The organism is Gracilibacillus orientalis (assembly GCF_900114645.1).
Lineage (GTDB): Bacteria > Bacillota > Bacilli > Bacillales > Amphibacillaceae > Gracilibacillus > Gracilibacillus orientalis.
In genome coordinates, this window is record NZ_FOTR01000004.1 from 1 (window position 1) to 115,343 (window position 115,343).

At 36.7% G+C, this 115,343-nt stretch carries 111 protein-coding genes, 1 other RNA gene, 2 pseudogenes, 1 riboswitch and 2 other annotated features (1 of these 117 running past the window's edge); of the genes and pseudogenes, 86 read left to right on the forward strand and 28 right to left on the reverse strand.

The window, feature by feature from the left end:
- The 6 genes from BM121_RS08305 to dtd all read left to right on the forward strand — a co-directional run.
- Window positions 1-221, forward strand: a 221-nt coding sequence (locus BM121_RS08305; protein ID WP_175495345.1) for a transposase, incomplete at its 5' end; no start/stop codon positions are given.
- Between the two features lie 569 nt (window positions 222-790).
- Window positions 791-1,120 (forward strand): LapA family protein, encoded by a 330-nt coding sequence (locus BM121_RS08310; protein WP_091483179.1) that lies wholly within the window; start codon window positions 791-793, stop codon window positions 1,118-1,120.
- A 56-nt stretch (window positions 1,121-1,176) separates the two neighbouring features.
- The gene (gene recJ, locus BM121_RS08315; RefSeq protein WP_091483180.1) at window positions 1,177-3,498 is read left to right on the forward strand and encodes a single-stranded-DNA-specific exonuclease RecJ; all 2,322 of its coding nucleotides are present in this window, start codon (window positions 1,177-1,179) and stop codon (window positions 3,496-3,498) included.
- Entirely contained in the window at window positions 3,488-4,000 is a 513-nt protein-coding gene (locus BM121_RS08320) for an adenine phosphoribosyltransferase (RefSeq protein WP_091483181.1), read from the forward strand. The genes recJ and BM121_RS08320 overlap by 11 nt, the downstream gene beginning before the upstream one ends.
- Window positions 4,001-4,567: 567 nt before the next feature.
- Window positions 4,568-6,772 carry a RelA/SpoT family protein gene (locus BM121_RS08325; protein ID WP_091483182.1) on the forward strand — a complete coding sequence of 735 codons (2,205 nt, stop codon included), beginning with the start codon at window positions 4,568-4,570 and terminating at the stop codon, window positions 6,770-6,772.
- A 55-nt stretch (window positions 6,773-6,827) separates the two neighbouring features.
- Window positions 6,828-7,277 (forward strand): D-aminoacyl-tRNA deacylase, encoded by a 450-nt coding sequence (dtd, locus tag BM121_RS08330; RefSeq protein ID WP_091483183.1) that lies wholly within the window; start codon window positions 6,828-6,830, stop codon window positions 7,275-7,277.
- Window positions 7,278-7,338: 61 nt separating this feature from the next.
- On the opposite strand, the gene BM121_RS08335 is transcribed toward dtd, so the two are convergent.
- A complete protein-coding gene (locus tag BM121_RS08335; RefSeq protein ID WP_091483184.1) occupies window positions 7,339-8,292 on the reverse strand; it encodes an N-acetylmuramoyl-L-alanine amidase family protein in 954 nt (317 codons plus the stop codon).
- Window positions 8,293-8,374: 82 nt separating this feature from the next.
- On the opposite strand from BM121_RS08335, the gene BM121_RS22020 reads away from it, so the two are divergent.
- The 4 genes from BM121_RS22020 (at window position 8,375) to ssrS (ending at window position 12,182) form a co-directional block, all read left to right on the forward strand.
- Complete coding sequence (locus BM121_RS22020) at window positions 8,375-8,548, forward strand: hypothetical protein (RefSeq protein ID WP_175495371.1); 174 nt, start codon at window positions 8,375-8,377, stop codon at window positions 8,546-8,548.
- A 52-nt stretch (window positions 8,549-8,600) separates the two neighbouring features.
- Window positions 8,601-8,816: a binding site (T-box leader), on the forward strand.
- Between the two features lie 58 nt (window positions 8,817-8,874).
- Window positions 8,875-10,137 carry a histidine--tRNA ligase gene (gene hisS, locus BM121_RS08340; RefSeq protein WP_091483185.1) on the forward strand — a complete coding sequence of 421 codons (1,263 nt, stop codon included), beginning with the start codon at window positions 8,875-8,877 and terminating at the stop codon, window positions 10,135-10,137.
- An 11-nt stretch (window positions 10,138-10,148) separates the two neighbouring features.
- Entirely contained in the window at window positions 10,149-11,900 is a 1,752-nt protein-coding gene (gene aspS, locus BM121_RS08345) for an aspartate--tRNA ligase (RefSeq protein WP_091483186.1), read from the forward strand.
- Between the two features lie 87 nt (window positions 11,901-11,987).
- Window positions 11,988-12,182, forward strand: a non-coding RNA gene (ssrS, locus tag BM121_RS08350) — 6S RNA.
- A gap of 215 nt (window positions 12,183-12,397) precedes the next feature.
- Here the strand turns inward: ssrS and BM121_RS08355 are convergent.
- Together BM121_RS08355 and BM121_RS08360 are read right to left on the reverse strand one after the other, a co-directional pair.
- Complete coding sequence (locus tag BM121_RS08355) at window positions 12,398-13,129, reverse strand: RsfA family transcriptional regulator (protein ID WP_091483187.1); 732 nt, start codon at window positions 13,127-13,129, stop codon at window positions 12,398-12,400.
- Window positions 13,130-13,237: 108 nt separating this feature from the next.
- Window positions 13,238-14,500 carry a replication-associated recombination protein A gene (locus BM121_RS08360; protein ID WP_091483188.1) on the reverse strand — a complete coding sequence of 421 codons (1,263 nt, stop codon included), beginning with the start codon at window positions 14,498-14,500 and terminating at the stop codon, window positions 13,238-13,240.
- Between the two features lie 271 nt (window positions 14,501-14,771).
- On the opposite strand from BM121_RS08360, the gene cymR reads away from it, so the two are divergent.
- The 15 genes from cymR (at window position 14,772) to greA (ending at window position 29,700) form a co-directional block, all read left to right on the forward strand.
- Window positions 14,772-15,191 (forward strand): cysteine metabolism transcriptional regulator CymR, encoded by a 420-nt coding sequence (cymR, locus tag BM121_RS08365; protein ID WP_091483189.1) that lies wholly within the window; start codon window positions 14,772-14,774, stop codon window positions 15,189-15,191.
- An 18-nt stretch (window positions 15,192-15,209) separates the two neighbouring features.
- Window positions 15,210-16,352 carry a cysteine desulfurase family protein gene (locus BM121_RS08370; protein WP_091483190.1) on the forward strand — a complete coding sequence of 381 codons (1,143 nt, stop codon included), beginning with the start codon at window positions 15,210-15,212 and terminating at the stop codon, window positions 16,350-16,352.
- Window positions 16,353-16,365: 13 nt separating this feature from the next.
- Complete coding sequence (mnmA, locus tag BM121_RS08375) at window positions 16,366-17,475, forward strand: tRNA 2-thiouridine(34) synthase MnmA (protein WP_091483191.1); 1,110 nt, start codon at window positions 16,366-16,368, stop codon at window positions 17,473-17,475.
- 225 nt (window positions 17,476-17,700) lie between these two features.
- Window positions 17,701-18,363 carry a tetratricopeptide repeat protein gene (locus tag BM121_RS08380; RefSeq protein WP_091483192.1) on the forward strand — a complete coding sequence of 221 codons (663 nt, stop codon included), beginning with the start codon at window positions 17,701-17,703 and terminating at the stop codon, window positions 18,361-18,363.
- A gap of 18 nt (window positions 18,364-18,381) precedes the next feature.
- Window positions 18,382-20,757, forward strand: coding sequence for an SF1B family DNA helicase RecD2 (gene recD2, locus BM121_RS08385; protein WP_091483193.1), 2,376 nt, complete (start codon window positions 18,382-18,384; stop codon window positions 20,755-20,757).
- A gap of 307 nt (window positions 20,758-21,064) precedes the next feature.
- Window positions 21,065-21,259, forward strand: a complete 195-nt coding sequence (locus BM121_RS08390; protein ID WP_091483194.1) for a hypothetical protein — start codon at window positions 21,065-21,067, stop codon at window positions 21,257-21,259.
- 2 nt (window positions 21,260-21,261) lie between these two features.
- Window positions 21,262-22,335 carry an AI-2E family transporter gene (locus tag BM121_RS08395; protein ID WP_091483195.1) on the forward strand — a complete coding sequence of 358 codons (1,074 nt, stop codon included), beginning with the start codon at window positions 21,262-21,264 and terminating at the stop codon, window positions 22,333-22,335.
- Between the two features lie 38 nt (window positions 22,336-22,373).
- Window positions 22,374-22,582, forward strand: a binding site (T-box leader).
- Window positions 22,583-22,646: 64 nt separating this feature from the next.
- Window positions 22,647-25,283, forward strand: a complete 2,637-nt coding sequence (alaS, locus tag BM121_RS08400; RefSeq protein ID WP_091483196.1) for an alanine--tRNA ligase — start codon at window positions 22,647-22,649, stop codon at window positions 25,281-25,283.
- Window positions 25,284-25,357: 74 nt separating this feature from the next.
- Window positions 25,358-25,624: an IreB family regulatory phosphoprotein gene (locus BM121_RS08405; RefSeq protein ID WP_091483197.1), complete on the forward strand. Its 267-nt coding sequence runs from the start codon at window positions 25,358-25,360 to the stop codon at window positions 25,622-25,624.
- Entirely contained in the window at window positions 25,621-26,040 is a 420-nt protein-coding gene (gene ruvX / locus BM121_RS08410; RefSeq protein ID WP_091483198.1) for a Holliday junction resolvase RuvX, read from the forward strand. Before BM121_RS08405 ends, ruvX begins: the two co-directional genes overlap by 4 nt.
- Before the next feature lie 13 nt (window positions 26,041-26,053).
- Complete coding sequence (locus tag BM121_RS08415) at window positions 26,054-26,338, forward strand: DUF1292 domain-containing protein (RefSeq protein WP_091483199.1); 285 nt, start codon at window positions 26,054-26,056, stop codon at window positions 26,336-26,338.
- 170 nt (window positions 26,339-26,508) lie between these two features.
- A complete protein-coding gene (mltG, locus tag BM121_RS08420) occupies window positions 26,509-27,657 on the forward strand; it encodes an endolytic transglycosylase MltG (protein WP_091483200.1) in 1,149 nt (382 codons plus the stop codon).
- 57 nt (window positions 27,658-27,714) lie between these two features.
- Window positions 27,715-28,353, forward strand: coding sequence for an O-methyltransferase (locus BM121_RS08425; protein ID WP_091483201.1), 639 nt, complete (start codon window positions 27,715-27,717; stop codon window positions 28,351-28,353).
- A 17-nt stretch (window positions 28,354-28,370) separates the two neighbouring features.
- Entirely contained in the window at window positions 28,371-29,000 is a 630-nt protein-coding gene (gene udk, locus BM121_RS08430; protein WP_091483202.1) for a uridine kinase, read from the forward strand.
- Window positions 29,001-29,223: 223 nt separating this feature from the next.
- A complete protein-coding gene (gene greA / locus BM121_RS08435; protein WP_091483203.1) occupies window positions 29,224-29,700 on the forward strand; it encodes a transcription elongation factor GreA in 477 nt (158 codons plus the stop codon).
- A gap of 146 nt (window positions 29,701-29,846) precedes the next feature.
- On the opposite strand, the gene BM121_RS08440 is transcribed toward greA, so the two are convergent.
- A complete protein-coding gene (locus BM121_RS08440) occupies window positions 29,847-30,074 on the reverse strand; it encodes a KTSC domain-containing protein (RefSeq protein ID WP_091483204.1) in 228 nt (75 codons plus the stop codon).
- A 168-nt stretch (window positions 30,075-30,242) separates the two neighbouring features.
- Between BM121_RS08440 and BM121_RS08445 the strand changes: the two genes are divergently transcribed.
- Window positions 30,243-31,004, forward strand: a complete 762-nt coding sequence (locus tag BM121_RS08445) for a YrrS family protein (RefSeq protein WP_091483205.1) — start codon at window positions 30,243-30,245, stop codon at window positions 31,002-31,004.
- On the forward strand, window positions 31,004-31,702 hold the full coding sequence (gene mtnN, locus BM121_RS08450; RefSeq protein WP_245780778.1) for a 5'-methylthioadenosine/S-adenosylhomocysteine nucleosidase: 699 nt from the start codon (window positions 31,004-31,006) through the stop codon (window positions 31,700-31,702). Before BM121_RS08445 ends, mtnN begins: the two co-directional genes overlap by 1 nt.
- A gap of 26 nt (window positions 31,703-31,728) precedes the next feature.
- Here mtnN and sigK read toward each other — a convergent pair whose 3' ends face one another.
- From sigK to sda, 8 genes are all read right to left on the reverse strand, one after another.
- On the reverse strand, window positions 31,729-32,427 hold the full coding sequence (gene sigK / locus BM121_RS08455) for an RNA polymerase sporulation sigma factor SigK (protein ID WP_091483207.1): 699 nt from the start codon (window positions 32,425-32,427) through the stop codon (window positions 31,729-31,731).
- A 292-nt stretch (window positions 32,428-32,719) separates the two neighbouring features.
- Entirely contained in the window at window positions 32,720-33,088 is a 369-nt protein-coding gene (gene mnhG, locus BM121_RS08460) for a monovalent cation/H(+) antiporter subunit G (protein ID WP_091483208.1), read from the reverse strand.
- Window positions 33,069-33,359 (reverse strand): Na(+)/H(+) antiporter subunit F1, encoded by a 291-nt coding sequence (locus BM121_RS08465; protein WP_091483209.1) that lies wholly within the window; start codon window positions 33,357-33,359, stop codon window positions 33,069-33,071. The genes mnhG and BM121_RS08465 overlap by 20 nt, the downstream gene beginning before the upstream one ends.
- Complete coding sequence (locus BM121_RS08470; RefSeq protein ID WP_091483210.1) at window positions 33,356-33,832, reverse strand: Na+/H+ antiporter subunit E; 477 nt, start codon at window positions 33,830-33,832, stop codon at window positions 33,356-33,358. Before BM121_RS08470 ends, BM121_RS08465 begins: the two co-directional genes overlap by 4 nt.
- Window positions 33,833-33,837: 5 nt before the next feature.
- A complete protein-coding gene (locus BM121_RS08475; RefSeq protein WP_175495394.1) occupies window positions 33,838-35,319 on the reverse strand; it encodes a Na+/H+ antiporter subunit D in 1,482 nt (493 codons plus the stop codon).
- Window positions 35,315-35,653, reverse strand: coding sequence for a Na(+)/H(+) antiporter subunit C (locus BM121_RS08480; protein ID WP_091483212.1), 339 nt, complete (start codon window positions 35,651-35,653; stop codon window positions 35,315-35,317). Before BM121_RS08480 ends, BM121_RS08475 begins: the two co-directional genes overlap by 5 nt.
- Window positions 35,654-37,990, reverse strand: coding sequence for a Na+/H+ antiporter subunit A (locus tag BM121_RS08485; RefSeq protein ID WP_091483213.1), 2,337 nt, complete (start codon window positions 37,988-37,990; stop codon window positions 35,654-35,656).
- A 249-nt stretch (window positions 37,991-38,239) separates the two neighbouring features.
- Complete coding sequence (gene sda, locus BM121_RS08490) at window positions 38,240-38,380, reverse strand: sporulation histidine kinase inhibitor Sda (RefSeq protein WP_091483214.1); 141 nt, start codon at window positions 38,378-38,380, stop codon at window positions 38,240-38,242.
- A 371-nt stretch (window positions 38,381-38,751) separates the two neighbouring features.
- On the opposite strand from sda, the gene BM121_RS08495 reads away from it, so the two are divergent.
- The 12 genes from BM121_RS08495 to BM121_RS22425 all read left to right on the forward strand — a co-directional run bounded on the left by BM121_RS08495 (window position 38,752) and on the right by BM121_RS22425 (window position 46,437).
- A complete protein-coding gene (locus tag BM121_RS08495) occupies window positions 38,752-39,270 on the forward strand; it encodes a YqeG family HAD IIIA-type phosphatase (protein ID WP_091483568.1) in 519 nt (172 codons plus the stop codon).
- The gene (gene yqeH, locus BM121_RS08500) at window positions 39,270-40,367 is read left to right on the forward strand and encodes a ribosome biogenesis GTPase YqeH (RefSeq protein WP_091483215.1); all 1,098 of its coding nucleotides are present in this window, start codon (window positions 39,270-39,272) and stop codon (window positions 40,365-40,367) included. Before BM121_RS08495 ends, yqeH begins: the two co-directional genes overlap by 1 nt.
- An 18-nt stretch (window positions 40,368-40,385) precedes the next feature.
- Complete coding sequence (gene aroE, locus BM121_RS08505; RefSeq protein WP_091483216.1) at window positions 40,386-41,225, forward strand: shikimate dehydrogenase; 840 nt, start codon at window positions 40,386-40,388, stop codon at window positions 41,223-41,225.
- Between the two features lies 1 nt (window position 41,226).
- Complete coding sequence (yhbY, locus tag BM121_RS08510; RefSeq protein ID WP_091483217.1) at window positions 41,227-41,520, forward strand: ribosome assembly RNA-binding protein YhbY; 294 nt, start codon at window positions 41,227-41,229, stop codon at window positions 41,518-41,520.
- 5 nt (window positions 41,521-41,525) lie between these two features.
- Window positions 41,526-42,098, forward strand: a complete 573-nt coding sequence (locus BM121_RS08515; protein WP_425432217.1) for a nicotinate-nucleotide adenylyltransferase — start codon at window positions 41,526-41,528, stop codon at window positions 42,096-42,098.
- A 44-nt stretch (window positions 42,099-42,142) separates the two neighbouring features.
- Window positions 42,143-42,712: a bis(5'-nucleosyl)-tetraphosphatase (symmetrical) YqeK gene (yqeK, locus tag BM121_RS08520; protein WP_091483219.1), complete on the forward strand. Its 570-nt coding sequence runs from the start codon at window positions 42,143-42,145 to the stop codon at window positions 42,710-42,712.
- A complete protein-coding gene (rsfS, locus tag BM121_RS08525; protein ID WP_091483220.1) occupies window positions 42,705-43,049 on the forward strand; it encodes a ribosome silencing factor in 345 nt (114 codons plus the stop codon). The genes yqeK and rsfS overlap by 8 nt, the downstream gene beginning before the upstream one ends.
- Window position 43,050: 1 nt before the next feature.
- The gene (locus BM121_RS08530) at window positions 43,051-43,776 is read left to right on the forward strand and encodes a class I SAM-dependent DNA methyltransferase (RefSeq protein WP_091483221.1); all 726 of its coding nucleotides are present in this window, start codon (window positions 43,051-43,053) and stop codon (window positions 43,774-43,776) included.
- Between the two features lie 217 nt (window positions 43,777-43,993).
- Complete coding sequence (locus BM121_RS08535) at window positions 43,994-44,650, forward strand: type 1 glutamine amidotransferase domain-containing protein (RefSeq protein WP_091483222.1); 657 nt, start codon at window positions 43,994-43,996, stop codon at window positions 44,648-44,650.
- Window positions 44,651-44,768: 118 nt separating this feature from the next.
- Complete coding sequence (locus tag BM121_RS22415) at window positions 44,769-45,413, forward strand: hypothetical protein (RefSeq protein ID WP_245780769.1); 645 nt, start codon at window positions 44,769-44,771, stop codon at window positions 45,411-45,413.
- Entirely contained in the window at window positions 45,397-46,242 is an 846-nt protein-coding gene (locus tag BM121_RS22420) for a hypothetical protein (protein WP_245780770.1), read from the forward strand. Before BM121_RS22415 ends, BM121_RS22420 begins: the two co-directional genes overlap by 17 nt.
- Before the next feature lie 42 nt (window positions 46,243-46,284).
- The gene (locus tag BM121_RS22425; RefSeq protein ID WP_245780771.1) at window positions 46,285-46,437 is read left to right on the forward strand and encodes an alpha-L-rhamnosidase C-terminal domain-containing protein; all 153 of its coding nucleotides are present in this window, start codon (window positions 46,285-46,287) and stop codon (window positions 46,435-46,437) included.
- Between the two features lie 68 nt (window positions 46,438-46,505).
- On the opposite strand, the gene BM121_RS08545 is transcribed toward BM121_RS22425, so the two are convergent.
- The 4 genes from BM121_RS08545 to BM121_RS08560 form a co-directional block, all read right to left on the reverse strand.
- The gene (locus BM121_RS08545; protein ID WP_091483223.1) at window positions 46,506-46,943 is read right to left on the reverse strand and encodes a cell wall hydrolase; all 438 of its coding nucleotides are present in this window, start codon (window positions 46,941-46,943) and stop codon (window positions 46,506-46,508) included.
- 236 nt (window positions 46,944-47,179) lie between these two features.
- Window positions 47,180-48,313 carry a zinc-dependent alcohol dehydrogenase gene (locus tag BM121_RS08550; RefSeq protein WP_091483224.1) on the reverse strand — a complete coding sequence of 378 codons (1,134 nt, stop codon included), beginning with the start codon at window positions 48,311-48,313 and terminating at the stop codon, window positions 47,180-47,182.
- A gap of 125 nt (window positions 48,314-48,438) precedes the next feature.
- Window positions 48,439-49,515, reverse strand: a complete 1,077-nt coding sequence (locus BM121_RS08555) for a YheC/YheD family protein (protein WP_091483225.1) — start codon at window positions 49,513-49,515, stop codon at window positions 48,439-48,441.
- Window positions 49,516-49,861: 346 nt separating this feature from the next.
- Window positions 49,862-50,539 (reverse strand): DUF421 domain-containing protein, encoded by a 678-nt coding sequence (locus BM121_RS08560; protein WP_091483226.1) that lies wholly within the window; start codon window positions 50,537-50,539, stop codon window positions 49,862-49,864.
- Window positions 50,540-50,783: 244 nt separating this feature from the next.
- On the opposite strand from BM121_RS08560, the gene BM121_RS08565 reads away from it, so the two are divergent.
- The 5 genes from BM121_RS08565 (at window position 50,784) to BM121_RS08585 (ending at window position 55,579) form a co-directional block, all read left to right on the forward strand.
- Complete coding sequence (locus BM121_RS08565) at window positions 50,784-51,167, forward strand: hypothetical protein (protein ID WP_091483227.1); 384 nt, start codon at window positions 50,784-50,786, stop codon at window positions 51,165-51,167.
- Between the two features lie 421 nt (window positions 51,168-51,588).
- Window positions 51,589-52,596 (forward strand): ABC transporter substrate-binding protein, encoded by a 1,008-nt coding sequence (locus BM121_RS08570; protein WP_245780772.1) that lies wholly within the window; start codon window positions 51,589-51,591, stop codon window positions 52,594-52,596.
- 212 nt (window positions 52,597-52,808) lie between these two features.
- Window positions 52,809-53,816, forward strand: a complete 1,008-nt coding sequence (locus tag BM121_RS08575; RefSeq protein WP_091483228.1) for a FecCD family ABC transporter permease — start codon at window positions 52,809-52,811, stop codon at window positions 53,814-53,816.
- A gap of 1 nt (window position 53,817) precedes the next feature.
- A complete protein-coding gene (locus tag BM121_RS08580; protein WP_091483229.1) occupies window positions 53,818-54,828 on the forward strand; it encodes a FecCD family ABC transporter permease in 1,011 nt (336 codons plus the stop codon).
- Window positions 54,829-54,865: 37 nt separating this feature from the next.
- Window positions 54,866-55,579, forward strand: coding sequence for an IucA/IucC family C-terminal-domain containing protein (locus BM121_RS08585; RefSeq protein ID WP_091483230.1), 714 nt, complete (start codon window positions 54,866-54,868; stop codon window positions 55,577-55,579).
- Between the two features lie 137 nt (window positions 55,580-55,716).
- Here BM121_RS08585 and BM121_RS08590 read toward each other — a convergent pair whose 3' ends face one another.
- Window positions 55,717-56,871: an MFS transporter gene (locus tag BM121_RS08590; protein ID WP_091483231.1), complete on the reverse strand. Its 1,155-nt coding sequence runs from the start codon at window positions 56,869-56,871 to the stop codon at window positions 55,717-55,719.
- Window positions 56,872-57,134: 263 nt separating this feature from the next.
- On the opposite strand from BM121_RS08590, the gene BM121_RS08595 reads away from it, so the two are divergent.
- From BM121_RS08595 to BM121_RS08600, 3 genes are all read left to right on the forward strand, one after another.
- A complete protein-coding gene (locus tag BM121_RS08595) occupies window positions 57,135-57,986 on the forward strand; it encodes a patatin-like phospholipase family protein (protein ID WP_091483232.1) in 852 nt (283 codons plus the stop codon).
- An 89-nt stretch (window positions 57,987-58,075) separates the two neighbouring features.
- Entirely contained in the window at window positions 58,076-58,120 is a 45-nt protein-coding gene (locus BM121_RS22660) for an erythromycin resistance leader peptide (protein ID WP_139220262.1), read from the forward strand.
- A 305-nt stretch (window positions 58,121-58,425) separates the two neighbouring features.
- Window positions 58,426-59,880 carry an Msr family ABC-F type ribosomal protection protein gene (locus tag BM121_RS08600; protein ID WP_091483233.1) on the forward strand — a complete coding sequence of 485 codons (1,455 nt, stop codon included), beginning with the start codon at window positions 58,426-58,428 and terminating at the stop codon, window positions 59,878-59,880.
- Between the two features lie 64 nt (window positions 59,881-59,944).
- On the opposite strand, the gene BM121_RS08605 is transcribed toward BM121_RS08600, so the two are convergent.
- A complete protein-coding gene (locus tag BM121_RS08605) occupies window positions 59,945-60,355 on the reverse strand; it encodes a VOC family protein (protein WP_091483234.1) in 411 nt (136 codons plus the stop codon).
- Between the two features lie 264 nt (window positions 60,356-60,619).
- Here BM121_RS08605 and BM121_RS22430 point away from each other — a divergent pair, with 264 nt between their 5' ends.
- The gene (locus BM121_RS22430; protein WP_342714416.1) at window positions 60,620-60,709 is read left to right on the forward strand and encodes a putative holin-like toxin; all 90 of its coding nucleotides are present in this window, start codon (window positions 60,620-60,622) and stop codon (window positions 60,707-60,709) included.
- A gap of 382 nt (window positions 60,710-61,091) precedes the next feature.
- Window positions 61,092-62,420, forward strand: a complete 1,329-nt coding sequence (locus BM121_RS08610; protein WP_091483235.1) for a CoA-disulfide reductase — start codon at window positions 61,092-61,094, stop codon at window positions 62,418-62,420.
- Window positions 62,421-62,488: 68 nt separating this feature from the next.
- On the opposite strand, the gene BM121_RS08615 is transcribed toward BM121_RS08610, so the two are convergent.
- A complete protein-coding gene (locus BM121_RS08615) occupies window positions 62,489-63,649 on the reverse strand; it encodes a DUF2515 domain-containing protein (protein ID WP_091483236.1) in 1,161 nt (386 codons plus the stop codon).
- Between the two features lie 399 nt (window positions 63,650-64,048).
- Window positions 64,049-64,252: a zinc ribbon domain-containing protein gene (locus BM121_RS08620; RefSeq protein ID WP_091483237.1), complete on the reverse strand. Its 204-nt coding sequence runs from the start codon at window positions 64,250-64,252 to the stop codon at window positions 64,049-64,051.
- Window positions 64,253-64,389: 137 nt separating this feature from the next.
- Between BM121_RS08620 and BM121_RS08625 the strand changes: the two are divergent.
- From BM121_RS08625 to BM121_RS22025, 5 genes and pseudogenes are all read left to right on the forward strand, one after another.
- A pseudogene (locus tag BM121_RS08625) lies at window positions 64,390-64,653 on the forward strand (5-methyltetrahydropteroyltriglutamate--homocysteine methyltransferase); the annotation flags it as partial.
- Between the two features lie 249 nt (window positions 64,654-64,902).
- Window positions 64,903-68,346 carry an SCO7613 C-terminal domain-containing membrane protein gene (locus tag BM121_RS08630; protein WP_091483238.1) on the forward strand — a complete coding sequence of 1,148 codons (3,444 nt, stop codon included), beginning with the start codon at window positions 64,903-64,905 and terminating at the stop codon, window positions 68,344-68,346.
- Between the two features lie 419 nt (window positions 68,347-68,765).
- A complete protein-coding gene (locus tag BM121_RS08635) occupies window positions 68,766-69,656 on the forward strand; it encodes a type II toxin-antitoxin system SpoIISA family toxin (protein WP_091483239.1) in 891 nt (296 codons plus the stop codon).
- A gap of 244 nt (window positions 69,657-69,900) precedes the next feature.
- Window positions 69,901-70,113: a hypothetical protein gene (locus tag BM121_RS08640; protein ID WP_091483240.1), complete on the forward strand. Its 213-nt coding sequence runs from the start codon at window positions 69,901-69,903 to the stop codon at window positions 70,111-70,113.
- 240 nt (window positions 70,114-70,353) lie between these two features.
- On the forward strand, window positions 70,354-70,509 hold the full coding sequence (locus BM121_RS22025) for a hypothetical protein (protein ID WP_175495372.1): 156 nt from the start codon (window positions 70,354-70,356) through the stop codon (window positions 70,507-70,509).
- Window positions 70,510-70,757: 248 nt separating this feature from the next.
- On the opposite strand, the gene BM121_RS08645 is transcribed toward BM121_RS22025, so the two are convergent.
- From BM121_RS08645 to BM121_RS08660, 4 genes are read right to left on the reverse strand one after another with little or no spacing between them, the layout of a single operon-like run.
- On the reverse strand, window positions 70,758-71,477 hold the full coding sequence (locus tag BM121_RS08645) for an ABC transporter permease (protein ID WP_091483241.1): 720 nt from the start codon (window positions 71,475-71,477) through the stop codon (window positions 70,758-70,760).
- A 19-nt stretch (window positions 71,478-71,496) separates the two neighbouring features.
- On the reverse strand, window positions 71,497-72,195 hold the full coding sequence (locus tag BM121_RS08650; RefSeq protein ID WP_245780773.1) for a fluoroquinolone export ABC transporter permease subunit: 699 nt from the start codon (window positions 72,193-72,195) through the stop codon (window positions 71,497-71,499).
- On the reverse strand, window positions 72,192-73,046 hold the full coding sequence (locus tag BM121_RS08655) for an ABC transporter ATP-binding protein (RefSeq protein ID WP_091483243.1): 855 nt from the start codon (window positions 73,044-73,046) through the stop codon (window positions 72,192-72,194). The genes BM121_RS08650 and BM121_RS08655 overlap by 4 nt, the downstream gene beginning before the upstream one ends.
- Complete coding sequence (locus BM121_RS08660) at window positions 73,039-73,653, reverse strand: TetR/AcrR family transcriptional regulator (RefSeq protein WP_091483244.1); 615 nt, start codon at window positions 73,651-73,653, stop codon at window positions 73,039-73,041. Before BM121_RS08660 ends, BM121_RS08655 begins: the two co-directional genes overlap by 8 nt.
- A gap of 238 nt (window positions 73,654-73,891) precedes the next feature.
- Here BM121_RS08660 and BM121_RS08665 point away from each other — a divergent pair, with 238 nt between their 5' ends.
- From BM121_RS08665 to BM121_RS08690, 6 genes are all read left to right on the forward strand, one after another.
- Window positions 73,892-78,751, forward strand: coding sequence for a lamin tail domain-containing metallophosphoesterase family protein (locus tag BM121_RS08665; RefSeq protein ID WP_091483245.1), 4,860 nt, complete (start codon window positions 73,892-73,894; stop codon window positions 78,749-78,751).
- Window positions 78,752-78,826: 75 nt separating this feature from the next.
- Window positions 78,827-79,906, forward strand: a complete 1,080-nt coding sequence (locus tag BM121_RS22030; protein ID WP_091483246.1) for a metallophosphoesterase family protein — start codon at window positions 78,827-78,829, stop codon at window positions 79,904-79,906.
- 344 nt (window positions 79,907-80,250) lie between these two features.
- Window positions 80,251-80,339, forward strand: a riboswitch (SAM riboswitch).
- A 102-nt stretch (window positions 80,340-80,441) separates the two neighbouring features.
- Window positions 80,442-81,548 carry a 5-methyltetrahydropteroyltriglutamate--homocysteine S-methyltransferase gene (locus tag BM121_RS08675; protein WP_091483247.1) on the forward strand — a complete coding sequence of 369 codons (1,107 nt, stop codon included), beginning with the start codon at window positions 80,442-80,444 and terminating at the stop codon, window positions 81,546-81,548.
- 347 nt (window positions 81,549-81,895) lie between these two features.
- Window positions 81,896-83,122, forward strand: a complete 1,227-nt coding sequence (locus BM121_RS08680) for a mechanosensitive ion channel (RefSeq protein WP_091483248.1) — start codon at window positions 81,896-81,898, stop codon at window positions 83,120-83,122.
- Between the two features lie 128 nt (window positions 83,123-83,250).
- Window positions 83,251-84,081, forward strand: a complete 831-nt coding sequence (locus tag BM121_RS08685) for a metallophosphoesterase (protein ID WP_091483249.1) — start codon at window positions 83,251-83,253, stop codon at window positions 84,079-84,081.
- Window positions 84,078-84,737, forward strand: a complete 660-nt coding sequence (locus tag BM121_RS08690; protein ID WP_091483250.1) for a CPBP family intramembrane glutamic endopeptidase — start codon at window positions 84,078-84,080, stop codon at window positions 84,735-84,737. The genes BM121_RS08685 and BM121_RS08690 overlap by 4 nt, the downstream gene beginning before the upstream one ends.
- Before the next feature lie 26 nt (window positions 84,738-84,763).
- Here BM121_RS08690 and ligD read toward each other — a convergent pair whose 3' ends face one another.
- Window positions 84,764-86,497, reverse strand: a complete 1,734-nt coding sequence (gene ligD / locus BM121_RS08695; protein WP_091483251.1) for a DNA ligase D — start codon at window positions 86,495-86,497, stop codon at window positions 84,764-84,766.
- Window positions 86,498-86,600: 103 nt separating this feature from the next.
- Here ligD and ku point away from each other — a divergent pair, with 103 nt between their 5' ends.
- The 5 genes from ku (at window position 86,601) to BM121_RS08720 (ending at window position 90,410) form a co-directional block, all read left to right on the forward strand.
- Entirely contained in the window at window positions 86,601-87,443 is an 843-nt protein-coding gene (gene ku / locus BM121_RS08700) for a non-homologous end joining protein Ku (protein WP_091483252.1), read from the forward strand.
- Between the two features lie 283 nt (window positions 87,444-87,726).
- Window positions 87,727-87,921, forward strand: a complete 195-nt coding sequence (locus BM121_RS08705) for a hypothetical protein (protein ID WP_091483253.1) — start codon at window positions 87,727-87,729, stop codon at window positions 87,919-87,921.
- Window positions 87,922-87,976: 55 nt separating this feature from the next.
- Window positions 87,977-88,156 carry an H-type small acid-soluble spore protein gene (locus tag BM121_RS08710; RefSeq protein ID WP_091483254.1) on the forward strand — a complete coding sequence of 60 codons (180 nt, stop codon included), beginning with the start codon at window positions 87,977-87,979 and terminating at the stop codon, window positions 88,154-88,156.
- A gap of 326 nt (window positions 88,157-88,482) precedes the next feature.
- Entirely contained in the window at window positions 88,483-90,030 is a 1,548-nt protein-coding gene (locus tag BM121_RS08715; protein ID WP_091483255.1) for a sensor domain-containing diguanylate cyclase, read from the forward strand.
- A gap of 14 nt (window positions 90,031-90,044) precedes the next feature.
- Window positions 90,045-90,410 (forward strand): PH domain-containing protein, encoded by a 366-nt coding sequence (locus BM121_RS08720; protein ID WP_091483256.1) that lies wholly within the window; start codon window positions 90,045-90,047, stop codon window positions 90,408-90,410.
- A 107-nt stretch (window positions 90,411-90,517) separates the two neighbouring features.
- Here BM121_RS08720 and comER read toward each other — a convergent pair whose 3' ends face one another.
- Window positions 90,518-91,342, reverse strand: coding sequence for a late competence protein ComER (comER, locus tag BM121_RS08725; protein ID WP_091483257.1), 825 nt, complete (start codon window positions 91,340-91,342; stop codon window positions 90,518-90,520).
- A 77-nt stretch (window positions 91,343-91,419) separates the two neighbouring features.
- Between comER and BM121_RS08730 the strand changes: the two genes are divergently transcribed.
- The 3 genes and pseudogenes from BM121_RS08730 (at window position 91,420) to BM121_RS08740 (ending at window position 94,833) form a co-directional block, all read left to right on the forward strand.
- A complete protein-coding gene (locus BM121_RS08730) occupies window positions 91,420-92,004 on the forward strand; it encodes a helix-hairpin-helix domain-containing protein (protein ID WP_175495373.1) in 585 nt (194 codons plus the stop codon).
- Window positions 92,005-92,074: 70 nt separating this feature from the next.
- Window positions 92,075-92,521, forward strand: a pseudogene (locus tag BM121_RS08735) (ComE operon protein 2); the annotation flags it as partial.
- Window positions 92,522-92,559: 38 nt separating this feature from the next.
- Window positions 92,560-94,833 carry a DNA internalization-related competence protein ComEC/Rec2 gene (locus BM121_RS08740; RefSeq protein WP_091483260.1) on the forward strand — a complete coding sequence of 758 codons (2,274 nt, stop codon included), beginning with the start codon at window positions 92,560-92,562 and terminating at the stop codon, window positions 94,831-94,833.
- A gap of 51 nt (window positions 94,834-94,884) precedes the next feature.
- On the opposite strand, the gene BM121_RS08745 is transcribed toward BM121_RS08740, so the two are convergent.
- Window positions 94,885-95,019, reverse strand: coding sequence for a YqzM family protein (locus BM121_RS08745; RefSeq protein WP_091483261.1), 135 nt, complete (start codon window positions 95,017-95,019; stop codon window positions 94,885-94,887).
- A gap of 422 nt (window positions 95,020-95,441) precedes the next feature.
- Between BM121_RS08745 and holA the strand changes: the two genes are divergently transcribed.
- A complete protein-coding gene (gene holA, locus BM121_RS08750) occupies window positions 95,442-96,479 on the forward strand; it encodes a DNA polymerase III subunit delta (RefSeq protein ID WP_091483262.1) in 1,038 nt (345 codons plus the stop codon).
- A 107-nt stretch (window positions 96,480-96,586) separates the two neighbouring features.
- On the opposite strand, the gene rpsT is transcribed toward holA, so the two are convergent.
- On the reverse strand, window positions 96,587-96,853 hold the full coding sequence (gene rpsT / locus BM121_RS08755; protein WP_091483263.1) for a 30S ribosomal protein S20: 267 nt from the start codon (window positions 96,851-96,853) through the stop codon (window positions 96,587-96,589).
- A 171-nt stretch (window positions 96,854-97,024) separates the two neighbouring features.
- Between rpsT and gpr the strand changes: the two genes are divergently transcribed.
- The 17 genes from gpr to BM121_RS08840 all read left to right on the forward strand — a co-directional run.
- On the forward strand, window positions 97,025-98,116 hold the full coding sequence (gene gpr / locus BM121_RS08760; protein ID WP_091483264.1) for a GPR endopeptidase: 1,092 nt from the start codon (window positions 97,025-97,027) through the stop codon (window positions 98,114-98,116).
- A gap of 74 nt (window positions 98,117-98,190) precedes the next feature.
- On the forward strand, window positions 98,191-99,378 hold the full coding sequence (spoIIP, locus tag BM121_RS08765; RefSeq protein ID WP_091483265.1) for a stage II sporulation protein P: 1,188 nt from the start codon (window positions 98,191-98,193) through the stop codon (window positions 99,376-99,378).
- 2 nt (window positions 99,379-99,380) lie between these two features.
- Window positions 99,381-99,701 (forward strand): hypothetical protein, encoded by a 321-nt coding sequence (locus tag BM121_RS08770; protein ID WP_091483266.1) that lies wholly within the window; start codon window positions 99,381-99,383, stop codon window positions 99,699-99,701.
- Between the two features lie 115 nt (window positions 99,702-99,816).
- Window positions 99,817-101,637, forward strand: a complete 1,821-nt coding sequence (lepA, locus tag BM121_RS08775; protein WP_091483267.1) for a translation elongation factor 4 — start codon at window positions 99,817-99,819, stop codon at window positions 101,635-101,637.
- Window positions 101,638-101,700: 63 nt separating this feature from the next.
- Entirely contained in the window at window positions 101,701-102,843 is a 1,143-nt protein-coding gene (gene hemW / locus BM121_RS08780; protein ID WP_091483268.1) for a radical SAM family heme chaperone HemW, read from the forward strand.
- A gap of 156 nt (window positions 102,844-102,999) precedes the next feature.
- On the forward strand, window positions 103,000-104,022 hold the full coding sequence (gene hrcA, locus BM121_RS08785) for a heat-inducible transcriptional repressor HrcA (protein ID WP_091483269.1): 1,023 nt from the start codon (window positions 103,000-103,002) through the stop codon (window positions 104,020-104,022).
- Between the two features lie 337 nt (window positions 104,023-104,359).
- Window positions 104,360-104,932, forward strand: coding sequence for a nucleotide exchange factor GrpE (grpE, locus tag BM121_RS08790; protein ID WP_091483270.1), 573 nt, complete (start codon window positions 104,360-104,362; stop codon window positions 104,930-104,932).
- A 29-nt stretch (window positions 104,933-104,961) separates the two neighbouring features.
- Window positions 104,962-106,800, forward strand: coding sequence for a molecular chaperone DnaK (gene dnaK, locus BM121_RS08795; RefSeq protein ID WP_091483271.1), 1,839 nt, complete (start codon window positions 104,962-104,964; stop codon window positions 106,798-106,800).
- A gap of 209 nt (window positions 106,801-107,009) precedes the next feature.
- The gene (gene dnaJ, locus BM121_RS08800) at window positions 107,010-108,131 is read left to right on the forward strand and encodes a molecular chaperone DnaJ (protein WP_091483272.1); all 1,122 of its coding nucleotides are present in this window, start codon (window positions 107,010-107,012) and stop codon (window positions 108,129-108,131) included.
- 43 nt (window positions 108,132-108,174) lie between these two features.
- Window positions 108,175-109,125: a 50S ribosomal protein L11 methyltransferase gene (gene prmA / locus BM121_RS08805; RefSeq protein WP_091483273.1), complete on the forward strand. Its 951-nt coding sequence runs from the start codon at window positions 108,175-108,177 to the stop codon at window positions 109,123-109,125.
- A 4-nt stretch (window positions 109,126-109,129) separates the two neighbouring features.
- The gene (locus tag BM121_RS08810) at window positions 109,130-109,882 is read left to right on the forward strand and encodes a 16S rRNA (uracil(1498)-N(3))-methyltransferase (RefSeq protein ID WP_091483274.1); all 753 of its coding nucleotides are present in this window, start codon (window positions 109,130-109,132) and stop codon (window positions 109,880-109,882) included.
- Window positions 109,883-109,886: 4 nt separating this feature from the next.
- Complete coding sequence (gene mtaB / locus BM121_RS08815; protein WP_091483275.1) at window positions 109,887-111,224, forward strand: tRNA (N(6)-L-threonylcarbamoyladenosine(37)-C(2))-methylthiotransferase MtaB; 1,338 nt, start codon at window positions 109,887-109,889, stop codon at window positions 111,222-111,224.
- 224 nt (window positions 111,225-111,448) lie between these two features.
- On the forward strand, window positions 111,449-111,625 hold the full coding sequence (gene rpsU / locus BM121_RS08820; RefSeq protein WP_091483276.1) for a 30S ribosomal protein S21: 177 nt from the start codon (window positions 111,449-111,451) through the stop codon (window positions 111,623-111,625).
- A gap of 18 nt (window positions 111,626-111,643) precedes the next feature.
- Window positions 111,644-112,090 carry a GatB/YqeY domain-containing protein gene (locus BM121_RS08825; protein WP_091483277.1) on the forward strand — a complete coding sequence of 149 codons (447 nt, stop codon included), beginning with the start codon at window positions 111,644-111,646 and terminating at the stop codon, window positions 112,088-112,090.
- A 414-nt stretch (window positions 112,091-112,504) separates the two neighbouring features.
- Window positions 112,505-113,845, forward strand: coding sequence for an NfeD family protein (locus tag BM121_RS08830; protein WP_091483278.1), 1,341 nt, complete (start codon window positions 112,505-112,507; stop codon window positions 113,843-113,845).
- Window positions 113,846-113,857: 12 nt separating this feature from the next.
- Window positions 113,858-114,859, forward strand: coding sequence for a flotillin-like protein FloA (gene floA / locus BM121_RS08835; RefSeq protein ID WP_091483279.1), 1,002 nt, complete (start codon window positions 113,858-113,860; stop codon window positions 114,857-114,859).
- A 150-nt stretch (window positions 114,860-115,009) separates the two neighbouring features.
- Window positions 115,010-115,343, forward strand: partial view of a hypothetical protein gene (locus BM121_RS08840; RefSeq protein WP_091483280.1) — the 5' portion only. Its footprint extends 176 nt past the window's final position; only the first 334 of its 510 coding nucleotides appear in the window; its start codon is at window positions 115,010-115,012; its stop codon lies off the right edge, out of view.

Here is a 115,343-nt window from a genome sequence, read left to right on the forward strand (position 1 = left end):
AAGGATTTGATGATGCCATTCAATATATGAATGAACCGGATAAATACCATCCTTTTATTCATAGTACCAATCATTTAGAACGATTAAATGAGGAAGTTCGAAGACGTGAGAGTGTCATCCGGATCTTTCCAAACACTCAATCCGCTTTTCGTCTCTTAGCTGCTTACTTAATGGAATATGCAGAAACAAAGCAACAACAAAGAGCACTTTTGAAAAATTAAAAAGCACTTTGATAGCATGCCCATTTTCCACTGGGGGAAGGGGATCCCCTTCCCCCAGTGAAAAAATAAATAACCGTCATATGTGGTGGAAACATTGTATTTTTACTTTTACACAAAATTAAGGACTTGACTCGAGCCGAAGACCCCGCAAGAAAACGTACTTGTTTTCTGAGGAGGCTAAGGCCGTGCCCGTGGAAAGCGAAGTATTCTGCTGAAGCGTTTCCCAGCACTCACCATCAAAAAGGTGGAAGAGCAAATCTACGCAATAAGTTATTGCGCAGTTTGTATCTAATGCGAACAAGGATCGATGGATTATTCCAGGTTTGTTTAATGATTTGGATATAGTGGTATTGATCGATAGAACTGATTATATTCTAAATGGGTGAATGTGAGCCAATTGATGAATTTTTATTAGTAAATCAATCAAAATGGATAATAATATCTATAAAGCTTGATAGCAAACCGATCATCGAGCTCTATTTATTCAAAATTACAACATAAATCGACATTGTATAAAAATTCCTTTATACTTAACTTATTGTAATTGAAATCATTGGAGGAGGTAGCATATGAAAGGACAAACGTATATCATTTTAGCTGTTGTATTCGCAGTCATTATCGCCATTTTTGCTGTAATTAATGTAGATCCTGTTGAAGTAAACTATCTATTTGGAACAGGTCATGCACCTCTTATTCTTGTTATTTTATTTTCTGTTTTAATGGGAGCTATTATTACCGCTGCGGTTGGAGTTCTCCGCGTGATTCGTCTACAAAAAGAATTAAGAGTGGCCAGAAAAGAAATAAATGCTTTAAGAGCACATGAAAATCCTGTCGTAGAAGCTGGGGCAGAAGAATCCGAATCTACAGAAATAGCAGAAAACGACGATACAGTAAAATAATTCTGTTTGCTACCCTTGATACACTTTTGTATAATAAGTGAGTCAGGGGTGAATTTATGTTAGAGAGTCAATCAAACTGGATTTTTACATATAACGATAAAGACGTAACAAATACAGAAAGTTTAGCAGAGGTAAAAGTTTCTCCTATAATTAAACAGCTCATGTTACAAAGAGGAATCGATACAGCTGAAAAAGCAAAAAACTTTCTAAACTCAAGCTTAGATCAACTTCATAACACAACTGGTTTCTCCCAGATAGATAAAGCAGTTGACCGGGTGAAACAAGCGATCGAAGCAGGGGAAAGTATTCTGGTGTATGGCGACTATGATGCCGATGGTGTGACTTCGACTACCGTTATGGTCGAGGCTTTACGTGAGATTGGCGCAATGTGTGATTATTATATACCGAATCGCTTTACAGAAGGGTATGGTCCAAATGAAGAAGCCTTCCGTGAAGCGCATAAGCAAGGGTTTCAATTAATTATCACGGTAGATAACGGGGTTGCTGGAATTGATGAAGTAGCGGTTGCTAATCAATTAGGTTTGGACGTTATTATTACTGATCACCATGAGGTACAAGAAACACTGCCGGATGCTTATGCAATAATTCACCCGAAATGTTCAGAAAGCTATCCTTTTAAGGAATTAGCGGGAGTTGGTGTTGCATTTAAATTTGCGGAGCATTTACTAGGCTATTTTCCAGAAAAGTTTCTCGATTTAGTTGTAATTGGAACCATTGCTGACTTAGTTCCATTAAAAGATGAAAATAGAATTCTTGTGCACAAAGGTTTACAAGCGCTAACCCGCTCTGAACGCAAAGGTATTAAAGCATTGAAAAAGCTATGCCAAATAGAAGGAAATGTTACAGAAGAAGATATTGGCTTTAGAATTGGACCGCGCCTAAATGCCGTTGGACGTTTGCAGGATGCGAATTTAGCTGTTGAACTTTTGATAACAGATGACCCGGAAGAAGCAGAAGAATTAGCCAATTATGTGCAAGAATTAAATACCCAAAGGCAAAAAATTGTTGCAGATATTACGAAAGAAGCTATAGAAATAGTCGAGTCGTCTGATACGGAAAAACGAGTAATCATCGTGGCGAAGGAAGGCTGGAATCAGGGAGTGCTAGGAATAGTTGCATCCAAACTGGTCCAAAATTACTATCGACCAGCCATTGTCCTTGCAATCGATCCGGAAACAAATCAGGCGAAAGGATCTGCCCGTAGTATTGAAGGCTTCGACATGTTCCTAAATTGTATGGAGCACAGGGATGTATTTACTCATTTTGGCGGGCATGCTCAAGCAGCCGGAATGACTTTACCAACAGAAAATGTGGATGAGTTAGAAGAAAAATTAGACCGATTAGCACAAGAACAATTGACAGAAGCAGATTACAAGCCTCAACTGACTGTCAGTAGCAAATTATCGATCAGCGATATTGATATGGCTCTGTTAGAAACGATCGATCAGTTAGCACCATTTGGGATGGCAAATCCAAAACCACTTTTTCATATTGAGGCAACTCCTTCTGAGATAAGACAAATAGGTGCAACTAAAAATCATCTGAAGATGAAATTTGTTGACGCTAGTGTACAAATAGATAGTATCGGATTTGGATTTGGTGAGAAGGTACCTTTCCTCGCTAAACAGACACCGGTTGAAGTGGTTGGTGAACTCCAAGTCAATGAATGGAATGGAATCCGGAAGCCACAAATGATGATAAAAGATATTGCCGTGAACAGTTGGCAACTTTTTGATTACAGGGGAATGAAGAACTGGCAGCAACAGTTGGATGCAAACTTGGAAAATCACTATTTTGTGAGTTTTCGAGGAATCGACCATAAAAGTCTACCTGTATGCGATAAAGAAACAGTATTAAACCTTAACCAAACCATTGAAGCTCTTTATTTACTCGATTTTCCTGACACATTGAATGATATTCGGGAGCTTGTACAAAGAGTAGATTTTAAACGGTTGATGGTTTGTTTCCCAACCGGTGGTAGTGATTACTTTAGAGCATTGCCAACTCGAGAGGAATTTAAATGGTTGTATCAGTTAATGTTAAAGCGAAAATACTTTGATTATAAAATAGATGCGCCTAAGTTAGCTCAATATAAGGGTTGGAAATTAGAGAAAATTAAGCTTATGTTCCAGGTTTTTCATGAACTTAATTTTGTAACTCGTAAGGAAGGGTTGATTGTGCCAGCCGATAATCCGTCTAAAAAAGATTTAGCAGAGGCACAGGTTTATCAAGACAGAAAAAAATGGATGGAGCTAGAAGAAATATTCATTTATTCATCATATACGCAATTAAAAACATGGATATCTGAGCAAATGCAGGCTGAGATACATGAGGAGGAAATGGTTTATGGATTATAAAAAATATATTACAGTGGTGGAAGATTGGCCTAAAGAGGGAGTTCGCTTTAAAGATATTACAACGCTAATGGACAATGGCCCGGCGTATAAGTCTGCTGTTGACGAAATTGTGGAATATGCTAAAAGTAAAGATGTTGACATCATTGTAGGTCCTGAAGCTAGAGGATTTATTGTTGGCTGTCCTGTGTCCTATGCATTAGAAATTGGGTTTGCACCGGTTAGAAAAGAAGGAAAACTACCTCGTGAAGTAATCAGAGTGGATTATGGTTTAGAATATGGAGAAAATGTATTAACGATTCACAAAGATGCTATAAAGCCAGGTCAACGCGTATTAATTACGGATGATCTATTAGCAACAGGGGGAACAATCGAAGCAACTATCAATTTAGTAGAACAACTTGGAGGCATTGTAGTTGGCTGTGCATTCTTAATCGAACTTAGTTACCTGAACGGTCGCGACAAACTAGATGGATACGATGTATTAAGATTAGTGGAATATTAATAAGCCAAAAGAGTACTCAATGAGTGCTCTTTTTTTATAAAGATAAACGGAGATGTCTAGCTTCCAGCGGTTTTTGCGCGAAAAAGTTAGCTGAAGGGATAACCCCATGGAAAGGGGAGTGGGCAGCCGAAGCGGGGGGAAACATGTCAACATTACTACATGGAGCTAGCGCACATCATCTGACTTAAAGATAAGGACCGGGTGGGTTTTCTCGGTTTTTCTTACACTTATGAATTGATGGATAGCGGTCGGTAACTAATTAATGCAAGCGAAGAAATTAATCTCTCGATATTTTGCGAATATGGTGTTTAGTTTGTCGGTAAAGTATTCAACAGAAACGTTGACAGTGATGTTCTTTTATGGAAATAACTTCTAACGAGAATAAAAGAGAAATGGAATTTTCACAAAAATTTGTTATGTTCATTATAATAAATCGTACATAATAAAATGAATGTAGAGTAAAATGTCGAGAAATGAAATAGAATAGGAGGAAAAATTGCTTTATTTTTGGTATGATAGTTAAAACACGTTTTATAACGTAGTTAGTCTAATAATAAAGGTGATTATATGGCAAAGGATAAAATTTTAGCGCCTGATGATATATTTGAAGAAGCTAAAAGTTATTTAAATGATGAAGATATACGTTTAATTAAGCGCGCGTATGATTATGCGGAAAAAGCACATGAAGGGCAATTTCGTAAGTCAGGAGAGCCATATATCATTCATCCCGTTCAGGTAGCTGGAATCTTACTGGATTTAAAATTAGATCCCGAGACAATAGCTGGTGGCTTTTTACATGATGTCGTAGAAGATACATCTGTCACCGTTGAAGACTTAGAAGCAGAATTTAATGAAGAAATTGCAATGCTCGTTGATGGTGTAACGAAGCTCGGGAAAATTAAATATATGTCAAAAGAAGCCCAACAGGCTGAAAATCACCGTAAAATGTTTATCGCCATGGCAAAGGATATTCGCGTGATTTTAATCAAGCTTGCAGATCGGTTGCACAACATGCGGACATTGAAGCATTTACCTGCTGAAAAACAACGGCGCATCTCAAATGAAACGTTAGAGATTTTTGCACCATTGGCACACAGGTTAGGTATTTCTGCTATTAAATGGGAACTGGAAGATACAGCTTTAAGATACATGAATCCTCAACAGTACTACCGTATTGTTCATTTAATGAAGCAAAAACGTGAAGAGCGTGAACATTATATTGATGAAGTAATGGAAGAAGTAAAAAACCAATTGAATGACGTCAATATTGAAGCTGAATTTTCCGGAAGGCCGAAACATTTATACAGTATCTACCGCAAAATGATGCTGCAGAAGAAGCAATTTAATGAAATCTATGATCTTCTAGCAGTAAGAATAATCGTTTCTAGCATTAAAGACTGTTATGCCGTTTTAGGTATTATCCATACATGTTGGAAGCCAATGCCTGGTCGTTTTAAAGACTATATCGCCATGCCGAAACCCAACCTGTATCAATCCCTGCATACGACAGTGATTGGACCAAAAGGAGCTCCCTTAGAAGTACAAATTCGTACAAAAGAAATGCATGAAATAGCGGAGTACGGGATCGCTGCACACTGGGCATATAAAGAAGATAAGAAAGTAAATACTACTCAACAGTCTAATGAAGATCGTCTGGCTTGGTTCCGGGAAATATTAGAATGGCAAAATGATGCAAATGATGCCGAAGAATTTATGGAATCACTAAAGGTAGATCTTTTTTCAGATATGGTCTATGTTTTTACACCAAAAGGCGATGTAATAGAATTGCCGAGAGGATCAGTTCCTATTGATTTTGCTTATAAAATCCATACAGAGGTCGGAAATCATACGATAGGTGCCAAAATCAACGGGAAGATGGAGCCACTTGATTATCAATTAAAAAATGGCGATATTGTTGAAGTGATGACATCGAAGCATTCATATGGGCCATCTCAAGATTGGCTGAAAATGACGCAAACATCACAAGCAAAAAATAAAATAAAACAATTTTTCAAAAAACAACGCCGTGACGAAAATGTAAGCAATGGACGCGAGATGGTGGAACAGGAATTAAAACAAGCGGGATTTGAACCAAAAGAAGTATTAACAGAGGAAAATATTGCACTGGCATTAGAAAAATTCAGTTTTGGTACAGAAGAGGATATGTTTGCAGCGGTTGGTTATCATGGTATCACGGCGGCTCAAATAGTGACCAGGCTGACAGAAAAAATCCGCGAACAGCAAGAAAAAGATAAAAATATCGAAGAAACGATCGAAGAAGTCAATGCAAGTGGCCAATCGATGAAGAAAAAACCAAAAAGAGATTCCGGCGTTCGGGTGGAAGGCGTCGACAATATGCTGATCCGTGTGTCTAAATGTTGTAACCCAGTGCCTGGTGATGGTATTGTCGGTTATATTACTAAAGGTCGAGGAGTGTCGGTCCATCGTAAGGATTGTCCCAATGTCCATGAAAATGAAGCTAAAGACCGCTTAATCCATGTCGAATGGGAAAATACGGAATCGGAATCAAAATCATACCATGTTGATTTAGAAATTTCAGGCTATGACCGTCGAGGATTATTAAATGATGTGTTACAGGTTATTAATGAATCGAAAACAAATATCATCGCAGTTAACGGACGCTCTGACCGCAATAAAATCGCAATTATTAATGTCACCATTTTAATTCATAATATTAATCATTTACGTCGAATTGTCGATCGCTTAAAACAAATTCAAGACGTTTATACAGTTAAAAGAACGATTCAATAAGAAAAGCTTAGTCGTTATGCTTTCTTTAAATGTAAAAAAGGTAGGTAGAATTAGCATGAAAGTGGTATTACAACGAGCAAAAGACGCGTCTGTTACTGTAAATGATGAAGTAGCAGGACAGATAGGATATGGTTACGTCGCCTTAGTCGGCGTAACTCATGAAGATAAAGAAGAAGATGTTGATTACCTCGTCAACAAAACAATGAACTTACGCGTTTTTGAAGATGAAAATCAGAAAATGAACTTATCTCTTAAAGACATCGGTGGTAGTGTACTCTCGATATCACAATTCACCCTCTACGGAGATGCGAGAAAAGGCAGAAGACCTAACTTCATGCAGGCAGCCAAACCAGATTATGCTGAAAAACTGTACACACAATTTAATCAAAAGCTAAGAAATGAAGGTATACAGGTTGAAACCGGCCAATTCGGTGCCACTATGAACGTAACCCTGACCAACAGTGGTCCTGTCACTATGATTCTCGAAAGTGGGACGGAGAAATAGAGGAAATGATTCATTATAAGCGTGTAAAAAGACCGTGTTGATTATAATCAACATGGTCTTTTTACCTGAAATATTGCTCTAATCCCATTAGGATTCCTCTGCTCATTGCTTCGAGATATGCTCTTGATTGAATATTTCTTTCCTCTGTTTCATTAGAAATAAAACCAAGTTCCAATAATAGTGAGGGTCTATGGTTAACTCGCAATACGTGTAAATCTCGTTGCTCAATCCCTCGATCATTCATATCAGTTTCATTGATAATACCACCGTGTACATACTCGGCAAGTTGGTGATCACGTTCTGATAAGTAATATGTGTCAATACCTCTAACTTCAGGTAACTCCGGTGTACTATTATAATGAATACTGAGAAACACATCAGCTTGAAGAAGATTAGCGTGTGTCGTTCTACTGGTTAATGGCACATATTGTTTATTACTGCGAGTAAGAAATACATCCGCTCCATGTGCTTCCAGTTTTTCACGTAATACTTGTGCTGTTTTTAATGTATAATTACTTTCAAAACCACCTGAATCACCAATAGCACCAACATCCCGGCCACCGTGACCTGGATCCAAGGCGATTTTTTTGCCTACAAGGCTATTGTCGATACCCTTGTTATTTTCTATTGCATCTGTATTTGGGTCTGTGCTGTTGTCTCCTTGTTCCTTGTTATCAGAAATTTCATTATCGCTCCCGCTTTCAGCCAAGTCATCTTCAACCTCTTTTTCTGATTCTTGACTGGGTTCTGTATCTTCTATAATCGAAGAATAATCCTGATGTATCCATCCTTGCTTATCCCCTAAATCTATTTTCGCCCATTCACCAGATTCCTCAAGGACTGGATATTGCTCAGGAGGATTTACTTTTGTAATTACATCGTATTCTGTGCCGGGTCCGTTTCTTACATTTAAATTTTCTCCCTCAATTTTTGCATCTTTTGCATAAATTAATAAAGATATAGAAAAAATAAAGATAAAACTAATGATGGTCAAGAAAAAGATTTTTCTTTTCACAATTGGTACCGCTCCTTCGATATGTAATCACTTTTATCTTACTGGAATCATAATGAAAAGTAAAAAAAGGATGAAAAAAAGAATGCATACTCATTACAAACATAACAGAAAAGCAGCAACAAATCACCAATACACAAGAAATGTTCATCATTTTCATGAATTTCAACCAAGGAATTATCAAACAGAGATTGCAGCACAATTTGATATTCCACTACATTCTACCCAAAAAATAGCGAAAAACCGAAAACAAACTTGACAAAAACATTTATGAACGATTATGATATAATAAATTCTAATGATATGACAATCAAAAGCTAGAGAAGGAAAGAGTAGCAGAGAAACAGTAGGAAAGAGAGAGAATTCCCGTGGCTGAAAGAATTCTTGCTATCTGGCTCATGCGAAAGACATTCCGGAGGCTTTGTACCGAATAGAGTAGGTATGAACGTATGCAGGCGTTAACTGTTTGAGTGGAAGTAATATTACTTCAACTAGGGTGGCAACACGGGTAATCTCTCGTCCCTTTTTTGGGATGGGAGTTTTTTTATGTCCAAAAATCTATAGAATGTGTAAGGGGGAAATCTAATGAAGGCGCCAAGAGGTACTCAAGATTTGTTACCAGGTGTGACGGAAAAATGGCAATATGTAGAAGAGAAATTGAAGGAACTAAGCAAAAATTATCATTATAACGAGATTCGCACACCTATTTTTGAACATACTGAATTATTCCAGCGTGGTGTCGGAGATACAACGGATATTGTTCAGAAAGAAATGTATACCTTTTTAGATAAGGGAGATAGAAGCATTACCTTAAGACCGGAAGGGACAGCCTCTGTCGTTCGTTCTTTTGTCGAGCAAAAATTATTTGGTTTACCAAATCAACCAACAAAACTATTCTATATCGGACCAATGTTTCGGTATGAAAGACCTCAACAAGGCAGGATGCGACAATTTGTCCAATATGGGGTAGAAGCTTTAGGAAGTGCTGATCCTGGGATTGATGCCGAAGTAATTTCATTGGCAATGAATGCCTATCAAACATTAGGGCTTCAATCATTAAAGCTTGTCATCAACAGTCTGGGAGATCAGGAAAGTAGAGAAAATCATCGACAAGCGTTAATCGATCACTTTACACCAGTGAAAGATGAACTATGTGGCGATTGTCAAACACGCTTAGAACAAAATCCATTACGTGTATTAGATTGTAAGAAAGACCGCGAGCATCCTAAAATGCAAGATGCACCATCTGTTTTAGAATACTTAAATAACGAATCGGAAGCTTATTTTGACAAGGTTAAGGCATACTTAGATGCAATGGAAATTCCATATGAAGTGGATCCGAATTTGGTTCGTGGTTTGGATTATTATAACCATACTGCATTTGAGATTATGAGCAATGCAGAAGGGTTTGGAGCGATTACAACATTATCAGGTGGTGGTCGTTATAATGGACTTGTTCAAGATCTTGGTGGCCCTGAAACACCTGGAATTGGTTTCGCTCTAAGTATTGAACGACTTCTAATGGCGCTAGAAGCGGAAGGTGTAGAACTTCCCATTGATAGGCAGCTTGATTGCTATGTCGTATCATTAGGTGACGAAGCCAATCTAAAAGCAGCTGCGATCGTAAATGAATTACGACAAGCAGGCATTCAGGTCGACAAAGACTATCAAGGTAAGAAATTTAAAGGGCAATTTAAAGCAGCCGATCGTCTTCAAGCAAAATATGTACTAGTATTAGGAGACGATGAATTAGCTAATAATCAAATTGCTGTAAAAAACATGGAAACAGGTGACCAGCAAACGGTAGCTATGGATCAATTAACAGAACATATTAAAGAGATTGTATAAGGGGGAAAATCATGCGTACTTTAGCAGGCAGTTTACGTAAAGAGCACGTCAATCAAGAAGTTACACTAAAAGGTTGGGTACAAAAACGTCGTGATCTTGGCGAAATCATTTTCATTGATTTACGTGATCGTTCAGGTGTTGTTCAGATCGTTTTCAATGCAGAAAACAGTAAAGAAACACATGCAATTGGCGATAGTGTCCGTAGTGAATATGTAATTGAAGTGAAAGGGAAAGTAGTGGAAAGAGATGGGGAGACGGTTAATCCAAAAATTGACACAGGCGATATTGAGATAATTGTAAGTGACATCAATGTGTTAAATGAAGCAAAAACACCTCCATTTACGTTAACAGATGACATCGATATATCTGAAGAAATTCGATTAAAATACCGTTATTTAGATCTACGTCGTGAGGTAATGCAGGAAACATTCAAATTACGTCATCAAGCAACACAATCGATTCGCGGGTTTCTAAACAACGAAGCTTTTTTAGAAATGGAAACACCAATGTTAACAAAAAGTACCCCAGAAGGTGCACGTGACTATTTAGTACCAAGTCGTGTTCATGAAGGTTACTTTTATGCATTACCACAATCACCACAATTATTTAAACAATTATTGATGGTAGCAGGTTTTGAAAAATATTATCAATTTGCTCGTTGTTTCCGTGATGAAGATTTACGTGCGGATCGTCAACCGGAATTCACTCAAATTGATATCGAAACATCATTCATGTCTATGGATGATATCTTAGAAATGACTGAGCGCATGATGAAAAAAGTAATGAAAGATGTCAAAGGCTTAGACATCGAAACGCCATTTCATCGTATGCCATACGATGAAGCAATGGAACGTTTTGGTTCAGATAAACCAGATGTGCGTTTTGACATGGAATTAGTCAATCTTTCTGAAATAGTAAAAGAGTCTGGCTTTAAAGTGTTCCGCCAGGCGGTTGAAAATGGTGGAAAAGTAAGTGCCATTAACTTAAAAGGCAAGGCAGACGATTACTCCCGTAAAGATCTGGACAATATGACAGACTTTGCAAAAATCTATGGTGCAAAAGGTTTAGCTTGGTTGAAAGTAGAGGAAGAGGCTTTAGTGGGGCCTATTGCGAAATTTTTCTCTGAAGAAGAACAAGCACAATTCCGCAGCATGCTAGATGCCAATGCAGGGGACCTTCTTTTCTTTGTAGCTGATAAAAAACAAGTCGTATTTGATACGTTAGGTGCATTACGTATGAAATTGGCAAAAGATCATGATTTGATAGATGAAAGCAAGTTTGCATTCTTGTGGATCACAAACTGGCCATTATTAGAATATGATGAAGAAGAAGGGCGCTATCATGCAGCCCACCATCCGTTCACTATGCCTTTTGAGGCTGATTTTGATAAATTGGACACTAATCCTGGAGAAGTTCGTGCACAAGCGTATGACTTAGTGTTGAATGGATATGAATTAGGTGGAGGCTCACTTCGTATTTATCAACGCGAAATGCAAAACCAAATGTTTGAAAAACTTGGATTCACGAAAGAAGAAGCAGAATCTCAATTTGGTTTCTTACTGGAGGCATTAGAATATGGTGCTCCACCACACGGTGGTATTGCTCTCGGGTTTGATCGTTTTATCATGTTACTTGCAGGTCGTACGAATTTACGTGATACTATCTTATTCCCGAAAACAGCATCAGCGTCAGATCCTATGACAGATGCACCAAGTTCTGTTAGTACTAAGCAGTTAAATGAACTGCATTTAAAATTAAAATAACTGTAATGAAATGATTAAGATATTGTAAAGAAATATCCTTGAATTTCAAAATTCGATATGCTATTATTTATTTAAGATAAAAAATAAAAAATCCTGATGTGTTCGTCAGATTATTGAGTTTTGACCGAACACCAATAACTTCGGGAGCTTGGAGTTCTTATATGGCGTGCATGCCGCTTTACTTATTAGGAATGGCGGAAGCATGAAGTATAGGACAGGGCACCCACCTGCTAGGAGCGGGATCAAAACTTCATCACGAATGACGGCACGATTGGGATTATTTAATTAAATTACAAGGTACATCATTTTATGATGTACCTTTTCTATTTGATTTTTGAAGGATAGAAGCCTCAAAACTATAAGGGGAATGTTTATTTGAAGAACAACAAACCGATCCGAAAAAGTGTCTATGAGAACGATCCCTCTAATAGATATGAGTCTATAGTTCAATCCATTAATAAAGACAGCTTCTTATTAAGTAAGCTGTCTTTGCTTATTTATTTTGCTACTTGTTCTAAATTACCATTTTTATCCATTCGGAATTTTGGAATAGGTTGTGATTCCTCTTCTTCAAACACTACCATCTTTCTAGCACGCTCAACGATTTGCATAAAGGCTTGATAGTCTTCTTTCATCGTCTGTAATTCCTTTTCTAATTTTTTAGCTCTTTTGTGTTCCTTTTCTAATTGGTTTTGCAGTTGCTCATTTTCTTGTACTAGCTTTTGATTACTGACTTTTGAAGATTGTGCTAGTTTTTGCTCTTTCTTTAGATACTGCAAATATCGAATGACTTGATCAAGATCTATACTGTATTCTTCCTGATATGTCTCGGAAGCAGGATTAGTTTGAATCTGGGGTTGAGTTTGAGTCTGTTCACGATTAGAATTCCAATTCAACATTGAATATACTTCTTCTTCAATCGTTCTATTTGTCTCATTTTCTGGTTGACTAGTTTGTACAGTAGGTGGTGTATAAACATTATTTTGATTTGCCAATGCTCTTTTCCTATCTTTTCGTTGTTTCTTCGCAATTTGCACTGCTTGATCATAGTTTTGTCGCACTTCGGCATTCCATCTGAATCCACAGGCAGCTGAAGTGCGGTTTAATTTATCGCCTACTTCATCAAAAGCTTTTAATTGCGTACCCCCTTCCCGGATATGTCTTAATACTGTTTCTGCTAATAATAGGTCATCTTCATGTGACCATGCATCTTGACGAACTTTCGACATGTATGTTCACTCCTTGTTTGATTCTGTCATTTTTTTTTAATAGATTGATAATCGTACGAATAGATTAACTTATTTGCTATTCTGACCAGAAAAGGAGTGAGTTAAACACTATTTTTTCAACTTTTGATATATTTGTTGTAAATTTTTTTCAAACTTACCGGTATTCTTAGGATGATAGTATTGTTTGTGCTTGATTTTGTCAGGTAAATATTGCTGTTTTACCCAACCACTGTCAAAGGCATGTGGATATTTATAATCCATTCCACGGCCAAGAGCTGCGGCTCCTTTATAATGGGCATCTTTTAAGTGGGCAGGTATTTCTCCTGTATCAACACTACGAATATCAGCTAGCGCCGCGTCCAGTGCCGAGTAAGCACTGTTTGACTTTGGGGATAAACATAACTCGACAATGGCCACTGATAAAGGAATACGCGCCTCAGGAAAGCCGACCCGCTCAGCAGTCTCTATTGCAGCTAAAGCTCTTGGACCAGCATGAGGATTCGCAAGTCCGATGTCTTCATATGCACAAACCAGCATTCTCCGGGATATACTTTCTAAGTCACCAGCTTCAATTAATCGCCCTAAATAGTGTAATGCGGCATCAACATCACTGCCGCGAATTGACTTTTGAAAAGCAGATAATACGTCATAATGGGCATCTCCGCCTTTGTCATGGGAGAAACTCTTTTTTTGCATACATGCTTCAGCATTTGCTAAATCTATCACGATCTTATCATCGTCACCAGGCGTAGAGTAGGCAGCTAGTTCGAGTCCGTTTAAGGCAGCACGTAAATCACCATTACAGGCGTTGGCAAAATGTTCTTTTGCTTCTATATCGACTGCTAACGGCAATTCGCCTAAACCATGTTCTTCGTCAGCAATTGCACGATCCAACGCTTCAACGATATCAGATGGTTCCAGTCGATATAGTTCAAAAATATGTAAACGGCTACGAATTGCTGGATTGATGGAATGATAAGGATTTGCTGTTGTACAGCCAATTAATGTGATTAAATTCGATTCAACATGTGGTAAAAGAAAGTCTTGTTTAGCTTTATCAAGTCGGTGCACCTCATCTAATATGACTACAAGTTGACCTGACATTTTTGCTTCTTCTACAGCTATTTGCATATCCTTTTTTCTATCGGTTGCAGCATTCAACAGTTTATAGCGAATGTCTAAACTATTGGCAATTCCGATCGCCATTGAAGTTTTCCCTGTACCAGGTGGTCCGTAACATACCATGGAATGAAGACGGTTTGCATCAACCATTCTTTTGATCATATGTCCTTCCCCGACTAAATGTTGTTGACCGATTACTTCATCTATATTTTTTGGTCTCATTCGAAAAGCAAGTGGTTGATTCGCCATTGTATCATCCTTTCTATCATATCTAGAGCAAGCAACTTGACATTTTTTTTTGGCTTTCTTAATATAGGCAAGTATGTAATGATAAGAAAAACTTGCCTTATCGCCTTAGCTTGGCTTAGTTTTTTTACACTATAATTAATTTATATACATGCTTATATGCAAGTTACCAGCTTAGAATTGTTCTGCAATTATTATATCATTCATGCTATAATAACAACTAATGACGAACATTGTATACAGATATTTCAAAGGGGAAAAATGAGGTGTAACCATGAAGATATCGACTAAAGGGAGATACGGACTTACGATTATGATCGAATTGGCAAAAAATAACGGCAATGGTCCGATGTCGTTAAAAAGTATAGCCAAAGAAAATAATTTATCAGAACACTATTTAGAACAGTTAGTTGCTCCGTTGAGAAATGCGAGCTTAGTGAAAAGTGTTCGTGGTGCATATGGCGGTTATATACTGGCAAAAGAACCAAATGAGATTACAGCTGGTGATATTATCAGAATTTTAGAAGGACCAATCACGCCAGTTGAGGGAATAGAAGAAGAAGAGCCAGCCAAACAAGAGCTTTGGATCAGAATTCGTGATGCTGTTAAAGATGTACTCGATACCACCACATTAGAGGATTTGGCCACTTACGGGGAAAAAGGCGTACAGGATCCTTATATGTTCTACATTTAAAGAAAAGAGTTGAAAGTGATGAAAGCTATCTATTTAGATCATGCAGCGACAACTCCGGTACACCCCCAAGTTGCTGATGCGATGACTGAAAGCTTACAAGAGAATTTCGGTAATCCATCTAGTATTCATTCATTCGGCCGCAAAGCTAGACAGGTTTTAGATAAAGCACGCTTGGTTGCAGCGCAATCTATTCATGCTACCGAAAAGGATATAGTTTTTACAAGTGGGGGTACAGAAGCGGATAATATTGCAATAACCGGTGTTGCGCTTGCCAATCAAGCAAAAGGAAAGCATATTGTCACAACCAAAATGGAGCATCATGCGACATTACACACGGTAGAAAACCTTGAAAAACAAGGATTTGAAGCAACCTATTTAGATGTTGATGAACATGGTGCCGTTGATATGGAACAATTGAAACATGCTTTACGTGACGATACGATTCTTGTCACAATTATGATGGTTAATAACGAAACAGGCGTCATTCAGCCAATTGAAAAAATTGGTGATTTGTTAGCGGAACATCAGACCTTTTTTCATACCGATGCTGTTCAAGCTTATGGTATGTTACCGATTGATGTTGGGGAACTTAAGGTAGATTTATTAACTGTTTCTTCTCATAAAATAAATGGTCCAAAAGGTTTAGGTTTTTTATATGTTCATCCGGATGTAACGGTACATGCTTTACAACATGGTGGTGAACAAGAGCGTAAACGTCGCCCTGGTACAGAAAACGTAGCAGCAATTGCCGGTTTCACGGAAGCAATTCAACTCTCGCAGACAGAACGGGAACAACGATATCAACAGTATCAGGATTATCGTGATCTCTTTTTGCAAATACTTCGTGATCAAGATGTTGACTTTTCAATAAATGGTGAAAATAGCGAACGCATACCAAATATTATTAATATAAGCTTTCCGGGAACCAATGTGGAAGCTCTTTTAACCAATTTTGATTTGAGTGGTGTTGCAGCATCGAGTGGAAGTGCTTGTACAGCTGGGTCTGTAGAACCTTCTCATGTGTTAAGTGCGATGTTTACCGAAAATAGTAGTTGTACGACTAATTCGATTCGCTTCAGTTTCGGTCTTGCGAATAATCAGGAAAATGTATCAGAGGCAGCAGAGAAAGTGGCGAAAATCGTCAACAGACTGACAAAATAAGGTGGTGAAAACAATGAAAAAAAATGAAGATACACGTGTGATTGTCGGTATGAGTGGTGGTGTCGATTCATCTGTGACAGCCCTTATGTTAAAAGAACAAGGCTATGATGTCGTCGGTATATTTATGAAAAACTGGGATGATACCGATGAATTTGGTGTATGTACCGCAACGGAAGATTTTGATGATGTTGTACGTGTATGTAACCAACTCGATATTCCATACTATGCAGTCAACTTTGAAAAACAATATTGGGATAAAGTGTTTACTTACTTTTTAGAAGAATATAAAGCAGGCAGAACACCAAACCCTGATGTGATGTGTAATAAAGAAATTAAATTTAAAGCATTTCTAGACCATGCACTTTCTCTTGGTGCAGATTATGTGGCAACTGGACACTATGCACAAGTGAGACATCATGATGATCATGTAGAAATGTTGCGTGGTGTTGATGATAATAAAGATCAAACGTACTTTTTGAATCAATTGTCAGAAGATGTGTTAAGAAGAGTCATGTTTCCGCTGGGACACATACCGAAAACAGAAGTACGTCGCATTGCCAAAGAAAACGGACTGGCTACAGCGAACAAAAGAGATAGTACAGGGATCTGTTTCATTGGAGAACGAAATTTCAAAGAATTTCTAAGTGAATATTTACCAGCACAACCAGGCAAAATCATGACACTGGACGGTGAAGTAAAAGGTGAGCATGATGGTCTCATGTATTACACGATTGGTCAACGTCAAGGTCTGGGTATCGGTGGTCCAGGCGGTCCATGGTTTGTAGTTGGAAAGAACTTGGAAGACAATGTGCTTTACGTTGGAGCAGATTACCATAATGACGCATTATATTCTGATGCTTTGATCGCAACGGACATCAATTGGATTAATGAGGTACCGACAGAAGCCTTCCATTGTACAGCAAAATTCCGTTATCGCCAAATTGATAATGGGGTAACTGTGTATCCAAATGGTGACGATACTGCTAAAGTAGTATTCGATAATTCAGAACGTGCGATTACTCCAGGACAAGCAGTCGTCTTTTACCAAGACGAAATCTGCTTAGGCGGCGGCACAATCGATGAAGTGATTAAAGACGATAAATATTTAGATTATGTAGGATGATTTAGAGGGACAGCATGCTTACGTGCTGTCCCCTTTCTCTTAAAAGAAGGATAAAAGCAGAACAAATCGCAACAAAGTGTCTATCATAAGCCTGATGAAGGACAAGAAATGAGTAAATCACAAAAGAGTGTCCATCATAAACTAATCACATTATATAACCAATCATTAGACTGTGCTTGCACGTCAATTCACAATTGAGCTAAAATAACAACAGGAGGTTTTAACATGACAGAAATTGATCAAGGGATTCAGTATATGAAAGAGGGTAAGCTGGAAGAGGCAGCACAATATTTTACAGATGAGATTGAAAAAAATCCGCAAGATCCCGTTCATTATATAAACTTTGGCAATCTACTTTTACATATGAAAGATTATGAGCGAGCTGAACGATTTTACCAAAAGGCAACAGAGCTGGATGATAATGCAGCGACAGCCTACTATGGTTTGGGTAATTGTCATTTTGAACAGGAAAATTTCGAATCGGCAAAGGAACCATTCGAGAAAGCAATTAGTCTGGGCTTGGAAGAAGCGGATCCGTATTTTATGTTAGGAATGACGTTTTTATACGATGAGCAATTTAAATTATCACTCCCTTATTTGCAACGGGCAAGTGAGTTAAGTCCAGAAGATGTCGATGTTCAGTTTCAGTATGGATTGGCACTAGCACAAACACAACAATTAGACTATGCTAAATCTACTTTTAACAAAGTACTTGCATTGCAAAAAGAACATAGTGATGCTCATTATAATTTAGGCGTTATCGCGTTGTATGACGAAAACATTGAACAGGCATTGGAACATTTTAATCAAGCACTTGAAATTCAACCTGAGCATCTGTTAGCTGATAATGGTAAAAAGCAAATTGAAAAAATGCTCGAAGAAGAGTAAGGATTGGAGGTCTTTGTAATGGAGAATAGCCAAACAGTGGAACAAAAGAATTTCATAAAAGGCGAAATGATTCATACTATTTTTGAAAATAAAGACGAGCATTTTTCCATTGCAAAGATCAAAGTACTCGAAACTAATCAGCAACTTGATGAAACCGAAGTTGTTGTGAAAGGGTACTTCCGGCGCTTAGATCCTGGCGAGACATACGAATTTTATGGACGAGTTGTCGAACATAAACGCTTTGGTCGCCAATTCCAAGTCGAAAGCTACCAACGTTTTCTGCCTGAATCGAAAGAAGGCGTTATTGCCTATTTATCAAGTGATTTATTTCCTGGTATCGGTAAAAAAACAGCGGAACGAATTGTAAATACTCTAGGAGAAACAGCATTATCTAAGATTCTGAATGATCAATCCGTTCTGGCCCAGGTAAAAGGATTAGCTAAAGACAAACAAGAAAAAGTCTATCAAATACTCCATGAAAATCAAGGTTTTGAGCATATTGTGATTGCATTGTCGAAATACGGTTTTGGTCTTAAGATGGCCCAAAAAATGTATACGGCTTTTAAAGAAAATACGTTAGATACGTTGCAAACAAATCCATATGCTTTCGTTTTCGATGTAGATGGATTTGGTTTCTTACGAGCAGATCAAATGGCAAAAGAAAATAATATTCCGATCGATCATCCTACGAGAATACAAGCGTCCTGTATTTATATTTTGCAAAACAGTATTCAGGCTGGCCATGTTTATCTACCAATCGATCGGTTGTTATATGAGATGGATCAGTTATTGGACGGTGAAGCAAATCAGATCGATATTGACAAAATGACTGCTCAGATTGTCGATTTAAATAAAGAAAAACAAATCATCGTTACTGACAAAAAAGTATATCTACCATCTCTATATTACTCGGAAACAGGTTTTTGTGCCCAAATTAAACGGATTGCTGACAAAAAGGTCGAACGAGTATTTACTGATGCCGAACTGTTAAAAATTGTAGGTGCTATTGAGGAAGAAGAAATTTTAAGTTATGGAAAAGAACAATATCAAGCATTGGAGACAGCCTTATCAGAGAAGTTTTTCATCTTAACAGGTGGTCCAGGTACAGGGAAGACAACAGTTATAAAAGGAATTATCAATTCTTATGCAGAGATTAATGACTTTTCGTTAGATAAAGATGATTATAAAGATGACGAAGAGTATCCGTTTGTATTAACTGCACCAACTGGGCGTGCGGCAAAAAGGATGAAAGAATCAACAGGAATTGACAGTGTTACTATTCACCGCTTATTAGGCTGGGATGGTAATGAAACTTTTGATAAAGATGAGAATAATAAACTAGAAGGGAAAATTCTTGTTATTGACGAATTTTCTATGGTTGATATTTGGCTTGCATATCAGTTGTTTCGCGCAATTCCGGATGACATGCAAGTTGTGATTGTAGGAGATGAAGACCAACTTCCATCTGTCGGACCAGGTCAGGTACTTGCAGATTTATTGAAAAGTGATGTTGTTTCATCCGTCTCACTTAAGGAAGTCTACCGCCAAAAAGAGGGCTCCAAAATTATTCAGCTTGCTCATGAAATTAAAAATCATAACGTACAGCCAGACAGCTTAGCAAAGGCTAATGATTTTAATTTTCTGACTTGCCCGGATTACCAGGCTGTCGATATTGTGACACAGGTAGTGAAAAAAGCTCACGACAAAGGTGTGGACCTAAGGCAAATCCAGGTATTAGCGCCGATGTACCGATCGAAAGTTGGTATACACCGTTTAAATGAAGAGCTACAAGCAGTGGTCAACCCGCCACAACAAGGTAGAAGAGAAATGCGCTTTGGAGATATCGTTTTCCGAAAAGGAGACAAGGTGATCCAGCTTGTTAATCAACCTGAAGATGGTGTATTCAATGGGGATATTGGTGAAGTTGTCGCCATTTTTGAAAAAGACGAGAATGTGGACCAAGAAGAACAGGTTGTCGTCAGCTTTGATGAAAAAGAAATAGCCTATGCCAAACCAGACTTGTTGAACCTGATGCATGCTTACTGTACATCGATTCATAAGTCACAGGGCAGTGAGTTTCAAATTGTTATCTTACCAATTATCTCAGGATATAACCGGATGCTCCGCAAAAACTTGATATATACAGCAATCACTCGTGCCAAACAATCGCTTGTGATATGCGGTGATAAATCAGCATTTTTACGAGGCGTACATACAGAAGATACGAACCAGCGCTATACATCGCTCGTTACTTATTTGCATGAATTATTTAATGTGCAAGATAAACCTTCAGAAAGCGAAGGCGAACAGGAATTAACAGCGGATGAACACCTACTTTCTATTGAAGTAGGACAAGAAGACTTTTCACCGTATGATTTTATGGAGTCAAGCTAGTAATCATGAGGGGCTAGATAAAAGACAAATGTGAAGTAGAGATCGGTTTAGCGATCTCTGCTTTTTTGCGTTACCTACACATCATGATGGGGAGCAGAATTAAATAAGTTTGATGCATATCGTGTCGAAGCATATCAAATGATGGAAAGGAAGGTAAGTAATTATGATCAATACATCACTAGGATATGATGAACTATAAGCCTTATTTAACTAAAGTCATCCCAACACAAGCTATTTCTTTGTAAAATTACATGTATAATTCCCTCCAAAAAGGAAAGGATGAAAAATAAAATGGAAAAGTGAGGGAATGTTAGTGATTTGTCCGAATTGTCGTAGCAAGAATATCGGCGTTATAGGTCCAGAGCAATACTATTGCTGGGATTGCTTCATTGAATTATCTGTCCAAAATAATATGCTGCACTTGCATGAAGTTGAAATGGATGGATCGTTAAGCTCATTGGATGATTTATTTTCTGATGACGAAAGACGAGTAGAAAAGTAACGATGATGTCTAATCAATCAAAAATGCGTATTGTCCTTCAACTGATTATTCTCTGCTTAGCAGTTCTGTTTCTCTATTTAATGTATATTCTATTTCCTTTTTACAAGCATGTGCTTATCGTCGTTTTACAAGTGCTGGCACCTTTTTTAATCGCAGGTTTAATTGCCTATCTATTACATCCAGTTGTCGAAAAAATTCATAGATTCCATATTCCAAGGCCATTGGCTATTATTTTCATATATCTCCTTTTTTTCACACTTACTGGATATGGTATTTATATATCCTTTCCGATGTGGATGGAGCAACTCCAGGAAATGCAGCAAAACATACCACAATATGTTGATGCGTATCGCTCTTTTATCTATGGCTTATATAACCAAACCTCTTTCTTGCCGGAGGGGTTTCATGATAATTTAGATCAACTCTTTCAAAATATAGAAACAACACTCGGTGAACAGTTAACCAATTTGTTAAAGAATATTCCTTTGTTATTTGATATTTTTGTCATGATAGCCGTTATACCAATTTTAGCTTTTTACTTTCTGAAGGATTATCAGCAATTACAGAGAGGCATTTTGAAAATCATCCCGCAAAAATATCAATCTTTCACAAAGAAACTGGCACATGATATGGAGGAAAGCCTTGGTCAGTATATAAGAGGACAAATATTAGTGTGTTTCCTTGTTGGATTAGTGAGTTATTTTTTGTTAAGATGGATTGGAATGAATTATGCAGTTGTATTGGCAACCATTATCGGTTTCACCAATTTTATTCCTTATTTTGGACCGATAATTGGGGCGATTCCTGCGGTTTTGATTGCCTTTACGATGTCCACAAAAATGGTATTGTATGTATTCCTAGTCGTTTTAGCAGTGCAATTATTAGAAGGGAATTTACTTTCTCCTTTTATAGTAGGAAAAAGCATCCACATCCATCCTGTTTATTTAATATTAACTCTATTTATTGCGGCAAAGACTACTGGTGTTGTGGGAATGCTATTGGCAGTGCCTTTTCTGGCAGTCGCCAGGGTAGCAGTACCATTGATTATTAGACAGGTGAAAGCAATTGACAGATAGCCAAAAGTTATCTATAATATGCTAGCGAAGTTAAATAAAACAAATCGAAGAAAAATCTGAGTACTGAATTACCGTTTCCAAGAGAGGAATTTCCGTGGCTGAAAGAAATTCTAAATGCTCTGATTCAGGAAGCTAGTTTGAAGTGCAGCTAATTACTGCCGGGTTCCATCTCCGTTACAGATGTTAAGGTGACAGTCACTTTGACTGTAATTAGGGTGGTACCGCGGATATAACTCTCGTCCCTGCTGAATCAAGCAGAGATGAGAGTTTTTTTATTTTTAATACATATAAATTCACGGAGGCGATTTATTATGAAGAATTTAACATCTGCTCAAGTGCGACAAATGTTTTTAGACTTTTTTAAAGAAAATGGCCATGGTGTGGAACCGAGCGCATCATTAGTACCAAAAGATGATCCGACATTATTGTGGATCAACAGTGGTGTCGCGACATTGAAAAAATATTTTGATGGTCGTGTAGTACCAGAGAATCCCCGCATTACCAATGCACAAAAATCAATACGTACTAATGACATCACGAATGTTGGGTATACCGCAAGACACCATACTTTTTTTGAAATGTTAGGTAACTTCTCGATTGGCGACTATTTCAAGGAAGAAGCAATCGATTTTGCGTGGGGATTTTTAACTGGTGACAAATGGATTGGCTTTGATCCAGAGAAATTATCGGTTACCGTACACCCGGAAGATGAAGAAGCATATATTCTATGGCGTGATAAAATCGGTTTGCCGGAAGAGCGCATTATTCGGCTAGAAGAAAACTTCTGGGATATCGGGGAAGGGCCAAGCGGACCCAATACCGAAATTTTCTATGACCGTGGCGAAGCTTATGGTAATGATCCGAATGATCCGGAACTGTATCCTGGCGGTGAAAACGAACGCTATTTGGAGATCTGGAACCTAGTGTTCTCTCAATTCAACCATAATCCTGATGATACGTATACGCCATTACCGAAGAAAAACATTGATACTGGTATGGGTCTAGAGCGTCTTGTTAGCGTGATCCAGGATACAAGAACCAATTTTGAAACGGATTTATTTTTACCTATTATTAAAGAAACAGAAAATTTTGCTAATATCAAATATAATGCAAAAGAAGAAACAGACGTGTCCTTCAAGGTGATTGCCGATCATATCCGTACAGTGACTTTTGCGGTTAGTGATGGCGCCTTACCATCAAATGAAGGTCGTGGCTATGTATTACGCCGTCTCTTACGTCGTGCTGTACGCTATGCCAAGCATATTGGTATCGATAAACCATTTATGTATCAGCTTGTTCCTACAGTTGGTACGATCATGGAAGCTTTCTATCCAGAAGTGAAAGGTAAAACAGACTTTATTCAAAATGTGATTAAAACGGAAGAAGCACGTTTCCATGAAACATTACAGGAAGGTCTGCAAATTTTAAATACGATTATCGAACAAGAAAAAACAAAAGGAAAGAAAGTATTCCCGGGTGAGGAAGTATTCCGTCTCTATGACACGTACGGATTTCCAAAAGAATTAACGGAAGAGTATGTTGATGAAGCTGGCTTTACAATTGATGAAACAGGTTTTGAAACAGAAATGACCAAGCAACGTGACAGAGCACGTAATGCCCGTCAAAAAGTCGATTCGATGCAAATTCAAGATGGTGTATTAAACGAAATCAACACAGAAAGTTCGTTTGTAGGGTATGATTATTTACAGGCCGAAACAACTGTCTTGGAAATGGTTGCTGATAAAGAACGTGTAGAAGCTATTACAGCTGGGAATGAAGCATATATTATACTTGCTGAAACACCTTTTTATGCGGAAAGCGGTGGGCAGATTGCTGATAAAGGAACAATTTCTTTTGAAGATGGTCATGCTGAAGTACAAGATGTTCAGAAAGCACCAAATGGACAAAATCTTCACCGTATTCTGATCCAAGAAGGTACGTTATCGAAGGGGCAAGCCATTCAAGCAAAAGTAGACCAAACGTCACGTCAGTACATTATTAAAAACCATACGGCAACACACCTCTTACATCAAGCATTAAAGGATGTGTTAGGAGAACACGTTAACCAGGCTGGTTCATTAGTCGCAAGTGAGCGTTTACGTTTTGACTTCTCCCATTTTGGAGCAGTAACGGAACAGGAAATTACGCAAATAGAACAACAAGTGAACGAAAAAATTTGGGCTTCCATACAAGTGATCATTAGTAATAAAGGAATACAAGAAGCAAAAGAAATGGGTGCCATGGCCTTATTTGGCGAGAAATATGGTGACATCGTTCGTGTGGTTAAAATCGGAGACTATAGCATAGAATTGTGTGGAGGTTGCCACGTTCAAAACTCAGCTGAAATAGGTTTATTTAAAATAGTTTCAGAGTCAGGAGTTGGTGCCGGTACACGAAGAATCGAAGCTGTAACAGCAAAAAGTGCTTATCAATTTGTCAATGGAAAACACCAATTGTTACAAACAACAGCTAATCAATTAAAAACAAAAGAAGACCAAGTACCTGAACGTTTAGAACATCTATTTAAAGATATGAAAGAACAGCAGCGTCAAATCGAATCATTACGTGCTAAACTTTCCCAGTTAGAGGCATCTTCGATCTTAGATGACGCCCAAGAAGTAAACGGAGTAAAAGTACTTGCGAAAAAAGTAGACGTCTCAGACATGAACCAATTACGTCAAATGGTAGACGAAATGAAACAAAAATTAGAATCAGGTATTATTTTGCTTGCAGCAGTCAATAATGACAAGGTACAGTTAGCAGCAGGAGTTACCAAAGATTTAGTAACTAAAGGATACCATGCTGGTAGTCTGATTAAAGAAACAGCTCAGATTTGTGGCGGTGGCGGTGGTGGCCGTCCAGATATGGCACAAGCTGGTGGTAAAGATGCGACTAAATTATCAGAAGCACTTGCCTATGTAGAAAAATATGCGCAAGAGGTACAATAATTTTGGTAATTTTTATTAATAGAAGGTATAATAGATAGATACAAATCGTTGTAATATTATTTGGGGGTGCTTCCATGGATGGAATGGACAAGACAATGAAATTTGATTTTTCTGAAGAGCCCATTGAGCAAAATGTGGAAGAAGTATTGTTGTTGGTGCATAATGCGCTCGAAGAAAAAGGTTATCATCCGATCAATCAAATTGTTGGATACTTATTATCAGGTGACCCGGCTTATATTCCACGACATAAGGATGCACGAAATTTAATCAGGAGAATTGAGCGTGATGAAATTATTGAAGAGTTAGTAAAGTATTACATTAGCGCCAATCATAAGAAATGACAAAAGTATTAGGATTGGATGTAGGATCAAAGACAATAGGTGTTGCGGTCAGTGATGCATTAGGATGGACTGCGCAAGGCTTAACAACTATTCATTGGCAGGAACCAGATTATAAATCATTGGAAGATACGTTTAAACAATTGATTGATGAACATACTATAGAAAAAGTCGTTGTTGGCTTACCTAAAAATATGAATGGCTCAATCGGCTTTAGAGGTGAAGCTTCTCAAGATTTTGCGAAGTTTATAGAAGATACTTTTTCGAAAGAGGTTATTCTTTGGGATGAACGACTCACTACGATGGCTGCTGAGAAAGTGTTATTAGAAGCGGATATGAGTCGGTCTAAGCGAAAGAAAGTGATCGACAAGATGGCTGCCGTCATGATTTTGCAAGGTTATTTGGATAGTCAACAATGAAGGAGGATTACAAATGGCACTAGAAGAAAAAGAACGCATTATTATTCCCGATGAAAATGGAGAAGAACATTTATTTGAAGTCCTGTTCACATTTGATGTCGATCAAACACAAGAATCTTATGTAGCAGTGGTACCAGCGGAACAGAAAGAAGACGAAGAAGTCGAAGTGTTCGCTTTCCGTTATGAAGAAAAAGAAAACGACGACGATCTAGCTTTATACCACATCGAATCAGATGATGAATGGGACATGGTCGAAGAAGTACTAAACACGGTAGCAGACAACGACCTAACAGAATAAAAAAGAACAAAACTGACTGGGGGAACCTCAGTCAGTTTTCCATTACGCAGCAAAACATAATCATAATAGTTGATCTGATTTTTTTGCGAAATTGGTAACACATCTTTCCCTTATGTTTCCCTTTTTCAAGATTTGTAGTATAATATATCGGGTGAAAGGGGGAAACCTTAATGAGTAATGAAAAAGAAGAGAAAAACAAAACTTCAAAAAAGAAACTTACATATAAAGAAATTTCTCAAGAACGTGCAAAAGAAGCTAGTTTTGCACGGAAAATTATCGTAATTGTACTTATTGTTCTAACAGCAATTATCATATTAGGCGGTTTTAATGCCTATCAATATGTACAAAAAGGTTTATCACCAGTTGACCCGGACAGTGAAGAAACAGTAGAACTCACAATACCATTAGGATCTTCTAGCTCAGACATTGCTAGTATACTGGAAGATGAAGGCATTATTGCAAATAGTTTGGTATATCGTTTTTACGTTAAATTCAATAATGCTTCCGATTTTCAAGCAGGGGAATACACTTTATCACCGTCCATGACATTAGCAGATATAACTGCAGAGTTGGAAACAGGTGCGCTTCGACAGCAAGCTCAATTACGTGTTACGGTACCCGAAGGTAAAAGTATCGAAGAAATTGCATCGATCTATCAAGAACATGCAGGCATCGACAGTGAAGAATTTTTAGAAAAAATGTCAGATCAATCGTATGTAGAAGAATTGATTGACCAATATCCAAACATCTTATCAGAGGAGATCTTAGCGGAAGATATTATTTATCCGTTAGAAGGGTATTTATTCCCGGCAACATACGAATTTTATACGGATGAGCCGACTCTAGATGAAATAATTACACAAATGTTAAATAAAACTAACGATGTCGCTGCCGCATATTATGACCAAATAGAAGCATTGGATTTCTCGGTCCATGAAGTGATTACTCTTGCTTCATTAGTAGAGGAAGAGGCGCCATCGGAAGAAGACAGAAGAGAAATTGCAAGAGTGTTTTATAATCGTTTGGACGAGGGAATGAAGTTACAAACAGACCCAACTGTCATTTATGCTCATGGTGAACATATATCAAGTTTAACGTATGATCATTATGAAATAGATTCACCATATAATACGTATCAAGTACAAGGATTACCAGTTGGTCCGATTGCAAACTTTGGGGAAAGTTCTTTAGCTTCAATACTTGAACCAGATGAAAATAACTACTTATATTTCTTAGCTGATTCAGATGGGAATGTACATTATTCAACTACATATGAAGAACATCAAAACCTAGAAGATCAATATATTCATAACGAGTAGTGAAAGCAGGGAGTAGCTGACCCTGCTTTTGCCCTGTTTTAGAAGGGAATGACAAAAATGAACCAGACAGATATTATCAAATATCTGGATACGATAACTCCAAAACAAGCTGATTGGATTCAACAATTAGAGGAAGAAGCGGAACAAAATCATGTTCCTATAATGGATAAACAAGGTATTGCTTTATTACAACAATTAATTCGTCTCTATCAGCCAACCAAAATACTTGAAATTGGTACTGCAATCGGGTATTCTGCTTTAAGAATGTTAGAAGCAAAACCTAATGTTCAAGTAGTCTCGATTGAAAGAAACCAGGAGATGTATGATCGGGCGATGAAAAATATTCAGGATCAGAACCAAGAGGAACATATTGATGTCATTTTTGGGGATGCTTTAGAGGTAGATGAAAAGATTACAGAAAAAGGACCATATCAAATGATTTTTATTGATGCGGCAAAAGGGCAATATCGTCACTTTTTCGAAAGATATGGGCAAACACTAACTGAAAAAGGCATGATTGTGACAGACAATGTCCTTTTTAGAGGATTGGTCGTAAATCCGGAAGACGCGCCCAAAAGGTTACGAAAACTTGCGAATAAAATTGATCAGTATAATCAATGGTTATTGCAACATTCGTCCTATCATACCACTATCTTACCTGTTGGTGATGGTGTGGCAGTCAGTGTGAAAAAGTAAAAGTAGAGGTGCACAACATGAGTAAGAAAAAACCAGTAATAATCGGAGTTGCAGGTGGATCGGGGTCAGGTAAAACATCCGTAACAAAAGCTATTCAAAATCGTTTTGCAGATCAATCTGTCCTTGTTATTGAGCAAGATTTTTATTACAGAGATCAGTCAGATATTCCGATGGAAGAGAGACTGCAAACAAACTATGACCATCCATTAGCTTTTGATAATGATCTGCTAATGGAACATATTAAAGAGTTAGCCAAACAACAACCAGTGGAAAAACCGGTATACGATTATACAATGCATACCAGATCCACTGATGTTATTCCAATTGAACCAAAAGATGTTATTATTATTGAAGGTATTTTAATCTTGGATGATCCAAGACTAATCGAGTTAATGGATATTAAAGTTTTTGTTGATACAGATGCCGATTTACGTATTATTCGTCGCTTGTTACGGGATATTAATGAACGGGGTCGTTCCATTGATTCTGTCATCAACCAATACATCCAAACAGTACGACCTGCTCATTTGCAATTTATTGAGCCCACTAAAAGATATGCAGATGTCATTATTCCTGAAGGTGGGCAAAACGTTGTTGCCATTGATTTATTAGCTACAAAAATTGAGAAAATATTAGAACTTGATTGATGCAGTATGTACGGTTATTTAATCCCTCCGTGCACCTGCTAAAATACTGCAAATAAAACTATTGAAAAAAATGAAAAAATTTGAGATAGTAGTGATTAGTAAATAAAAGCATTTACATAATGATAAATGCTATGAAAAAGTGTTATTTTGAATCAGGTATCATACAATGTAAATGATATTTGCTTAGCTGGTTCATAGCAGTAGATTGAAGGAGTGTAGGATTATGCCAGAAGGAAAATCGTTTTACATGACAGAAGATGGTTTGAAAAAATTAGAAGAAGAATTGGAATATTTAAAGACAGGTAGAAGACAAGAAGTTGTCGAACGTATTAAGATTGCCAGAGATTTCGGTGATTTATCCGAGAACTCAGAGTATGATGCGGCAAAGGATGAACAAGCATTTGTTGAAGCACGAATTGTACAAGTAGAAAATATGATACGAAATGCGGTCATTATTAAAGACGAAGACGTAAGTCCTGATGTTGTATCATTAGGAAGAACCGTTACATTTCAAGAGTTACCTGACGGTGAAGAAGAAAGCTATACCATTGTAGGTAGTGCAGAAGCAGATCCTTTTGAAGGGAAAATTTCCAATGATTCTCCTATTGCGAAAAGCTTATTAGGTCGTTCTATTGGAGAAGCAGTAGTTGTACCAACTCCAGCTGGTGATATGAACGTAAAAATAATTAGTGTGCAGTAAGTATAGTAATAAAAATGGATGTCTTTTTAAAGAGACATCCATTTTTTCATTAATCAGGAATACTTACGAATTTTAGTTAGTTTACCGCATCATGGCTTTATCAAGCTGCTAATTGCTCGCAAAACCCATACTAATGGAAATCTTATTTATAATTTAGAAGAAATTAATAATGGTTTAAGTTCTTTTTCAATGAAATATTCTTTATTCTTTGCGAGTATAAATTTAAAGACAAGCTCTTCAGTAACAGAACAAAATTGTAGCGTTGTGTCATCGAGAAAATGAATAAATAAGACCTGATTTTCTTTATCATAGCTAATCGATTCAAAAGTGGTTATTTGCCATAAACTGCGATCAAACGTAGTTGTTCTCAACATAGCACACGCTCCTTACATTTTCTTTCAATTATTATATTCCATATCTATGGACAAACTCCTGCAAGTATGACAAAAAAAGAAAAAAATCGATCGAATTTCCTAAAAATAGGGCTTGTCGTGGTGAAAGAAATTATTTTTTAGTATAATGACGATTAGGAGGGTGGAATAATGGCGGATGAATTTGGAAGAATTACGAGAAAAGACAGATTTGAGAAGAAAAGAACAAACACTAAAGCTATTACATGGTTAAGTATCGTAGGTGGAATCTTAGTCGTTCTCATCATTGCACTTATTGTTTTTGGTGGAAATGATCAAAACACACCGGTAGCGACTGATGGCCAAGAAAAAAATAATGATACAGAAGAGAACGAGGATGAGAACACAGATGGAAATGGATTAAATGAAAATCCGGAGAAACAGTCCGAAGATTCTAGTGAAACGACATCAGAAGATGAGTCGGATCAGGAAGAACCACAAGTGGACGAAGAAACTGAGGAAGATGAGAACGAGCAAAACGATGAAGATATGCAGCTTAACGAGGTAGAGTCAGAGGATGAAAATGTAATTAATGCATATGAAGGTAATTGGGAGCCAATTGGTACTCAACAAGAGGGGACTCACACCACAACATTTGAAGAAGAATCGATTGACTGGCAGGAAATGATGAAAGCAGTAGAAGTAGCTACAGAGGTTCCGGTAGAGGAGCAGGTTACCTGGTGGTTTGGCCGAGCTGGAGATCAGAGAGCGGAAGCAACTGTTTCACCTAAATCTAATCAGAATGAAACTTACCGAGTGACAATGAAATGGGTGGAAGAACAAGGATGGCAGCCACTCTTAGTGGAGGAATTAATCGAAAATAAATACAATGACAACTCGAGTGACAATGAAGAAAATGATGAAGAGGCAGCAAGTTCAGAACAGGAGGAATAATCATGATCGGTATTATCGGAGCAATGGACGAAGAAGTAGAGCTACTTAAAGAGAAAATGGACATAACAGAAACAGAAAGAATCGCTAATAGTGATCTCTTTGTAGGTAAATTAGAAGGCAAAGAGGTAGTATTATTAAAATCCGGTATTGGAAAAGTTAATGCTGCTATCGCCACAACTATTCTATTGGAAAGATATCAACCTGGTTTTGTGATTAACACTGGTTCAGCTGGTGGTTTTCACAATGATTTAGAAGTAGGGGATATTGTAATATCAACAGAAGTAGTACACAATGATGTAGATGTAACAGCATTTGACTATGATTATGGTCAAGTCCCAGGGTTACCTCCAACATTTCAAGCTGATCCGATTCTAATCGAAAAGGCCATGCTAGCAGCAAAACAATTAGATGGTATTGAAGCTATGAAAGGTCTGATCAGTACAGGAGACTCTTTTATGCAAGAGGAAGCAAAAGTTCAATTTATTCGAGAAAAATTTCCTGAGATGATTGCTGCCGAAATGGAAGCAGCAGCTATTGCACAGGTATGCTATCAGTACTCCAGACCATTTGTCATTATACGTGCATTATCAGATATTGCTGGAAAAGATTCCTCCGTATCATTTGATGCCTTTTTGCAAAAAGCAGCAGCTAATGCTGCAAATTTAATTATGGATGTTGTAAGAAATACGAATAAATAAGCTAAATAGCTGTCGAGGTTCGACAGCTATTTTAGTTCATTACGGTAATACTCATGGAAAACCTTCATTAAAGCTCTTTTTTCAATACGTGAAACATAACTGCGCGAGATACTTAGCTTTTTGGCAATTTCTCGTTGTGTTAATTCATCGGTCTTCCCCAAACCAAAACGGTCAATGATCACTTCTTTTTCCCGTTTATCTAATACACGTAAGTATTTTTGAATCTTTTTTAATTCCATATGCAATTGAATTGCTTCAGTGATATCTTCGTTCTCTGCTTCTAAAATATCAATTAGACTTATCTCATTTCCTTCTTTGTCCTGACCAATTGGGTCTTGTAATGATACATCTTTTTTTGTCTTTTTCATTGCTCTTAAATGCATGAGAATTTCGTTTTCTATACATCTTGCGGCATATGTGGCTAATTTAGTCCCTTTACCACTGGAGAAGCTCTCTATGCCCTTTATAAGGCCGATGGTGCCAATCGAAATTAAGTCTTCAGCATCTTCCCCGGTATTTTCAAATTTCTTTACAATGTGTGCTACTAGTCTTAAGTTGTGTTCAATTAGTTTGTTGCGTGCATTTTCATCGCCTTCTTGCATTTTCTGAATCATTTCTGCTTCTTCATTTGCGGGGAGTGGTTGCGGAAAGGTGTTATTTTTGACATAGGCAACGAAAAATAAAGCTTCTTTAATAATCGCTAAAATCCCGAACAATATTGACAATATGACACCTCCTAGACAGTAGGTATTCGCCCATACTTCATCATATGCCGAACGTTTGTCCATTGTGTCATATGGTCAAGCTATAAATTCAACTGAATTCAGTGTACTTTTTTTTTGTGATTTATCACGAATATGTTCTAAAGACAATTTCAAAGTTGATAATAAATGCAAAGAATAAGCAGCACCCAGCTCCAGTGCACAAAAAACATAAACTATGAAGTAACTCTTTTATGATTTACTTTCTGACCCTCTAAATAAAAAGCCTTGTGATCTAAGGATCACAAGGCTTATATTATTCATCTTTAAAAGAATCAGCATATTCGTCTTTTGTTTTGCCATCGTGTGACCAGGGAATTACACCAGTTGAGTGTGCTGCACGCCCAATCATATGAGCAGAAACAGGAGCGGTTAGTAACATAAATATAATCCCTAAGATTAATTTACCACTGACAATCCCGTGCTCGGTATATAAAAATATAAATGAACCAATCATAATACCGGCAATCCCTAATGTTGCTGCTTTAGTAGAAGCATGTAGGCGGGTGTACACATCTGGGAAGCGAATGACACCAATGGAGGCCGATATCACGAAAAATGTTCCAATCACAAGAAATAGGATGACAATAATGTCCATAATGAAATCAATCGTCGTCCCTGTCAATGATAACACCCCTTTCTAAATATTTGGCTAATGCAATCGTACCAATGAATAATAAGATGCCGATTAATAATATAACATCATTTAATCGAGTAGTGACAAGCATAATTGCAACTAGACCAGCCATACCCATTAAGTTAATCCCTATAGCGTCCAATGCTACAGCTCTATCAGGGTTAGTCGGTCCTTTGACAACCCGATATAAAAGTAAGGAAATCGATATGGTGATGACAATCATACAAACGATTGTTACCAGTTCGATGATATCATTCATCTTGTCACCTCCATGATCGCTTTTTCGAATGTTGTTTTAATTGCCTCGATCGCTATTTCATTATTATCAATATCCATCGCATGAATATAGATTACATCATTATTATTAGAAACAGCCACCGATAATGTCCCAGGAGTCAATGAGATCAAAGATGTTAACATCGTAATTTCCCAGTTGCTTTTTAATTCAGTTGGTAAAGCAAAAATGCCGGGTTTATAATCTTTATGAGGCTTATATACCCACCTTACAATGTCTATATTGGATATTAATAGTTCTTTTATAAAGAGAAGCACTAGCTTGATCATTTTCCAGACGCGTTGCAGGTAAAACGCATCTGGTATAAATCTTCTTAACATAAACAACAATAATGCCCCAATAATATATCCGGTCAGGAATTTGTCAAAGGTATATGACTCACCCAAAAACATCCACATGATCGCAATAACTAAATTTAAGATAATTTGAAGAGACATAAGATTTACTCCTTTAATATGGATTCAATATAGTTTTCTGGATTCATCAAGTAGTCCCCGATTGATTCAATACTTGGGTAGAACCATTCTGCGCCAACACCTAGTAATACCGAGAAAAAGAGCAGAAATGCTACGGGCAGGATAAATCCTCTCGCCGCTTTTCTATCAGGAATAATTGATTCGTCTTTCTCTCCCCAAAAGCCGCGAATAAAGATTCGCAATACAGAGAGTAAAATCAATAGACTTGATCCAAGACCAATAATCGCAATGACAATTCTGTCAGCTTCGATTGCACCTTGTAATAAAACAAGTTTCCCGATAAACCCGCTAAATGGAGGGATTCCCGCTAGTACAAATGCGGAAATAAAGAACATCCAGCCAAGCAGTGGGTAATGATGGATCAACCCGCGCATTTTTCTTAAATCACTGGTGCCAACTAGGTATGTAATGGCACCAACTAATAAAAATAACGCTGCTTTGATGATCATATCATGAACTAAATAATATACCGTCCCACTAAATCCTGTACTGTTATATACACCGATGCCAAGAAGCATAAACCCGACTGCAGGGATGATGTTATAAGCAACAACGAGTTTAATATTATTAGTAGATAATGCCCCAATTGAACCGAAAATCAAAGTGAGTGCCGCAATCCAAATAAAGAGCTCATGTGTTACATCGCGCTCATATACAAAAATTAATGAGAACACACGTAAGAGGGAATAAATCCCGACTTTTGTTAATAGGGCACCGAACAGGGCAGAAATTACCGGATTCGGTGCAATATATGGTTTTGGTAACCAATAATAAAGCGGGAAGAGAGCGGCCTTTGTACCAAATACAAAGAAGAATAATATTCCAATCGTAGTCAGAATACCGGTCTGTTCTGCTTCTCCAACACGCTCAGCAATTTGGGCCATATTAACAGTTCCAACAACCGAATATAAGAAAGCAATCGTTGTAACAAAGAGCATCGAAGAAAATAAATTGATCAGCACGTATTTCATCGATTCCCGTAATTGAACTTTTTCCCCACCTAATACAATCAATCCGTAAGAAGCCATTAATAACACTTCAAAGAACACGAATAAGTTGAATAAGTCACCTGTAATAAATGCACCGGATACACCCGTAATCAGTAAAAAGTAGAATGTGTAGAAATAGAATTCTTCCTGCTTTATACTAAGCGATTTTGGAGCATAAAAGATACAGGCAAGTGCAACAATATTAGTGGTTAATACAAGGGTCATAGATAACATGTCTGCGACTAAGACAATCCCAAAGGGTGCCATCCAATCCCCTGCCTGTAGCACTACTGACCCATTTTGATGTACATAAAATAAAATGTATGTGACTACTCCCGTATTGATCAATGTAAGTACTTGCGAGTATACACGAACTATTTTCAATTTTTTATGAAAAAGTATGGCAAGTACACCAGCGATCAACGGTATGACAATTGGTAATACTGCTAAGTTACTAATCATTTTCGTTACCCCTTAATTTCTCCATATTGTCTGTCCCATTCTCTTTAGATGCTCTGTATGCTAGCACTAATAGAAGACTTGTTACACCGAAACTGATAACGATGGAAGTCAGAATCAGTGCTTGTGGTAATGGATCTGTATAATTTTTAATATTTTCCTCAAGTATAGGGGGAGCGCCGGTTTTTAATTCCCCCATTGTTAATATAAACAAGTGTGCACCATGTGATATCAGTGCGGTTCCAATAATTATTCGTAGCATTTGTTTCTGTAACAAGTTGTAAATACCAGTTGTAAACAATACGCCTGCAAGAATTGACATGATTATTTCCATCTATTCTGCCTCCTTCTTGTTGCGCAATTTAATCAATCCATAAATAGCCAACGCAGCAATAGCTAGTACGACAATTTCAAATAAAGTATCAATACCACGCATATCGACTAAGATAACATTGACGATGTTATGTCCGCCCCCAAGTTTATAAGATGTTTCCACGAAATAATCGGAAATCTTAGCAAAAAGTTTTGTACTATGTGCAGAAATTGCTACTACTGTCATTAATGTACCAAAAGCTACAGAGATAATAATGTTGACTAATTTTTGTGATGCTTTTTCTGTTCGCTCACGTAAATTTGGTAAGTGATAGAAACATAACAAGAACAACGCAACAGTAATCGTTTCTACAACTAATTGTGTTAAAGCAAGGTCTGGGGCACGATATACAACAAATAATAATGCCAAACCATACCCAACAACACCCAGAATCAGAATCGCTGCAATTTTGTTTCTCGTAAAGACCGTGCAAATAGCCGCAGCTGCCATCGTTAATGCAATTAAAACTTCTTGTATCGTTATTTCATCAACCTTAGGATTTTCGAAGGCAAACCCATCAGTAATCCATAACACGCCGAAGCTACACACTAAAATTGCGACTAGAATCAAGGCCATATATAGACGTAGTGAGCCAGTCATATACACATTGGTAATTTTAGCAGATGCCTTTTCAGACTGATCTACTAAAAAGTCATAGACTTTGTTAAAGCTTAATTTTCCTGGGATGAAGCTGTAAATGCCATTCCAATATTTTCTCGTAAAAGCAAGTATTGCTCCGACACTGACCACAATTAAAGACATGTAAAGAGGTAGCTCCCAGCCATGCCAGAATTGAACATGCTTTGCTTCCATAGATTGACCATAAATCGCTTCTGCAGTATGAGCCAGAAATGAACTATTCACTAGGTTAGGGAAAAGACCAATAAGGACGACCCCTAATACCAAAATAATAGGTGAAATGAGCATGCCAATAGGTGCTTCATGTGGTTTAATCTTAAGCTGATCCAATTTCTGTTTACCCATGAATGTACCAAACACAAGATACATCGAATAAACAAATGTAAAAATACTTCCGAATACAGCTAAATACGGAATTGCCTGTGCTAACACATTGGCAAAAGCAATAGATGATTCATTTAATTCTAGTGTTGCATCAAAGAACATTTCTTTACTGTAAAAACCGTTTAAGAATGGTAACGGTAGACCTGCCATGGAAAATGTCCCAAAGAATGCTAAGGTTGCCGAAATTGGCATTAATGTAACCAAACCACCTAATCGGCGAATATCACGAGTACCTGTTTCATGATCGACAATACCTGCAATCATAAACAAGCTACCTTTAAATGTTGCGTGGTTTAAAATATGGAATACAGCAGCATATATCGCTGCACTTGTACCAAATCCAAGCATCGACATAATCATCCCTAATTGACTGATCGTTGAAAATGCCAGAATTCCTTTTAAATCAGTTTGTCGCACTGCCATGTAAGAACCCCATACTAGTGTTAGAATTCCGATTCCGCTGACAAATACGAAAAACCAATCACTTCCTGAAAAGATAGGTGTAAATCTGGCAACAAGGAAGATCCCCGCCTTAACCATTGTAGCAGAGTGTAAATATGCACTTACAGGAGTAGGTGCTTCCATTGCATCAGGTAACCAGATGTGAAAAGGAAATTGCGCTGACTTCGTAAAAGCTCCTAATAAAACAAGAGTCAAAATTAATCCAAAGTATTCACTTGAAAGTATCACATCAGCCTGACTAATCATTGCTTGAATACTTGTCGTTTCGGTTATAATGGATAACAGGATAAATCCACCAAGCATACTTAGACCACCGAAAACGGTAATAAGCATAGACTTCAAGGCACCGTAACGAGATCCTTCTTTATAATTCCAATAACCGATTAATAGGAATGATGAAATAGAAGTGAGTTCCCAGAATGAATAGAGAACAAATACGTTATCAGAAAGGACAACTCCAAACATGGCTGTCATAAAAAGTAGGAGATATACGTAAAATTGATCCAATCTTTCTGAAGTGTGTAAATAAAAGATGGAATAAAATGTTACTAATGTCCCAATCCCACTAATCAATAAGACGAATAATAAACTTAGCCCATCTAAATAAAAATCTAATCCGATATTCAGAGATGGTATCCAGTCGTAAGATTGACTAACGGGTGAAAAATCATTCCCAACGTGTGGAATGAAATAAATAAATACTGCTAATGGAGCTAACAAGACAAAATAGCCAGTATGTATTTTTTCCTTCCATTTGCTAAAGAATGGGATGAAAATCGCCAGTAAGACTGGCAAAAATACAGCAAATAACATCTAATGATGATCCCCCTTATGTAAATTTATAAGTATGTATGTTAATTTTAACGGTATCCTATTATATTCTAATCTAAAAATATCAAAGAATACAAGAGAGGAGTTCTTTTCTTCCTTGTTTATAAAATAATTTTGACGAGAATTATCCTATTTATATTACTAAGCATAAAAAATTTTTTTCTGTTAAAGTGTAAATGAAATAAAAAACACTTAGTCGGATATACCGGCTAAGTGTGAATCCATTGCTATTTAATTCGGGAAGAATAGATAGTCCATTAAGGAACGTCGTCTCATCTCTTCTTCCATTAACTGTATAAATTCATAACTAAGTCTAAGTTCTGTAGCTTTTTTGTAGGATTCAATTAGCAATTCATCCGATAAGTTTTCCAAGGCTAGTCCCTCCAATAGATAGGATGTCTGCTACATGTTATAGTTAATGTAGCATGAAATAAGAAAACGAACAACTGTTAACTTATCTACAACAGCCTGTTTATAAGTTGTGTATAAGAAGCGTATAAGTCTTTTGAAACTTGATAGGACAAGTGTGGATAATGTGAATAAAGTTATCCACAAGATAAACTTTTGTAAAAATTTGTCGGACGATTTTACGAATACAATACAATTCACCTATTATTTTAGGACATTTTGTCACAATATATGATATAATTTCGATTTTGTAGGAGATATCTTTGAACAAAATTAGAAAATTGTTTATGATAGGGAAAGATATGTATATAGACGGAATTGTAGAGGTGGATGTATTGCTGAAAAATTTTTTGCCAAATGAACATGTGCAACGTGTTTTAGATATAACCCCGGCGAAACTTCGTGAGATGGGGATTAAAGGTGTGATCACTGATTTAGATAATACATTAGTAGCATGGAATGTTAAAGACGCTACACCTGAAGTAGTCGAATGGTTTAAAGAGATGAAAGCAAACGATATAAAAGTAACGATTATTTCAAACAATGATGAAGAGCGGGTCAGTGTTTTTTCAGAGCCGTTAGAAGCGCCTTTTGTGTATAGCGCAAGAAAACCGCTGATACGCGCCTTTAAGCGGACTGCTAAACAGATGGGATTAAATAAAGAGGAGATTGTCGTAATTGGTGATCAGCTTCTTACTGATGTTTTAGGTGGAAATTTTGCAGGTTTTCATACGATATTAGTTGTACCGATTGTCGAAACGGATGGTAAGATAACAAGATTAAATCGGATGATTGAAAGGCGAATTTTAAACTGGATGCGTAGAAAAGGCATGATCACATGGGAGGAAAAATAATGGACAAGATTTTTTGTGACGGTTGTGGAGTCGAAATACAAACGGAAGATAAAAACAAATCAGGATTTGTACCAAAAAGCGCATTGGAAAATGAACATATCATTTGTCAACGTTGCTTCCGTTTGAAGCATTATAATGAAGTACAAGATGTGGAATATACTGATGATGATTACTTAAGAATGATTAACCAGATAAGTGGTACAGAAAGTCTGGTCGTTAAAATTGTTGATATATTCGATTTTGATGGAAGTTTTATTTCAGGACTACAGCGGCTGACAGGTAATAATCCGATTATTCTTATCGGCAACAAAGTAGACCTTTTACCAAAATCGACAAATAAAAGCAAATTAATTCAATGGATGAAAAAAACAGCGAGCGATTATGGCTTAAAAGTGCAGGAAGTATTTCTAGTTTCAGCAGCGAATGGACAAGGGTTCGACATGGCAGAAAAGGAAATTGAAACGAGAAGAAATAGAAAAGATGTCTATGTCGTAGGTTGCACCAATGTTGGTAAATCAACTTTTATTAACCAATTGATCAATCGATCCAGTGGGGTTAAAGATGCAATTACAACCTCGTACTTTCCAGGTACTACATTAGGCTTTATTCAAATTCCTTTGGACGAGAAATCCTACATGTACGATACACCTGGTGTCGTAAATCGCAAACAACTTGTTCATTATGTCACGGATAAAGACTTGAAATTGATTACACCGAAAAAAGAAATTAAGCCTAGGGTCTATCAACTTCAGGACAAGCAGACACTCTTTTTTGGTGGTTTTGCCCGGTTTGATTTTGAAAAAGGACTTAAACAATCATTTGTGTGTTATTTCTCAAATCAATTGATGATACATCGCACGAAACTGGACCAGGCAGACGAGTTTTATGAAAAGCATGTGGGTGATTTATTGCAGCCGCCAAGTCCTGAGACTCTTGAACAGCTGCCACCTTTAGTGCAACAAACGGTGAAAATCCCTGGAGAAAAAACAGATATCGTTATACCTGGACTTGGTTGGGTTACCTCGGACGGTGGAATAACAATTTCGATTCATGTACCGAAAGGTGTACAGATTTCACTACGACCTGCTTTAATATAAGACGGAAGGGGAAAAATAATGATGTATAAACTTGGATTGATCGGTCATCCAATTGGTCATTCATTATCACCATGGATTCATCAACAATTTTTGGATTTGGCTGAGCTAGATGGGGAATATAAATTATATGAAGGGGACCGTTATGCACTACCAGGAGTTCTGAAACATCTAAAAGAAATCGGAATTGATGGATTTAATGTGACGGTTCCATATAAACAGGTGATAGTCGATTATCTGGATGAAATCGATAGTGATGCAGAGATTCTTAGTGCAGTTAATACAGTCGTTAATATTGATGGAAAGTGGAAAGGCTACAGTACTGATGGGGAAGGATATGTGCGCTCATTAATAGAGCCATACCCAAACCTTTTAAATAGGGAGACATCTGTGTTAGTATTAGGTGCTGGCGGAGCGGCACGTGGTATTTACCGCGCATTAATAGGGCAAGGTGTAGATACGATTGATATAGCTAATCGCTCCCAAGATAAAGCGAAAGACCTTTTGTCATTACGACTCGGAGAAGTAAAATCGAGAGTGCTCAGCTATCAACAAGCAGAGGAGCACCTTGCGGAATATGACTTAATTGTTCAAACAACATCTGTCGGAATGAAACCGAATGTAGAGGATCAAGTTATCCAACTTGATAATATAAGGAATGATGCGGTAGTAAGTGATATCGTCTATCAGCCGATCATGACACAATTGTTGCGTGATGCAAGTAAGCGTGGTGCCAACATTCATCACGGACACGCAATGTTGTTGTATCAGGGACAATTAGCATTTGAAAAGTGGACAGGAAAAAATCTTGCTGTCGCACATTTAGTTGATAAATTGGAAAATAAATTAAGAGGTGAATAATTTGAAACTAACCGGAAAACAGAAGCGCTTTTTACGCGCAAAAGCAAACCATTTAAGCCCGATCTTTCAGGTAGGCAAAGATGGTGTCAATGACAACATGATTAAACAAATAAGTGAAGCATTGGAAAAACGTGAATTAATCAAAATCTCAGTTTTGCAAAACTGTATGGAAGATAAAGATGATGTAGCAGAAGCGATTGCAGAAGGTTCCGAGGCTTTTATCGTACAAATCATTGGAAATACAATCGTCTTATATAAAGAATCGGAAGAAAATAAAAACATAACTTTACCGTAAAAGAGGTGGGAAGTTTGAAACGAATCGGATTGTTTGGAGGTACATTTGACCCGCCTCATTACGGACATTTGCTAATGGCAGAGCAGGCCTATCAGCAATTAGCACTAGATGAGGTCTGGTTCATTCCGTCTTATCAACCACCTCATAAAGCAGAGGCCAAAACAACAGCAAAAGATCGCGTCGAAATGACGAAAGCTGCTGTCTATGGACACCCTGCTTTCCATGTCCAAACGATGGAAGTGGAACGGGAAGGGAAATCCTATACGTTAAATACGATTCGCACATTGCAAGAACAATACCCTACCTATCAATTTTATTTTATAATCGGTGGTGACATGGTCGAATATTTACCAAAGTGGCACCGAATTGAAGAATTGATGGAATTAATTACTTTTGTTGGTGTTGATCGTCCAGGCTCTTCGACGAATACTCCTTATCCTGTAGAAAAGATAGAAATGCCATTAATAGCCATTTCATCGACCATGATTCGAAGACGTCTCAGTGAAGGGCAATCCATCCGATATTTAACGACACCAGAAATCATTGCAATTATTAATAAATACGATTTATATTCATAAAATGTATTAATCCTTTTTCTAACAAAAAGGGAGAGTGAAAAAAAATGGAACGAAAAGAAGCACTTAAGCTAGTGGAAAAACAACTTACAAAAAAAAGGTACGAGCACACTGTACGAGTAATGGAAACGGCATTGGCATTAGCTAAGCATTATAAGGTCAACGAAAAAAAAATAGAACTCGCCGCTATTTTTCATGACTATGCCAAGTATCGTCATCCGGAGGAAATGAAACGATGGATTATCGAAGAAAAATTGCCACATGACCTCTTGGATTATCATCAGGAATTGTGGCACGGTCCAGTTGGATCCAAGATGATTGAACGGGAAGTTGGTATGCGTGATCCGGAAATACAAAGTGCGATTTATTGGCATACTACAGGTAAACGGTATATGTCAATGATGGACAAAGTGATTTTTATTGCTGATTATATTGAACCGGGGCGCGATTTTCCTGGAGTCGATGAAGTGAGATCAATTGTCTATGAAGATATGGAGCAAGCATGCTGGATGGCAGCTCGTAATACGATTAGCTTTTTGATGAGTAAAAACCAACCGATTTATCCAGATACATTTCAATTATATAATGAAAATATAGGGAGGAACATGAATGGATAGTAATCAATTAGTCGACTTAGTAGCAAAAGCGTGTGATGACAAGCGAGCAGAGGATATCGTCTTATTAGACATGCAGAATGTTTCATTAATTGCTGATTATTTTCTAGTCTGTGAGGGGACCAACGAGCGTCAAGTCCAAGCAATCGCACGTGAAGTGAAAGATATTGCAGAGGCACAAAATATTGATGTGAAACGGATGGAAGGTTTCGATCAGGCAAGATGGGTATTAGTCGACCTGGGGTATCTTGTTTGTCACGTTTTTCATCGCGATGAACGTGGATATTATAACATAGAAAAATTATGGGGAGATGCTCCTCAGCTAGAAGTGAAATTATAAAATGGCTTATTCCAAATTAGCATATATTTATGATGTATTGATGGACGATGCACCATACGATGAGTGGCAGTCATTCGTCGAAAATTTTTGTAGGCAAGTCAAAATGCTCGATCTCGGCTGTGGGACCGGCAGACTTAGCCATCAATTTGCCGAAGCAGGCTTTTCGGTAACGGGTGTCGACCTTTCTGAAGATATGCTCGCATTTGCCCAAGCTAATACATTTGGCGTCCAATATATTCAACAAGATATCCGCGAATTGGAAGGATTAAGCAGTTTTGATGTTGTGGTAAGTTTGTGTGATGTAATCAACTATATTACAACGGAAGACGAACTCAAAAGAGTATTTACTAACGTCTGGAACTGTCTTTCCGATGAGGGTCTATTTATATTCGATATCCATAGTCTCCGTCACTTTGAAGAAAATATGGTCGGTGAAACTTTCGCCGAGATTTACGATGATATTTCTTATCTATGGTTCTGTGAGGCTGGTGAAACAAAAGGAAGTGTCGAACACGATCTCACCTTTTTCCTTTTGGATGAAGAAACGGATCAATACGAGCGCTTCGATGAGCAACATAGCCAGCGAACTTTTGCTGTTGAAACATACATGGAGCTTCTTCGAAAAGCAGGATTTCAAAACGTGACCGTTCATGGTGATTTTTCCACCGAAAAATCTGATGAACCTGAAGAACATCAAAGAATATTTTTTGTTTGCAGAAAGGGATAAGTCTTAAATGGCTTATCTCTTTTTTAGTGAAGCTCTAGAAAAGGCTGGAATCCCATGTCAACTATTCTCATCGTACGACACTAAAACTAAACAACGGGAAGATCCCAAAAAAGGTATTTGTAATATAGTTCAATCATTTGACGTTAGCTCCCTTTATCCGTTATTTTTGCAATGTGCATGAAGACATGCTGAGTACCTTTTAAGGAGGAATTGGAAAATGTCAAAACGTGTCTTAATGGTAGTTACTAACCACACGACAATTACAGACGATCATAAAACAGGCCTATGGTTGGAAGAGTTTGCTGTTCCATACTTAGTATTTAAGGAAAAAGGCTATGATGTCACAGTAACAAGTATAGAAGGTGGAGAGGTAGCGTTAGACCCAAACAGTATAGAAGATAAGCCAGAATGGAAAGAAGCAGAGGCTGAATTAAAATCAACTAAGAAATTAACAAAAGAACATGCCAATAATAGCGATGCGGTATTCCTACCTGGTGGTCACGGCACGATGTTCGACTTTCCAGATAATGAAACATTGCAATATATTTTACAACAATTTGCTGAGGACGATTGTGTAATTGGATCAGTTTGTCATGGTCCGGCAGGAATTGTGAATGTCACTTATAAAGACGGTACTCCATTAGTGAAGGGCAAGAAGGTGACAGCATTTACCGATAGTGAAGAAATGGAAATGCAATTAGATCAACATATGCCTTTCTTATTAGAAAGTAAAATCCGTGAAAAAGGAGCGGATTTCCAAAAGGATGAAAACTGGTCAGACTTTTCAATTCGTGATGGAAAATTAGTTACGGGTCAAAACCCTCAATCAAGTCGTAGCACAGCTGAAAAAGTAGTGGAAGCATTGAAAGCATAAATCTAAAAAGGGGGGACAAGATAATTATCTTGTCCCCCCTTTAAATCTGAATAATTGTCTTTCCCAACTGCTTCTGATAATCCTTTTATAAACGTTATCAAAAGGAGGGTTTGCCAACGTGCAGTCGATGTCACTGGGTAAGAAGGATCCCCGTATTCGGGAATATGTCACACCAAATAAGATTATATGGACAACATCAGATGCCTCATTTGAAAACGAGGAGTTATTATTGCAAGACAGAGAATCACAGGTACTAATTACTCCTGACGAACCAGTCATCATAAGAAATGATGGGACTAGAATATTATTGGATTTCGGAACTGAACTCCATGGTGGAATCCAATTAGCAATTTGGAATTGTGTTAAAAAAGGTGAGCTGGTTAAACAAGCAAAGGTTCGGGTTCGATTTGGTGAATCTGTAATGGAAGCAATGAGTGATATTGGAGGAGCGACAAATGCAACCAATGATCATGCAATAAGAGACCAAATAGTAGATGTCAGCTTTTTAGGAATGAACGAAATTGGGAATACCGGTTTTCGTTTTGTCCGTCTTGATTTATTAGAAGAAGATTGCTGGATTCAAGTCAATACGATCAAGGCGATCTTCTATCATTGTGATTTACCTGTAAAAGGATCATTCCATTCCAGTGATCCATTATTGAATCAAATATGGGATACTGGTGCATACACCGTTTACCTTAATATGCAGGAATATATCTGGGATGGGATAAAACGAGACCGCATGCATGGTATGGATTGGTGATATGCATCCAGAAGTCGCTACCATCCAGGCAGCATTTGGCCAGACAGGAATTGTCCCACAGAGTCTTGACTTTGTGAGGGATCGAACACCACTACCAGATTGGATGAATACATTTCCCAGTTATTCTGCATGGTGGATGATCATTCAACACGATTGGTATATGTATACCAGTGATAAAACTTATTTAACAGAGCAAAAAGATTATCTGGTTACCTTGCTTGATCTAATGGGATCACATATTAACGACGATGGAACAAACACAATGCCTAATCCATTCCTGGACTGGCCAACTGCTCATAATGAAAAAGGAGTAAACGCAGGCGTTCATGCGTTGTTTGTACTTGCTATTGAAAAAGCGACACATTTAATTGAGATATTAGGTGAAACAACAGCTGCCGAACGTGGCAGGTCCTATTTAGCGAGTTTAGCTAACTACCAACCAGATCATGGTAATAGTAAGCAAGCAGCAGCGCTTTTGGCTTTGAGTGGGAAAGAGCAAGCAGAGCAAATCAATCAAGATCTATTATCACAAGGTGGCGCAAAAGGGGTTTCTACCTTCTACGGTTATTATATTCTTCAAGCGAAAGCAGAGGCAAAAGATTTTACAGAAGCACTCGATTTAATCAGAGAATACTGGGGTGGAATGTTACAGCTAGGTGCCAGCACTTTTTGGGAAGATTTTAATATTGAATGGTTGAAAAATGCTGCAAGGATCGATCAACTAACACCAGAAGGCAAAGTCGACGTACATGGCGACCATTGTTATGTTGGTTACCGTCACAGTCTTTGTCATGGTTGGGCATCTGGTCCAACAGCATGGCTCTCATAGCATATTTTAGGTATCAAGATTAAAGAACCAGGCTGTAAAGTGATGGAAATAAAACCTTCATTAGGAGACCTTGAGTGGGTGGAAGGTTCATTTCCGACACCTTATGGCAATCTGAAAGTTAAACATTATAAACAAAAAGACGGGTCGATTGAAACATCATATGAGGCACCAGATGAAATAGAAATCATAATTTAAAAAATCGAGCTCTTTCCTCGGGGAAGAGCTCGATTTCATGGAGTTTTAGAATAGCCTGTTATTGTTCACTATCTATAAGCCCCTGCGCATGTATTAGCCTGTGGTTCATAATAACAATGTTGTTTATATTGCCCTGTAAGTGGCTGCCCGTACCATGTAGGTGGACATTCACCATACGGATTAAAATACCAAAGAGCATATTTGGAAGGGTGTTGTCTCCAATATTTTATTGTTTGTTCCGCTAATCTTTTCTCTGCATTTCTCGCTCTTTGATAAAAAACATTACCTTTCTGTACTGCTTCAAAAGAATAATTTCCTCCCTGTACTTGATAAATCACGTTCGGTATGGTCCTTAAACCTTGAAAATCTAAACAATCAGCTTTTACTCGATTTACAATAACATTACCAACCATAAGCATCCCTAATCGCCCTTCACCCTCGGCTTCTGCTCGCATCATCCTAGCCATTAAATCAATGTCACTGTTTGTATATTTTACTCTTGCCACTTTTTATCACCTCTAACAGAATTGTATGAAAAAAGTCTGCAAAAGTGCTTTGAAATAAACAATATAGTTAGTGAAGAGTATAGAAGAAAAGGTACAAAGCCTATTGTAAATAAGGATAATGAACGCATCTACTTGACTAGTTAAGTGTCTATTTTCTGATTTCGAACTGACAAGATGAACTAACCAACCATAACGCAAGAATCCAGCTCTTTCCGTAAAGGAAGAGCTGGATTTCATTATGGATTTAAGACAACTTTTATACAGTTATCTTGCTTTTGATTAAAGATTTCATATCCGTGTGCTGCATTATTTAATGGTAGGTTGTGTGTAATCATGGTTTTTGGATCAATCTCACCATTCACAATTTGCTGATATATGGGCTCCATCAAGGTTCTTGCATGGGCCTGTCCCATTTTCAGTTGAACATTCCTTGAGAAAAATGCTCCTAAAGGGAAGAGATTATAATTGCCCCCATAGACCCCGGTAATTTGATAGGTTCCGCATTTCTTCACAGCTTTCGTTGCGATTTGAATCGGGCCAATAGTACCACCTTGGAGCTTCAATTTTTGCTCGACAAACTCTAAAGGAGATTTTTTACCATCCATACCAACACAATCAATTACAACATCAGCGCCACCCTTTGTTATTTCTTTCAATGTCTCACCCATATCATCATATTCGGTAAAATTATATACTTCTGTGTGATGATGTTTTTTGGCATGTTCTAATCGATAGGTGATATAATCGACGGCAATCACCCGTTCTGCCCCTTTTTGCCAGGCGAATTGCTGTGTCATCAATCCGACCGGACCGCATCCGAGGACAATGACGGTATCACCAGCTTTTACTCCAGCATTCTCTACACTCCAACGGGCTGTTGGCAGTACATCTGATAAAAATAAAAGAGAGGAGTCATCTAATTCACAATCTTCTGGAACCAAGAACGGTGTGTAATTACCATAGGGCACTCTTAAATATTCAGCTTGTCCACCTGGATAATTACCAAACTTTTCAGAGTAACCTAAATATCCCCCTGAATCATAGTGCGGATTAGCGTTGTCACATTGACTTTCATGGTGAGATTCACAATAAGGACATTTTCCACAGGCAACGGTAAAAGGTATAACAACCCGATCTCCTTTTTTGACTTTTGTTACGTTAGCCCCTATTTCTTCGACAATTCCCATCGGCTCATGACCAATCTGGTAACCGATAGGAAGAGGGAAGTTTCCTTGATATAAGTGTAAATCTGAACCACAAATTGCTGTTGATGTAATTCGGATAATGACATCTTCTGAATCCTGTATTTTCGGAAAAGAAACTTTTTTCACCGCAACAGAATATTTTCCTTGATATGTAACAGCCTTCATTCATTTCGCCTCCGAGGTTTACTATTTTTCTTTTAGGGTGCCAAAATTGATTGAAGTTATACAGGCCCGAATGATCAAGAAAGTACAAAAAATGGTCTCTGTATCAAACAGAGACCATTTTACTATTACATAGATTGTGTTTTTTTATTGGCATTATTGATTTCATTCATTTTGTGATAATAATACCCGGATTTAATTAGGGCAATCTCACCGATGGCAAACTCGGTACCAGGAGAAGTGTTAATCTCGAATAAATAAGTGTTACCATTTGGATCAATTCCGATATCAATTCCCAAAGAACTTAAGTGTTTACCGGTCAGTTCTTCAATATGACCTGGAAGTCCATTACCAATTTGAATAATTTTCTTTTCAATTGCATTCCAGTTATCAGGATAATTTACTTGAAGAAACGAACTTAATTCTGCTACATAGCCACCTTGAGCAACATTGGACACGATTTTCTGTTTGCCTGCAATTCTAACTAAATTGACCACTGTTTCCCATTTGCCGTAAACGTTTTTCTCTAGACGAATACGTACATCAAACGGCTTGTCATTTTCGTCTACTGTTTCAATATATTTTTGACAAATATACTTTTTCTTTGATACAAGACCATATAGAAATTGGAAAATCTCATCATATGTGAGCATTTCCTCATCTGTCTCATAAATTAGATGATAACGTCCATCATCTAATAGGGAAACTTTATAGATATGCTCTCCTCTCATCCCTTTACTGGGTTTTAAAATCACCATAGGATGGTTAGATAAGAAATTCATGATACTCTCAGGCTGATTCGTTGTAATATAGGGAATCACAATATCTTTAAATTTTTCACCATCTTTCACCAACCTATATTGTTTTGTCTTCGCCCCAATCAGATCGTTCGATATCGTACTAATCTGACGTAAATAGTTGGTGACATCTTTATGCCTAAAGCAGAGTGTGGCTAAATCATTAAATACTGGAATATCGGTAACTTCAGTGATCCACTTGTCATTAACCAGTACTTTACCAGTTACTTGATGCTGTTCCATATCCACATCTTTAGGTGTGTAATAAATCATTGTTAATCCATAATGGGCACAGGCTTTAGCTAATAATTTATGAAATTCATTCGGTTTTCTTGGATTTCTAACACAACCGACATATTGTTTCTGTTTGCTTTTTTTAAAATTAAAAAACGAATTAATCTGGAACATGGTTAGACCTCCTAAAGTCTATAATATGTAAAATCTCTGATGATTGGTTCGGATGTTATTAACTAAACCTAAATTAAATAATGAAGCTTGGATACCCATATTATACCTCTTAATCTAAATTTTAAACCGATTTAACAGGTTTTTAATTGAAATGAAATTAGCACGTAACCTTCGTAAAACAAATGGAAATGTATGTTACAAAATGAAATATATTTGCTTTGTACTCTATAATCAAGTTTGTAATAATAAACAACAACGGAGTGTTAAAGAAGGGGAACAAGTTAGTATAGCAGTCAATTATAAAGGGAAGTGCGGAGCGTGGAGTAACGCTCCATTTAGTGTTGTACTAATATGTATCGCATTGTTCAGTATAGACTTTTACATAATAGTCTTTATCCCTAACTGTAGCAAACAGTACCTTTTCTATCCGATCATATCCTTGTGAGGTAAGTTCTTTTTTTAACCAATGTTCATCTTTATTAATGAATGTTAAGTTATTGTAATGAATTTGACCTTCCATAATTATTATCATAGGCAGTCCTTTATCATCTGTACTTAAACCTAAATGACTAGGTGTTAAGAATGCTTTATCTGGTTTTGGTAAAATACTAATTTTCCCATTAGGTTCAAGTATGGCGTAATCAACCTCGCTAATATCAAAGTAACCAGCATTACGAATCGCTGACAACAGTTCCAACAATGTAAAATGGCTCTTTCTTAAGCTATCAATATTTATCTTTCCATTTTTGACCAGGTAAGTTGACTCACCAATAAGAAGTTTATCTAATTTATTCCAAAGACTTAATTTTGAAATAATCAAGTAAAGTATAATGATTGTGATTACTCCCACAACCCCCTGGGTTAAGCCTTCTATCTCTAAAGATCCGAAGAGTATATATGCTAAAAATAGTATAGCTCCAAAGTCATGTGGTGTTAGTTGTGCTAATGCGATTTTCCCTAATATTCGAATCGCTACTACATAAATAATAAATATAATAATTATATGACCAATAAATAAAAACACAATAGATGACACCCTTTATTCTCAAAGTCCTACCATATTGCTTTAATAATAGTGTGTAATAAACCGTAATACTCATACGTTATATTTGATAAATCTAATGTAAGTAAAACGGATTAAAGTTTTCAAATGGGCGTTCGAGTATTATTAAATAACAAATTAGTATTGAGAAATTAGCTTGATCTTTGTAACATAAGCTGTTTAATTGAATATTTTAGGTATGAATAACATTATAGGGAGTGATACTATGTATCAACAGCCAGAATCATACCATCAATATAATCCGCACAATCCACACCATCAGAATCATTATGGTCAGACGTCAGGACATCAACAAATGGATTCTAACCATCATAAAAAACAGATGCATGAATTGTGTAATAATTACCATTTATATTTTATGCAATTTCAGACAATGGAAGGAGATACGTTTGAGGGAATAATTGAAGATATTGATGAAGACAGTGTAATAATACTCATTCCAAGTGGAGATTTGGAAAGAGTGGAGGAAACTGAGCGCCAATACGGTTTTGGATATGGGGGTTATCCTAGAAGATTTCGCCGTTTTAGACGCCACAGATTTCCGTTCCTCCTATTACGCAGTTTGTTTTTCCCTTATTATTATTATTAATTTCTTGTTAATTATGAACCATTTAAAAAAAGTCGATGCCTCTATCATGGTGATAAGAGGCATTCTTTTATGAAATGAGATGACTTATGTGGATTTCTTGAAATGACATAAATTTTTTAGGGTGTAGAGAGTTTGTTAGTAATTAAAATGGATGATGTATTAATAATATATGCGGAAGATTTTTATGTGAATGGGTGAATTCATGTGGAGTAAAGCACAATTTTAATTTTTAAACAGATGATAAAGTCAAAATGATTAAAAGTAACCTTGATCGATAGCTAGCTATTGAAAGGTATCAGGAGATTGTTTCAACCCTTAATTGATATTTATTTTCAATTAGGGGTTGTCTTAATGTAACAGATAATATATACTACTTAAATGATAATGATTATCAATATTAATAAAGGAGGAGGCGTACGAAATGAAGTATAAACAATCAAAGTCCATGTTTTTTATAGGGATTACGTTTTTATTCACTTTTTCATTACTAATAGGCTGTGGGCAATCTGATGAACAAACATCTCTAGAAGAAACAGATGGAGAAAAAACAAGCGGGGGGCAGGAAACAGAGAGTCAGGAATTAATTGATGTATCTCATGCGATGGGAACAACTACGATCGAAGAAAAGCCTGAACGAATCGTGACTTTATATCAAGGAGCAACAGATGCTGCAGTAGCATTCGGTATAAAGCCTGTTGGGATTGTAGAATCATGGCGTGAACAGCCAATATATGAATATTTAAGAGATGATTTAACAGATGTACCGATAGTAGGACAAGAGACACAGCCGAATATGGAAGAAATTCATAAATTGGATCCAGATCTTATTATTGCATCTCAATTACGACACGAAGAAATTTATGATCAACTATCAGCTATAGCACCTACTGTTATGCATGAAACCGTTTTTGAATTTAAAGAGACGGTTGAATTGATGGGTGAAGCTATGATGGAAGAAGATAAAGCTGCCGAACTTTTGAATGAATGGGATAGCAGAGTGGCAAATTTACAGGATAAATTAGAATCTACATATAGCGATGAATGGCCATTCCATGTTTCAGTTTTAAATTTTCGAGCAGATCATGCCCGCATTTATGTAACTGGATTTGCAGGGTCAATTTTAGATGAACTAGGATTTGAAGGACCAAAAGAAATTACAGATGACTCTCAAGCGGTGTTGAAACTAACAGATAAAGAAAGCATTACAGAAATGAATGCAGATGTTTTCTATTTATTTATGAATGATGAAAAAGCAGCACAAAAAACGTATCAAGAGTGGACAGAGCATCCATTGTGGGATGAACTAGATGCTGTAAAAGCTGATCAAGTTCACCGTGTGGACGAAGTCATTTGGAATATGGGTGGAGGTATTACTGCTGCTAATTTAATGTTAGATGACATATCTGATCGATTAGAGATACAAGAGTAAGGGAAGGAGCTATTTTAATAAATTCAGCTTTAGCATGATGCTGGTTCCTACTTAGGTTTTGCTCAAGAACAAGTGAATTCATAGTTAAGGAATTTGAGCAATAGTACCAGTGTGGAGTAGGGAAACCTATTTGTTTGCAAAGGGCTAGACTATTAAGATAGCTTCTTTTTCTACTTGTTGTAAGTTATCAGAACATTAAAGGAGTTACCTGTATGCAAATAATCCCGAAAAAAGAAAAACAAAAATGGATAGTATTTATCGTCAGTATTTTAATTTTTATTGTAGCATTTATTTTAAGTATTTCACTTGGCCAGAGGCAGATTGCTTTTTCTACTACACTCGATGCTATTTTTTATTATGATGAAACTGTAACAGAGCATATTATTGTGGTGACATCACGTTTAACACGAGCAGTGATAGCAACTGTCATCGGAACTAGCCTAGCAATTGCAGGAGCAATGATGCAGGCACTTACACGTAATCCACTAGCTGCTCCAGATATATTTGGTATTAACGCTGGAGCTATTTTTTTTATTGTATTGGCTATCACGCTCTTTTCGGTGGATTCCTTAGTTCACTACATGTGGATAGCGTTTATTGGTGCAGCTATTGCAGCATTATGTGTGTATTTTTTAGGAACGGTAGGAACTGGAGGATTGTCTCCCATTAGAGTAGTACTCTCTGGTGCAGCTGTTTCCGCGTTATTTGTTTCGTTTACACAAGCATTGCTTGTTGTTGATGAACAAAGAATTCAAAGTATTTTATTTTGGTTAGCTGGTTCAGTTGCGGGTAGAAGTATGGATATGCTTTTACCTATTTTACCTTTCATACTTGGTGGTGGTTTGTTATCACTTTTGTTAGGCGGCTCGATCAATGTATTTTTGTCTGGTGAAGATGTGGCAACAGGACTAGGTCAAAAAATCGCTTTATTAAAGATATTAATTGGTGTTGTGGTCGTGTTGTTAGCAGGTGGATCTGTTGCTATTGGAGGTTCGATTGGATTTATAGGATTAATTGTTCCACATATCGTACGGGGATTAGTAGGTCCTGATTATCGCTGGATCATTCCGGTTAGTGCATTTATAGGTGCAGGGTTATTATTGTTGGCAGATGTTGTGGCTCGTTTTTTGATTATGCCTCAAGAGGTTCCTGTAGGTGTGATGACAGCTTTGATTGGTACGCCTTTCTTTATTTATATTGCACGCAGGGGGCTTTCCTGATATGAAACAGATCATTGATTCATTTTATCAAAAGAAGATATGGGTATATGTCTTATTATGTTTTTTATTGCTTATTGTCACGATCATGAGTCTGTCGATAGGCAGTTCTTACATACCAATTTTAGAACTGTTGAAACATCTTGTAGGTTTATCTGATGGACAACATGAATTCACCATTAATGTGCTTAGACTTCCAAGACTATTACTAGCGTTCTTTGTTGGCGCATCGTTAAGTGTCTCTGGATTGATCTTACAATCGATAATTCGTAATCCTTTAGCATCTCCAGACATTATTGGGATCACAGCTGGCGGTTCTGTTGGAGCCATGCTTTTTATTGTTTATATAATGGGTAGTATTTCGATTCATTGGTTGCCTTTAGCAGCGATACTTGGTGCTACGTGTGTTGCTATTATTGTTTATGGACTGGCATGGAGCAATGGGGTGACACCTCTCCGTCTCGTATTAATTGGAATTGGAGTATCTGCGGCAATGAATGCAGTTATCACATTATTAATTGTGGTTAGCGAAACAAGTGTTACAACCAAGGCATATTTATGGTTAACGGGTAGTTTGTATGGGGCAACGGTACAAGATGTATATGGATTACTCCCATGGGTATTATGCTTTATACCGCTTACTTTTTTATTAGCAAAAACTATTAGTGTGCTAGAGTTAGGTGATTCGCTGGCTACAAGTTTGGGAGTCAATGTCCAGGTGTTTCGATTCACCTTATTGTTTGTGAGTGTTGCTTTGGCTGGTTCAGCAGTTGCCTTTGCGGGAGGAATCGGTTTTATAGGTCTCATTGCACCACACATTGCGAAGAAACTCGTTGGTTATACCTTACATTCTCTTGTCCCGATAGCAGCATTAGTCGGAGGTCTGATGGTGATGATCGCGGATTTGATTGCCCGAACTGCTTTTTTACCGTTAGATTTACCTGCTGGTGTGTTTACTGCAGGGGTGGGGGCTCCTTTTTTTATCTATTTACTTTACAAAAATCGACATATCTAAAGGTCAGCAAAAATATTTTAAAAAAGTGGTGTCTGTTATGGAAAAACTCATGAATGATTTACAAAACTTTAAAATAGAGTACCATGTGATGAATGGTGTACCGGTTAAGAACTTATTACAAGAAACCACCTGCCGACAGTTTTTGCAAAAACAAATGAAGAATTGGCATGCCCCACATATCGTAGTTGCTGCATCCATGTTCGCCAAACGATATGCATACATGGCTGTATCTTCTACTTTATTTAGTCTTGTGCAGCATCAGACAGTCTGTTGTTTAACTGTCGATAAGCTATTATATGGAGAAAATCACATGTTACAAATTCCGTTAGATGAAATTAATTTATTACAGATTAAAGATGAAAATAGGGAGAAGCAATACGAAACGTTATTTAGCAGGCTGTTTGCAGAGCAAATCACACCATTATTTGAAGTGATGCAAAAAGTATCAAAGATAAAATCCTCTGTGCTATGGGAGAATATTGCTGTGCGGATTAATTCTATATATCAAAAATTATTAGCACAAGATTTGACGGACAAGCAGAAAAAGCAAGTATACCAAGATTTTATCTATTTAAAAAATGCAAACGGCGCTATTTTTGGCTTGAGAGAAAATCCGATTCGAGATTATCTAAAAATTGACCAGGAGTTAGAAAAACGTCCTTGTCGTGTTACTTGCTGCTTATTTCATAGATTGGAAAAAAAGAATGAAGATCTAACCTATTGTAAAGTTTGTCCTTTACCGAAAAAGTAACAGATAGTTCACATGAAACTGATCTTTCGTTTGTTACTGTTCTCGGCATCCTTGTTCCTTATATAGACCTCATGCTTTTCGTGCATGTGGCCTATAACGTTATTCTTCTACTGATTAGTATTTTGACAAGGCCTTTATTATTGAACTTTTACATTCCGACCTAAGGTCATCAAAAAGATAATAAAAAATAATAAGCTAATCAAATAGAAAAAGCTGACGGATGGCGCGAGTTGGATGAACATTCCGCCAACAGATGGCCCAATCAGGCTTCCAAGGCTGAAAAACACTCCACACAACAGATTGCCAGTTGGTAACAATTCCTTTGGCGTCAAGTCGGTCATGTAAGTGATTCCCAAAGAAAACATCGATCCGACAAACATACCGACTAGAAATAAGCAGACAAATAATCCGTAGAAAGACTGCTCTAGGAATCCCGCTGCAGAAAAACAGATAAACCCTAACAGTAGTACAACCGTTAATATCTTTTTGCGTCCAATCTTGTCACTTAACATGCCCAATGGTAGCTGAAAGACGATAGCCCCGATTGCAAATGCAAATAGTAGCGCTGAAACATTTTCTACCTCGATACCAATTCGAAGCGCATAGACAGGAAAGTTCCCATTGAGTGACGTTTCTAAAAATCCATAGGCAAACGGTGGTAAGAAAGCAATCCATGCATATTTCCATGCAAGTGCAAAGCGTTTGAACGTATTTTTGAACGAGCTCATCTGCATATCCTGTTCTGGCAATTCATTTCTCAGTGAAAATAAAAATAGCCAACCAATAAGACTTAATCCCGATGCGAGAATGAATGGCAAGCTTTCATTAATGTTAACGAGTGGCACCATTAATGGCCCAATGGCAAAACCAATTCCGAAAAATAATCCATAAACTGCAATATTTTTTCCTCTTTTATGTTCTGGAGAGAATGCAGTAATCCAAGTTTGGGCACCAAAATTCAGTGCATGATCACCGATTCCGATCAACAAGCGTAATAAAAACCAGAACCAAAAAGTTTGCCATAATGGAAACAATGCCAGAGATACCAATACTAGCAGTCCACCTGTTATAATAAGCGGTTTGTATCCGAATTTTCTTAACGGTTGTTCCATAAAAGGAGAAGCTAACAGGATACCGATGTATAATCCAGTTGCATTTAACCCGTTTAAAAAAGAAGAGATACCATCGCTTTCAAAAATGACTGCTATCAATGGTAACAGCATCCCTTGGCTAAAACCAGAAACTGCGACAATACTAACTAAAATCCAAAAACGAAATCGATTCTTTTTCATTATTATCCCTTCACTTTCTATGCATACCGATAAATATCATACACTAAACAAACAACTAAAAAAAACGATTTGTTTCATTGGCATATAGTGAATATCATTTTATCTGACATTTTTTGTGATAAATGGATTGCTTTATCTACCATATCGAACATTTTTCCAATAGTGATATTATATACATGTTTCAAGATTCAGAACTGGAATTGAATTAACAGTTGTTGTATCATGTACATGTGTAATATACAGGAAAGTAAAGAGGCGATAGAATGGAAGACACTGGATTAGTTTTAGAAGGCGGAGGAAGTAGAGGCGTTTATACTGGAGGAGTACTGCAGTTTTTAATGGAGCAGGAGATTTACATACCTTATGTGATTGGTGTTTCAGCAGGAGCTTGTAATGGCTCATCCTACATTTCTCGTCAAATCGAACGTAATAGAACAGTTAATATAGATTATGTCAGCCACCCTGAATATCTTTCATTTCGGAATTGGCTTACCAAGCGAGAATTGTTCGGAATGGATTTTCTGTTTGATAGGTTACCAAATGAATTGGTGCCATTTGATTACGAAACGTTTAATGAAGCAACGGAAGAGTTTGTTGTTGGTGTAACAGATTGCAAAACCGGAAACCCATTGTTTTATCACAAATCAGATTATGCGAATGATATGCTTACACTGCTTCGTGCATCAAGTTCTCTGCCGATGGTAGCCCCTGTTGTGCAGTATGATAATCTAGATTTAATGGATGGCGGTATTTCGGCACCGATTCCAATCAAACAATCAATGAAAGATGGTAACAGAAAAAATGTAGTGATCTTAACGAGAAACAGAGGGTATTATAAAAAACCGCAATCAGTCAATTGGTACATACGAAGAAAGTACCGAGATTATCCAGGCTTACTTCAATCCTTGGAAAAAAGACATATTGAGTATAATGAAACAATCAATTATTTGTTTGAAGAAGAGAAAAAAGGAAATGTTTTCATCATTTCCCCGACAGAAAAATTAACTGTCGGGCGAATCGAAAAGAATAAGAAAAAATTATTGGATTTGTATCAAAAAGGATATGCAGATGTAAAAAAAATTGGAGAAGAATTAAAGGAATTTTTAGCATCCTAATATTTTCCGTTGATTAATCTTGATTCTTCATTAAAATGTATTTATAATAATCACATAATATATTGAACGTTTAGGAGGATTATTAAAAAATGACACATTCAGTGAGACTACGTTTCCCAGCTTTGAATCAGTAATTAAATACGGTCAAAGACTCTGTTTGTTAACACAGAGGTAATTGGAATTAGTCTGCCCTTTTTTAATAATCTTCATTTTATTAGTCAACTATACGTAAATCACTATTATTATGTATAGTTGACTATGATAAAAGGCAGCATGTTCTGCCTTTTTTTGTTTACCAATTTTAAGAGTCTTTTTAACAACGATGTGGAGGGAAAATCTATGCAATTTTTATTATTCTTTTAATACGAGCTTGATTTATAAGCTCGTATCGATCCTAGCTATCGATACGAAATGAACAATATTTCGGGAGGTAGCAATAATGGAAAAAATATGTTTTGAATTAGAAAATGTTGAACTTACTTTTTTAGATAAGGAAATTTTAAATATTGAACGGTTAGCTGTACATCAGTTTGATCGGATTGGCATCGTTGGAAAAAACGGAGCGGGTAAAAGCACTTTATTCAAGTTACTCGCTGGTACCATTCAACCGACGCGAGGAAATATTAAGCGCCACGTTGGTTGTGGCTATTTCAAGCAGACGGAAGCACCACAAGCAATTGAAGTAGATCAAGCTTTAATTGGCAAACTGGCAGTACCTAAAGATTCTGACAGTCTAAGTGGCGGGGAGCAAACTAGGCTTAAACTTGCACAATTATTCACGAATTACTTCGAATCATTACTTATTGATGAACCGACTACACACTTGGATCAGGATGGTATTTCTTTTTTACTGAATGAATTGCGCTATTATTATGGATCCCTGCTATTAATCAGCCATGACCGGGCTTTACTCGATGAACTTGTGACAACAATTTGGGAAGTTATTGATGGCACAGTTCACGTTTATACAGGAAATTACAGCGACTATCTCGAGCAGAAGAAACTGGAACATGAACAGCAAAGTCAGGCTTACGAACAATTCGTAAAAGAAAAATGGCGTTTGGAAAAAGCAGCCGAAGAAAAAATGAAAAAGGCTGAAAAAATCGCAAAAAATGCGGCTAAGTCAAAAAAGGATTCCAAAGCGAAAGCAAACCGCATGTTTGAGACTAAATCAAAAGCGACAAGTCAAAAAGCAATGCAGCGTGCTGCCAAAACAATTGAACACCGAATGGAAAAGTTAACCGAAGTCGAAGAAGTACAAGAAGAAAGACCTATCATATTTCACCAGTCAAAAGCGTTATCTTTGCACAATAAGTTTCCAATTATGGCAGATAGATTAACCCTTCGTATAGAAGATAACGTGTTATTAGATGAGGTAAGTTTCCAGATGCCACTTGGTAAAAAAATAGCGATAACTGGTAAAAATGGCAGTGGAAAAAGTACATTGCTTCACTATGTTGCGAGTTATGGAGATGGTTTAACTATTTCCCCGAAAGCCAGAATAGGCTATTTTCGTCAAATGAGTTATCAGTTTACTAGTGATGATACGGTACTCCAATTTGTGAAAAATCGCTCACGATACGATGAAGGATTTTTACGTAGTGTTTTACATTCGATGCAGTTTGTTGGCACAGATATTAAGAAAAGCGTGAAGTCATTAAGTGGCGGAGAAGCGATTCGCCTCCAACTCTGTCAGTTATTCTTAGGAGAATTTAATATTTTATTATTAGATGAACCAACAAATTTTCTTGATATCTTTGCAATACAGGCATTAGAAAAATTTATAGCAGGTTACGAGGGCACTATCATCATGGTTTCACATGATAGAAGGTTTATAAACAACCTTGCTGAGCTAAAGTTTCAAATTGTTGATAAAAATTTAGTGGAGATGTAACAAAAATTCAGGTAGAATAATAAAAAAGTAAGCTGCCTACAATTTGTAGGCAGCTCTTTTCTTATTAGTCTACAAAGTCCTCGTTCATATAGATAAGTTCCCAAATATGTCCATCTAAATCTTGAAAACTCCACCCATACATAAAGCCATGGTCTTGCTTTTCATTTGCATGACTTCCACCAGCTTCTATTGCCTTATTCACCATTTCATCTACCTGTTCTGGACTTTTTGCAGATATTGCGACTAATACTTCTGTTGCTTTTGTCGCATCTACAATTTCTTTTTTAGTAAACTCTTGAAAACGATTTTCTTCTAACAACATAACAAAGATATTATCATTTACTATCATGCACGTTGTTGTTTCATCTGTGAATTGCTGATTAAATTCAAAACCCAATGCAGTAAAGAATTCGACTGATTTTTTTAAATTCTTGATTGATAAGTTCACAAAAATATTATTTGATTTAAAACTCATTTTCTTCCCCCTTTATGATATGTTTCTTTCATTTTACTTTAGGCTTGCAAAAGAGATTTCTTATATATTGCTATATTTTCTGATTTAGGAAAAATTAGTGTTACATACGGAAGGCTAATTATAAGGGAACATTTAAATCAAAAAAGGTTTGTAGGGATAAGCATGTATGTTCTTACTTAGAGGGGTATGTTATAATGGCATCGGATAAAGTTCTTTTAGGGAAGGTCGGCTAATCTCCGGTGAAAGGGGGTGATGCCTCTGGGGATGTACGAAAGTTTTATGGTATTGTTTAGTTTTGGAACTTTCTTGATTGCATTACTCGCCTTGATTGTATCAATAATCAATCGAAAATAGACCTCCCTAATTTACCCTGACAAAGTGACTAGGTGAGGTCTATCTCTTAGATGGCCGAACCCTTTCTGGGGGAACCGCTTATCCAAAACCCACAGTTACGACTGTGGGTTTTTAATATTAGTATATGAATTACCTAATGTAATTATAGCAATACTTTTCTAAATTGTCACTAATTCTGCTATGAAATAGGACAGAAGAACAGGAGAACTATTATAACAATCCAGGTAAAGGGTAATCGGCCGCGTCTTAAAACCCTCACTGACATTTTATAATGTTGTATCAAAACTCGTGAGCTAAATTGTATTTGGTTCTAGGATAGTAAGGTATAATACAATTAATAAGAATGGTGACAATTTCCTTTAAAAGAATGGAGAGTTGCTTGATGAAATACATAGTAATCGGTGGAGTAGCAGCAGGGATGAGCGCTGCGATGGAGATCAATCGAACAGATGAATTGGCTGAGATAACGGTGTTGGAACGTGGAGAGAATTATTCATACGGACAGTGCGGTCTACCATATGTGATCAATGGAATGGTACCGTCTACCGATGCTGTTATTGCAAAGACAGTTGAAACATTTAGAGAAAAATATGATATAGATGCCAGAGTACATACTAAAGTGACAAAAGTAGATATAAGAAATCAACAAGTCAGCGGAATCAATCTCGATTCGAATCAATCCTTTACTTTAAAATATGATCGCTTGTTAATTGCAACAGGTTCCGATCCAATTTTGCCGAAATGGTCCGGAATTGATTTAGAAGGAATCCACACGTTAAAAACATTAGAAGACACAGATGGAATAATGGCTGACATAACGGAAGAGGTTAAACATGTCACGATTGTGGGGGCAGGTTATATCGGACTTGAGATGGCGGAGAGCTTCCGGTCGATTGGAAAAAAGGTAACACTAATTCAAAGAGGCGATCAGTTAGCAAAAGTATTTGATCAGGATATGTCAAAATTGATTGAGAATGAAGCAGTTTACAATCAGGTCGACGTTAAGTTAGAGGAGGAAGTGACAGGATTTTCTGGTGAAAAACGTGTGAATGCAGTTATCACCGATAAGGGAACATGTCCAACTGATTTAGTTCTGGTGAGTGCTGGAGTCAGACCAAATACGAAATTTCTGAAAGATACCGCGATTCAGATGAATCGAGAAGGTGCTATTCATGTGAATGCCTATATGGAAACCTCCATTCCTAACGTTTATGCTGCAGGGGATTGTGCCACACATTATCATATAATCAAACAATTAGATGACTATATTCCCTTAGGCACTACTTCGAATAAACAAGGAAGAATTGCTGGGGCAAATATGGCTCGAAATCCAATTACGTTTAAAGGAATAGTAGGGACCTCTATTATTAAATTCTTTGATTTAGATTTAGGACGAACCGGTATAACAGAAACAGAAGCCAAAAGGTTGAACATATCCTATAAAGTTGAAACAAGAAAAGACACTGATCATGCAGGTTATTATCCGGGAGTAGAAACACTTCATACAAAGTTGATTTATCATTCAAAAACTGGTCAATTATTAGGTGGACAGATCATCGGAAAAAAAGGTGTCGACAAACGTATTGACGTACTAGCCACTGCTTTATACAACCAAATGACCATCCAACAGCTACAAGACCTAGACCTGGCATATGCCCCGCCTTACAACAGCGTCTGGGACCCAATCCAAAAAATTTCCCGCAAAACCTGAGTGAAATCCCTTCTGGACAAGCAAAAGACTTCCGTTCATTCGGAAGTCTTTTGCCAATAATACAGAATCTATTTGCTCATTGTTCCCTTAGCAAGAATAGCAAGCTCCATCTTTTCCAATGATTCACAGTATTCTCCATAAATAGCCCCGTTTATCTTGGAAGGATCTTTTCGTAAATAATGAATCACTTTCCAATCGGAATACCAGTCGCCCTGTTCTGCAGGTTTCTGTTCGACATTTCGCCATGCTTGCTCTAAGGTGGGGCTGTACAAGCGATTCGCCCCAGGTTTTAGCTGGCATTCTTTTAAACTTTCTTGAAAAGGTTGATCAGGGTTCGCCTCGTTGATGTTATTAAAAATGTTTGGCCAGTAGTCCTTTCTTGATCCGGTATGCCGCTGTTGTAGTGCCATTTCATAAATAGCATCAAAGAATTCATCATCAAATAACAATTGATATAATCGTTTTCCTAATAGAATCCTGTCTTTTAAAGAAGCGAATTGATGTACGGATTGCCCGATCAATTTAACTTGTTTTCTATCTGAAAAAGGAAACAATATTTGATTCAATTGTAATAATTCCTGAATTTTAAACTCCAGGGACTCCAGTAAGTTAGCTTGATAATCCTTATTTTGAATCACTCTGTCTTCAATATAGTTTTGTTCATTGATAATAAGTGCGACAGATATCATGTTTTTATCTTTCGTTTGATAATAGTAATCCCACATTACCTTCATAAAAAAGGATACACCGAATTGAGGAAGTAAATAGAAGAGATTTTTTTTCTTTCTAATACTTTCCTCGTATAACAGTAATTGAGGAAATGCATCATGAAAAATAAGCCAATTACTTCGTTCTAAAAATGCAAAAAAATATTCCTGTTGTTCTTGAGTCATCAGTCTTGTCAACAGACTTCCTTTCAAATCGGTCATGTTCCATCCAGCATTACGAGCAACCATATGTGCGAGAAATGCCCATTCAATGTCAGGGTGTTTTTTAAAAAAATCCATATATGCTTGGGTTCTTGTAACGTTATTAATATTATACTTTCTCGTCTGCTCCTTGATAGCTTTTATCAGTTCCACTTCATGGTCAGACAGATTGTCGAGATCGGTCACTGCTTGTTCCTTTTTCTGAAGTTCTTTTTTGATTGTCTTCAGTTCAGTTGGCAATCTTTTAAATTGATCAAATATTTGTGATCCCCCCTTTTTTATATTTATCACGGTGCTCATCGTCCATAAAACCACCATCAATGTTTGAGTAATTCAAAGAAGTTAAAGGTGGGGGCTAACGGATGCTTATACCTTTATTGTTAGGTTATGTATGCCTACTATTATGTTTACTATATGTCAACGGATTTATACAATAATGATGTTAGTATGGGGAGCTGGTAACAGGTTAGAGAAATGTAAAAGTGGGATTAATTGGTTTTGTATAGGGGGGGATTCCATTTATCATGGTGCTGACTGTCTGTAAGATCCCCACTGATTATAGTCTCACTTTATAGGAGTAGCGAACTACATTATTGATTTTACTTTAATTTGAATAAGGTCAGGGTTTCAAATCATTTATCATTACACTTCTTTTATATTTAAAGGTATAGGGATGAAGGCACATCCCTATAAAAAGTCTTACCCGAAAAATAAGTCCAAAATGTTGGAGCCAGAAGTAGCTTGTTTATTATAAAATTCAGAATAACCACAGTCCTCACAATATACAACAAGAAAACGATTATTTTGCACATCAAACATTTTGGAAAGACCTGTCCCTGTCATTGCTACTTCTTTTTGTGCTGCGCTCGTGCTTCCACATTTAATACATCCTTTGTGTTCCATTATCTTAATCCTCCTAAAACTCCAATTGAATACATTTTCAACAAGTATTCCTTACCATTATTTACGAAATAAATAGAAATGCGTTTCATTTTTTCTGTTAAAATAAGAACAAATCAGGTGATACAGAAATTTTTACCGGAGGATTTAAACCGTTAGCTCACGTAAGCGATGATAAATTGGTAGTACTCGGCTTATTCTCTTCTAAGACAGGTGAGTTGGAAGATAAGAAGGAAATTAAAGCCCGGATTGAAGAAGCAACAAAATATGTGAGTCTTGATCGTCTATGTATCAGTCCGCAATGTGGTTTTGCTTCCACGGAGGAAGGAAATATCTTGACAGAAGAACAACAATGGAATAAGCTTCGTCTGATTAAAGAGATAGCAGAAGAAGTTTGGAGATAATATTAAAATGTGAAAGCATAAGGATGTTTTATCATCTTTATCCTTTTTTTCATATGAAAGTATTGATTTAGACTAAGTGACACTCTTATTCAAGTGCTATATACAATTTTTGTATTTTTTATTAGAGAAAATGATATAATGGTAGAAATTGAGAATATAGCTGTCTGATAGATTAGGGAATGGGGATACTCATACATATTAAGTGATTAGTGTTCTGCTTAGCATAATTTGATCGAATGAGGTGAGTGTGTGAAAGATATTTCTAAGACGGAAAGAGAAAAAATAGTAGGGCAAGAAATGGTGACATTATTGAAAGAAGGATATATTAGTGAAAAAGAATTCACGAAAGTTATGAAATCGTATAAACAATATAAATATCATCAAGAGCAGCTAAAAGAATACAAACAATCTGGTGAACATATGAATTCTACACCAAAGCAACAAACCGAACAACAACAAGCTGACAAACAGCAAGTGAAGAAAGAAGAAGTGAAACAAGCCAAAGTAAAAACTGCTGAGCAAATAAGAGAAAGAAATATAACATGGCTATTAATTCTAGGTGTATCCTTTTTGTTGATTAGTGGATTAGTTGTTGCAACAAGTTCGTGGGAACAAATGGGAGCCGTATTAAAAGTAGTTACGCTACTTGGTGTTTCGGTATTTTTTCTAGTTTTAAGTGGTATTTCCTCCTCATTTTTAAAAATCGAAAAGACAGCTTTTGCTTTTTTAACTTTAGGGAGTTTGCTGCTGCCGATTGCTATTATCGCGATTGGCTACTTTGAATTGTTTGGAAGTTACTTGAGTTTAACCGGTGAAGGGAGATACTTGCTCGGCGTTATTTGTACGTTACTGCCATTGCCTTTATATGCTAGAAATGCAATGAAGAGCCAATCACGACTATTTGTATGGATATTTTTCTTGTTTATGTCTTTTTTTGTCGGATTTGCTATCGCAGCGACGAAGGTTTCTGTGGATGTCTTTTATTTTCTTATTATGATTTATAATGCGGCTCTATTATATGGATATCACCGATACCGTAATCATAAAACGTTTCGTATCTTTATCGAAGAAATACCAGCATATGCTCAATTAAACTTAGTCATATCTACATTATTAATGCTTTTCGTGTTTGATCATGCACTATTTTATAGCTTTAATGTTTTATTGACGGCGTTTCTCTATATTGCGATGGTATTTGTTTATAATACGAAGTCCTATCAGTTTGTTTTCTCTGCCTTATTTGCATACGGAGCCTATCAGTTAACAGAACATTCCTGGTTACAATCAATCGACTTATTTATATATGGTCTAATTGGTGTGGGCTATCTTGTCTTTGCTTATTTAATAAAAAAAGATGCCTATTTAGCGAAGGTTTTTCATTATACAAGTGGTATTATTTCGCTATTTGCTTTTATATATATTAGCTATCAAGGACTTGTAATACGAGAGAATCAAGATTCGTGGATTTTATTACTAGCATATATGACCATCACTTGTACCTACGTATACCTGTCTAATATGACAGAAAGACAGGTATTCCGTTGGTTAGCTCCGATCTTTCTCTATACATGTGGACTCCAATTTTGGGATTTAAGTGTCCAACCGTTTATGAATAATAGTGTACAGCTATTTATGTTTGTTTTTGCAGGTATGTTGTTTATATGGATTGGTATTCGAAACAATTACAAGTATCTTCAAAATATTAAAAAGAGTACGTACTATTTATCTATCGCTGTGATGTTGTTATCTATGATGTATGGTTTGTTAGTGGAGATATACATGCAAGTATCTTTCATGTTTATATTGTTTGGTTGTTTAGCTTTAATTGTGTTAGCTTCTCAACCAAAAGCTGAAAAACAAGTAGCAGATTGGACGCATGCGATCAGTTGGTTATTAGCAATTCTTGTTTTGTATCCTGAACTGATGGAGTATTTCTCTGCTTACCATGAGAAATTTAATATGTCTTTTCACATGGCTGTTTCAGGATTGATTTTATTGGCTATTAGTGTGGTTTGGAAAAAAGTTGAGAAATATGCTTTAGCACAATCAGCCTTTTATACTGGTCAGTTTAGTTACTTAATGGCCGTACTTCTGCTAATGAAGGTCTATTCAATAGAAGAGATGTATGTACGCCCTGCTATATTATTGGTTGGCATTGGGGTGTCTGTATGGCTAGTTAGATATGCTCGACTTGATCTGCTGTGGTCGATTGTCGCTGTGATGACGTTTGCTTTTTATACGTCATTACTCAGTACCTTCTCTATAGAGACATTTGAATCGATCGTATTGTTCCTGTTATTTGCCCCGGTACTTTTATTAGTAATCGAGCGGTTTGCAGGAGCATATGTGAAAGCTTTAAAAGTCTATTTCTTTTGGCTTGCTCATATTGTTCAATTGAGCGTGCTTATGTTGGTTATCTTAGATCAATTGTTAGGTCAGTCCGTTAACCCAATTGTTTCATGTATTCCTTTTTTGATTTATCTATATAGTACGGTTACTAAGACAAAAGAATGGCAGATAAGATTGTTTCTATATTTAGCATTGACAATGGTACCTTTCTTGTTAATAACAAATATTGCCTATTATGATTTGTTGGAATATATTCCATTTACTTACTGCTTGATAGCCTCAACTATTATGCTAGTTATTGTATGGTTCGTAGTGAATCCTGTATGGAAAAGAAGAATGGAATGGTACCTTATTCCATTTGCGAACTTTAGTCTGTTGATAGTTGTGACTGTTCAGCAAATGTCTACATTATTAGATTTAGTAATTGTAGGATGTTTTATCATATTAAATCTTTACTTATTACACAAGCGTAAATGGTCGATGGTGGCAGTTCTTCCATTAACATTGTCGATTTTAATGTGGGAACAACAGCGTTTTGTAACGGAAGATATACCTTTACTTTTTATTTATATAGGGTGCTTCCTCAGTTTGCTAATTACAGGAAGGTTTTTATATAATCTGCTTTTTCATAAAGATTCGCAAAAATTGCTGATTGATTGGTATTCGGTAGTTGCTGTGATGTATGTTGGCTATACATTAAACTTTATCGGAGTTTCAGATACTATATGGATCCGCATTATTCCATACTTGTTGCTTACTTTATGGTTATTTTTACAAGTTAATCGTATCGATCAACCGTTCATTCAGAAAATATTTATTACCTTAGGGGCGTTAAGCTTTTTACCATCTTATTATCTTGTTTTGCAAGAATATCTTGCATACATCTCCGAGTTATTCCATGCAGAATTAGTAGTACTGCCTGTTTTGGCGCTTTCTATCGTAATGGCCAGAAGGACATGGAGTAATTATCAAAGCATCATGACGCATGTACAATCAGTAATTCTTGTTTTAATTACAGTTTATTTAGTAGTAGATGCGATTCAAAGTAATACAGTATGGGATGCACTTATTGTCGGTATTCTTTCATTAGTAGCATTGCTAACAGGTATGAAATTCCAAATTAAATCTTATTTTTTTGTTGGACTTGGAACACTGCTTTTTAATGTAATCTATCAAACGAAACCATACTGGGGTAATATGCCATGGTGGGGATATCTGTTAATTGCCGGTATAACACTTATTACCATTGCTAGTTACAACGAGTGGAAGAAACAAAGACAAACAGAAGGAAAGCTAGAGAAGAAAGTTAAAACAATGATATCCCGATTCAAAGAGTGGAAATAACATACAAGTTTCATTTTACTAGCGAATGGGATGGATCATTGGACATATGTTGCAGCTATTTTGAATGAGAAAGATGACCAAATAATTCTTTAAACACAAGTGGGGCAGCTTAAGAATAAGAGATAATTTTATTACTATCTAAAGAGTAATATTAAAACAGATTAATAGAAAAGTTCTTCTAACCTCTGGAATTAGGGTGGAAGGCCGTATATAAGCGAGTTACAAAGTGTTATTTGATTTTAACACTATGTAACTCGTTTTTTTGTTTAAGGTTAAATGGTAGAAAAAGCCTCTAATCAAGTATGAATTGGATTTATTAAGCATATGTTATAATAAAGAACATTTGGAAAAATCAGGTCATTACTGGAACGCTTACATCGATAAAGGTATCTTCTTTATTGGAAAGGGTGTGGATAAGGGTGGGGAAAGAAACACTTGTTATTTCAATTCTGATAGGGGTTCTCCTGTTATTCATATTATTTGTTTACGTTCGAAGTTTGCGCAGTTTTAGTAATAAAGAGGATAATCGTTTTAATGAAAATTTATACCAGTATCGTAAAACACTATATGTTCTGTTTGTATTGTCAATCGGTACGTTGTGGCTGGCCGAAGTCATTTCCATTGATGATTGGCAGAGGCTAGTAATATTAGCCGGGATGGCTGTATTTATTGATATATTTGTATTTACTACTCCAACGATAAAAAAGATTTGGAAAACTGAATTTCAAGCTTATGATCCATTGAAAACATATATACAAGAAAATAGTTTAATAGAAGAAAAACAACAAGATAAGTTAAATTATTTTTCTCAATTGTTACAAATTGCTCCATTTATCAAATCTGATATTGAGAAAAAGCAGCTTAATTTTCCAGAATCACTTGATTTATTTCTCTGTTATTATGCAGATACCTTTGGTTTACGTGTTCATCTTTATGAAGTAAAAGCAAAGGATATCGAAATAGAGCACGAACCTATCGAAGTTTTTATAAAAACCATTCAAACGATTAAACAAACACATACGTTGGACTGGGGGAGTATGCCGGTCAACTTAGCGGTAAACGATGAAGGTAATACTGAAAGACTTATTATGGAAACATTATGGAACGGAGATATTGTGGCGTTGGATCGAGAAGAAAAACACGGAAAAGGTATGGCTCATATATGCCCTATTTTCGTGGGGGAAAACCATACGTTTATTTTATTCATAGAGGAGATTCATCAAAGAGTTTATGAGATTGATGCAATGTTTATCACCAATCTTGCTTGTCTTTTCTGTTTTCTGGAAGACCAAAATTTAGTGGAAAATTAAATAAAAAAGTAATAAATGGTGAGTCTATCCCGTAAAATGGTGAAGAGTATCTTAAAATCGAGGTAATTTATCACGGTGCTAATCGTCCGTAAAATCTCCACTGCATGGTTTGGAATTAAGTGAGAGCTAAACGGGACCCTAACACCCTGATAAGTTTTATTAATCATCAGTGAGGGCCAAAACCCTCACTAATGAAAGCCTCGCTTTATAAAATGATTCAAAGATGGTGTGGAGGAGGAGTTTTGTGGTTAAGCAAATGGCTGAATCCAAGTCAAAAAGAGATAAAAGAAAGGAACTTAAATCCTGTCATTCGAATACACTATATCAAGAAACAACTCCCTTAGGTGACATTCTTGATCGAAAGAAATCACCAATTACACAAATAGCGGAGGCATCTAAAACCCGATATACAAAAGATCTGGAGAAGCTACGGCAAAAGGCACTAAAAATGTTATAATTTATCACGGTGCTAATCCCCCACTTCAATTTTCAGGTAAATCAAAGAAGTTAAGTGAGGGGCTAACACCCTGATAAGTTTCTTTAACCATCAGTAGTGGTTAAAAAACCTCCAATGATGGAAGTCTCACTTTATAAGCGACCCCTTTTCTTTCAAACTTAGTGATAATGGAGATGGGTTGTATTTTTTTGTGAACACAAACTAAATAGTATTGGAGATTGATGAGGAGAGATGGAATTAATGACTAGTTTCAAGAACGAAGGCACCGATCTCATCAACCGAAAAAAATCCCCCAAAACTACACAATGGAAGGGAAAGACAAGAGAAGAGAAACGTCATCAGGCTATGTTAAATAAGATTAAGAAATGGCAAAAAGATGATAGCTCTTATTTATAATTTATATAGCAGAAAGTTTCAAGGTTGTGGGCATTCGGTTTTAATCAAGGAATGAAGGGCGAACGAGTACTGTAGTTAGACAGAAAATATTAGAACATATTAAAACACTTGGATAAAGGTTTAACTTCTGTCCAAGCGTTTTGTTTTTTTCGTAGTAAGTGAACGGTCGAGGGAAATACTACTGCGCCAGTCTAATGGAGTAGATTGAAGAAATTTTAACTTAAGAGAATGCTTTACGTTAGAAGCGTCTATTCCATTCGCTTGCGAAACATCCGTTCAAGGAAAATAAGCCAAATAAGTGTAATCACAAAACCAGTCAAAAGGTTCCACCAATAATTCCCACTGTCTGATTCTGAAAATACTTTCACTGGCCAGTAGATCGGAAAAATCGCAGTAATCTTTATAATAGGATGACTGATTACATAATCAAGTAACGGTGCGAGAAGCATCAAGTTAATCACTTTAGTAAGTGCCAATCCCTCAACTTTATTGGAAGCAAGACTTGCCAATAACAATGTCACGACGGGAGATTGTAATGCAAGTAATATAGCTACCGGGAGAAAAGTGATGACATCCCACACTATTAGTCCCTGTATTAGCACAGCCGCAAAAGATATTATAAAAGTAACAATAATAGGGGCCAATATTCTGGCAAAAAGATAACCTGTCTTGGTTATTGGTGTCACCGCGTAAAAAAGCAAAACACCTTCGTCACGTTCATCTAAGATAATAAATCCATAAAGCATCCCAATCATAAGAGGAGCCATCAGTAATGCCAAACTGACTATAATCCGAAAATGCGGCTGTAACGGAAAAGAAGTATAGGATAGAAAAATAGTATGCAATTCTGGTAAACCGAAACGAATAACGGTGGTTAACAGTAATATACCAAATAAAGAGAATATTAATAATGGTTCACGTTGAATATTTTTTATATCACCTATTGATAACAACAACATTTTCTTCATCACATTCCCCACCTCCATATCAAGAGAAGCATTTTGTTCGTAAAAATCGTTGAAATGCATAATAGGTTAAGATATAAGCGAAACTGATCCATGCCATAAAGACAGCGATCGCATAGATATAATCCTGGACAGTAAGACTATCAAATGCTCCTTCTAAGAGAATGAGAACAGCTTGAGTTGGCAGCAAATATAATAATACCGGATCCGCTAGGTTAAAAAAGCTAAGTAAAGGTAAATAAAAAACAATAACAAATAAGGGTGATGTATATAAAAACATATTAACGGTATCAACGCGGGCTGCTAATAAAATTCCTAATAATGTAAAGAATATCGAACACAACGTGACCGCTATTAAAAATGGTAGATAATCAACATGATGTTGATGAACAACACCAAAGATGATCGAACTTGACACCATTGCCAGTACCGTTAAAGATAAAACTTTACTGACTAAATAGTCATGAATACGTATCGGACTAACAAATAATGTATTAAAAATCGATTGATCCTTTTCGAGTAAAACTAATCCACCAACAAAGAAAAAACCTAATACAGATGGATCGGTAAAAATGATAAAGATAGATGTTTTTTCGACATAGGAGGCGGGCATTAATAATAACAAGCCGATATAAAGGATGCTTACGAGTGCGTAGGCAGCATAAAAACCATGACGAAATTGAAAACGAATATCAAATGTAAAAAGATCAAGATTTTTCATAATAATGCCCTTCCTGTCACCTTCATAAATATATCTTCCAATGTCGCTTCTTGTGTATGCATGGTCAAGATCTCCAGATGAGCTAAGATATGTTGAAAATGCTGATTATTATGTAATTTTTTTAGTGAAAACAGCTCTTGTTTGATATCTGATTGGCATCGATATTCAACTTGCAATGCTTTTTCTCCATGGGCTATTTTTAATTGTTTCGGTTGATCAATCAATGCTATTTCACCATCCACCATAAAGGCTACGCGATCACAAATTTTATCAGCTGTATCCATATTATGAGTCGTGAGGATCACCGTTTTTCCTTTCTCTTTTTCCAGTAAAATAAGTTCGCGCAGATTCTTGGCATTGGCTGGATCTAATCCTGAAGTTGGTTCATCTAAAAATAAAATATCAGGGTTGTTTAACAATACACGGCAAAAATTCAAACGCATTTTCATCCCTTTGGAATAGTGACTGAATCTTACATTTGCAGCATCTGCTAATCCCACCTTTTCTAAAAGAACTTGTGGATTTTGTGTCTCACTTTTGTATAATTTGCTGAAAAAATGTAGATTTTCTAATCCGGTAAACTTTTGATAAAAATTGGGGAACTCAAAACCCACCCCGATTTGTTCATAATATTCGGCGTTTAATTGATAAAGTTCATGCTGATTGATTTGGACATTTCCTTGGTATCCTTTTAAAATACCGATTAGGATTTTTTGTGTCGTGCTTTTACCTGCACCAGATGGACCTAAAAAGCCGAAAATTTCTCCTTTCGCCACTTCAAATGAAATATTATGAATCGTATTCTTTGATTCACCGGGATAACGATAAGTTAAATCGTTCACCTCAATCATAACTACTTGCCTCCTGAATCAGACCTGCAGCCAAACATTCAGCAAGCAGATCTACAGCGTCTGGATAAATTTCTTCGCCAATTTCTTTCTTGTGAAGCAGAACAGTATAAAATCCCCTCAGTGCAGCTGTAATCGTTGAAGTGGAGTGGTTGACCATGCAATTGTTTTCTTGCCATTTATGAATGAGTGGAGATAGTACCCACTCGTCTTGTTCTGCATGTTGATGCAATCTTTCTGGAGGAATTTTTCTGACGAGATGTTCCATGCTTTCGCCTTGAAAGATTCGCTTAATGAAAGGATTTTGGTCAATCAATTCCATACCATAAAGCAGCATCTCTTTGAAAGCTTGGCGCGTCAATTTATCATTATCGATCTTGTTTAGGATTTTCTGTTTGATAGTAGCTTCTTCCATTTCAAGAATATCGAAGAAAAGTACTTCCTTCGAGTCAAAAAACTGATAAAAAGAACCTTGTGCAATGCCAACCGTGGAAGTCAATTGTGTAATACTTGTTTTTTTGACACCAAATTCTGAAAATAGCTGTTTGCCAACATCGATTAATTGTTGCCGAATTGTGTTTTTTTCATGTTCTGTAAATCCCTTTACCATTAAAACACCACCTTATTTGAATATATGAATATTTCATTTTTTTATTCATATAAAGTATATATCAATTTTGTATGTATTGTAAATAATTTCGTAGTAATTAACCGAACCACTCAAGTGGAAAAAAATCAATCTAAAAATATTACAATTATTTAACAAAAGTTTTACTAGTAGTTTACTCCATGTTAACAACTAGCTTGTATAGTAAAAGAGTACGAATAAAAGGAGGGAATGACGAAATATGAGAGAAAAATGGACAAGCAGGCTGTCGCTTCTTGTTATCTTCTTGTTAATGTTTACTAATGTATTTACATATGTTCCTATTGCATATGCCAATACAGATAAAGAGGTTGAACAAGAAGAAGTTACAGCAGAAGAAAATGGAGAAGCTGATTCAAGTGAAGAACAGAATCAACTTTCATCTGAAGAAGAACCAACAACAGAAGAAAGCGCGAATTTAGCAGAAGAAAGATCTGAAGAAGATCCAACCTCAACAAAAGAAGAGCAGATACATAATGAAGAAACAGAAATGAAAAATGAGCAAGTAGAAGAAAAAGAAAAGACCAACGACGAAAAGGTAAGTACAGAACAGAAGCAAGAAAATTCTCAAGAAGAACAGACAAATACCGAAAAGGATGCTGAATCTTCACAGGAAGAAACAATTACCGAAGAGAACGCTGAAAGCGCTAAATCTACTGACGAAGAAATGGAATCGCAATCCGCGATTGATTTTCAATCACTTCCAGCGCTGTTGCTAACTGAAATTATGCCAAATAATGATGGTACAGATAAGTTTGAATATTTTGAGATATACAATAACAGTGATCACGCCATTCTATTAGATTATTATACCATTGCATTGCGTTATACAAATGACAGCACTAATGATAGAGCTTTCAAATTTCCTGAAGTAGCGATTCCAGCTGGAGAAACTCTTGTTTTTTGGCGTAATACTGAGCAACTCAGTGTAGAGGATTTTAATGCTCATTACTCAACTGAATTAACGGAAGATCAAATTGTTTCCTATCAGGGAACTGGTTTTTATAATAGTGGAAATCGTGGAGTAGTTATTAAAGATGATCACAAGGAAATTGTAACCAATAGTTACCTTGAAGAAGATATTGCATCCGGAAAAGTGATTTCATATCAATATTCTACTGATTCTATTGAAATGGAACCATATCAGACGGTGGCCGAACCAACTCCTGGAATGTTGAACGAAGATCAAATTCCAGAAGAAAAAGTAAGGACTGAAGAAATCGATAAGCCTGCTATCGGACATGCACCGGTAACGGAAGCACAAGAAGGTAAATCAATTACAATTGAAGCAGAATTATCAAGTGAAGAGGGTAAAGTAAGAGGAACTTTACACTATCTTTCAGAAGAAGGCTCATTTGAACAAGTGAATATGACTTTAGTTGAGAAAAATATGTATGAAGCAACCATTAGTAGTGATTATGTTACTGCTGGTGAGCTTGAATATTATATAACAGCAACAAATCCTCAACAGCGTACGCGTTATCCAGAAGATGACAGCGAAACATTTACCATTGACGTAGCAGCAATTGATGAGTCAGAAGAGGAGTTTCAACATTATCCTCATTTACTTATCACGGAAGTTTCACCGAATACTGAAGGTGGAGGAACAGACTACTACGAATATTTTGAACTTTATAATAACACCAATCAGACCTTATCCTTTAATCAATATGCTCATATTTATTATTACACCGATTCTGGACGGGAGATACAATTTCAGGTTCCGGCAATAGAAATCGAGCCTCAGGAAACTCTTGTTTTCTGGTATAACAATGGAAACAATACACTAGAGGATTTTAATGCTCATTTTTCTACCAATCTAACAAGTGAACAAGTGGTAGAAGTAACCGATACAACATTTCCTGGTTTTGCAAATGGAGGAAACCGTGCGTTAATCCTAAAAGATGCATCAAATGAAGAAGTAATATATGCGGATTATGAAGGGGTAGATAATGATAATACGGGTGCTGTAATCCAATATAAATACCCGTATGAAGGAACAAAAATGACTAAGTTAGCAACTCTAGCAACTCCTACACCTGGAACAATTTTAGACGAACAGGTTCCTGCCGAGGTTGTCACAATAGAAGATCAAGAAGAAGATACATCTGCTCCAGAAATAACACATGAATCAGTATCTTCAGCAGATGCCTTTTCACCAGTTACTATAGAAGCAGAAGTAACAGATGACCTTGCGATTCCTGATGTTACGGTTTTTGTGAAAAATAAAGATTCAGAGTATCGTAGTTTATCTATGACCACTCATTCAGATAATCCTGGAAAATATACGGCGGAAATTCCAGGCATATATGTGGAATCTGACTTGACCTATTATATAGAAGCAACTGATGGTGTAAATACAGAAACAACAGAGGAATTCACCATTTCCGTATCGCAAAATGATGTGGATATACAAGCATTACCATCATTATTGGTAACGGAAATCACCCCAGATTCTTCAAATGTTGGCTCCGCAGATGGCTATGAATTTATCGAAATCTATAATAATACAGATCAAGACATACCTTTTGAGCATTATAAAATGCAGTATCGTTATGGCAGTGATCCGGCAAGTGATGTTATTTGGCCTTCTATTCCAGATGATGTTGTGATCCCTGCGAATGAAACATTAGTATTTTGGATTATAAATGGGCAAAACAATGATAAGACGGTAGAAGATTTTAATACTAACTATGGATCTGATTTAATAGAAAATGAAAATATAGTGAGAATTGAGTCAGCAGGTATGGCAAACGGTAGTATGCGTGGGCTGATTATTGCTTCCAATATTGGTCATGAGTCTTCGATTGCTTATTATAATGATTTGGATACGACAGATGATACTATGCCGAATAAAGGGATTGTATATAAATATCCATCAAATGATTCGAATGTAATGGAAAAGATAAGTGCCGGTACACTTGATGCTACACCTGGTGTAGTGGAAGAATTTCAGGTGCCAGCAGAATCTGTTCAGGTAGAAGCAGATGAGACTTCACCAGTTATTGAAGATGTAACGGGTATTGATGTCATTAATCAGACAGATGACTTAGATGTCACTGCTGAAGCGTCTGATCAGGAAGAATTAAAAACAGTTGCGATATATTATCGTACAAATGATAATCAAGAATATCAGAAAGCATTGATTGAAGAAGGAGAAGAAGAGGGAGTATTTTCGAACCGTATCTATGCACCTGAGATGATTGGCAATACAGAAATTGAATATTATTTTGAAGCTTCAGATGGAGTAAACACAACTAAAACAGCTACTGAGACGATAGATATAGAAAGTAATTTAGATGAAAGTCCGTTACGCTTAAATGTTGATGAAGGTCAGGTTTTAAATGAAACTTTTGTGCTAAAAGGAACGTCCAAAATGGATCAACCAGCTGATACAGAAATGCGTATTGACGGAAAAAAGGTACCATCAAGTTATCAAGCATTAGAACATGAAGCCTATTTCGCTTTTGAAGTAAGTGGTATTAATACGTATTTCCAAAACGGTGTGACTATTGGAGACGATGTTGTTCATATTTTTGATGACTGGATGGCTCAATGGGAGACTATCACAGTACCAGTAGATCCTGATAACTTAGCTATTGGGGAAAATACGATTACGATACGTGCAGGTAATAAAGCAACTCCATGGGAAGGTGATCCTGGTGAAAACCGTGATGATTATAATCTTCGCAATGTACGTTTAGTATTGGCTGATGGTACGATTTTAACGGATCCCAACCATCAAGACCCTGACAATGTATTAGATATGGGTGATAATGGCACAGAACGAATTGCGGAACATTTTTCTTTCACCATTTCAGAAGACCATGCACAATCAGTTGCTTATGCTTGGAATACTACTGAAACAGCAGATGGTGAGCACATGGTAAAAATAACTGATTCAGAGCAGACAATCCAAGAAGAGGTGCTTGTTGATAATACTGCTCCAAGTATGGAAGCAACAGTTGAAAATGGACAAACATACAAAGGTATCTTTACGATTGATGCAGTGATAAATGACGAGGTTGCAGGGATGGACACTTACCTTGCTGAATTGGATGGGGAAGAGATAGAATTACCTTACGAAACATCGTCAGGTGCACTTGCTAGTGGTGAGCATACGTTAATTATTACGGCTACAGATCAAGTTGGAAACCAGGGAAGAGAAGAAATTACTTTTTATACTGTTGAAGAAAATCCGGCAGTACCTGAAAGCCAAACAAATGTAAAAGACGGTGATCCGACATTGAAAGTTCGCGTGGATGATCCAATGGGAGATAAGGTAGATGTTGGATTCTATCAAGGGTTCCAGTATAAACCTTCTGATACAGATTCTGTAGTCTCTTATCAAGGTGCTTCACCCGTAGAGCCGCCAAATACAAATGAAGTGACTGATTCAGTAGTTCTGGAGGATCAGGACATTTCACTAGTGTCTGAACAAGATGGCGAGTACTTAGTGACGGATGATGCGACGAAATTTCCATATCATCGTTTTGATGTGACACTAGATGACACAGTCGAAGAAGATGATATCGTTGAGTTAAAGTGGAATGGTAATTCTCTAGAAGGCAGAAAAGTAACCATGTATGCTTGGAATATAGTGGAATCCAAGTGGGATATCATTGATTATCAAATTGCCGAAGAAGATGATTTTTCACTGGAAGGTAATGTAGAAGTTGCCTCGTACAGTAAAGACCATCAAGTTCAGGTTATGATTCAAGATGAAATACCTGTTAATCAAGATGAATATGATTATACATTTGCCTGGATGTCAGATACACAATATTATTCAGAGAGCTATCCTTACATTTATGAGCGCCAAACAGAATGGATTGCGGAGCAGCAAGAAGAAATGAAAATTGAGTATGTTATTCACAGCGGAGATTTAGTAGATGAAGCGGATCAGGAATACCAATGGGACCACGCTGCTGAATACATGAGAACATTAGATGATGCAGAAGTACCTTATGGTGTTCTTGCTGGAAACCATGACGTATTACAAAAAACCGGAGACTATAGTGAGTACTATAAATATTTCGGTGAAGATCGTTTTTCCGATTAGCCTTATTATGGCGGTTCATATCTTAATAACCGTGGTCACTATGATTTAATTTCTGTTGATGGAAATGACTATATTATGGTTTATTTAGGATGGGGGATCGATGATGAAGGTATTGCATGGATGAATGAAGTATTAAGTCAACATCCGGACCGTACAGCGATCTTAACATTCCATGAGTATCTACAAGCGACTGGAACACGCCATCCACTTGGTGAAAAGCTATACCAGGAAGTAGTACTTCCAAATGAAAATGTTGTAGCTGTTTTATCTGGTCATTATCATGAAGCACAAACATTAGTTGATGAAATTGATGATGATGGGGATGGTAATCCTGACCGGACTGTCTATCAAATGTTATCAGACTATCAGGCAGGTCCAGAAGGTGGACAAGGATATATGCGTCTGTTACATTTTGATACGGAAAATAATCGGATTTTCGTGAATACTTATTCACCATATATGGACGATTATAATTATTATGATACAGATGAATATCCAAATAAAGATGAATTTATGATTGATTTGGATTTAACAGCCCAAGAAAAGCGTGTTGCAACAGATAATTTTGCAGTTAATGTGTATACAAACAATGAAATTGGAACAGTAGAGGATGTAGCAAGCGGAGATACTGCTGAAGCAACATGGACCGACCTTACGGAAGGAGAACAATATTCATGGTATGCAACGGTGTCTGATGATTATACAGGGGAAAGCCGATCACCAATCTGGTCTTTTGTAAAAGGTGAGGATGATACTCCTGATGAAGAGATAGGAAATGGGGATGGCAATCAAGAGGAGGAGCAGCCTGGAAATGATCCGGATCCAAGGCCAGATCCAAGTCCAAGCCCAGATCCAGATCCACAGCCTAATCCAAATCCAGACCCAGATCCAAGACCAGATCAGGGAGAAGGAAATGATGAATCCGAAGATGGTCAGGGGTCTGAAAACAAGAATGATCAAACAACCGAGGAAGCAGAACAAAACAATAATCAACAAGATGAGAGTGATGCTGATCAAATTAACGCATCCAATAACAATAAAATCAATCTGCCTGATACAGCCACGAACATGTATCAGTATCTAGCCCTAAGTTTGGTTCTACTTCTATCTGGTACCATCTTATACGTTAGAACAAGAAGACAAAAAATTAAATAATAAGAGGAGATGCGATCATTGATTGCATCTCTTTTCATTTTAAGGAAAGAAAGTATAAAGTTTGCGCGGGTGTCTAGTTCCGAACGCCCAGAAACTAGGCGATTTCACGAATCGCCCTACGATAAGTCATCATCGGCTCGCAACCTCACCGTGATTCCTTTATCTCAGGTGATTCGCTCCAGTCGCTACGTTTCTAAACGGGCGCTCTGCGCTTTTCTTATTGAGAAAGTCTGGTCGGAATGATTTTTCTTATTGTTAACATTCAGCCTAAACATTTCCAAGAAACAGGGTTGTATTTTTCGATGGGGTATTGTATGATTAATTCATGGTAAAAATTGCATACTTTCTTATCCAGAGAGACGGAGGGATTTGGCCTTATGATGTCTCAGCAACCAGTCATTTTTGACGTGGTGCTAATTCCAATAGATAAGAAGATTGACTTTAGTTTATGGTAAAGGCCTTCTTCTTAGAAGGTCTTTTTTTTACTGGGTAAGATATGCTGACCAAATTCATTTTCATTATAAGGAGAGGTAGAATGACAATAAAAACAGGAACAGCACCATTTCGAGCAGATCATGTAGGGAGCTTATTACGCCCGGAGAACTTACTGAAGGCAAGAAAGGATTTCGAGGAAGATAATATTACTAGAGAGCAATTACGTGATGTAGAAAACAAGGAAATTAAGCGGATCATTGATAAGCAGATTGAAGTAGGATTAGAGCTTGTTTCAGACGGTGAATTTCGCCGTCGTTTCTGGCACACTGACTTTTTAGAACATTTAAATGGGATTGAAGGGTTTGTACCAGAAGTAGGATATATTTTTAGTGGAGATGAAGAGACAGAACGATATAACATTCGAAATACTGGTAAAATCTCATTTAATCCTAATCATCCGTTTATCCAGGACTTCAAAGAATTTAATTCATTAGTAGGTGATCGAGCCGTAGCAAAACAAACGATTCCAAGTCCTAATCAGCTTTTTAATGAAGGAATTCGTGATGTTAGCATTTACCCGGACATTGAGGACTTTGCTGTTGATGTAATTCAAGCATATCGTGATGCAATTAAAGCATTTTATGAGGCTGGTGTGCGTTATTTACAGTTTGATGACGTCTATATAGCAGGGTTGTCTTCACCTGATATTCCATTTAATGATGGTGAATTTTCACGGGAGTTTTTAATTGACCTAGCATTAAGAGTAGTCAATGGCGTGTTAGAAGATAAACCAAGCGATCTTGTTGTCACTACTCATTTATGTCGAGGTAACTATCGCTCGAATTGGGCCTTTGAAGGAAGCTATGATTTAATTGCACCAACCCTTTTCGCTAAGGAAAAAGTGGACGGCTTTTTCTTGGAATATGATGATGAACGTTCAGGTGGATTCAAGCCGCTGGAACATATCCCAAATGACGGAGCACGTGTTGTTCTTGGCTTGATTACATCAAAAAATGGTGAACTGGAAGACAAAGAACAAATTAAAGCACGAGTGGGAGAAGCATCAAAATACGTACCACTCGAGCAATTATGCCTAAGTCCACAATGTGGCTTTGCATCTACCCACCATGGAAATAAACTAACCGAACAAGACCAATGGAATAAACTCCAACACATTGTTCAAATTACGAGAGAAATCTGGAGTTAACCTGGTTCAGAACACCTCATTTCTCAGTTGATTTCTGTAAAAATAATGTCGGAAACTCATTCCTGAATTATTAGATAAGGTTTATCAAAAGTGAAAGAGAATGGAATCAAAGCTTATCTTTGGGTAATGTGCTTATTCTAACAAAACTTGATAACCCGAGAGAAAGAACCTTCTTCGCAATGGAAGGTTCTTTTCTTTTGTGTCGAGTACATCGGCAAATGATTTTGCTGATGTACTCGGATTTTTCAGAAAAAATAGAAAAATGTTGAAATTAGTAGTTTATTGTTTTTCAAAGTAGGTTATAAGGAATATGTAACTAAAATATAGATAGAAAGGAAGTTGCACAAATGTCAGAATTTATGAATCCATTTAACAACATGTTAAACGAGTTGATTAATGCGATCCCCAATGTTATTGCCGCACTCTTATTACTTGTTTTAGCATGGATTGTAGCAACAATCGCAAAAGGAATTGTAGAAAAAGTTTTTGTTAAATTAGGGCTGCACAAAGGGCTGATAAAAACAAAAATCGCAAATGATGAAGAACATGGAAAAAGTATACTTAAAGCAGCTGGGAAAGTCATCTATTTATTAGTATTTATTCTATTCTTACCTGCTATTTTAGATGCTTTGGAAATGAATTCAGTTTCTGAACCGATATCCAATATGATGAATAAATTATTAGGATTTATTCCGAATATAATTGCAGCGGCCGTTATTCTTATTATTGGTTACGTTATCGCTAAATTAGTAAAAGATTTATTAGAGAAATTCCTAGTTAGTTTAAATGTAGACAGATGGTTCCAGAAAGTAAAACCGGAAGGCAATCAAGCTGGATCTGATTCAATTACGATCTCTTCCGTTTTAGCTAATATTGTGTTTGTACTTATTTTAATACCAATTGTCACGATTGCATTAGATACATTGGAAATGCAAGCTATTGCGAATCCAATTACATCCGTGTTAAACCAAGTATTGGCGATTATTCCGAACCTATTTGTAGCAATTATTTTAGTAATAGCAGGTTACTATCTTGCTAATTTACTAGGTAACTTACTAACCAGTCTGTTAAAAGGAACTGGTATAAATAATATCTATTCCATGCTGAACCTGACATCAGAAGATAAAGACATCCCTTTTGACTTAGCAAAAGTGTTAGGTACAGTTGTTAAAGTGCTAGTCTTATTATTCTTTACTGTTGAAGCGTTAAATCTCTTACAATTAGATGTACTTAACACGATTGGTTCAGCAGTAATTACTTATATACCATTCTTGGTAAGTGGTTTACTCATACTAGGTGGTGGATTATTATTAGGTCACTTCCTAGCGAACGTGATCAAGAAATATACCAATAATGGATTATCAGCTACTATCGTAAAATATATTGTGATCGTGTTCGCCGTATTTATGACATTAGATCAATTGCAGTTCGCAACATCAATCGTTAATTTAGCATTTGTCTTAATATTAGGCGGTTTAATGGTTGCATTTGCGATTTCATTTGGTATCGGTGGACGTGATTTTGCAAAAAATCAATTAGCAAAATTAGATTCAAAAATGAATCGGGGAGAATAAGATGAAAAGCCATTAGCCATCGTGCTGATGGCTTTTTATTTTGGAAAAGTTAAACTTACATCACAATTACATTTCTATCCAGTTATGTTAAAATGATCGTACATTATAAATATAAAAGAGGTTGTAAGATGAGGCGTGTTCGTATGTATTTAGTGATATTTTTGAGTTTGTTTGTTTTAGGGCTAATTGTGAAAACATATTATGATACGAATGTTTTTAAGGTTGAGGGGCTGGAGATAACTACTTCAAAGTTGGAAATGGATCAATCATTTACAGTGTTGCAGTTAACCGATTTGCATAATAAACAGTTTGGCGATCATAATGAGAAACTGCTACATAAAATTGAAGAATTAGATGCTGATGTTATCGTTATTACAGGGGATTTAATTGACCGAAGAACAGATAGTTTACAATTTGTTTTTGACTTTGCGGAAAAATTAACAGCGATTAATTCCAGTGTCTATTTCGTGTCTGGTAACCATGAATGGGAAAATTCGAAAAGAGAATCATTTTTTCAGGGATTAGCTGATAAGGGGATTCAATTAATTGATAACCAAAACCTGAGCATTGAGATCGAAAACATTACTTTTCAATTGGCAGGTGTGGGAGATCCTTCAACCAAGCACGACAATATAGAAGGTGCTATGGACGGGCTGAATGTGGATGATGTAACATTTTTGTTATCTCACGCACCTGATCTTTCTCGTACAGATTATCCAGAGCCGATTGATTTGGTGTTAAGTGGTCATACTCATGGAGGACAAATACGCTTGCCTTTAATTGGTGCTATTGTCGCTCCTGATCAAGGATTTTTCCCGAAATATGATCAAGGTATATTTGACTTGAATGAACGTCAACAATTATACATCGATAGTGGTCTTGGCACGAGTTTAATTGATGTGAGAATGTTTAATCAAAGTCAGATGACACTGATTACAGTAAAGGGTGTTGGTAAATGAAGCGGTTAATGTTGTTCGTCGTGCTTGCGTGTATTGCGATGGCAGCAATTGAACTATATATTGCTCCCAATTATCTGGTTAAATCAATATGTAAGTTGTTTCTTTTCTTGCTGATTCCTTATATATATATTAGGTTTGTTGCCCATCTATCGTTTAAAGATTTATTTTCCGTTAAAATGAAATACATGAAATTACCGATTATTCTCGCAACTGGTGTAGTGATTATTATTTTATCGGCGTATTGGATCATTGGAGGATTCTTTGACTTTTCCAATGTGACCGTTATGTTGAAAGATAACATGGCAGTTGATAAAGGTAATTTTCTTTTTGTTGCGATCTATATTGCACTCGTTAATTCTTTGTTAGAGGAATTTTTCTTCCGTGGTTTTGCGTTTTTAGCTTTATTAAAATTGACAACCAAACGAGTAGCATACTTTTTTAGTGCAGGGGTGTTTGCTTTCTATCATATTGCCATGATGACAGATTGGTTTTCTATATACTTATTTCTCCTTATTCTGCTTAGTTTATTTGTTGCAGGTTGCTTATTTAACAAACTGGATGAAAAGGCTGATAGTATACTACCGTCATGGCTCGTTCATATTAGCGCAAACCTTTCTATCAACCTGATCGGGATGACGTTATTTGGAATCATTTAAGAATGACTAGATTGAACGAATCAAAGTCAAATCACCAAGTTAAACGGGCAACCTTTTTCTTTAATTCTGGTTGGTACAGTATGAATCGTAAACATTCTTGGATCTAATGTTTCATTTACCTCATTCCAAAATAATGGCGTAGCGACAGTTGCTTCTTCCGTTGCCCTTGTGGAATAGGGGGCAATGATTGTCTTTCCGGGGGCGTGCTGGACATAATCGATATATAGTCTGTTACCCCGGTTTTTCTTCAAGCGTTCAATTGTAAAATGATCAGGATCGGATTCTACCAATACTTTTGCAGTCGCTTCCATCAATGTTCTCGTTTCATTGTAGGTCATATGATGAATCAGTATATGAATTTGCAAACCGGTTCTTCCCGATGTTTTGACAAAAGGTGTAAAGCCTTGATGCTCCATCATTTCTTTGATCAAACGAGCAGCATGTACAGCGATAGAAAATTGATCCAATGATGGTGGGTCAAGATCAAAGACAATTTCTTCGGGATCCGTTTTATTTATTTTGTTAAAAGGAACATGAAACTCCAATCCACCATGATTACCAAACCAGATTAAACTTTGCAAGTCTTGGCAGCGTATGTCCATTTCTCCATCGTCACCAGGAATCGCTCGAATGAAAGAAGGTGCGTAATCCGGCAGGTGTTTTTGATAAAAAGAATGCTCATGAACGCCATCTGGATAGCGAATTAATGTCAGTCTGCGATCTTTCAGGCCGGGTAGCATAAATGGCGCCACCCACCTTAGGTAGCACAAGTAATCTAGTTTTGTTACAGCAGGAAATAATTCTTTTTCTAATCTGGACAACCTAACCGATGATGGAAATTGTGCCAATCCCTGATCAACCGTATGTTGATTGCAATCTGTTGGTTCGATATCAAATCGGAATTGGTTAAAAACTGGTTCGCGAATTTCTTGATCTTTTGCATTCAGACAATTTATATCCATGCAAATCGAAGGTTCTACTTTCCAGGTTGTCCCGTTTACCTTCTGACCATAGCGTTTAAAAAAAGTATTCAACGTTTCTTTTTCTTGTCGTTCCAGGCCATTTTTACATTTTCCAAGTATACGGAGTGCATCATCCTGATAATATTGTAATGTTAAATAATCATTTTCCATATTCCAATTTGTAACGATACCGGGAATGGTCCGGTAATTTTTGATTTTTAACCATGTTTTACTGCGTTTTCCTTCAGCATAAGCAGCGTTTTTTTGTTTGGCAACCACTCCTTCTGCCTGATGCACATCGACAACTTCGCGAATGGATTGCCATTTTTCAAAAATAGGTGCCTTTCGAATTCTTCCCATCACGCCATCCAAAATAGAGGATAACATCTGATCTCGTTCAGAAAAGCTTTTCTTTCGTATATTTTGAGCAGCTGATTGTAATATATCAAAGGCAACAAAAGTAGCAGGACGCTTTTGGCTGTATTTGTTTATATATGTTTTTAATCTGGATCGCATTTGAATTTGTTCAAAGTCTGTTCGATAATCTGTGATCGTAATTACTAGTTCACCATCTAGCAGTAGCGGTAAATGAGTTTGGAATGAGGAAGCGTGTTGCTTACACCATGAAATGATTTCAGGAAATGTTGCGCTAAGATCATGGCCATTACGACTCCATAATTTGACTTCTTGATCAGTCCAATGTAAACCACAACGATATCCATCATATTTCACTTGGTATATCCACTCATTCTCAGATGGTGCTTCGTTTACAAGTGTAGGTAGCATCGGTTTCCACATAGTATAAACTCCTTTTATCCATCATTTATCAGCAATATTTTTAACAAACTATTGCATGATTATGTTATAAAAAGAAAAACTACCTATAAAAGAGGTGATAAATATGCATACGATGTGGAAAGGGAGCATTAGTTTTGGTCTTGTTAACATTCCAGTCAAACTTCATTCAGCAACCGAAAACAAAGATATTAAGCTCAGAAATTTGCATAAAGAATGCCAATCCCCTGTAAAGTATGAAAAAGTTTGCCCGGTTTGTGAAAAAGAAGTGGGGCAGGACGATATTGTAAAAGGATTTGAATACACAAAAAATAAATTTGTTATTCTCGAGGCCGAGGACTTAGACGCGATTAAAGAAGAAAAAGAGGATAAGGCGGTCGATATTGTTGATTTTGTTAAATTAGAAGAAATTGATCCCATTTATTTTGATCGCAGTTATTATTTGTCACCAAATGATGGTGGGGCAAAAGCATATGGATTATTGCGTAGGGCGCTGGAGGAAACAGGAAAAATCGGATTGGCAAAAATTACGATCCGTTCAAAAGAACATTTAGCAGTTGTCCGCATTTACCAAAATACGTTAGTGATGGAGACTATTTATTATCCTGATGAAGTCAGAGATTTTCAAGAAGTACCCAATGTACCAGAGGAATCTAATATGGTTGAAAAAGAGTTGGATACGGCCAAATTATTAATTGAACAATTGTCGACAGCATTTGAACCTGAAAAGTATCATGATGAGTATCGAACGGCATTATTGGAACTTATTGAGCAGAAAAAGACTGGAGAAGAGGTCTCCACAGCCAAAGAGCCTGCGAAAAAAGACAATGTTACAGACCTGATGGATGCTCTCGAAAAATCATTAAATAAAACTCAAAAAGGGAAAAAGAAAACAACAACAAAACGGAAGAAAACAACCAAGAAAACAGCTTCACAAAAAGCAAACTAAAACCCGGACTACCGAAGTCCGGGTTTCTTTTAGAATTAAACAAAGATAAAATGGTACACCGCTCATTCACAAAAGAATGGATGGAAGCCTCACTATATAGGGAATTTTCATTGGTTTCCAGTTTATAGCTTATTTTTATCAATTAACTAGCGCAGGATGAGATCGTATGGTTCCGTCTATTTCTTAATGAATAACGGGTAGTGAGTGATCAACTCATCCTGTTGACATGTATGATTCCATGATATCATGGAATAAGTTATTAAATTAAAAAGGGGAACCTGTTATGAAACGGATGATTATAATGGAAATAGTTTACGCGGTTATTTTAGGCATAGTTTTCGGAATCGTATTTAAAAATTTCTGGCTAGGGATGCTTAGTGGCTTTTTTATAGGGGCAGTAATGATCGTGATTATGAGTGTAGTTATTAAGAAGCACAAAAATAATCAAGAAAATAATTCCACGCAAAACGGTACATAATTTAAAGTCCGATATAGAAAACTATTCTCAATAAATAGGTAAGGAGGATAGAAAAATGGATGCACAGCGCGCACAAGATATTTTAGATTCACCTGATATGCGTAACGTTACGTACAATGGTAATAACGTATATATTGAGCATGTCGATCAAGGTACAGGTCATTGTACCGTCCACCCGATTGAAAGTCCTGAACAAAAATATATGGTGACAGTGGACCAATTACAGGAGCTGTAAGAAAAGTTTTGTACAACATGGGCAGTTCGATGAAGGTTCTCCAATCATGATGTATCATGAGCTCAAAGATTGGGCAACATCTCTGTTTACTTATAATAAAAATCTGCATCCCTGTTAGAAGAGTATATCTAATGGGGTGTAGTTCCATTATGTGTTTTTAAAAATAAAATTTTCAATATTTTATAATATTTTGCAGGAATTAGCCGATTCATATCGAATAGTATAATGAGCAAAATTTTTTTACTAGTGAAAGTTTATCCCGCTTATCTTTATATTGTCCAGTTAGTTTGAATTCAAAAGGTTATTTTCTACTCGGGGGATGCGTAATGCAATGGTTTGAACCTTATCCACTCTATATTTCAATAATGGCTTTTTTTATTTTGTTTTTATCAATTGTACTTTTAAAAAAGCCCAACAATTTTGTACGAATATTATTATCTGTTATTTTAATCCTTTCAAGTTTATTTATGATTTCTACTGCCATAGAATTATACATCGATGATTTTAATGGAATGCAATGGTTAAGGAATATCCAGCAAATTGCATTATTTTTATGTCCAGTTTTTCTTTTTGGATTTGCTAGGGAAATAGCTGAACCAAATGCTGAAAAGAGTATTAAATATATGACATACTTAGGTGTTCCGTCAGTAATTGGTGTTATTTTATTATTTACTAATCCTATTCATCATTGGATGAGATCCAGTGTGACAACACAAACCGTTTGGGGATTAACCGAAATCAGCATTACGCCAACAGCATTGGGGATTATATTTATTTCTTATTTGCTATTCTTAACTCTGTTAGCGGTTTTTACTTTTATAAGAAATATGCATGATTTGCCATCCCACCTTAGAACTAGTCATCTTTTATCCTCGATTGCTATTCTACTTCCATTATTATCTTTATGTCTCTTATCTTCTTTGTCTGTGAAAATTCCGGGTCAGATTGCTTTATCATTTTCAATGATGAGTGTTTTACTGATTTTTATTTTCAAACGCTATGATTTTAATTCGATTTGGCCTGTTTCCCGTAATAAAATTTTAGAATCCCTGGACGAAGGGATTCTACTGTTTGGTCCAAAGTATAATCTTCTGGAAATTAATCAAGCAGGTTATCAGCTGTTGAAAAGATGGATGCCACACCTACAAGAGAATATAATTATCGGACAGAGATTGGATCAATTATTTACTGATAGAAGGATTATGGAAGGGGTATATCAACATATATCGACATCTTTTGAATGGAAGATAGAGTTGGGTGATGAAGACGTTTATCTTCAAGTTAACATTGTTCCAATTGGATATTATGGACGTGACATAATGCTTGTTGTATTAACGGATATAACAGAGAAAAAATTAATAGAAAACCGTTTATATACATTAGCTCATTATGATTCCCTAACAAATATATGTAATCGACATTCATTTATTGAAAAGTATAATGCTATGATGGAGAATAAAGAAATTTCTGTTTCCTTTTTGTTAATGGATATTGATCATTTTAAGCAATTTAATGATCAGTACGGCCATATCGTTGGTGATCAGGTGCTAAAGGAATTTGCTGTTGCTCTAACTGAATTTTTTATGTCAGCGAAATATTTTAGTATTGTTGGAAGGATAGGAGGAGAAGAGTTTGGTGTTTTATTACGTAAGGACGCTGGACAGGCAGGTGAACAAGCAAACCTCTTTCAACAAAAACTAACTGAACATTCTATATTTGTAAATGGTGAGCAACAAGAAAAAATTACTGTAAGTATTGGATTGACTACTACTTACGAACCAATTAGTTTTGAAAAAATGTACAAGGAAGCAGATAAAGCATTATACCAGGCAAAAAGAGCTGGTAGGGATCGAGTGGAAATGATTAATGCTTAAAGGAGGATTTATTGATGGCAGATATCAATCAAATTATGGAATGGACATTTTATGATGAAGTAAGTGTGCCTGATAACATACATGAACTTCTTGTTGATGGAGAAAGAGCATACACTGCTTATAAAACCGTTCGTGACATTGCAGTGATAACGAATAAGCGATTCATCATTTCGGATCGGCAAGGGATTACGGGGAAAAAGGTGGAAATATATACGATTCCGTATAAATCGATAGATATGTATTCCACAGAAAATGGTGGCAAGTTAGATTTGAATGCAGAGATTGAGTTATGGACCAGATCGGGTCATTTCAAATTAAACCTTAATAAAAAAGTCGATATCCGAAAATTAGACAAAATTATTGCTGAACATATCTTATAGTCACTTAAAATTACTTTTTGCGACACAAAAAGTAATAGGAGAGTCGTATTTTGCGCTTTCCCGGGTAATATTTACAGGCACCGAATATAGTATTCGGTGCCCGGACTTCATCCGTTATTTAATTTATTTGCGATCATTTCTTTATCTTCTTTAAATTTATGATGCGTTTGGTTAATTAACTCTTCAAATAATCCATTTATATTTTCCTCAAGCGAAGCAATACCGACTCCAGTTATTCCACCTTTTACACAAACTTTTTCTATTAATTCTGTTAAGGTAAAATGATTTTCTGATAACAACTTTCCAAAACCAATAAACATTTTTTCCATTAACAATGTTGCTTGTTCTGTTGTAATTTCTGTTTGATTGGCAGCATCACGGATATAGTTTTCCGCTAAAAAAGAAAAAAAGGCAGGTCCGCAAGACACTATATCAGAAGCTATCCTCATAATGTTTTCCTCAATTTCCACTGGTTCCGAAAATTGTTGGCATTTTTTAATAAATAATTCTTTTCTGAATGATTCTACTCTATTACCGATCGTTAATAGTGTTACACCTGCCAGAGCATGGTTTGTAATACTGGGAACCATTCGTGCCACCTGGCAATCAACTAGTGATTCAATTTCTTCCACTGACATTGCACTTGTTATCGATACTAATAGTTGTTTTTCATCCAGTATTGGTCTAATTTCTCTTAATACGTTTATCATGTCTCCTGGTTTTACGCATAAAAAAATCGTATCAACATTTTCAATTAACTCAAATATATTTTCCTTTACATGAATCTGTGGATATTTTTGTTGGATTGCATATGCTTTTTCTGCTGTACGATTAGAAATATAAAGACTTTCCTGATCAATTACGTTCGATTCAAGAAAGGCAGTTACTAAAACTGCTCCCATATTACCGGTTCCAATTAAACCCCATTTCATTTCATCTCGCCTCCTGGATAGTTTCTAACACTATCCTATGAACAACTTTACTATTCTATGATAAAGGAATGATAAACATGTCTTGGATACTAAAAAATTGGTATTTAGTTTTAGTGATTGCTGCCATATTACTTTGGTTATTAATCGATCCATCAATCGAAGAACAGAACGATGCAGCCGATCAGATGATGGAAAATAATCCTGAACTGCTAGAGGAGGAAAAAACAGTTCCAACTGAATATAAGATCGATATTAAAGGTGAAATAGAAAATCCAGGGGTATATCAAGTTACCGAAAATGACCGGGTGGAAGATGCCATACAATTAGCTGGTGGTTTTAACAGCAAGGCAGATAAACAAATGATTAACCTCGCAGAACGAGTGTATGATGAAATGGTCATACATGTACCAGCGAAAGGTGAGAATGCAGAAGGGACACATCAAATGAAAGATATGGGAAGCGACGATCAAAAGGTAAAGGTTAATTTAGCATCTATTGAGGAAATGCAAACCATACCAGGGATAGGCGAAGTAAAGGCAAATGCGATTATGGAATACAGAGAAACCTATGGGCGATTTGAAAAAATAGAAGATTTAACCAAAGTATCAGGTATTGGTGAAAAAACGGTAGAAAAACTGAAGGAGTATGTCCGAATTCCGTAATGTTTGTTATTGACGCTTTTCCACTCGATCGGTACACTTCTAATATGAGTGAAAAGAAAGGGTGTTTATAATGGAAAGAATTTCCTGGCATCAATATTTTATGGCTCAAAGTCATTTATTAGCTCTGCGCAGCACTTGTCAGAGATTAATGGTAGGAGCGACAATTGTAAGGGACAAGCGTATTATCGCTGGCGGATATAATGGAAGTGTTTCTGGAAGTGTTCATTGTATTGATGAAGGATGCTATGTGATTGAAGGTCATTGTGTACGTACTATTCATGCAGAAATGAATGCTCTTTTACAATGCGCTAAATTTGGTGCTTCAACAGAAAATGCAGAGATTTATGTAACACATTTTCCTTGTTTGAATTGTTGTAAAGCAATTATTCAAAGTGGAATTAAAACTGTTTATTATGCAGAAGATTATAAAAATCATCCATATGCTGTGGAATTGTTTAAAGAAGTGGGTGTCCATGTTGAAAAAGTGGAATTAGAGCAGCATTATATAACATTGAAACCTTAACAGTATAATTAAAGGAGGGAGGTGATGATTGCTTGTATCAGCGATTACATTGGTTTGTTCTATTATATGTTATCAGTTTTGTACTGAAAGATGTGAGTGGTAAATGGTTTGTAGTAATTTTAGGAATTATTACTTTTTACCTGATATACTTTCATCGATTTTCTAAACTGCTTATTACCTCTCTCATCGTTTTTGGGCTTTTTTCATTTTATCAGATACCATCCTTACATCCTAATGACACAATAGAAACCTCCTCCAGTGTCAGTATTCAAGGAAAAATTCAATCCTCAGTAGAAAAAAACAGTCAATTTTTTCGCTTTACATTTCAATCTTCTGATCATCAGCTTATCCAAGTGTACTATTTTACCGAACCTGAAGAATACCGAAACAAATTTATGTCATTTCGCACTGGTGCTTCCTGTACGTTGTATGGAACATTTCAAAGTATTCCTGCTGCGCGTAATCCTGGACAATTTGATTATAAGGATTACTTGGCTTCACAAGGCATTGAGAAGCAATTAGTGATCGAATCGATGGAGCAAAGCAAATGTGAAGGGCAATCGTCTTGGCAAAAGATATATGATGTACGTCAACATGTATTAGATCATATCGAACATAATGTGAGTGCTTTTACATATGCCTGGTTTGCTGCCTTGCTATTTGGAGATCGGGGGCATTTAGAAGATGATGTTACAACCTTATTTCAGAATTGGAATCTTACCCATTTACTAGCTATCTCAGGTTTGCATGTAGGACTTATTTTGTCAATCGTTTATTTTTTAATGTTATTTTTAAGTCGTATTACCATCGAAAAAGCACAAGTTTTAATAGCTTGTTTATTGTTTCTCTATCCTGCAATGGCAGGCGGAGCACCTTCTGTTTGGCGAGCTAGTCTGTTAGCGATCGTTATCATTGTACTTTCCAAGTTACCTATTCGTCTAGCTACAACAGATATGTTAAGTATCGTTTTTCTCATCATGGTGATATTGGATAAATTCGTGATTTATTCGATTGCTTTTCAGTTTAGTTTTATTGTTACGTTTGGAATTATATTATCGAGGAAATTATTGAACGATGATGTCGGTTATATATGGTTAGTACTTCGAATTTCACTTATAAGTATGCTCATTATATTGCCTATTCAGCTTTATCATTTTTTCCAATTCCAACCATTATCTGTATTTCTGAATGTGATCGTGATTCCTTATTTTACATTTATCGTGTTGCCGTATTTAATTTTGATACTATTTGCTTCCTTAATGCCTCCAGTTTTAGCTATCTTAGATTCGATTTTTGTGGATCTTCATACAGCGGTAATCACGGCTTTGACTACAATTGATCACTTTATACAACCTCCTTGGTTGACCGGTGAATTTCCGATTTATTTTTTTCTGCCTTTTTATATTTTATTATGGTTATTTCTTTATTATTTTGAAAAGAAACAATTGTCAAAAGCCCTTCAATTTGGCTCATTAATCGTACTACTACTTACATTTATTTGCATCAGACCATACCTAGATCCTCATGGATATATAACGATGTTGGATATCGGTCAGGGGGACGCTATTATAGTCGAATTACCTTACAGAAAGGGAGTTTTTATATTTGATGCAGGTGGGAAAATGACAGCAGACTTTTCCGAGACTTCTTCTGAAACCTTTGATCAGGTAATCGATCCATATTTGAAATCTAAGGGTATTAATAAAATTGATGCTATCATATTGTCACATGCTGATCATGACCATGTAGGCAGTGTACCATATATTTTAGCCGGATATTCTGTCGATTATGTGATTACGAGTCCTTATTTTGATGCTGAGATAATCGAACAATATAAGAACACAGATACTGAATCCCAATTTTTTACTGTAAAGGCAGGGGATACATTCGATCTTAAACAGCATACATTTGAAGTTCATTATCCGGAGCGGAATCAAACTGATAACAATGGTAATTCACTTGTTATTAGTAGTACATTTGGTAAGGATAAATGGTTATTCACAGGTGATTTAGGAGAAACGGGAGAAACAGAAATAGTACATGCATATCCAGCATTAAAAGCAGATGTGTTAAAAGTTGCCCATCATGGCAGTAATACATCAAGTTCTCCATCTTTTTTAGCGGCGGTAGAAGCAGATTTAGCATTGATATCGGTTGGTGAAAATAATCATTATGGCCATCCACATAAAGATGTGTTAGATAATTTGAAAAGATACAATGTAAAAGTAATGAGAACGGATCAATATGGTGCGATTATTTATAAATTTTCGGAAGAAAGAGGAACAGTTTTTCCTTATTTACCATAATATACAGTAGAATATAAAAAAACGAGACTAAAAGTTAGCCTCGTTGCGTTTTTATGAACTAACTGCATCAAAAATAACACCAATAAAGAAAATAATCATAAAGAATACAAAAGAGAAAACAAAACCAAAACCAGCATCAAAAATGTCATGTCGTTTAGACTGAACATCCTTTTCAAATTCATTCATTTGTTATTACCTCCTTAAAATATCGAGTTGAAGTTGAACTTCATACTCTTGTTTGTAGTAACATCGGCGATTGTCCGTCGTCATTACTTCAATTTTTTCATCCATATCTCAGGATTCCCTTACTTAGCAAGAGTTAACACCTATATATTTTTGGGTATCAGGTCAATCTATATATAAGAAAATATCGCAACTTGATTAGATGCCTAGGACTGATGAAGTTGCGTTGATATAGATTGCAGAGGGAAGGATGTTGATGCCTCCCTCTTTTTCATTAATATGTATAATATAGATGTTTTGCATTCACACTTCTTTTCAACAGTTAAATCTTATTATACAATAAAACATATTCAGTTTTTTTTCAACTTTTTATCATGTTTGACACATTTTTTAAAGAAATTAGCTACATATTTGGAGATGAGTAGATGAGTTATCTGGCGTGTATTGAAGAAATGAAGAAAGGAAAATTTGCACCTGTTTATTATTTTCACGGAACGGAGACATATATGACTGAAGCTTTAAAGCAGGCATTAATTTCAAATGGTGTTGATCAGGAGGAACAAGATACGAATTTGTCTATATATGACTTGGAGGAAACTCCAATTCAGGATATAGTAACGGATGCAGAAACATTTCCATTTCTTGGTGAAAGAAAAGTTATTATTGCTACAAATGCAGATTTTTTACGGGCAAAACCTGCGAAAACGGAAATTGAGCATCAGCCTGAAATATTAATTGATTACATACAAAATCCTGCTCCCTATTCTGTTCTTGTAATAATAGCTCCTTATGAGAAGGTAGACGAACGAAAAAAAGTAGTTAAACAACTAAAAAAAGCCGCAAAAACTGTAGCCTGCGAACCGTTAAAGGAATGGAATATGCAAGAGGTGATTGGCACCATTGCAAAAGAACACGGAGTATCCATTTCTGGCCAAGTAATGACTTATTTTATTAATGAGATTGGTACTAATTTAATGATCATCCATTCTGAAATGGAAAAGCTTGCGTTATATGTGGGAGAAGGAAATGAAATAAGATTAGAAGATGCGGAATTATTATTATCTAATCAGGAGAACAATTCGGCACTAAAATTAATGGATGCTATCATGGTGAACGATTTGGCAAAAGCAATTGACATTACTAAAGATTTGGAAAAAATGAACGAGGATCCAATTGCTTTGATTGCACTTGTTGCGTCACAATTCAGGACGTTGCTACATGTGAAATTATTGAAGCAAAAAGGGTACACTCAACAGCAAATGGCGACCCAATTAAAAATTCACCCATATGTTGCCAAGCTATCGATGCAGCGTCAAAATAAGTTTCAGGTGAAGGAACTGAAGGAAGCTATTGATTTGTTGACAGAAACTGATACGCAAATAAAATCAGGTAAAATGGATAAATCACTTGCGTTTGAGTTGTTATTATATCAATTAATTTCTAAGAGAAAAATTGTATCTTAGGGTAGGTTAATGAATTGAACCTAACACAGAAGTATCGCATTTTCCGTAGCTTTCAAGTGAGAAAAAACCAAAAAACCACAACAGCTCTAGTCTGTTGTGGTTTTTCATTATGCACTTAGTCCGTTTACTTTTTGTGCTAAACGAGATTTTTGACGGTCACCATTGTTTTGGTGAATAAGTCCTTTTTGAACGGCTTTGTCAATTTTCTTTACTGCAGTTACAAGTGCAGTTTTTGCGTTTTCAACATCATTGTTTGCTATTAGTGTTTCCACTTTCTTAATATGTGAACGCATATCAGTTTTTACGGTTTGATTTTGTTGACGGTGATCTTCATTCACGCGAACACGTTTAATTGCTGATTTAATATTTGCCAATGTCTTCACCTCCATCTTGCTTTTACCCTATCTTATGTTAGGTCAAATGACATTTTACCAAAGCTTTGCCAAGTTTTCAATACAAATTGTTGTTTCAGCAGAAATATCCCTCCGTGTATCTTTTTGAACTACTCGGTAAAACTATAAAAAATGTGTGAGGAGGATGATACTGTGAAAGATCAATCATTTGAAGTAAGAACCGATTTAGCAGTCGAAGCAAAAGATATGTATGTTGAAAAAGAAAAAAACAAAGAACAACAAATTGCCGGAGTAAAAATAAACGAGAAGCGAATCGGAAATATAGAAGTAACTAATGTAGAAGTAGACGAACAAGGCGCAAATAATATTGGCAAAAGTCCAGGGTCCTACCATACGGTTTACTCTAATGCGATAAAAAATCAAGATACAAAGTCCCAAGAAGAAACAGCAAAAGTAGTAACTAAACAACTAATAGAATTAATGGATAAAAATGAAGTAGCGAAAGGTGCTTCAGGATTAATTGTCGGTTTAGGAAATCGTAATGTAACTCCTGATGCTTTAGGTCCTCTAGCCATTGATAAAGTGCTTGTCACCAATCATTTATTTATTCACGAACCCCAGTATGTACAGGATGGTTATCGAAAAGTAGCAACGATCAACCCTGGCGTAATGGGAGTTACTGGTATCGAAACGAGCGATATTATCAAAGGTGTCATTGAGAAATATAAACCAGGTTTTGTGATAGCTATCGATGCACTTGCTTCCCGTTCTATTGAAAGAGTAAATGCAACCATACAATTGTCGGATTCTGGTATACACCCAGGTTCAGGTGTTGGTAACAAACGAAAAGAATTGAGTAAAGAAACTTTAGGTGTACCTGTTTTCGCTATTGGTGTACCAACAGTAGTAGATGCCGTTACGATCACAAGTGATGCGATTGATTATGTGTTTAAACATATCGGTAAGGAATGGCGTGAAAAAGATAAACCTTCTAAATCATTAACACCTGCAGGATTAAATTTCGGAGACCATTCACTATCGGAAGAAGATTTACCACCAATTGAAAAAAGAGAGAAAATATTTGGAATGATTGGTGCATTAGATGAACAAGAGAAGCGAGCGTTAATGAAAGAGGTGCTGACACCTCTTGGACATAACTTAATGGTAACGCCTAAGGAAATAGATGGATATATCACAGATATGGCTCATTTATTGGCAGAAGCGTTAAATGCAGCAATGCACGAAAACGTTGATATTAAAAATTTTGCTCAATATACAAGATAAAAATAGGTTCTACTTTCTATTGAATCATCATAGTATCTAGTAGATATGATAGAGGAGATAGAAAGGAGAACACTATGCGCCGTCCTAATCGATTTCAAAAACGTGTCTTTTTGTTTTCAAAACATAAATTACTGATAACTATATCGGGATTTGTTACCGCATTTTTTGCGATGTTTATTTTAGTAGGCATGTTAACAAGTATTGATCCGAATTATCGTGTTGCTTCTAATACGGTGAAGAAATGGACAAATAATGTAACCGAAGTACATTTCTTATCCTTAATGATGATGGAAAACCGCACTTTTAAAGAAGCGCTCCCAGATGATCAGACACCTATTGATATGTGGAAGGTAGTCTTTGAATTAGGAACGAATGTCAGAATGCATGATGTCAGAAGCTTATTGGGGAGAGAACTTCCTGGATTTGAAATGTATGATCGTCAAATATTAATTGCAGGTGAGGGAACAGATTATACGAATTTAACCGTAGAGTCTACACCACCTCTAGATATCGTTTTAGAAGAAAGAGAAGCAACAACGCCAGAAGGAAAAGATGAAGAAAAGCCTGTTGAGGAAAAAGAAAAAACAACAGGTGACAAAAATGTTGTTTATATATACAACACACATAATCGTGAATCTTTTTTACCTTATTTACCTAAGACGGATAATCCGAATGATGCGTTTCATCATGAAGTGAATATCACGAACGTCAGTGAGCAGCTCGCAAAAGATTTAAAACGTTATGGTATTGGTGCTGAAGTGGATGACACCGATATTGGTGCTATCTTAAATGAAAAAGGATGGGATTATTCCTCAGATTCTTATAAAGCCTCTAAAGATGTGGTTGAAGCAGCAGTGTCGGAAAATAAGGAAGTTAATTTTGTGTTTGATTTGCATCGTGACAGTATCCGTAAAGATTTGACGACAATTGAGATTGATGGGAAATCTTATGCCAAAATTATGTTTGTAATTGGTGGAGATAATCCGAATTATGAAAAAAATTATGCATTAGCAGAGAAATTACAGGCTTTATTTGATGAAAAATATTTAGGTTTAAGTCGTGGGGTAGAGATGTATGGCGGTGCAGGCAGAAACGGTGTCTACAACCAAGATATCTCTGAAAACGCGTTGACGATAGAAATTGGCGGGGTTGATAACACAATGGAAGAGTTGTATAACACCACAGAACTTTTTGCAGAGATATTCAGTGAATATTATTGGAATGCTGAAAGCGTCTCAGGATCTAATGAAGGGGATGAATAAAGGTGAAGTACTTCTTTTACTTATTGTTGTTGACACTAGTTTTTTCGTTAGGCATGTATATCGGTATAGATCGTTCTGATGGAGTGGGTGTAGCTGTCAGTCACTCTCAAGAAGAAACGACAAGTGAATCAGAGGAAGCCGATGAAGTTGAGGTAGTGAACAGAGATCAGATTATAGAAGAAGTAGAAAAAGAAGTTCAGGTGAATGAGGAGATCGAACCTACTTTTTTACACTCCGCTGCAGGTGAGGGCGAAAAAATCGTTAAAGTTATTTTCGATCAAATTGTGGATGTTACGTATGCAGTAGTGGATGGTGTTTTTTAGATGAAGAGAAGGTCAAATGGTTGATTGAAGAAATACCTGCTGCATATTTCTGTTGAACATCCACGTTTTCACTGCTATAATCAATGCTAGTATTGTGGTCGAATATAGGAGTTGAATGACATTGACGAACAATAGAAATCAAAGCAAAGTACGTAATTTTTCAATAATTGCACATATTGATCACGGAAAATCAACGTTAGCTGATCGAATATTGGAAAAAACAAAAGCGCTGACGTCTCGTGAGATGAAAGCACAATTTCTAGATGGGATGGATTTAGAGCGTGAACGTGGGATTACGATCAAATTAAATGCTGTTCAATTGAAATATGATCGCGGTGATGGAGACGAATACCTTTTTCACTTGATCGACACACCTGGACATGTCGATTTTACATACGAAGTTTCGCGAAGCCTCGCAGCGTGTGAAGGTGCTATTTTAGTGGTAGATGCGGCACAAGGTATTGAAGCTCAAACACTTGCAAATGTCTATCTGGCACTGGATAATGATCTTGAAATTATACCGGTTATTAATAAAGTTGACTTACCAAGTGCAGACCCGGAGCGAGTGAAACAAGAGATTACCGATGTCATAGGTATTGACGGAGACGAAGCGATATTAGCAAGTGCAAAGTCCGGCATTGGTATTGATGAGATATTAGACCAGATTGTCGAAAGAATTCCCGCGCCTAAAGGAAACCTTGATGATCCACTTAAAGCACTTATTTTTGATTCATTATATGATCCATACCGTGGAGTTGTCGCATATATTTGTGTCAAAGAAGGTTCGGTAAAAGTAGGCGATAAGATTAAAATGATGGCAACGGGTAAAGAATTTGAAGTGAATGAAATTGGGGTCTTTAATCCAAAGCCAGTTAAACAAGATGAATTATTAGTTGGTGATGTAGGATACTTAACAGCATCGATTAAAAATGTAGGTGATACTCGCGTAGGGGATACCATTACATTATCCAATAATCCTGCTTCTGAGCCATTACCAGGTTATCGCAAGTTAAATCCGATGGTATTCTGTGGTCTTTACCCGGTTGATGCAGATAAGTATAATGATTTGCGTGAAGCACTTGAACGTCTGGAGTTAAATGATTCCTCTTTACAATACGAAGCAGAAACTTCTCAAGCATTAGGATTTGGTTTCCGGTGTGGATTTCTGGGACTGTTGCATATGGAGATTATCCAGGAACGTATTGAGCGTGAGTTTGGTATTGATTTAATAACTACAGCGCCAAGTGTGATTTATCAAGTCGTGAAAACAGATGGTGAAGCAGTTGATATTGATAATCCATCATTTATGCCGGACAATCAATCTGTTGAAGAGGTCCAGGAGCCATACGTTCGGGCAACGATAATGGTGCCAAATGATTTTGTGGGACCAGTGATGGAAATCTGTCAGAAAAAACGCGGCGATTTTCTGGATATGCAATATTTAGATGATAATCGAGTGAATGTTGTCTATGAAATTCCATTATCCGAAATTGTTTACGACTTTTTTGATCGATTAAAGTCACAGACGAAAGGCTATGCTTCCTTCGATTATGAAATGATAGGCTATAAGACATCGGACCTTGTGAAAATGGATATATTATTGAATGGCGATACAATTGATGCCTTGTCCTTTATTGTACACCGTGATTTTGCTTTTGAGCGTGGAAAGCAAATAGCCGATAAATTAAAAACGTTAATACCTAGACAGCAGTTTGAAGTACCGATTCAAGCGGCAATAGGTAATAAGATTGTTGCAAGAACGAACATCAAAGCAATGCGTAAAAACGTGTTAAGTAAATGTTATGGCGGGGATATCTCCCGAAAACGTAAACTTTTAGAGAAACAAAAAGAAGGTAAAAAACGTATGAAAATGGTTGGTTCTGTTGAAGTTCCTCAGGAAGCCTTTATGTCAGTTCTTAAAATGGATGATGATTAGAATCAATGAAAAGCCCTTGTCAAATGGCAAGGGCTTTTACCGTACGTGAAAGGAGGAGAAGGAATGGTATCGTCTGTCTATATTCACATTCCTTTTTGTGAAAAGATTTGCCATTATTGTGATTTTATTAAGTTTTTTTATGAAGAACAAATGGCCGATGATTACTTAGTTGCATTAGAGAATGAGATGAAAATCAATATAGAAAACCCTAAAAAGAAAATGAAAACTATTTTTGTTGGTGGAGGAACTCCAACTGCACTTAATAACCGACAGTTAACGAAACTGGTGAAAATGATCGATCATTATTTTGATGTTGAAAGTGCAGAAGAATATTCATTTGAAGCGAATCCAGGTGATTTAACGGAAGAGAAAATTCGCATTCTAAAAGAGCACGGTGTCAACCGGATTTCGATGGGGGTCCAGGTGTTTGATGATGTGATGTTAGAACAATTGGGCAGACTGCACCGAGTGAAAGATGTCTATCAGAATGTAAATGATTTAGTGAGGGCTGGTATTGACAATATTAGCATCGATTTAATGTACAGCTTGCCAAATCAGACGCTCGGACATTTTGAGGAAACGTTGGATGAGGCATTACAGTTTGATCTGCCTCATTATTCCGCTTATTCGCTACAGATTGAGCCGAAAACCATTTTTTATCAACGTTATAAGAAAGGAAAGTTAACAAAGCCACCAGAAGAAATCGAAGCGGATATGTATGAATTACTACGCAGAGAAATGAAAAATAAAGACATCCAGCAGTATGAAATCAGTAACTTCGCCAAACCAGGTTTTGAAAGTAAGCATAACTTAACTTATTGGAACAATGATTACTACTATGGTTTTGGTGCAGGGTCGCATGGGTATTTACCTGGAGAACGGATTATTAATATTCGTCCATTCCCAGCCTATGTGGAAGCAGCGAATAAAACAGGCAAACCTGTCCTTCATATTGAAAAAATCGGACGTAAGGAACAAATCGAAGAAGAAATGTTCTTGGGATTGAGGAAAAGTGAAGGGGTATCGATTCCGCGGTTTGAGGAAAAATACCAAGTGAAAATGGAGAAATTATATGGAGATGAATTAACCCAGCTTGAAAAACGAGGCTGGATTGACCGTGATCCACACTTTGTTAAATTAACAGAAGAAGGAAAACCTTTCGGGAATGAAGTATTTCAATCTTTTTTATTGGAAAAAGATCTGTAATATTTTTGTTAACTGATTGGGACGGGCATCATGAAACTTTTCCATGTCGATGAAAAGAAATCTGGTGTTTCTTGATTGACATTTTGTGATGGATTTGATAATTTATTATTAGATTTAGCACTCAAGGTTTTAGAGTGCTAACAGAGGTGATCATCGATGCTTACAGAGAGACAGATCCAAGTTTTGCAGGTTATTATTGATGAGTTCATCCAGACGGCACAACCGATTGGATCGAGGGCTATCGCTAAAAAAGAAGACATTTCATTTAGTCCTGCTACTATTCGCAATGAAATGGCAGATCTAGAGGAATCAGGTTTTATTGAAAAAACGCACACTTCCTCTGGACGTGTACCTTCTGAAAAAGGCTATCGTTTTTATGTCGATCACTTAATGTCACCATTTCGTTTATCTAATCAAGATATGAGCATTATTCAAAAGACATTTGAACGTGAAATGATCGAATTTGAAAAAGTAGTTCAAAAATCTGCACGTGTTTTATCAGATTTAACGAACTACACTTCGATCATTTTGGGACCAGAAGTATTTGAAACAACATTAAAGCAAATTCAGATTATCAGTTTGTCTGAACATACTGCGGTTGCGATACTAGTAACTAGTACAGGACATGTTGAACATCGATACTTCAATGTGCCAACAATAATGCATACATCTGATTTGGAGAAATTGGTAAATATTTTAAATGATCGCCTGATTGGTGTACCAATCATCCGCCTGCAACAGAAAATGTATGGTGAAGTTGCACAGATACTGCAACGCTATAGTTCAGAATTTGAAACAACTTATTCATATTTAAAAGAAGCTTTATTGGAGAAACAACCTGTGAAGCTTTACATGGGCGGAAAAACAAATATCATGTTACAACCAGAGTTCCATGACATCCAAAAGATTCAATCTCTTTATTCTGTAATGGAAAAAGAAGACGAAATGGCGAATCTACTCAGAACATCTGGTAAAGGTATTAAAGTGTCGATTGGGCAGGAAAATGAGTTGGATGCGATGCAGGATTGCACCTTGATCACCGCAACCTACTCGTTAAGCGATGAACAGCTCGGAACGATAGCATTACTTGGACCGACGAGAATGGAATATTCAAGAGTTGTGTCAATATTGAATGTTTTGTCAAATAGATTAACTAAAAAATTTAATTCATGGTACTAATACGAGAAGGGTATGGTGCAATCCCGTACTCTTTTTGTGAGGTATAAAGCATAAACAGGGAGGTCTAGGCAATCGCCAGAAGTATAGTCGGCCTTGCACTGACTAACTTCACTCACGGCCTGTGATCAATGTTGATACTAAAATTTCCAGTTCGTCATGCCCTTGGGCGAAGAAGTTATCATCGGTTCGTAAACTCACCGTGATGCCTTTATCTCTAAGTGAGAAAGAATGATCGATTAAAACCATCACTTTGCGCTTAATTATGTGAGTGTAAAGTTTGATTATTTCGTTAAAGTGTGTTTAGCTATACAGTGGTTTTATTTAGGAGGTGACAGGGATGGAAGAAAAAGATGTTCAACAAAAAGAACAAGAAGATGTGAAGGAAGAAGTAGTTGAGGATGCTGAACAGGAGCTTGTCACAGAGGCGGAATCAGCTGAATCTGAAGAGGAAACAGTAAGCAATGAAGAATCTGAAAAACTGCAACAAGAGAAAGATGAATTACAAACACAACTTCTTCGTGTGCAAGCAGAATACGATAACTTCAGAAAACGTACGAAGAAAGAAAAAGAAGCAGACCTGAAATATAAATCACAATCGGTAGTAACAGAACTATTACCGGTTTTAGATAATTTTGAGCGGGCACTTCAAGTAGAAGTTGAAGATAAAGCCGCAAAAGGTGTTGTCGAAGGTCTGGAAATGGTCTACCGACAACTGAAGACAGTACTTGAAAACGAAGGTGTAACAGAGGTTGAAACAGATGGTCAAACATTTGATCCAAATATACACCAAGCAGTTATACAAGTAGAAGAAGAAGGTTATGAATCAAACCAAATTGTTGAGACGATGCAAAAAGGATACCAATTAAAGGATCGTGTAATCAGACCAGCAATGGTGAAAGTAAATCAGTAATTACATATGATGTAAGGAGGATGTTGAAAATGGGAAAAATTATCGGTATTGATTTAGGTACAACTAACTCATGTGTGGCAGTAATGGAAGGTGGCGAATCAAAAGTAATTCCAAATCCTGAAGGAAATCGTACTACCCCTTCTGTTGTTTCTTTTAAAAATGGTGAACGTCAAATTGGGGAAGTAGCAAAACGTCAAGCTATTACAAACCCAAACACGATTCAATCCATCAAGCGTCACATGGGTACAGATTATAAAGTGGAGATCGAAGGTAAAGAACATACTCCACAAGAAATTTCTGCGATTATTTTACAACACTTAAAATCTTATGCAGAAGATTATTTAGGAGATACAGTAGAGAAAGCAGTTATTACTGTTCCTGCTTACTTTAACGATGCAGAACGACAAGCGACAAAAGATGCTGGAAAAATTGCCGGACTTGAAGTGGAGCGTATTATTAATGAGCCTACTGCGGCAGCATTAGCATATGGTATCGATAAAGCGGAAGAAGATCAGACTGTTCTTGTATATGACCTTGGTGGTGGTACATTTGATGTATCTATCCTAGACATCGGTGAAGGCACGTTTGAAGTAGTTTCCACTGCTGGTGACAACCGCCTTGGTGGGGATGACTTTGACCAAGTCTTAATCGACCACATGGTTCAAGAATTCAAGAAAGAAAATGGTATTGATCTTTCACAAGATAAAATGGCACTACAACGTTTGAAAGATGCTGCTGAAAAAGCGAAGAGAGATCTTTCTGGTGTAGCACAAACACAAGTGTCTCTTCCATTCATCACAGCCGGTGATGCTGGTCCGTTACACTTAGAAATGAACATTACTCGCGCTAAATTTGATGAGGTGTCTTCAGCTCTTGTTGAAAAAACAATGGGGCCAACTCGTCAAGCAATTAAAGATGCAGACCTTTCTGCAAGTGAAATAGATAAAGTATTACTTGTTGGTGGTTCTACTCGTATACCGGCAGTGCAAGAAGCGATCAAGAAAGAAGTTGGTAAAGAGCCATCTAAAGGGGTTAACCCGGATGAAGTTGTAGCACTTGGTGCAGCAATCCAAGCTGGGGTATTACAAGGGGACGTAAAAGATGTTGTATTACTAGACGTTACTCCACTTTCATTAGGTATCGAAACTATGGGTAGTATCACGACAAAACTTATTGAGCGAAATACAACCATCCCTACAAGTGCTCAACAAGTATTCTCAACTGCAGCGGATAACCAAACAGCAGTGGATATTCACGTATTGCAAGGTGAGCGTGAAATGGCACAAGATAACAAAACACTTGGTCGTTTCCAATTAACTGATCTTCCACCAGCACCACGTGGAGTGCCTCAAATCGAAGTATCATTTGACATTGATGCCAATGGTATTGTAAATGTTCGTGCAAAAGATTTAGGTACAAATAAAGAGCAATCTATTACCATTAAATCTTCTTCTGGTCTTTCTGACGATGAGGTTGAAAAAATGGTTCAGGAAGCAGAAGAAAATGCAGAAGATGATAAGAAACGTCGTGAAGAAATAGAACTTCGCAATGAAGCAGATCAATTGGTTTTCCAAACGGATAAAACATTAAAAGATCTTGGTGAAAATGTTTCTGAGGAAGAACAACAAAAAGCAGAATCTGCAAAAGACGAATTGAAAAAAGCACTAGAAGACAATGACCAGGAACAAATTAAAGAGAAAAAAGAAGCCTTAGAACAAGAAGTTCAAGCTCTTTCCATGAAAGTCTATGAACAAGCACAACAACAAGCAGAAGCTAACGGCGATGCTGCAGGTGCAGAAGAAGGACAGCAAGAAGATGAAGTAGAAGACGCAGATTACGAAGAAGTGGACGACGAAGATAAAAAATAAAAAATAGGTTCTCAATCTAGGTTTGGAAAGTCAAAGTCAGTAATACATGGCTTTGGCTTTTTCCATGAAATAGTCATTTTTATTCAAATAAGTGCACCAATGATGCTGATTAAAGATACTCAGCTTCGGATAAGTAATGTTTGCTTATCTTTATCAATCAATGTTATTATAGTGTTTATGCAATAAACGAGCGGGAGTGTGATTAGGCAGTGAGTAAACAAGATTATTATGATGTTCTTGGTGTATCTAAAGATGCATCAAAAGATGAGATAAAAAAAGCGTACCGTAAACTTGCAAGAAAATATCATCCAGACGTTAACCAAGAAGAAGGTACAGATGAGAAATTCAAGGAAGTAAAAGAAGCATATGAGGTATTAGGTAATGAACAACAAAGAGCAAAATATGACCAATTTGGTCATGCCGGACCACAAAGTCAAGGATTTGGCGGTTTCGGAGGTGGAGAAGACTTCGGCGGCTTTGGAGATATCTTTGATATGTTCTTCGGAGGTGGACGAAGCCGAGATCCCAATGCTCCACGCCAAGGAAATGATTTACAATATGCGATGACCTTAGAGTTTGAAGATGCCATTTTTGGAAAAGAAACAGACATCCATATCCCAAAAGAGGAAGATTGTTCAACATGTAATGGATCTGGTGCAAAACCGGGAACTAATCCGGAAACATGTAGCCATTGTAATGGTAACGGTCAATTAAATGTCGAGCAAAATACACCTTTTGGTAGAGTAGTCAATAGACGTGTATGTCACCATTGTCAAGGTAGCGGTAAAATGATTAAAGATAAATGTACCACTTGTGGTGGCCAAGGTAAGATCAAAACTCGTAAGACAATTCATATCAGCATTCCGGCGGGTATTGATGAGGGACAGCAAATTCGTGTTCCAAATCAAGGTGAACCAGGTGTGAACGGTGGGCCTGCTGGTGATTTATATGTTATTATTCAAGTAAAAGAGCATGAATTCTATCAGCGTGAAGGCGATCATATTTTCTGTGACATGCCTATTACATTTGTTCAAGGAGCTCTAGGAGACGAAATTGAGGTACCAACCCTGCACGGGAAAGTAAAACTTAAAGTACCAGCTGGTACACAAACAGGTAAAACATTCCGATTAAAAGGGAAAGGTGCACCAAATGTGAGAGGGTATGGACAAGGGGATCAACATGTCAAAATTCGTGTCATTACACCGACAAACTTAAGTGATCGTCAGAAAGAATTATTAAGAGAATTCAATGAAATTAGTGGAAATCAACCGACTGATGAGCATGAGAATTCTTTCTTTCAAAGAGTAAAGCGTGCATTTAAAGGAGAATAAGAAATACTTGTATGAAAATTTTAAATAAAGTGAGTTGATCTGCGTGAAGTGGACAGAGCTGTGTATCTATACGACAAATGAAGCGATTGAACCTATCTCGAACATTATTCACGAAGCAGGTGCCAGTGGTGTCGTTATTGAAGATCGTCAGGATTTAGAGAAAGAACGTGAAAGTATTTACGGTGAAATCTATGATCTTAATCCTGACGATTATCCTGAAGAGGGAGTGCGTTTAAAAGCATATCTTCCTGTAAATAGCTTCTTGGGTGAAACGGTAACTGAGATTAAACAGGCGATTAATAATTTGCTCCTATACGATATTGATATTGGTTTAAATAAGATAACTCTTAGCGAAGTTAATGAAGAAGAGTGGGCAACAGCTTGGAAAAAGTATTATAAACCTGCGAAAATTTCAGAGCGTATAACCATAACACCGACGTGGGAAGATTATCAGCCTGTCTCTACAGATGAACTCATCATAGAGCTAGATCCGGGTATGGCATTTGGTACAGGTACACATCCAACAACAGTGTTAAGCATTCAAGCACTTGAGAGATTCATTGAAAAAGATGACACTGTTCTTGATGTTGGGTGTGGTTCAGGTGTGTTAAGTGTTGCTTCCGTATTATTAGGTGCAGAACAAGTTTTTGCTTATGATTTAGACGAAGTAGCGATTCAAAGCACTAAGTTAAATGTCAAAGTAAATAAAGTGGATGGCAAAGTCAAAGTAAAGCAAAATAATTTACTAGATCATATAGATGAAACAGCTGATATCATAGTATCAAATATCTTAGCTGAGATCATTTTGCGTTTTGAGAAAGATGCTTTTGAACGATTAAAACCTGGAGGAGTATTTATTACTTCTGGCATCATTCAAAAGAAAAAGCGAGATGTGAAAGACGGATTAGAAAAAGCGGGATTCGACATTTTAGAAATCAATCAGATGGAAGATTGGATTTCAATCATTGCCCAAAAGCCTGAAGAAAGTAGGTAGTGGGATGCAACGTTATTTTATCGAAAAAGATAATTGGTATGATGATAAAATACAAATTGTGGCTGATGACTATCACCATATTGTTCATGTCATGCGTATGGAAGAAGGAGATACACTTATTGCTAATCGTCATGACGGACAATCAGCAATAAGTCGTATCAAAAGGATCCATGAAACGGTTGTGGAAGCTATTGTTGAGAAATGGCTACATGAGGAATCGGAGTCACCGATTAACATTACGATAGTGCAAGGCTTGCCAAAGGGTGATAAATGGGAGTTAATCCTGCAAAAGGGTACGGAACTTGGAGCAGCTCATTTTATCCCTTTTCAAGCTGATCGTTCTGTTGTAAAATGGGATCACAAAAAGTTAAAGAAAAAACTACCGAGATGGCAAAAAATCGTGAAAGAAGCTAGTGAACAAGCACATCGAACGAAAATTCCTCAGGTCGATTCTGTTATTACAATGACAGAATTAATTAACGAAAGTGTGTCCTATGATTTCAAATTCTTCGCTTATGAAGAGGCGACGCGTGAATACAAATCTTTCAAATTACATAACTATTTTTCCAAAATACAAGAAGGTCAATCAGTAATAATTTGTATCGGTCCAGAAGGTGGTTTCAGTGATAAAGAAGCAAATGATTTAAAGAATGAGGGCTTTCAGGCGATTCGACTCGGGCCAAGAATTTTACGAACGGAAACAGCCCCCCTATTCGTACTTGCTAATTTATCTTACTACTTTGAAGAAATGAGGTGATGAAATGTCTACAGTGGCTTTTCATACATTAGGTTGTAAAGTAAACCATTATGAAACAGAAGGAATATGGCAGAAATTCAAAAATGAGGGTTACATGCGAGTGGATTTTGATCATCATGCTGACGTTTATGTCATCAATACTTGTACTGTTACAAATACAGGTGATAAAAAAAGCCGACAAGTAATTCGTCGAGCAATTCGTAGTAATCCAGAAGCAGTAGTTTGTGTAACAGGTTGCTATGCCCAAACATCTCCTGGTGAGATTATGGAGATCCCAGGTGTTGATATTGTTGTAGGTACACAAGATCGTGGAAAAATGCTTCAATATATTGAAGAACATCAAGAACACCGTCAACCGATTAATGGTGTTTCCAACATTATGAAAAATCGTGTTTTTGAAGAGATGGATGTACCTGCATTCACAGATCGAACACGTGCATCGTTAAAAATTCAAGAAGGTTGTAATAACTTTTGTACATTCTGTATCATTCCATGGTCTCGCGGATTATTACGCTCTAGAGAACCTGATAATGTATTGAAGCAAGCCCGTCAATTAGTGGAGGCTGGTTATAAAGAAATTGTCCTAACAGGTATTCATACAGCTGGATACGGAGAAGACATGAAAGATTATAACTTCGCACAACTATTACGGGATCTTGAATCAAAAGTAGATGGTTTAAAACGTATCCGTATTTCGTCGATTGAAGCGAGTCAGATTACTGATGAAGTGATCGAAGTATTGGATGCTGCTAAAAAAATAGTACCACACCTACATATTCCCTTACAATCTGGGTCAGATACAGTGTTGGAAAGAATGCGCCGGAAGTATACGTCAGACTTCTATGAAAAACGTGTAGCAAAAATCCAAAAATCATTACCACATTTAGCTATAACGTCTGACGTGATTGTAGGTTTTCCTGGTGAAACAAAAGAAGAGTTCCAGGAAACAATGGATTTTGTTAAAAAAATTGGATACTCGGAATTACACGTGTTCCCTTTCTCAAAAAGGACCGGTACGCCAGCAGCAAGGATGGATAATCAAGTAGATGATGAAGTGAAAAAACGTCGTGTGCAAGCATTAATTGAACAATCAGATGAACAAGCATTAGCATATGCGAAAGCTTATGTGAATGAAGTTGTAGAGGTTATTCCTGAAGAAACTTTTGATGCTAATCAACCAAATATCCTGGTAGGTTATTCCGATAACTACTTGAAAGTGAAATTCGAAGGAACCAAAGATATGATCGGTGAAATCGTTCGTGTAAAAATAACAAAAGCAGGTTATCCGTATAACGAAGGTCAATTTGTTCGGATAATGGATGACGCCGCCTTATCTATGTAAACGACGGTAGGTATTCTGTTATGTATTTTTCTTAAGAGAAGAGCTATTTATTTAACGAAACAAATGAAATGATACGAGAAAAAGGGTTGGTATCATTATCTAATTTTTCTAGTTAAACGGTTGACCTATTTTAATTGGTATATTATAATTGCAAAGAGACATATGTATGTATTACATGTGTTGTATTAATATTTGTTGTATGCTTCGGAGGGAGGGAAATTAGCATGTCTAACACAACTCGCGTTCGTAAAAACGAGTCAATTGAAGATGCTCTTCGTCGCTTTAAGCGTAGTGTATCAAAATCTGGTACATTATCTGAATATCGTAAGCGTGAATTTTATGAAAAACCTAGTGTTCGCCGTAAGAAAAAGTCGGAGGCAGCTAGAAAGCGTAAATTTTAAAGAGGGTGTAATGAAATAATGGCAATCGTTGAACTTTTGAACCAGGATATGAAGCAGGCGATGAAGGACAAAGATAAAGTTACATTAGGTGTAATTAGAATGGTCAAAGCATCGATGCAAAATGAAGCCATTAAATTACAGAAAGATACATTGTCTGAAGAACAAGAATTAAACGTTTTAGCGAAAGAGCTAAAGCAAAGAAAAGATTCCCTCCACGAATTTAAAGAAGCTGAACGCGAAGATCTTGTAAGCAAGTTAGAAGATGAAATTAACATAATACAAGCTTATATGCCAGAACAACTGTCTGATGAAGAGTTAGAAGAAATAGTTGTTCAGACGATCGAAGAAGTTCAAGCTCAATCAAAAAAAGATATGGGAAAAGTAATGAGTGCCCTAATGCCTAAGGTAAAAGGTAAAGCAGAAGGCTCAAGAGTGAATCAATTGGTTCAAAAGAACTTATCATAAATGAACATAATGATTTCATTCATCATTAAGACCCTAGGCTTATTGAATAAGTCTAGGGTCTTTCTAACATTTATCACGGCGCTAATCTAACCGTTCGTTAACCCCCACTTTCCCGATTCGAGTAAATCAAAGCTACACTTTAATAAGTTTCACTACCATCAGTGGCGATAAAAAAACGAATCCACACTTTATAGATTTTGCTGTAAGCGTGTGAATTCATATTGTCAGGTAATTCAATGATTGATGAAGAAAAATGTATACACTATGTAATAGTGTAATACTTTTCCTTCTAGATATAAGTATGATAAACTGTATGCGTTGACATAAGGTTTTAGTTTAACAAATGAAACTTTTTATACATAATAAACGTATGGATGCTTATATGTCACAGCACTAGTGAAGGGAGGTCGGGAATTGAAAAAGTACGTATCTTTGTTATTGCTTGCGATTTCAATCATTGCAGCAGTAGTTTCTTTCACTGATTTTCAGACAAAAGTTCATGCCGAAGAAAATGGAGAAGGTAAACTTGTTTACGTAATACCGATAGAAAATGAAGTAGAACGAGGTTTAGAAGCATTTATTAGAAGAACAACAACTGAGGCAAGTGATGCAGATGCAGATCACGTCATTTTTGAGATTAATACTCCTGGTGGACGTGTAGATGCTGCTTCATTTATTGGTGAAATTTTGCAGGATTTAGAGATTGAAACAACATCTCTTATTACTGTCAGAGCACTTTCTGCAGGATCTTATATTGCCTTGAATACAGATAATATCTATATGAAGCCACAAACAAGTATGGGAGCAAGTGGTGTCATAAATGCTGATGGGACAGCTGCAGATAAAAAAGCACAATCAGCATGGATCGCGAGTATGAGAGGAGCAGCTAGCTCTAAAGATAGAGATCCGTTGTTTGCAGAAGCGATGGCTAATGCTAACATTGATTTGCCTGAATATGGAGCCCCTGAAGGTGAATTTCTTACTTTGGATGCTAATTATGCAGTAGAAATAGATTATGCTGAAGGGATTGTGAGCCATCGGACAGAACTTTTAAGTGACTTATCGTTATCTGAAGCAGAAATTATTGAAACAGAACCAACAGCTGCAGAAGTAGTAGCACGATTTCTGACGAATCCAGTTGTCGTTCCCATACTATTATCGTTAGCAAGTATCGGTTTAATAGTGGAATTATATTCACCTGGTTTTGGCATTCCCGGTTCAATTGGAATAGCTTCTTTAATTCTATATTTTTACGGGCATATTGTAGCAGGTTTAGCAGGGTATGAAGCTATTGTCCTGCTGGTGGTGGGTGTTGTTTTAATTATTATTGAAATATTTGCGCCAGGGGGGATTATTGGTTTCATTGGTATCGGTGCGATAGTAGGCTCATTATTTTTGTCAACTAATGATCCGGGGCATATGGCCCTAAGTATAGCTATCGCACTTATTGCGAGTATTATTGTTTCTGTTATTTTATTCAAAACTATTGGTTTTGAAAAAGGAGTCTTCAGACATGTTATTCTAAGTGACTCGACAACTACAGAGCAAGGCTACGTCTCTTCTGTAAATCGATTAGAATTAATTGGTAAAGAAGGAATTAGCGTGACACCACTAAGGCCGTCTGGATCTGCAGAATTTGAAGAGGAAAGGTTAGATGTGGTGTCAGAAGGTTCGTTTATTAACGTGAACACTCCGATTAAAATTATAAAAGTAGAGGGTTCACGAATAGTGGTAAGAGAAATAAGAAATTTTTAGGAGGAATAGAATATGAATGATTTAGAAACATTTTTGCCCATTATAGGGATTGGATTAATAGTCATTGTTGTAGCTATTTTATTTACCTTTATACCAGTGATGCTATGGATTAGTGCACTTGCAGCAGGTGTAAAAGTAAGTATCTTTAACTTAGTAGGGATGCGTTTGAGAAGGGTTGTACCTTCACGTGTTATTAATCCATTGATTAAAGCACACAAAGCAGGTATTGATGTAACGACAAACCAACTAGAGAGTCACTTTTTAGCTGGTGGTAATGTAGACCGTGTTGTAAATGCGTTAATTGCAGCACAACGAGCAAATATTGAATTAAGCTTTGAACGCTGTGCAGCGATCGATTTAGCTGGACGTGACGTATTAGAAGCAGTACAAATGAGTGTAAATCCGAAAGTAATTGAAACACCGTTTATTGCTGGTATTTCGATGGATGGTATTGAAGTAAAAGCGAAAGCACGAATTACTGTTCGAGCAAACATTGAACGACTCGTCGGTGGTGCAGGTGAAGATACTGTTATTGCCCGTGTAGGTGAAGGTGTCGTAAGTACTATTGGTAGTTCAGAAGCACATACGAAAGTGCTGGAAAACCCAGACTCCATTTCTCACAACGTATTAAACCGTGGGTTAGATGCTGGAACAGCTTTCGAAATCTTATCCATTGACATAGCCGATGTAGATATCGGTAAAAACATCGGTGCGATCTTACAGACAGATCAAGCTGAAGCAGATAAAAACATTGCCCAAGCGAAAGCAGAAGAGCGTCGTGCAATGGCGGTTGCGCAGGAACAAGAAATGGTTGCAAAAGTTCAAGAAATGCGTGCCAAAGTTGTCGAAGCAGAAGCAGAAGTACCAAAAGCACTTGCAGAAGCATTGCGTTCTGGCAACATGGGTGTAATGGATTATATGAATTATAAGAATATTGATGCTGATACAGATATGCGTGATTCTATCGGTAAATTAACTGAAACAGACAATGATGAGGACGAAAATAACAAGTAAGAGTCCTCATAGGGATTTTCTCAGATAAGTTAGATTATATTTGTTTCATAGTACAGCAACTGGAATAGGAGACTTCTGCTGGAAGTGTATTATTCCAGTTGCGTAACTAGTGAATTAACTACTGGAAAAGTCCTTGAAAGGAAGATGTAAATGAGTGAATTGTTAAGTTTTATTGTCCCGATAATAGCGATTGTGTTTTGGCTTTTTGGTCTGTCAAAATCTAAAGATGAACAGCAAAGTCCACAAAGGCCTCAAAGACCGCAAAGAACTGATCAACAAACAACAAGTAATACACAGCACCCAAGAACCGAAACAACAGCACAATCTGTCCCTAATCATCAGGGAATGGAAACTAATATCGATTCTGGACAAGAAACATTTGCCCAACAAAAGAAAGAGCAAATGGAAGAATTGAATAAAAAAATCCACCGTTCAGAAAAAATTCGAGATAAAAACCAAGATCAAGAGCTTGGTAAGCATGATG

Excerpts from the sequence above, each read along its gene's own strand:
- BM121_RS08310 (WP_091483179.1), top strand. The coding sequence starts at position 791 with ATGAAAGGACAAACGTATATCATTTTAGCTGTTGTATTCGCAGTCATT.
- recJ (WP_091483180.1), top strand. The coding sequence starts at position 1,177 with ATGTTAGAGAGTCAATCAAACTGGATTTTTACATATAACGATAAAGAC.
- BM121_RS08320 (WP_091483181.1), top strand. The coding sequence starts at position 3,488 with ATGGATTATAAAAAATATATTACAGTGGTGGAAGATTGGCCTAAAGAG.
- BM121_RS08325 (WP_091483182.1), top strand. The coding sequence starts at position 4,568 with ATGGCAAAGGATAAAATTTTAGCGCCTGATGATATATTTGAAGAAGCT.
- dtd (WP_091483183.1), top strand. The coding sequence starts at position 6,828 with ATGAAAGTGGTATTACAACGAGCAAAAGACGCGTCTGTTACTGTAAAT.
- BM121_RS22020 (WP_175495371.1), top strand. The coding sequence starts at position 8,375 with ATGCATACTCATTACAAACATAACAGAAAAGCAGCAACAAATCACCAA.
- hisS (WP_091483185.1), top strand. The coding sequence starts at position 8,875 with ATGAAGGCGCCAAGAGGTACTCAAGATTTGTTACCAGGTGTGACGGAA.
- aspS (WP_091483186.1), top strand. The coding sequence starts at position 10,149 with ATGCGTACTTTAGCAGGCAGTTTACGTAAAGAGCACGTCAATCAAGAA.
- BM121_RS08355 (WP_091483187.1), bottom strand. The coding sequence starts at position 13,129 with ATGTCGAAAGTTCGTCAAGATGCATGGTCACATGAAGATGACCTATTA.
- BM121_RS08360 (WP_091483188.1), bottom strand. The coding sequence starts at position 14,500 with ATGGCGAATCAACCACTTGCTTTTCGAATGAGACCAAAAAATATAGAT.
- cymR (WP_091483189.1), top strand. The coding sequence starts at position 14,772 with ATGAAGATATCGACTAAAGGGAGATACGGACTTACGATTATGATCGAA.
- BM121_RS08370 (WP_091483190.1), top strand. The coding sequence starts at position 15,210 with ATGAAAGCTATCTATTTAGATCATGCAGCGACAACTCCGGTACACCCC.
- mnmA (WP_091483191.1), top strand. The coding sequence starts at position 16,366 with ATGAAAAAAAATGAAGATACACGTGTGATTGTCGGTATGAGTGGTGGT.
- BM121_RS08380 (WP_091483192.1), top strand. The coding sequence starts at position 17,701 with ATGACAGAAATTGATCAAGGGATTCAGTATATGAAAGAGGGTAAGCTG.
- recD2 (WP_091483193.1), top strand. The coding sequence starts at position 18,382 with ATGGAGAATAGCCAAACAGTGGAACAAAAGAATTTCATAAAAGGCGAA.
- BM121_RS08390 (WP_091483194.1), top strand. The coding sequence starts at position 21,065 with ATGTTAGTGATTTGTCCGAATTGTCGTAGCAAGAATATCGGCGTTATA.
- BM121_RS08395 (WP_091483195.1), top strand. The coding sequence starts at position 21,262 with ATGATGTCTAATCAATCAAAAATGCGTATTGTCCTTCAACTGATTATT.
- alaS (WP_091483196.1), top strand. The coding sequence starts at position 22,647 with ATGAAGAATTTAACATCTGCTCAAGTGCGACAAATGTTTTTAGACTTT.
- BM121_RS08405 (WP_091483197.1), top strand. The coding sequence starts at position 25,358 with ATGGATGGAATGGACAAGACAATGAAATTTGATTTTTCTGAAGAGCCC.
- ruvX (WP_091483198.1), top strand. The coding sequence starts at position 25,621 with ATGACAAAAGTATTAGGATTGGATGTAGGATCAAAGACAATAGGTGTT.
- BM121_RS08415 (WP_091483199.1), top strand. The coding sequence starts at position 26,054 with ATGGCACTAGAAGAAAAAGAACGCATTATTATTCCCGATGAAAATGGA.
- mltG (WP_091483200.1), top strand. The coding sequence starts at position 26,509 with ATGAGTAATGAAAAAGAAGAGAAAAACAAAACTTCAAAAAAGAAACTT.
- BM121_RS08425 (WP_091483201.1), top strand. The coding sequence starts at position 27,715 with ATGAACCAGACAGATATTATCAAATATCTGGATACGATAACTCCAAAA.
- udk (WP_091483202.1), top strand. The coding sequence starts at position 28,371 with ATGAGTAAGAAAAAACCAGTAATAATCGGAGTTGCAGGTGGATCGGGG.
- greA (WP_091483203.1), top strand. The coding sequence starts at position 29,224 with ATGCCAGAAGGAAAATCGTTTTACATGACAGAAGATGGTTTGAAAAAA.
- BM121_RS08440 (WP_091483204.1), bottom strand. The coding sequence starts at position 30,074 with ATGTTGAGAACAACTACGTTTGATCGCAGTTTATGGCAAATAACCACT.
- BM121_RS08445 (WP_091483205.1), top strand. The coding sequence starts at position 30,243 with ATGGCGGATGAATTTGGAAGAATTACGAGAAAAGACAGATTTGAGAAG.
- BM121_RS08465 (WP_091483209.1), bottom strand. The coding sequence starts at position 33,359 with ATGAATGATATCATCGAACTGGTAACAATCGTTTGTATGATTGTCATC.
- BM121_RS08470 (WP_091483210.1), bottom strand. The coding sequence starts at position 33,832 with ATGTCTCTTCAAATTATCTTAAATTTAGTTATTGCGATCATGTGGATG.
- BM121_RS08480 (WP_091483212.1), bottom strand. The coding sequence starts at position 35,653 with ATGGAAATAATCATGTCAATTCTTGCAGGCGTATTGTTTACAACTGGT.
- BM121_RS08485 (WP_091483213.1), bottom strand. The coding sequence starts at position 37,990 with ATGTTATTTGCTGTATTTTTGCCAGTCTTACTGGCGATTTTCATCCCA.
- yqeH (WP_091483215.1), top strand. The coding sequence starts at position 39,270 with ATGGACAAGATTTTTTGTGACGGTTGTGGAGTCGAAATACAAACGGAA.
- aroE (WP_091483216.1), top strand. The coding sequence starts at position 40,386 with ATGATGTATAAACTTGGATTGATCGGTCATCCAATTGGTCATTCATTA.
- yqeK (WP_091483219.1), top strand. The coding sequence starts at position 42,143 with ATGGAACGAAAAGAAGCACTTAAGCTAGTGGAAAAACAACTTACAAAA.
- rsfS (WP_091483220.1), top strand. The coding sequence starts at position 42,705 with ATGGATAGTAATCAATTAGTCGACTTAGTAGCAAAAGCGTGTGATGAC.
- BM121_RS08530 (WP_091483221.1), top strand. The coding sequence starts at position 43,051 with ATGGCTTATTCCAAATTAGCATATATTTATGATGTATTGATGGACGAT.
- BM121_RS08535 (WP_091483222.1), top strand. The coding sequence starts at position 43,994 with ATGTCAAAACGTGTCTTAATGGTAGTTACTAACCACACGACAATTACA.
- BM121_RS22420 (WP_245780770.1), top strand. The coding sequence starts at position 45,397 with ATGGTATGGATTGGTGATATGCATCCAGAAGTCGCTACCATCCAGGCA.
- BM121_RS22425 (WP_245780771.1), top strand. The coding sequence starts at position 46,285 with ATGGAAATAAAACCTTCATTAGGAGACCTTGAGTGGGTGGAAGGTTCA.
- BM121_RS08550 (WP_091483224.1), bottom strand. The coding sequence starts at position 48,313 with ATGAAGGCTGTTACATATCAAGGAAAATATTCTGTTGCGGTGAAAAAA.
- BM121_RS08555 (WP_091483225.1), bottom strand. The coding sequence starts at position 49,515 with ATGTTCCAGATTAATTCGTTTTTTAATTTTAAAAAAAGCAAACAGAAA.
- BM121_RS08565 (WP_091483227.1), top strand. The coding sequence starts at position 50,784 with ATGTATCAACAGCCAGAATCATACCATCAATATAATCCGCACAATCCA.
- BM121_RS08570 (WP_245780772.1), top strand. The coding sequence starts at position 51,589 with ATGAAGTATAAACAATCAAAGTCCATGTTTTTTATAGGGATTACGTTT.
- BM121_RS08575 (WP_091483228.1), top strand. The coding sequence starts at position 52,809 with ATGCAAATAATCCCGAAAAAAGAAAAACAAAAATGGATAGTATTTATC.
- BM121_RS08580 (WP_091483229.1), top strand. The coding sequence starts at position 53,818 with ATGAAACAGATCATTGATTCATTTTATCAAAAGAAGATATGGGTATAT.
- BM121_RS08585 (WP_091483230.1), top strand. The coding sequence starts at position 54,866 with ATGGAAAAACTCATGAATGATTTACAAAACTTTAAAATAGAGTACCAT.
- BM121_RS08590 (WP_091483231.1), bottom strand. The coding sequence starts at position 56,871 with ATGAAAAAGAATCGATTTCGTTTTTGGATTTTAGTTAGTATTGTCGCA.
- BM121_RS08595 (WP_091483232.1), top strand. The coding sequence starts at position 57,135 with ATGGAAGACACTGGATTAGTTTTAGAAGGCGGAGGAAGTAGAGGCGTT.
- BM121_RS08600 (WP_091483233.1), top strand. The coding sequence starts at position 58,426 with ATGGAAAAAATATGTTTTGAATTAGAAAATGTTGAACTTACTTTTTTA.
- BM121_RS08605 (WP_091483234.1), bottom strand. The coding sequence starts at position 60,355 with ATGAGTTTTAAATCAAATAATATTTTTGTGAACTTATCAATCAAGAAT.
- BM121_RS22430 (WP_342714416.1), top strand. The coding sequence starts at position 60,620 with ATGTACGAAAGTTTTATGGTATTGTTTAGTTTTGGAACTTTCTTGATT.
- BM121_RS08610 (WP_091483235.1), top strand. The coding sequence starts at position 61,092 with ATGAAATACATAGTAATCGGTGGAGTAGCAGCAGGGATGAGCGCTGCG.
- BM121_RS08615 (WP_091483236.1), bottom strand. The coding sequence starts at position 63,649 with ATGAGCACCGTGATAAATATAAAAAAGGGGGGATCACAAATATTTGAT.
- BM121_RS08620 (WP_091483237.1), bottom strand. The coding sequence starts at position 64,252 with ATGGAACACAAAGGATGTATTAAATGTGGAAGCACGAGCGCAGCACAA.
- BM121_RS22025 (WP_175495372.1), top strand. The coding sequence starts at position 70,354 with ATGACTAGTTTCAAGAACGAAGGCACCGATCTCATCAACCGAAAAAAA.
- BM121_RS08645 (WP_091483241.1), bottom strand. The coding sequence starts at position 71,477 with ATGAAGAAAATGTTGTTGTTATCAATAGGTGATATAAAAAATATTCAA.
- BM121_RS08650 (WP_245780773.1), bottom strand. The coding sequence starts at position 72,195 with ATGAAAAATCTTGATCTTTTTACATTTGATATTCGTTTTCAATTTCGT.
- BM121_RS08655 (WP_091483243.1), bottom strand. The coding sequence starts at position 73,046 with ATGATTGAGGTGAACGATTTAACTTATCGTTATCCCGGTGAATCAAAG.
- BM121_RS08660 (WP_091483244.1), bottom strand. The coding sequence starts at position 73,653 with ATGGTAAAGGGATTTACAGAACATGAAAAAAACACAATTCGGCAACAA.
- BM121_RS08665 (WP_091483245.1), top strand. The coding sequence starts at position 73,892 with ATGAGAGAAAAATGGACAAGCAGGCTGTCGCTTCTTGTTATCTTCTTG.
- BM121_RS22030 (WP_091483246.1), top strand. The coding sequence starts at position 78,827 with ATGGTTTATTTAGGATGGGGGATCGATGATGAAGGTATTGCATGGATG.
- BM121_RS08675 (WP_091483247.1), top strand. The coding sequence starts at position 80,442 with ATGACAATAAAAACAGGAACAGCACCATTTCGAGCAGATCATGTAGGG.
- BM121_RS08680 (WP_091483248.1), top strand. The coding sequence starts at position 81,896 with ATGTCAGAATTTATGAATCCATTTAACAACATGTTAAACGAGTTGATT.
- BM121_RS08685 (WP_091483249.1), top strand. The coding sequence starts at position 83,251 with ATGAGGCGTGTTCGTATGTATTTAGTGATATTTTTGAGTTTGTTTGTT.
- BM121_RS08690 (WP_091483250.1), top strand. The coding sequence starts at position 84,078 with ATGAAGCGGTTAATGTTGTTCGTCGTGCTTGCGTGTATTGCGATGGCA.
- ligD (WP_091483251.1), bottom strand. The coding sequence starts at position 86,497 with ATGTGGAAACCGATGCTACCTACACTTGTAAACGAAGCACCATCTGAG.
- ku (WP_091483252.1), top strand. The coding sequence starts at position 86,601 with ATGCATACGATGTGGAAAGGGAGCATTAGTTTTGGTCTTGTTAACATT.
- BM121_RS08705 (WP_091483253.1), top strand. The coding sequence starts at position 87,727 with ATGAAACGGATGATTATAATGGAAATAGTTTACGCGGTTATTTTAGGC.
- BM121_RS08710 (WP_091483254.1), top strand. The coding sequence starts at position 87,977 with ATGGATGCACAGCGCGCACAAGATATTTTAGATTCACCTGATATGCGT.
- BM121_RS08715 (WP_091483255.1), top strand. The coding sequence starts at position 88,483 with ATGCAATGGTTTGAACCTTATCCACTCTATATTTCAATAATGGCTTTT.
- BM121_RS08720 (WP_091483256.1), top strand. The coding sequence starts at position 90,045 with ATGGCAGATATCAATCAAATTATGGAATGGACATTTTATGATGAAGTA.
- comER (WP_091483257.1), bottom strand. The coding sequence starts at position 91,342 with ATGAAATGGGGTTTAATTGGAACCGGTAATATGGGAGCAGTTTTAGTA.
- BM121_RS08730 (WP_175495373.1), top strand. The coding sequence starts at position 91,420 with ATGTCTTGGATACTAAAAAATTGGTATTTAGTTTTAGTGATTGCTGCC.
- BM121_RS08745 (WP_091483261.1), bottom strand. The coding sequence starts at position 95,019 with ATGAATGAATTTGAAAAGGATGTTCAGTCTAAACGACATGACATTTTT.
- holA (WP_091483262.1), top strand. The coding sequence starts at position 95,442 with ATGAGTTATCTGGCGTGTATTGAAGAAATGAAGAAAGGAAAATTTGCA.
- spoIIP (WP_091483265.1), top strand. The coding sequence starts at position 98,191 with ATGCGCCGTCCTAATCGATTTCAAAAACGTGTCTTTTTGTTTTCAAAA.
- lepA (WP_091483267.1), top strand. The coding sequence starts at position 99,817 with ATGACATTGACGAACAATAGAAATCAAAGCAAAGTACGTAATTTTTCA.
- hemW (WP_091483268.1), top strand. The coding sequence starts at position 101,701 with ATGGTATCGTCTGTCTATATTCACATTCCTTTTTGTGAAAAGATTTGC.
- hrcA (WP_091483269.1), top strand. The coding sequence starts at position 103,000 with ATGCTTACAGAGAGACAGATCCAAGTTTTGCAGGTTATTATTGATGAG.
- grpE (WP_091483270.1), top strand. The coding sequence starts at position 104,360 with ATGGAAGAAAAAGATGTTCAACAAAAAGAACAAGAAGATGTGAAGGAA.
- dnaK (WP_091483271.1), top strand. The coding sequence starts at position 104,962 with ATGGGAAAAATTATCGGTATTGATTTAGGTACAACTAACTCATGTGTG.
- BM121_RS08810 (WP_091483274.1), top strand. The coding sequence starts at position 109,130 with ATGCAACGTTATTTTATCGAAAAAGATAATTGGTATGATGATAAAATA.
- mtaB (WP_091483275.1), top strand. The coding sequence starts at position 109,887 with ATGTCTACAGTGGCTTTTCATACATTAGGTTGTAAAGTAAACCATTAT.
- rpsU (WP_091483276.1), top strand. The coding sequence starts at position 111,449 with ATGTCTAACACAACTCGCGTTCGTAAAAACGAGTCAATTGAAGATGCT.
- BM121_RS08825 (WP_091483277.1), top strand. The coding sequence starts at position 111,644 with ATGGCAATCGTTGAACTTTTGAACCAGGATATGAAGCAGGCGATGAAG.
- floA (WP_091483279.1), top strand. The coding sequence starts at position 113,858 with ATGAATGATTTAGAAACATTTTTGCCCATTATAGGGATTGGATTAATA.